The 81,975-nt window shown below is 34.7% G+C and carries 71 protein-coding genes and 1 rRNA gene; 46 read left to right on the forward strand and 26 right to left on the reverse strand.

Going from position 1 to position 81,975, the window contains the following annotated elements; all coding sequences use genetic code 11:
• The 13 genes from NTZ27_04820 to NTZ27_04880 all read left to right on the forward strand — a co-directional run.
• Positions 1-5,481, forward strand: a 5,481-nt coding sequence (locus tag NTZ27_04820) for a hypothetical protein (GenBank protein ID MCX6174057.1), incomplete at its 5' end; no start/stop codon positions are given.
• A gap of 18 nt (positions 5,482-5,499) precedes the next feature.
• Positions 5,500-7,659, forward strand: coding sequence for a hypothetical protein (locus NTZ27_04825; GenBank protein MCX6174058.1), 2,160 nt, complete (start codon positions 5,500-5,502; stop codon positions 7,657-7,659).
• A gap of 90 nt (positions 7,660-7,749) precedes the next feature.
• Positions 7,750-10,455, forward strand: coding sequence for a hypothetical protein (locus tag NTZ27_04830; protein MCX6174059.1), 2,706 nt, complete (start codon positions 7,750-7,752; stop codon positions 10,453-10,455).
• A gap of 140 nt (positions 10,456-10,595) precedes the next feature.
• On the forward strand, positions 10,596-13,394 hold the full coding sequence (locus tag NTZ27_04835) for a T9SS type A sorting domain-containing protein (GenBank protein MCX6174060.1): 2,799 nt from the start codon (positions 10,596-10,598) through the stop codon (positions 13,392-13,394).
• A gap of 195 nt (positions 13,395-13,589) precedes the next feature.
• Positions 13,590-15,842, forward strand: coding sequence for a phosphate acetyltransferase (gene pta / locus NTZ27_04840; GenBank protein MCX6174061.1), 2,253 nt, complete (start codon positions 13,590-13,592; stop codon positions 15,840-15,842).
• A 125-nt stretch (positions 15,843-15,967) separates the two neighbouring features.
• Positions 15,968-16,594: a L,D-transpeptidase gene (locus tag NTZ27_04845; GenBank protein ID MCX6174062.1), complete on the forward strand. Its 627-nt coding sequence runs from the start codon at positions 15,968-15,970 to the stop codon at positions 16,592-16,594.
• A 10-nt stretch (positions 16,595-16,604) separates the two neighbouring features.
• The gene (locus tag NTZ27_04850; protein ID MCX6174063.1) at positions 16,605-18,731 is read left to right on the forward strand and encodes a BamA/TamA family outer membrane protein; all 2,127 of its coding nucleotides are present in this window, start codon (positions 16,605-16,607) and stop codon (positions 18,729-18,731) included.
• Between the two features lie 91 nt (positions 18,732-18,822).
• Positions 18,823-19,698 (forward strand): YicC family protein, encoded by an 876-nt coding sequence (locus NTZ27_04855; protein MCX6174064.1) that lies wholly within the window; start codon positions 18,823-18,825, stop codon positions 19,696-19,698.
• A 3-nt stretch (positions 19,699-19,701) separates the two neighbouring features.
• Positions 19,702-20,265 (forward strand): guanylate kinase, encoded by a 564-nt coding sequence (gmk, locus tag NTZ27_04860; GenBank protein MCX6174065.1) that lies wholly within the window; start codon positions 19,702-19,704, stop codon positions 20,263-20,265.
• A 13-nt stretch (positions 20,266-20,278) separates the two neighbouring features.
• Positions 20,279-20,578: a DNA-directed RNA polymerase subunit omega gene (locus NTZ27_04865; protein ID MCX6174066.1), complete on the forward strand. Its 300-nt coding sequence runs from the start codon at positions 20,279-20,281 to the stop codon at positions 20,576-20,578.
• 145 nt (positions 20,579-20,723) lie between these two features.
• Positions 20,724-21,470, forward strand: a complete 747-nt coding sequence (locus NTZ27_04870) for a uracil-DNA glycosylase (GenBank protein MCX6174067.1) — start codon at positions 20,724-20,726, stop codon at positions 21,468-21,470.
• 1 nt (position 21,471) lies between these two features.
• On the forward strand, positions 21,472-22,950 hold the full coding sequence (gene dnaB / locus NTZ27_04875; protein ID MCX6174068.1) for a replicative DNA helicase: 1,479 nt from the start codon (positions 21,472-21,474) through the stop codon (positions 22,948-22,950).
• On the forward strand, positions 22,947-23,795 hold the full coding sequence (locus tag NTZ27_04880; GenBank protein ID MCX6174069.1) for a DUF1460 domain-containing protein: 849 nt from the start codon (positions 22,947-22,949) through the stop codon (positions 23,793-23,795). The genes dnaB and NTZ27_04880 overlap by 4 nt, the downstream gene beginning before the upstream one ends.
• A gap of 28 nt (positions 23,796-23,823) precedes the next feature.
• On the opposite strand, the gene NTZ27_04885 is transcribed toward NTZ27_04880, so the two are convergent.
• Positions 23,824-24,681 (reverse strand): deoxyribonuclease IV, encoded by an 858-nt coding sequence (locus tag NTZ27_04885; protein ID MCX6174070.1) that lies wholly within the window; start codon positions 24,679-24,681, stop codon positions 23,824-23,826.
• Positions 24,682-24,767: 86 nt separating this feature from the next.
• On the opposite strand from NTZ27_04885, the gene NTZ27_04890 reads away from it, so the two are divergent.
• Positions 24,768-25,652, forward strand: coding sequence for an SDR family oxidoreductase (locus NTZ27_04890; protein MCX6174071.1), 885 nt, complete (start codon positions 24,768-24,770; stop codon positions 25,650-25,652).
• Here NTZ27_04890 and gatB read toward each other — a convergent pair.
• Positions 25,635-27,077: an Asp-tRNA(Asn)/Glu-tRNA(Gln) amidotransferase subunit GatB gene (gene gatB, locus NTZ27_04895; protein ID MCX6174072.1), complete on the reverse strand. Its 1,443-nt coding sequence runs from the start codon at positions 27,075-27,077 to the stop codon at positions 25,635-25,637. The two genes, NTZ27_04890 and gatB, sit on opposite strands and share 18 nt — an antisense overlap.
• A gap of 124 nt (positions 27,078-27,201) precedes the next feature.
• Between gatB and bshB1 the strand changes: the two genes are divergently transcribed.
• The gene (gene bshB1 / locus NTZ27_04900; GenBank protein MCX6174073.1) at positions 27,202-27,933 is read left to right on the forward strand and encodes a bacillithiol biosynthesis deacetylase BshB1; all 732 of its coding nucleotides are present in this window, start codon (positions 27,202-27,204) and stop codon (positions 27,931-27,933) included.
• 68 nt (positions 27,934-28,001) lie between these two features.
• Complete coding sequence (locus tag NTZ27_04905) at positions 28,002-28,388, forward strand: DUF302 domain-containing protein (protein MCX6174074.1); 387 nt, start codon at positions 28,002-28,004, stop codon at positions 28,386-28,388.
• Between the two features lie 59 nt (positions 28,389-28,447).
• Here the strand turns inward: NTZ27_04905 and NTZ27_04910 are convergent, their stop codons facing one another.
• The 8 genes from NTZ27_04910 to NTZ27_04945 all read right to left on the reverse strand — a co-directional run bounded on the left by NTZ27_04910 (position 28,448) and on the right by NTZ27_04945 (position 35,876).
• The gene (locus tag NTZ27_04910) at positions 28,448-28,645 is read right to left on the reverse strand and encodes a hypothetical protein (protein MCX6174075.1); all 198 of its coding nucleotides are present in this window, start codon (positions 28,643-28,645) and stop codon (positions 28,448-28,450) included.
• A gap of 112 nt (positions 28,646-28,757) precedes the next feature.
• On the reverse strand, positions 28,758-29,108 hold the full coding sequence (locus tag NTZ27_04915; GenBank protein MCX6174076.1) for a four helix bundle protein: 351 nt from the start codon (positions 29,106-29,108) through the stop codon (positions 28,758-28,760).
• A gap of 55 nt (positions 29,109-29,163) precedes the next feature.
• Complete coding sequence (ettA, locus tag NTZ27_04920; GenBank protein MCX6174077.1) at positions 29,164-30,849, reverse strand: energy-dependent translational throttle protein EttA; 1,686 nt, start codon at positions 30,847-30,849, stop codon at positions 29,164-29,166.
• 106 nt (positions 30,850-30,955) lie between these two features.
• Positions 30,956-33,115 (reverse strand): M28 family peptidase, encoded by a 2,160-nt coding sequence (locus tag NTZ27_04925; GenBank protein MCX6174078.1) that lies wholly within the window; start codon positions 33,113-33,115, stop codon positions 30,956-30,958.
• Positions 33,116-33,212: 97 nt separating this feature from the next.
• Positions 33,213-33,398: a hypothetical protein gene (locus NTZ27_04930; protein ID MCX6174079.1), complete on the reverse strand. Its 186-nt coding sequence runs from the start codon at positions 33,396-33,398 to the stop codon at positions 33,213-33,215.
• Between the two features lie 97 nt (positions 33,399-33,495).
• On the reverse strand, positions 33,496-34,530 hold the full coding sequence (locus NTZ27_04935; protein ID MCX6174080.1) for a hypothetical protein: 1,035 nt from the start codon (positions 34,528-34,530) through the stop codon (positions 33,496-33,498).
• A 55-nt stretch (positions 34,531-34,585) separates the two neighbouring features.
• Positions 34,586-34,996: a carboxypeptidase-like regulatory domain-containing protein gene (locus NTZ27_04940; GenBank protein MCX6174081.1), complete on the reverse strand. Its 411-nt coding sequence runs from the start codon at positions 34,994-34,996 to the stop codon at positions 34,586-34,588.
• 169 nt (positions 34,997-35,165) lie between these two features.
• Positions 35,166-35,876 (reverse strand): GW dipeptide domain-containing protein, encoded by a 711-nt coding sequence (locus NTZ27_04945; protein MCX6174082.1) that lies wholly within the window; start codon positions 35,874-35,876, stop codon positions 35,166-35,168.
• Positions 35,877-35,991: 115 nt separating this feature from the next.
• Here NTZ27_04945 and NTZ27_04950 point away from each other — a divergent pair, with 115 nt between their 5' ends.
• Positions 35,992-37,167 carry a class I SAM-dependent rRNA methyltransferase gene (locus NTZ27_04950; protein MCX6174083.1) on the forward strand — a complete coding sequence of 392 codons (1,176 nt, stop codon included), beginning with the start codon at positions 35,992-35,994 and terminating at the stop codon, positions 37,165-37,167.
• A gap of 59 nt (positions 37,168-37,226) precedes the next feature.
• Here NTZ27_04950 and NTZ27_04955 read toward each other — a convergent pair whose 3' ends face one another.
• The 5 genes from NTZ27_04955 to NTZ27_04975 form a co-directional block, all read right to left on the reverse strand.
• Entirely contained in the window at positions 37,227-38,558 is a 1,332-nt protein-coding gene (locus NTZ27_04955; protein ID MCX6174084.1) for a TolC family protein, read from the reverse strand.
• A gap of 73 nt (positions 38,559-38,631) precedes the next feature.
• Positions 38,632-39,852 carry an ABC transporter permease gene (locus tag NTZ27_04960; GenBank protein MCX6174085.1) on the reverse strand — a complete coding sequence of 407 codons (1,221 nt, stop codon included), beginning with the start codon at positions 39,850-39,852 and terminating at the stop codon, positions 38,632-38,634.
• Positions 39,853-39,865: 13 nt separating this feature from the next.
• Entirely contained in the window at positions 39,866-40,618 is a 753-nt protein-coding gene (locus NTZ27_04965) for an ABC transporter ATP-binding protein (GenBank protein MCX6174086.1), read from the reverse strand.
• A gap of 14 nt (positions 40,619-40,632) precedes the next feature.
• Positions 40,633-41,958 (reverse strand): efflux RND transporter periplasmic adaptor subunit, encoded by a 1,326-nt coding sequence (locus NTZ27_04970; GenBank protein MCX6174087.1) that lies wholly within the window; start codon positions 41,956-41,958, stop codon positions 40,633-40,635.
• Between the two features lie 37 nt (positions 41,959-41,995).
• Positions 41,996-42,355, reverse strand: a complete 360-nt coding sequence (locus NTZ27_04975) for a hypothetical protein (GenBank protein MCX6174088.1) — start codon at positions 42,353-42,355, stop codon at positions 41,996-41,998.
• A gap of 396 nt (positions 42,356-42,751) precedes the next feature.
• On the opposite strand from NTZ27_04975, the gene NTZ27_04980 reads away from it, so the two are divergent.
• The 21 genes from NTZ27_04980 (at position 42,752) to lptB (ending at position 62,234) form a co-directional block, all read left to right on the forward strand.
• Entirely contained in the window at positions 42,752-43,735 is a 984-nt protein-coding gene (locus tag NTZ27_04980) for a MoxR family ATPase (GenBank protein ID MCX6174089.1), read from the forward strand.
• Between the two features lie 79 nt (positions 43,736-43,814).
• Positions 43,815-44,690 (forward strand): DUF58 domain-containing protein, encoded by an 876-nt coding sequence (locus NTZ27_04985; protein ID MCX6174090.1) that lies wholly within the window; start codon positions 43,815-43,817, stop codon positions 44,688-44,690.
• Positions 44,684-45,634, forward strand: coding sequence for a hypothetical protein (locus NTZ27_04990; protein ID MCX6174091.1), 951 nt, complete (start codon positions 44,684-44,686; stop codon positions 45,632-45,634). Before NTZ27_04985 ends, NTZ27_04990 begins: the two co-directional genes overlap by 7 nt.
• Entirely contained in the window at positions 45,624-46,619 is a 996-nt protein-coding gene (locus NTZ27_04995; GenBank protein MCX6174092.1) for a VWA domain-containing protein, read from the forward strand. The genes NTZ27_04990 and NTZ27_04995 overlap by 11 nt, the downstream gene beginning before the upstream one ends.
• The gene (locus NTZ27_05000) at positions 46,616-47,659 is read left to right on the forward strand and encodes a VWA domain-containing protein (protein MCX6174093.1); all 1,044 of its coding nucleotides are present in this window, start codon (positions 46,616-46,618) and stop codon (positions 47,657-47,659) included. The genes NTZ27_04995 and NTZ27_05000 overlap by 4 nt, the downstream gene beginning before the upstream one ends.
• Positions 47,656-48,345 (forward strand): tetratricopeptide repeat protein, encoded by a 690-nt coding sequence (locus NTZ27_05005; protein ID MCX6174094.1) that lies wholly within the window; start codon positions 47,656-47,658, stop codon positions 48,343-48,345. Before NTZ27_05000 ends, NTZ27_05005 begins: the two co-directional genes overlap by 4 nt.
• 57 nt (positions 48,346-48,402) lie before the next feature.
• A complete protein-coding gene (locus tag NTZ27_05010) occupies positions 48,403-50,238 on the forward strand; it encodes a BatD family protein (GenBank protein ID MCX6174095.1) in 1,836 nt (611 codons plus the stop codon).
• Positions 50,235-50,984 carry a tetratricopeptide repeat protein gene (locus NTZ27_05015; GenBank protein ID MCX6174096.1) on the forward strand — a complete coding sequence of 250 codons (750 nt, stop codon included), beginning with the start codon at positions 50,235-50,237 and terminating at the stop codon, positions 50,982-50,984. The genes NTZ27_05010 and NTZ27_05015 overlap by 4 nt, the downstream gene beginning before the upstream one ends.
• Positions 50,985-50,987: 3 nt before the next feature.
• The gene (locus NTZ27_05020; protein MCX6174097.1) at positions 50,988-52,085 is read left to right on the forward strand and encodes a M48 family metallopeptidase; all 1,098 of its coding nucleotides are present in this window, start codon (positions 50,988-50,990) and stop codon (positions 52,083-52,085) included.
• A gap of 83 nt (positions 52,086-52,168) precedes the next feature.
• A complete protein-coding gene (locus tag NTZ27_05025) occupies positions 52,169-53,422 on the forward strand; it encodes a VWA domain-containing protein (protein MCX6174098.1) in 1,254 nt (417 codons plus the stop codon).
• Between the two features lie 35 nt (positions 53,423-53,457).
• Positions 53,458-53,748, forward strand: coding sequence for an Asp-tRNA(Asn)/Glu-tRNA(Gln) amidotransferase subunit GatC (gene gatC, locus NTZ27_05030; GenBank protein ID MCX6174099.1), 291 nt, complete (start codon positions 53,458-53,460; stop codon positions 53,746-53,748).
• 11 nt (positions 53,749-53,759) lie between these two features.
• Positions 53,760-54,530, forward strand: a complete 771-nt coding sequence (gene kdsB, locus NTZ27_05035) for a 3-deoxy-manno-octulosonate cytidylyltransferase (protein MCX6174100.1) — start codon at positions 53,760-53,762, stop codon at positions 54,528-54,530.
• A gap of 90 nt (positions 54,531-54,620) precedes the next feature.
• Positions 54,621-55,028, forward strand: a complete 408-nt coding sequence (locus NTZ27_05040; protein ID MCX6174101.1) for a cobalamin B12-binding domain-containing protein — start codon at positions 54,621-54,623, stop codon at positions 55,026-55,028.
• 17 nt (positions 55,029-55,045) lie between these two features.
• Positions 55,046-56,149: a heparan-alpha-glucosaminide N-acetyltransferase domain-containing protein gene (locus NTZ27_05045; protein MCX6174102.1), complete on the forward strand. Its 1,104-nt coding sequence runs from the start codon at positions 55,046-55,048 to the stop codon at positions 56,147-56,149.
• Positions 56,150-56,160: 11 nt separating this feature from the next.
• A complete protein-coding gene (gene ruvB / locus NTZ27_05050; GenBank protein ID MCX6174103.1) occupies positions 56,161-57,192 on the forward strand; it encodes a Holliday junction branch migration DNA helicase RuvB in 1,032 nt (343 codons plus the stop codon).
• 17 nt (positions 57,193-57,209) lie between these two features.
• Positions 57,210-58,025 (forward strand): 3-deoxy-8-phosphooctulonate synthase, encoded by an 816-nt coding sequence (gene kdsA, locus NTZ27_05055; protein MCX6174104.1) that lies wholly within the window; start codon positions 57,210-57,212, stop codon positions 58,023-58,025.
• Positions 58,015-58,500: an HAD hydrolase family protein gene (locus NTZ27_05060; GenBank protein MCX6174105.1), complete on the forward strand. Its 486-nt coding sequence runs from the start codon at positions 58,015-58,017 to the stop codon at positions 58,498-58,500. The genes kdsA and NTZ27_05060 overlap by 11 nt, the downstream gene beginning before the upstream one ends.
• An 81-nt stretch (positions 58,501-58,581) precedes the next feature.
• A complete protein-coding gene (locus tag NTZ27_05065; GenBank protein MCX6174106.1) occupies positions 58,582-59,559 on the forward strand; it encodes a KpsF/GutQ family sugar-phosphate isomerase in 978 nt (325 codons plus the stop codon).
• Complete coding sequence (gene lptC, locus NTZ27_05070) at positions 59,556-60,098, forward strand: LPS export ABC transporter periplasmic protein LptC (GenBank protein MCX6174107.1); 543 nt, start codon at positions 59,556-59,558, stop codon at positions 60,096-60,098. The genes NTZ27_05065 and lptC overlap by 4 nt, the downstream gene beginning before the upstream one ends.
• On the forward strand, positions 60,098-61,519 hold the full coding sequence (locus NTZ27_05075) for a hypothetical protein (protein MCX6174108.1): 1,422 nt from the start codon (positions 60,098-60,100) through the stop codon (positions 61,517-61,519). Before lptC ends, NTZ27_05075 begins: the two co-directional genes overlap by 1 nt.
• Positions 61,491-62,234: an LPS export ABC transporter ATP-binding protein gene (gene lptB / locus NTZ27_05080; GenBank protein ID MCX6174109.1), complete on the forward strand. Its 744-nt coding sequence runs from the start codon at positions 61,491-61,493 to the stop codon at positions 62,232-62,234. Before NTZ27_05075 ends, lptB begins: the two co-directional genes overlap by 29 nt.
• Before the next feature lie 242 nt (positions 62,235-62,476).
• On the opposite strand, the gene NTZ27_05085 is transcribed toward lptB, so the two are convergent.
• The 8 genes from NTZ27_05085 to NTZ27_05120 all read right to left on the reverse strand — a co-directional run bounded on the left by NTZ27_05085 (position 62,477) and on the right by NTZ27_05120 (position 71,536).
• Positions 62,477-64,069, reverse strand: coding sequence for an acetaldehyde dehydrogenase (acetylating) (locus tag NTZ27_05085; protein MCX6174110.1), 1,593 nt, complete (start codon positions 64,067-64,069; stop codon positions 62,477-62,479).
• Between the two features lie 79 nt (positions 64,070-64,148).
• Positions 64,149-64,907: a LytTR family transcriptional regulator DNA-binding domain-containing protein gene (locus NTZ27_05090; protein ID MCX6174111.1), complete on the reverse strand. Its 759-nt coding sequence runs from the start codon at positions 64,905-64,907 to the stop codon at positions 64,149-64,151.
• Positions 64,908-64,911: 4 nt separating this feature from the next.
• Positions 64,912-65,958 (reverse strand): histidine kinase, encoded by a 1,047-nt coding sequence (locus tag NTZ27_05095; GenBank protein MCX6174112.1) that lies wholly within the window; start codon positions 65,956-65,958, stop codon positions 64,912-64,914.
• 12 nt (positions 65,959-65,970) lie between these two features.
• Positions 65,971-66,696, reverse strand: coding sequence for a DUF5668 domain-containing protein (locus tag NTZ27_05100; GenBank protein MCX6174113.1), 726 nt, complete (start codon positions 66,694-66,696; stop codon positions 65,971-65,973).
• 10 nt (positions 66,697-66,706) lie between these two features.
• Complete coding sequence (locus NTZ27_05105) at positions 66,707-67,387, reverse strand: LiaF-related protein (protein ID MCX6174114.1); 681 nt, start codon at positions 67,385-67,387, stop codon at positions 66,707-66,709.
• Between the two features lie 130 nt (positions 67,388-67,517).
• Positions 67,518-69,314 (reverse strand): T9SS type A sorting domain-containing protein, encoded by a 1,797-nt coding sequence (locus NTZ27_05110; GenBank protein ID MCX6174115.1) that lies wholly within the window; start codon positions 69,312-69,314, stop codon positions 67,518-67,520.
• A gap of 195 nt (positions 69,315-69,509) precedes the next feature.
• Complete coding sequence (locus NTZ27_05115; GenBank protein ID MCX6174116.1) at positions 69,510-70,202, reverse strand: class I SAM-dependent methyltransferase; 693 nt, start codon at positions 70,200-70,202, stop codon at positions 69,510-69,512.
• Positions 70,203-70,222: 20 nt separating this feature from the next.
• The gene (locus NTZ27_05120; protein MCX6174117.1) at positions 70,223-71,536 is read right to left on the reverse strand and encodes a hypothetical protein; all 1,314 of its coding nucleotides are present in this window, start codon (positions 71,534-71,536) and stop codon (positions 70,223-70,225) included.
• A 136-nt stretch (positions 71,537-71,672) separates the two neighbouring features.
• On the opposite strand from NTZ27_05120, the gene NTZ27_05125 reads away from it, so the two are divergent.
• From NTZ27_05125 to NTZ27_05155, 7 genes are all read left to right on the forward strand, one after another.
• Complete coding sequence (locus tag NTZ27_05125; protein ID MCX6174118.1) at positions 71,673-74,135, forward strand: penicillin acylase family protein; 2,463 nt, start codon at positions 71,673-71,675, stop codon at positions 74,133-74,135.
• A gap of 65 nt (positions 74,136-74,200) precedes the next feature.
• Positions 74,201-75,154 carry a methylenetetrahydrofolate reductase gene (locus tag NTZ27_05130; protein ID MCX6174119.1) on the forward strand — a complete coding sequence of 318 codons (954 nt, stop codon included), beginning with the start codon at positions 74,201-74,203 and terminating at the stop codon, positions 75,152-75,154.
• A 9-nt stretch (positions 75,155-75,163) separates the two neighbouring features.
• Complete coding sequence (locus NTZ27_05135) at positions 75,164-76,186, forward strand: Gfo/Idh/MocA family oxidoreductase (GenBank protein MCX6174120.1); 1,023 nt, start codon at positions 75,164-75,166, stop codon at positions 76,184-76,186.
• Complete coding sequence (locus tag NTZ27_05140) at positions 76,165-76,824, forward strand: class II aldolase/adducin family protein (GenBank protein MCX6174121.1); 660 nt, start codon at positions 76,165-76,167, stop codon at positions 76,822-76,824. The genes NTZ27_05135 and NTZ27_05140 overlap by 22 nt, the downstream gene beginning before the upstream one ends.
• A 34-nt stretch (positions 76,825-76,858) precedes the next feature.
• Complete coding sequence (locus tag NTZ27_05145; GenBank protein MCX6174122.1) at positions 76,859-77,860, forward strand: D-alanine--D-alanine ligase; 1,002 nt, start codon at positions 76,859-76,861, stop codon at positions 77,858-77,860.
• Positions 77,860-78,150 (forward strand): septum formation initiator family protein, encoded by a 291-nt coding sequence (locus tag NTZ27_05150; protein ID MCX6174123.1) that lies wholly within the window; start codon positions 77,860-77,862, stop codon positions 78,148-78,150. Before NTZ27_05145 ends, NTZ27_05150 begins: the two co-directional genes overlap by 1 nt.
• A 3-nt stretch (positions 78,151-78,153) precedes the next feature.
• Positions 78,154-79,449: a replication-associated recombination protein A gene (locus NTZ27_05155; GenBank protein ID MCX6174124.1), complete on the forward strand. Its 1,296-nt coding sequence runs from the start codon at positions 78,154-78,156 to the stop codon at positions 79,447-79,449.
• Here NTZ27_05155 and dprA read toward each other — a convergent pair.
• Genes dprA through NTZ27_05170 form a run of 3 tightly spaced genes read right to left on the reverse strand, consistent with a single transcriptional unit; the run spans position 79,446 to position 81,123 of the window.
• Complete coding sequence (gene dprA / locus NTZ27_05160) at positions 79,446-80,567, reverse strand: DNA-processing protein DprA (GenBank protein ID MCX6174125.1); 1,122 nt, start codon at positions 80,565-80,567, stop codon at positions 79,446-79,448. The two genes, NTZ27_05155 and dprA, sit on opposite strands and share 4 nt — an antisense overlap.
• A gap of 18 nt (positions 80,568-80,585) precedes the next feature.
• Positions 80,586-80,861 carry a EutN/CcmL family microcompartment protein gene (locus NTZ27_05165; GenBank protein ID MCX6174126.1) on the reverse strand — a complete coding sequence of 92 codons (276 nt, stop codon included), beginning with the start codon at positions 80,859-80,861 and terminating at the stop codon, positions 80,586-80,588.
• Positions 80,842-81,123: a hypothetical protein gene (locus NTZ27_05170; protein MCX6174127.1), complete on the reverse strand. Its 282-nt coding sequence runs from the start codon at positions 81,121-81,123 to the stop codon at positions 80,842-80,844. The genes NTZ27_05165 and NTZ27_05170 overlap by 20 nt, the downstream gene beginning before the upstream one ends.
• A 482-nt stretch (positions 81,124-81,605) precedes the next feature.
• Here NTZ27_05170 and NTZ27_05175 point away from each other — a divergent pair.
• Positions 81,606-81,975: ribosomal RNA gene (locus tag NTZ27_05175) — 16S ribosomal RNA — on the forward strand; the annotation flags it as partial.

Below are 81,975 nucleotides of genomic sequence, written 5' to 3' on the forward strand. Positions count from 1 at the left end.
ACAAACCTTTGGAGAATTGTAGCAACAAATGCTAGCGCCTTAGGTTACAATGCATTTCTTATTACAGTTGATCTAAAAGAAAAAACTACCGGAATTCAAGTCGAGAGTAAATTAAGATCGGTCATGATCTCAGGATCAAAAAATTTTTCATTCAATGATTTCAATTTAGCAGATTTAACCTACCGCAACACAAAACTTCAGGAAGCATTTGGTAAGAATATGAATGCGCCTGATGGAAATTACACCATCTGCGTATATGTTAAAAATGAAAAAGGTGAGGAAGTAGCCAGAGATTGCATTGACCAAACCATTACCACAATAATTCCGGAAGAGGTAAGCCCACATCTTACCGTGAGATTAATTCCGCCTCCGCCAAATCAGCTGAAGAAAACAGATCTCTGGAGATTAGTTGCAACTAATGCAAGCGCGGTAGCCTACAAGGCATTTCGTATTAGTATTGATATTAAGGACTATAATCTTGGAATTCAGGCCGAGAGTAAATTAAGATCGGTCGTGATCTCAGGATCAAAAAGTTTTTCATTCAGTGATTTCAATTTAGCAGGCATAACCTACCGCAACACAAAACTTCAGGAAGCATTCGAAAAAAATATGAATGCGCCTGATGGTAATTACACTATCTGTGTGTCTGTTAAAAATGAAAAGGGTGAGGAAATAGCCAGAGATTGTATTGATCAAACCATAGCCACTGTAATTACGGAAGATGTAAGTCCACAGCTTATTTCTCCCGCCGACGGTTCAAAAATAAATTCGAATCAGCCGATTTTGTTTACCTGGATGCTTCCATCAATTAAACACGGCGATGATTATAATTATAGAATTAAAGTAGTTGAGATACTCAATAATCAATCTCCTTCTGAAGCAGTTAAACAAAACCCGGCATGGTTTGAGAGAGAGGATATTAAAACAACGACATTAATATATCCCGTTGCTGCAAGGAAGTTCGAAAAGGGGAAGAAGTATGCATGGCAAATAGCAGCCTATACAGATAATAATGAGATTGGAAAAAGTGAGACGTGGAGTTTTATTTATGGTAGTGAAGAACTGCCTGAAAAGATTACAGAGATAAAACAATGTGATGTTTTTAAAGTAGAATTTAAAAAAACTACCCAGAGTGACACACTTTCTTATAAGCTTTTAATAACTAATAATTATACCGGAAAGTTCGCTGGTAATAAGCCGGGAAGCTTTCGAATTGCAGTCAAGGGTGATTCTATTGTTTCAATTGTTGGAGGTGTCTCAGGTGGTTGGCAGCGTACTCCGTCGAAATTTCCTCCTGGTTCAAGCGGTGTGAAGTGGACTAACAATTCCGGTGATATTCCAAATGGTATAACTGATTTAGGGAATATTTCATTACAGAGTAATACTACTAATCCAATACAGGTAGATTATGAATGGTTAGATAAGGAGGAAGTTTTAATTTGTAAGAACTCTAGTGTTCTTAATAAATCAAATAGATCGCATGTCACTAATCCAACTGATAGTACATTATCAGGAGGAACGGGAACAGTAGCAGTAGGTGATACAATTAAGGCCGGACATAATGGAGAATTTAAAGTTATCGTTACCGACGTAACTACCGAAGCGGATAGCTCAGTAACAGGTAAAGGAAGAGTCCACATTAATTGGTTGGGGACAAATGTTGCTGTCGAGTTTAAAAAAATTCGAGTTGATACAACTAGACGATTAACATCCGGTGGAATTGTAACTACAGAAAGCGGAAGTTCCAGTACATCTTATTTAGCATATCCGCTAGCATGGGCTGAGAGTGTTCTAACAGGACCGGGTGCAGCTAATGTTGTAGATCATATGGTAAACTGGTCGAATGGTAAAATTGATAACCTCGTTACCTGGGTTAATAGTCTTAACTATGGTCAGCCGCAAATAAACTACCAAAGTAATATTCCGCCTCCTGTACTACCAGACTATTCACTTAAAATGCCTTTTGGTTTGCAATTCAATAATGGCAATCAGAAATTGGTAATTACTGAAATGGTCTTCAAAAAAGATTCATCTAAAATAAATTTTTTAGCGCAGGAAAAATTTACAAAAGCGGGCACACCTTATACTTTAGGATTTGCGGGAAAATATTTTCCTATACATCCTTCCAGTATAAATTTTTCCAGCGGTCGTGTGGAACTTGCAGAAGACATAAAAATTCCCAACACCATAGCTACTCCTAAAATGATTTTCAACTTTAAAAAGGGGACACCTAATTCCGGATGTTATGTTGAATGGGATAGCACTGGCGTTAAAGATATAAGTCTTGGACTCGAAGTTAAGTTTACCAGAGATTGGTTACTTCCAATTCCTACTTCAACAGATTCGGTTAAAGCAACCATTTCAGGAAATGGAACTAGCATGCATGATATTCTGCTTGCCGGCACTTTAGATAGTTGTGAAATTGTCGGCACAAATGGAATAAAGATTCAGGCAAGCCCGATGTCACTCGATCTTTCAGATAGTAGAAATCCCCTGGACATGCATTTCCCTAGCAACTACCCAAACGATTCAACAGTAACATGGAAAGGATTCTATGTTAAATCTTTTGTCCTCACTTTACCTGATACATGGAAAACGGGAACTAATCTTACTGCACCAGTCGTAACAGCATCTAATTTCGTAATTGATGATATGGGGCTAACCACGAAAATAAAAGCTGTAAACGTTTTCAATTTGCAATCAGGAAGGATAGCTGATTTAAGTGCCAGTCTGGATACGGTTGAGATTTCTATTATCAGTAGCTCTTTAGTCAGCGGAAAAGCCAAGGGCATACTTGTATTGCCAATAAGTGAAGTTACAACTCAAAATAGTTTAAAATACACAGCCACATTCAACCAGGTATCGAGTGGAAATAATTTTCAAATAGCTATACTTCCTGTGGGTCCGATTGATGCCGATATTTTTAAAGGCAAACTAACATTACTACCAACCTCAAATATTTCGGCGAATCTTTCTCCAAACTTAAACACTCTTTCAATTAATTTGAACGGTACTTTTAAGTGGGATAGTCCTAACTTTCCAATTAAAGGTATAAAGATGGAACTGGGTTTTGAGAATGTAGGATTAAACTATGCTTATAATTCAACTACAAATACACTCAATTTTAATCCCGGTACATGGAGCTTTGCGAGTCCCCCAAAATGGTTGGCAAATTTTCCTGTCTCAATTAAAAAAATCTATTATAAATCGTTAACAAAAGCGAGTTTGCCCAGCCCGAAGATGGAGCTTTTAAGAGGGGCGCTGATGATTGATATAGTTGCCAACCTCACCGAAGACATAGGTGGCGCAACCACATTGGGTGCATCATTTGCTATAGAATTGAATAAAACCGACAAAAAATTTACGCCGAAGTTCATAGAAGTTTTTCTTGACAGTATTTCAGTTCATGCAGATATGCCGGCTGTGAAGATTGATGGTAATATAAGTATTCGAAATGAAGATCCTGTTTATGGTAATGGCTTTCTTGGAGAATTAAATGTTGCATTTACATCTGTTGGTCTTAAAGCAAGGGCATTAGTCGAGTTTGGAAATACTAATTACTTATATGGCAGTTTATACAGGTATTGGCGAGTAGAAGCGGATGTACTTTTACCACCTCCGGGCGTTCCTTTTTTAACGGGTCTTGCCTTCAGAGGTTTTGGCGGCGGGGCCTACTATAATATGTTAGCAACACCGGGTACCTCTACTAAAACACCATCAGGCAAGAAATTTACTTTTACTCCTTTGAAATCGACAATGGGCTTGAGAGTCGCAGCTACAATTGCAACTACACCGAAAGAAGAAACTTTCAATGCAGACGTAGGACTATTAGCACAGTTCTCAAAGAGCCAGGGTTTAACATATATTGCCTTTACAGGTGACTTTTGGGTTGGTGCCGGTTTTGCAAAGCGACCGACGGCTAACATTAGTGGAAATGTTAATGTAAGTTATAATTTTCCCGATAAGCATTTTAATCTTTCCGCAAGTGTTAATGTAAACGCTACGCCTATTACTACTCCAAGTCCAGCAAATCTTGTGTTGGACATAAGAGGAAAAACAAATAAATGGTTTTTCAAATTTGGAGAGCCGGTGCCTAACGGATTAAATCAAGTAGATGTTTTTGGTGTTCACTTATATGAGTATTTAATGTTTGGGAATGATATCGTAGCCCCTTCCGGATTTACACAAACGTTTAAGGATGGTTATCATGGTGTATTTGGAACTGACCCGGGTATTCCTGTAATACCTACTAATACACTCACGGCAACCGGCAAAGGATTTGCATTAGGTATAGGATTTAAATTTAACAAAGACGTTAATTTTAATTTAGTTGGTAGTTATTCTGCAGAATTGAAATTAAATGCAGGTGCCGAGTTAAATCTGGCATTCGCAGAATATAATGGAAACAACTGTGAGTATCCTTCCGAACGAATTGGAATTAATGGATGGCAAGCCTCAGGAAGTATAGGCTTTTATGCTTCTGTATTAGCATCTGTAAAACATAATAGTACGACCTGGAACATAGCCGATATAAAAGCCGGGGGTTGGCTGCAAGGAAAATTTCCAAATCCAGTTTATGTAACTGGCTTAGTGGAAGGGTCTGTTAAAATTGGACATTTTACTACATGGACACATTCTACTGGTGATTGGTACTACAATTCTTACACTGATTGGGGGTGGTCAGCATGCGTACATCCTCAAGATCATTATCTGGTAAATACATCATTTAATAAGAGTTTTGAATACGGTACTAATTGTTCCGGAATAACCAGTGCAGGAGATGGTGCAACAGTTGTACAAGGAGATGCTGCTCAAGACCAACAACAATTATTAATACAATATGTACATCCCGCACAACAATATGACTTTCCTATCACATCTCCTTTATCGGTAGAGTATGGATTGATTCCCGACAATATTTTTGATGTATCTGAGCAACAATCGGATGGTTCTATAAAAAATAGAACTTTTAAAATGGTAGTAAGCACAAACTTGAAAATTCATAATGCTGATGGTTCACTATCGAATGTTGTATTAAAGAAAAATGAAAATAATCTAGGTGAGTATTTATATACCGTTTCAACTCCAAACACAATAAATACAACAACAGCTAAAACAATTAGTCAGACTCAAGCTAAAAGTAACACAGTTAATACTAACATACTTCTTAACAATACCGTTATAAAAAATACTGCCAGTAGTGGACAAATAATTACTACTTATCCGTTACCACCGGCCAGTAATACTTATAATAATTTACCCCCTGAAGCCCCAGAGGTTAAAAATAATTTAACAGTAGATAAGGATTATACTTTTACTGTAACTGCTACATTAAAAGAATTTGTTAGCAATAGCTGGATTGATGCAAAGAACAAGAATAATAATGTTGTTACTCAAACTGTTACTAAAAAATTCAGAACAGGACCAATGGTTACAGTTGCAAGTACGCTTAATTCAAAAAACACTTTAATAAATAAATAATAAAATAAAAGATCAACTATGAAAAACTTATTAATATCAAATATGCTAAAGCACAAAATGTGCTTAATATATATCGTTGCCATGTTTTTATTTGCAAACATCGGCTTTGCTCAAAAGGCAGATACCACAACAATTCCAACAAGCTATGTTAATGTTGTTGGCAGATATACAGAAGGCAAAGGTGTTGAACTACGATTTTTCTCTGATAAAAAATCGGTTCTAGAAATTGGTTTTAAAAATGGATTTAGTATTGAAAGAACACTTTTCGATTCAAAAGTTAAAAGAAAACAAACCGATACTTTGGTTTATGTAGAAATTGCAAAAGTATTTCCATATAAAGATAATCAATGGGAAACCGCTATTAGTAACGAAAAAAACTTAGACTCAAAAAATGAATTAGAGGTTGCCAGAGATTTTCTAAAAAATATTTCTAAACGAGAAGGTGGAGTTTTCAGTTTTGACAAAGGCATTGCAGAATTAAAAGATCAGAAAAGTAAGGAAGATTATGAGTACATGGTTTTTGCACTATCCGCATTACAAAATGCAAATGTTGCCAATGCATTGGGTTTAGGTTATACAGATAGTACGGCCATAAAAGGTAAATCGTATATCTATAGAGTTAGACCTTTAAGTGCATCTAATATGTACAAAATTATTCCTGTGGATTATTTTATTGTTGCTGAGAAACTTAAGAAAGGTTACGATAATCATGTATATGTAAAGCAGGGAGATACAGAATTATTTTTTGCTTGGTTAGATATGCCGGAACTTTCAGGATATTTTGTAGAGCGGGCTAATCCTGGCGAGACCACATTTACTCAGTTAAATAAAGCTCCAATACATAGTCTTGAAGGAAGCAATTATGAAGGTGAATCCAGAAGCGGATATAATGACAAAAATTTGATCAACTATAAGATATATACTTATAGATTTTTTGGCTACACTTTGTTTGGAGAAAAAGTACAATTTGCAGAAGTTAAAGCTATGCCGAAAGATTTAACTCCTCCCGAACAACCATTTCTACAACAGCCACAACATGTAAAAGCCAAAGAGGTTTTGGTTACATGGAAAATGAATCCGATTCCGGCGCCAGACTTGAAAGGATTTTTTGTAGCTCGATCAAATAAAAATGAAGGAGAATTTAAAGTACTACACAGCGGAATGCTTTCAAAAGATACCAGGACATTTACAGATACTACCTTCATCACCGGTCAGCCAAATTATTATGTAGTTCAGGCAGTTGATACTGCAAAAAATGTTAGCTCTTCGTATCCGGTTTCTGTTACATTAATAGATTCTATACCCCCGGTTAAACCGGTTTTTATTTCCGGCAAAATAGATTCGCTTGGAGTAGTGACAATCACAGTTCAGAAAAATAAAGAAAAGGATTTAATGGGATATAGACTTTATAAATCAAATAGTCCTGAACATGAATTCTCTGTTATTCATGAAAGTTTTATGAATAATGACTCTTTAGTACAAGTGGTGCAAACAGTATTTAAAGATACCGTTACATTGAATTCATTAACACCTTTCATTTATTACAAAATTAAAGCACTGGATTTCAATTACAATCAATCAGAGTTTTCGAATGTGATGAAAGTAGCACGGCCTGATACAATTCCCCCCGTTTCCCCTGTATTTAATGATGTGATTGTAGGAGAAAAAAAGATTGAATTGCATTTTGTGCCAAGCAGCAGCGAAGATGTTAAAGAACATATCATATATAGAAAAACAGATCTAAAAGGTAAGTGGGAAATTCTTAAGACAACGGAGTCAACCGCTAACAAATACATAGACACCACGGTAACAACTGGTATTACGTATTATTATTCAATTAGGGCCAAAGATTTAAGTGGGCTGTATTCTAAATATGCTTCGGTAGTATATGGTAAACCTTATGATACAGGCATAAGGCCTTCAATTGAAAACTTCATGGCAAAAGTTGAAAAGAAAAATATCATTCTCAGCTGGGAATACCCTGCTTTAAAAACAGAACACACTTTTGTGATTTATAAGAAGGATGATAAGGGACAATTAAAACAATACGACACGACAAAAGAAAAATCATATACCGATAAAAATACTAATAAGGAAAATTACTATGCAGTTAAAGTTATTACGGGAGACGGCGGTCAATCAAAATTTAGCAACGTGCTCGGTAAAATTATTGAATAGTAAAATCATACAATCAGTTCATCTAATTAAATAATTCAAAGTGGTATTAGAATACTATTCATGACATCACTACTATTTGAAGGGAAAAAAATGAAAGCAATTAAAATAATATTACTGTTCTTCATAGTAACAATAAGCTCTTACGCTCAAGTTACCGTTCATCTTCAACAGCCGTCCCCATATCAATTCAAGGTTGAGCAATTCTGGAAAATTGTTTTAATCAACAACAGTGAAAAAACTGTAAATGTTTATTTAAAAGGAACCGCAACAGAATCTTTGCAAGGAAAAATTATCGAAGCAACTTCATCTGTGATTAGTTTGCAACCCGGCGTAAAGAATGTTAATGGTCGGGATCTCGGCCCATTCACTGTAAGTGAATCGAACACTCGATATAAAAATATTATAATGAATACCGGTAGCCTTCCTTCAGGAAGTTATGATATTTGTGTTGCCGTGTTCCAAGCAGTAGATGGAATACAAATTGCATCCGACTGCATTCAAACTACAATCGAAAATTTAAACCGGATGGAATTGATAAGTCCATTAGATCAAGAAGTTATCGGTAATATCTCTGCGGAAGAATCTGAAAATCAAAAATTAAAAAATATGAGTGGGCCTCCGGTAATTATCTTTTCCTGGTTGCCGCCGGTTCCAGTACCACCGGACGCGAGAATTAGTTACAGATTGAAACTAGTAGAAATTCTTGGGTATCAGTCTGTACATTCGGCAATGGCATCCAACCCATTGTATTATCAATCACCAATGATTTCCTCAACTGTGTTGCGATATCCGGTAGCCGCTCGGCAATTGGTTCCGGGAAAAAGATATGCATGGGAGATTGAATGTTTTATTGATGATTTCAAAACACAGGAAAGTGAAATAAGATCTTTTGAAATTCAAGGTGGTGAAGAAAGGAAAATAAGATATGATGTTAGCAATGCCGGCACTACTCAATACAGTGAAACTTTTATTAATGAAAAATCTGGACTGCCATCAGGTTTGTCATCTTTCACAAACACAAATAAAAATTATGGAACATCTATCTTAAATTTCTTTGGAGCTCCGGCACAGATTGATCTATTTGGTAGTCCAAGTAATTTTAAGTTTTACGGTGATGCAAAGCTTACCCAAATAACAAGCAGTAAACCCGCACAATTCTCACAGCTTCCTTCAAACTACCAGACTTTAGAAATTAATCCGAGACTTTCAATTTATGATATTCCATTCGGGATGAATATTTATCTCTCATCATTAAACAATTCGAATAGGCAAAGTTTGAACAGCGTTTCATTTATGCTGGATATTGATCTACTGAAATCAAAAATAAAAGATCGTATTTCTGAAAAAGTTAAGGAGATTGCATCATCTGTCGATTCTACTTTAGGAAAACTTACAGATATAGCGTTAAACGATCCGAATAAACTAGAAGAGAACGCAGAAAAACTTGGACTAATCTCTCCAGCGGAAAAACTCTTTCTAAATATTAAAACGCTCGGAATCGGAAGAACATATCCTGATTATTCAGAGTTAACGGTAAGCGGCGTACCGGTTAACGGATTGAATGTGGAGTTCAACCCGGGAATATTATACTTTGCCGTTGCTGCCGGGAATAATTTAGATGGTATCGATAATGTTTCTTTTAAGAGATCATTTTTAGCCGGTCGAATTGGATTGGGTGAAAAAGAAAATGCACATTTCTTTTTAACTGCATTAAAAATGAAGGATGATCTGAATTCGATATTAGTAAGTTCATTAAACCCATTATTAACGCCGCAGGAAAACGTTGTGTTAGGATCTGAAGGTAAACTTAACTTATTTCAAAAATTGATCGAGATAAACGGTGAAGCAGCGGTATCTGGTTTTACGCGAGATTTAAACGATGCAGATTTTGTTAGTAGTTCAATTCCGGGCTTTGTTAAAAATTTATTAACGCCGAAGTTGAGCACATCATTTGATTACGCTTGGAAAGGAAAAATAGCTTTTAATAATGAGCCGAGTGCAACATTACTTTCTTTAGGAGTAAGAAGAATTGGTCCTGGATTTATGTCGTTAGCAGCACCGAGTTTAAGACAAGATCAATTCCAATTCGATTTTAATTTCGACCAGAAGTTTGCTGATAAAAAAATAACAATGAAAACGTTCTTCAAAGTTTACAATGATAATCTGATCAATTGGAAGCAATCCACAACAACAACTACATCGTTTGGTATTAATCTCGGTTTTTATTTTCCGAATCTGCCGTTTGTTCAAATAAATTATTCTCCATATTCACAAAGTAATGATAATGTTATCGCTGCTCAAAAGATGGAAAACACATCCGATTTGTTCTCTTTAATGACCGGCTATTCTTATCAGTTATCCAGTGTATCTGCTTCAACAATGCTTTCGTTTACTGGCCAATGGCAAAACAATAAGATTGGAATTATATCAAACAAGTTCTCGAATGAATCTTATATGTTAAACCAGAGTTTCAGTTTTGAATTTCCACTGACATTGAGTTCGACTTTAAGTTTGACTCAATCTAAAATTCTTTCTATATCAAGTAGTATAACGGAATTTGATTTGAACGGCAATTATCAATTAAGTGAAATGATTTCCGCAAATCTTGGCGGAACTATCTCCAACGAGGAGAATCAGACAAAGAAAACTATGATTTATATGGGCTCAAATATAATTCTTTATCAATGGCTAAGATTCGAACTTCAAGGGAATATATCAAACTATAAGGATCTTTCAGGCGGAGGAAATAACTATAACGATGCTATGCTACAAGCTACGGTGTCTATGAATTGGTGATACAAGCAATGAAAAGTGGGAGCAATTATTAATTAATAGGAAGTTTTTGTGTTATAGGTTATTCTGTTTTTTGCTAATGGTTTGATCATGTTGAAAAATAATTTTCAACGATAAAGATTTATTTAAAGAGCGAGATTAATATGAAAAAACTTTATACAGTGTTTGTAGTTCTTTCCGGCTTGTTCTATGCTACAAACATATTTGCACAAGCTGCTTCTGTTACATGGGCACTTAACAATACAACTCAATTGACTTCTGCAAGTGTTGGCAATGTAACAGGGTCAGCGGAATCTATAAATTCGGGTTCCGGACAATTTGGAATGAGTGTTTTCGATTACAGCAACGACGGTCAAAGGCTTTGGGAAAATACTGCAGGCTGGATAGCAGGTGCTGAAGAAGCTACACGTTATATTCAGTTTGACGCTTTATTTACAATTGGAAATAGTTTTACTGTAACAAACGTTTCCTTTAATTATGGCGCTGCAGGCATCAATGGTCATATTCAGTCGAATGTTTATTATTCAACTGATGGTTGGCAAACAAGAACATTATTGAATTCAGGTCCTTTAGCATACCCGAATCCTGCAATGTTGCAATTTACCCAAAGTGTAAATGTTGCAGTAGTTGGCGGTACCACATTTTCTCTTAGAATCTATCCTTATGCGATATTAAACAGCATAGCGATGAGTCCTACTTTTGCTGTTCATAATAATATTGTTATTACAGGTGCAACTGCAACAAAAAAGAATTGCGTCATACAATTAACGAATGTAGTTGGTAAATGGGGTAAGTCTGTTTTGTTGACAGCGAAGCTACAGGAGATCGGTGCAGCAGGTAATACAAACTTACCTAACCAAGTACTAAAGTTTTATATGGACAGTGTGTATGTTAAATCAGGCACAACCAACGCAAGCGGAGTAGCGAGTTTGATATATACTATACCACAGGATTCAGCCACACATTCAATCTCAGCACCACAAGATTCAGTCGCACATTCAATCTCAGCAACATATGTGGGAGATGCAAATTATAATGCACAAAGCGGAACGGGTACATTGACGATAGTAAGACATGTTACAGGTGTAGTTGTAACACCAACGATCGCTATTTATGGACAACCGGTTGTGCTTGTTGCAACTTTGGTGGACAATGACAACGACGGAAAAGGTGTTTCTAACCAAGAACTAAAGTTTTATAAAATCTCTCCGGGAACAAGAGAAGGAAATACAACAAGGGTATATGTAGGCTCGGGCATAACTAACTCAGATGGAACTACGAACGTAGTGTTAGAACTCCAAGGGTCGGAATTAGAATTCGTGGCGTCATTTGCCGGAGATGCAAATTATAGTCCAAAGAGTGGTACAGGAACATTAAAAAAAATGACAGCAATACAAATAACAGATACAGCTGGTAAGTGGGGAAAGACAATATTGTTGACGGCGAGACTGCAAAAGACTGGCTTAACAGGTAATACGAACTTACCTAATCAAGAAATAAAGTTTTATATGGATAGTGTGTATGTTAAATCAGGCACAACCAACGCAAGCGGAGTAGCGAGCGTAATGTACACTATACCACAGGATTCAGTCACACATTCAATCTCAGCACCACAAGATTCAGTTGCACATTCAATCTCAGCAACATATGTGGGAGATGCAAATTATAATGCACAAAGCGGTACGGGGAAATTAACGGTAGTAAGACATGTTACCACTCTATCGATAAGAGGTCACGACGGTGGTGCAGGAAAGATATATACACAAGATTTAGCCCTAACTGATAATGATAATAGCGGGAACGGTATTCCCAACCAGATTTTGAAGTTTTACATTGATAAAGTATATGTCAAATCAGGTACAACGAATGCAAGCGGAGTTGCGAGCATATCATTCACTCTACCGCAGGATTCAGTTTCACATTCGATCACAGCTTCATATGCCGGAGATGTAAATTACAGTCCGCAAAGCAATACAGGAACAATTACATATACACTAAAAAGTTGCATCATACAAATGACAAACGTGGCCAGTAAGTGGGGAAAGTCAGTTTTGCTAACCGCCAAGCTGCATGAGACTGGCTTAACTGGTAACACAAACTTACCAAACCAGAGATTAAAGTTTTATCAGGATAGCGTATATATTAATTCTGCAACAACCAACTCAAGCGGAATAGCGAGTTTAATGTACACAATACCACAGGATTCAGCAACACATTCGATCACAGCACCACAGGATTCAGTTGCACATTCGATGAGAGTAGAATTTGCCGGAGATGTAAATTACAGCGCACAAAACGGTGTGGGTACATTGACAGTAGTAAGACATACTACAAGTATATCAGTTGCAAATAAGAGCGGTAGTGTAGGACAGACAATAACGTTAGAGGCAACTTTAACAGACAATGACGAAAACGGAAAAGGTGTTTCTGGCCAGGCACTAAAGTTTTATAAAATCTCGTATGGAACAAGGGAAGGAGATACTGCAAAAGTTTATGCAGGATCGGGCATAACGAATTCAAGCGGATTAGCTATCCAATCGAGTAGATGGGACGATACTGATATTGTACATGTTGAAGAAGTGATATTTGAAGGTGATGCAAATTATAGAACACAAAGCGGTACAGGAAAATTCACTATTACAGTTGTAGGTGTTGAAAATAATCAAGCGGATATTTCAACAAAATTTGATCTTTCACAAAACTATCCCAATCCATTCAATCCAACTACAACAATAAAATATGATATACCTAAAACGGGTTTTGTAACTATTAGTGTTTACGATATTCTTGGGAGAGAAATCAAAATATTAGTTAATGAGGAGAAAAATCCCGGTCATTATGAAATAATTTTCAATGCAAGAGAATTATCAAGCGGAATATATTTCTATACTATTAGAACTAGTGATTTTTCTTTAAGCAAGAAAATGATTTTGATGAAATAAAATCTTGTACTTTTTTTGACATAAAGCCAGAGTATAACTGCTCTGGCTTTTTTGTTTAGTGGATAGTCCTATGGTGTATCAACAACTTTTAACTACTTTTTACTTTGATAGAATATCCATATTTTTAGTTAGACAAATTCATCTTATTAATCATATCGAAGACACATATCATAGATCAACATAAGGGAAAAAATTATGAGCGTAACAAAAGAAGAGGCGCTGAAGTATCATAGTGAGGGAAGAAAAGGTAAGATTGAAGTCGTTCCGACCAAACCATGTTATACTGCTAGAGAATTATCACTTGCCTACACTCCGGGTGTAGCAGAACCGTGTAGAGAGATTGAAAAAAATGACGACGATGTTTACAAGTATACTGCAAAAGGAAATTTGGTTGCTGTTGTTTCAAACGGAACTGCAGTATTAGGATTAGGTGATATTGGTCCGCATGCAGGTAAACCTGTTATGGAAGGTAAAGGTGTTTTGTTTAAACGATTCGCTGATATAGATGTATTCGACATTGAATTGAAAACACATGATCCAAAAGAAGTAATCCGTGCAGTTCAATTAATGGAACCTACTTTTGGCGGGATTAATCTTGAAGACATCAAAGCGCCGGAATGTTTTGAGATTGAAGAAGAACTAATTAAGACTATGAACATACCTGTATTCCATGATGACCAGCACGGAACAGCAATAATTTCTTGCGCCGCTTTGATTAATGCTGTGGAAATCGCCGGGAAAAAATTAGACAAAATTCATCTTGTTGTTAACGGTGCCGGTGCTGCTGCCATTTCTTGTTGTAAATTATATGTTGCCGCGGGTGTTAAGAGAGAAAACATTTCAATGTTTGATACAAAAGGGCACGTCAACAAAAAAAGAACTGATCTAAATAAATACAAAGAATTATTTGCCCAGGATAACCAGTATGCAGATTTAGCCGATGGAATGAAAGAAGCAGATGTGTTCGTTGGATTGTCAAAAGGAAATATTGTTTCGAAAGAAATGGTTAAGAGCATGGCAAAGAATCCGATTGTATTTGCTATGGCTAATCCAGATCCAGAAATCAAGTACGAAGATGCAATTGATGCACGCAAAGACATTATTATGGCAACCGGAAGAAGTGATTATCCCAACCAAGTTAATAATGTTCTTGGATTCCCATTTATATTCCGCGGCACACTTGATGTTCGCGCAAGTAAAATTAATGAACAAATGAAAATGGCTGCTACAAAAGCTCTTGCTCAACTTGCAAGAGAGAAAGTTCCGGAAGTAGTTCTTAATGCTTATGGCGGAAAAGAATTTTCATTTGGTCCGGAATATATAATTCCAAAACCGTTTGATCCGCGCGTACTATGGAATGTTGCACCTGCTGTTGCAAAAGCTGCTATGGATACCGGTGTAGCCAAAAATCCAATTACTGATTGGGATGCATACAAAGTACAATTGCAGGAGCGTTTAGGATATTCAACTGAAATAGTTAGAGTAATGGTTCACAAGGCTCAACAAAATCCCAAGAAAGTAGTTTTTCCTGAAGGCGAAGAAGAGAAGATCATACGCGCTGCTAATGCTGCTTATGATGACAACATTGCAAAACCAATTCTGCTTGGTAATGAACAGATTATTAAAACACGAATTGAAGATTTAGGATATGAACTAAATAAATTTGAAATAATAGATCCTGAGACAACGAAAAAAAATGAACAATATTCAGAAGTGTTTTATAAAAAACGTCAACGTAAAGGTATAACTCCGCGAGATGTAAAAGCTTTAATGCACGATCCGAATTACTTTGCAGCAATGATGGTGGAAATGGGTGATGCAGACGCGATGGTTGGCGGACTAACACAACACTATCCTCAGACAATCAGACCAGCACTTCAATGTATAGGTGTGAAAGAAGGATTAAAAATTGTATCCGGAATGTATATTGTAATCATTAAACGTAAAGTATATTTCTTTGCCGATTGTACGGTAAATGTTGATCCTACCCCAGAACAGCTGGCAGAAATTGCTATTAATGCTGCAGATGCTGTCAAAGAGTTTGATATAATTCCTAAAATTGCAATGCTTTCATTCAGTAATTTTGGAAGCGCTCCTTATCCGCAAACAATTAAAGTTTCAAATTCCGTGAAAATTGTGAAGCAGAAAAGACCTGATCTTATTATTGATGGTGAGATGCAGGCAGATACTGCGGTTGTTGCTGAAAAAATGGAAAAAGAATATCCATTTTCATCACTTAAAGGTGGTGCAAACGTTCTGATCTTCCCAACTCTTGAAGCTGGAAATATTGCTTATAAACTATTGCAGCGTTTGACCGATGCTACAGTGATTGGTCCGATCCTGATGGGAATGAAAAAACCTGTTCATGTTATTCAGCGAGGCGATACTGTTAATGATATTATTAATATGACTGCTATTGCTGTTGTCGGTGCAAAGAGCCACAAATAATTGAATGTTTTATTGATTCGGATAATTGGAAAAAGCCTAACTTCATTTAGAAGTTGGGCTTTTCGTTATTTATATTACGAATAGATAATTTTATCTTAGCCACAGATTAATCGGCAAGATTTATAGTGTTAAAAAATATTTTATATATCTCCGGAAGCGTTGTGATATTTTTTGCCGGATTAATTTTTTATGGGATAATTCTCAATCTCCGAGAAGTTACCTTAAAAGAAGCATTGATTGAGAAAGGATTGGCAAAACTTGAAAACGTACATCTCGTAATAGATAGAACTGATTATCGAATTTCACTTTACTCAAATAAAATTTTAGTTAAAACATACAAAGCTGTATTTGGTAAAAGTTCAGGAACAATAAAATCTTCTGCAGAGGATAATATTACACCTATCGGCGATTATAAAATTTGCGCAATTGATACATTAAATAAGTACCATAAATTTTTACATTTAGATTATCCGAATGAACGAGATGCAGCCGAAGCTCTAAAACAAGGATATATTTTCGATGATGAGTTTAACACAATAATACTAGCTGCCAAGAAAAATGAATGTCCGCCTAAAGAAACAAAACTTAGTTCAGAAATAGGAATACATGGTATTGGAACATATAATATTATATTTAAAAATCTTCCGTTCCCATTTAATTGGACTAACGGATCAATAGCGGTTAGCAACGAAAGTATAGATGAGTTATACTCAGTGATAAAAGTTGGAACTCAGGTAAAAATAATTAATTGAAGGATTACTGTTGAAATTTAAGCTTTCATACATTTTCATATTTCTATTTGCAGCAGGATTATTTGCACAACCAAATAAAAAATTTGAACTTACTCAGATTAACTTTGAAAATAATAGTAATTTTTCCTCATCTGTCCTTAGGGAAATAATATTTTCTAAAGAATCACCCAATTGGTTGTCGCAACTCTTAAATAAGATTTCATCATTAGGAGGCAAAGCTGTTTATTTTGATTCTCTGCTAATTCAATCAGATATAAATGCACTCAAAAATTTTTATCATGCCAACGGATTTTTCAAAGTAAAAATTAATTCTAATTATCAACTGGATTCATCAAATAACGAAGCACGATTATCTTACACGATCTTTGAATCTCAACCGGTTTATTTTAATTCATTGACTTTGAAAGGTTTGGAATGGATTGCACCCGAATTTCAAGAATTACTTACCGATTATTGTAAAGTAGATACGAATAAAATCTACGAAGATGCAATTGTTGATGAGAAGAAAAATTATACTTCGTCCTTCCTTCGTGATCACGGTTTTATGCTCATTAGTGCAGATAGACCTACTGTTGTTATTGATACAATGAAAAATAAAGTTGATGTAGAATTAAAGTTTATGCCTGGAAACCGATATAAGATTAGTGATTTGTACACTCAACGAACAGGCAAAGGAGTTGATTTAGTTGATGATGCTTTGTTGAAAGATATTGTTGGAATAAAAATCGGAAGCTGGTACAGCAATTATGATATTCAGCGGGGACAAGTAAGATTGTTTAGGACGAATCTTTTTACTTCAGCGGCTGTAATGGGTGTTATATCAGATACAGTTGGCAATAACGTTCCTCTTAACATTAGCGCGGATATCGGGTTAATGCATGAACTATCGCCTGAAATAATAATGAACAACGAGGATAATACCTTTAATCTTGGTTTAGCTCTGAACTTTATCAAGAAAAATTTTCTCGGCGATGCAAGAAAATTTACCATTGGTACTTCTGCTGCGGCACAAAACATTTCCGAGTTCTTACGTAATCCTTCATTTGCAGATTCCGCATTTTACGGCTACTTCGACGCACGTGTTTCAATTGAACAGCCGTTTCTATTTGGTGATCCAATAACAACAAAACTTGAGACTTATTTTACCACTCAAAAAAGAAAAAATGAATATAACTCTATAATAATAGGCGGCAGGTTAAGTTTCGATTTTGAGCTTCCGCAGTTTATCTACTTCAATTCATTTAACGTATATTTAAATGTTGAACGATCTGAATATGATTACAAACCGGCTTATATAAAAAATTTATTAAGCCAATCTTTTCAAATCAAATATGGAGCTCCTAAGAATTTTGCAGATTCGGTAGCAAGTAATTATGTAGATAAGGACCTTGGCGGCAGATATATTTCCCAGAGTACGAATGCTGCAATCGGAATTAATTTAGGAGCTAACAAAACAAATGATACTTTTTTCCCTTCAAACGGTTATGCTCTTTCTTTTTTGTTAGAAGATGGTAACTCTATTCCATATCTGATCAGCAGATTATTTAAAAGTGGTTTTACCCGTCCATTATTTTTTAAGGGTGTTATTACCTCATCGGTTTACTTACCGGTTTATAATTCCAAAGTAGATGCATTAGGAATAAAATTTAAGATCGGACAAATTTTTACTTACCGCGGTGAACAATCGGCTATTCCATTAAATCAAAGATTGTACGCCGGCGGAAGTAATTCTGTACGCGGATGGGGAACCCGCCAGCTTGTTCCTAAAAAAGTTGAGTTTGATTTAGCCGCTAATCCCACTCAAGATGATCTTGAAGCTTTTCTTGGTAAAGGCGCTGCAACCGGCGGATTCTTTTTGATGGAAGGTTCGGTTGAAACACGCAACCGGTTAATCGGACGATTAGGCACAGCACTTTTTATTGATTATGGAAATACTTGGAACGGATACCAAGAATTTCGTTATGATGAAATTGCCGTTGCTGCAGGTTTTGGTTTAAGATATTACTCGGATTTTGTTCCCTTAAGAATTGATTTCGGCTTTAAGATCTACGATCCAAATGACCGTCGTCCCATGGTTAGCAAAGAATTCTGGAAAGAGATTCTTCAGTTTCACATTGGAATAGGTGAAGCGTTTTAATTCATTATTTTTTTGAAAACCACACAATAATCCGACTTTGTTTACCAACGCATTTTTAACTAAATTTGTCATTACTTTTTAGGAACCCCAGATGATTTCAAGTATGACCGGCTATGGTAAAGCTATCGTTCAGAGAGACGATATTACCGTTGAAGCCGAATTAAAAAGTCTTAACAGCCGATATCTTGATCTTTCGCTTCGAATTCCGAAGTTTCTTATGAACAAAGAATTTGAAATACGCGAAAAAGTTAAGAACCGGATTAAAAGAGGAAAAGTTTATTTGGCGGTTTCAATCCGTAAAGGAGAAATTGAAGAACGATTTAATGAGATCGATCCTGCCGGCGTTAAGTATGCACTTAGTTTGTTAAAGGATATTAAAAAGTTCGCAAAGATAAAAGGTAATCTTAAATTAAGCGATGTTCTTCTTTTTCAGAATATGCTGTTCAAAGATGATTACGAACAAGCCGGAGAAGAATTTGAGATTGTTGTTGAAGCGATTGATTCGGCTGTTAACGAATTAAACAAAATGCGTGAAGCTGAGGGAAAAGAGCTTGAAAAAGATTTACGCAAAAGGGTGCAAATGATCGGCAAGGCACTTTCTAAAATTGAAAACTCATCAGAAGAAAGTATCAAAGCTTATTTTGAAAAGATAAAAGAAAAAGCAAAACAATTAGTTGCTGATCTATCTAACAATCAAGACCGCTTGAATATGGAACTGGCGTTAATTGCCGAACGTGCCGATGTAACGGAAGAATGCGTTCGCTTACGCAGCCACATTAAAATGTTTCTAGATACAATTTCGAAATCAGATGATGCCGGAAGGAAACTTAATTTTATAGTTCAGGAAATGAATCGCGAAGCAAATACAATAAATAGTAAATCTGTATCATCAGAAATTTCTCACAATGGAATTTCTATAAAGGAAGAAATAGAAAAGATTCGTGAACAAATTCAGAACATTGAGTAAACCGTGTCAAATCATAAGGCAAAATTATACGTATTTTCTGCGCCCAGCGGTTCCGGTAAAACAACCATAGTTCGTGATGTGCTAAAAAATTTTCCCGAGTTTGTTTTTTCAGTTTCGGCTACTACAAGAAAAAAAAGAAGTACTGAAAAAGAAGGTGTTGATTATTATTTTATATTGGAAGAAGAATTTAAAAAGAAGATTGATACCGGTGAATTTGTTGAGTGGGAAAAATTTTACGATTATTATTACGGGACATTAAAAAATTTTGTTGACGGTAATCTTGCAAAAGGTTTATCAAACGTTTTTGAAGTAGATGTTAAAGGTGCTTTAAGTATCAAGAAAGCATACAAAAATTCTGTTCTAATATTTATTGCGCCACCAAGTATTGATGTTCTAAAAGACAGATTGATAAAACGAAATACTGAAACAGAGGAAGATCTTAAGAAACGTATTGAGCGGGCTGAAATGGAATTGAGCTTTAAGGATCAATTTGATTATGTGGTTTCTAATTTGAATCTTGAAGAAGCAAAAAAAGAAGTAAAAAAAATTATAGAAAAAGAAATATAACAGGAGAAATAAAATGGCAATTAAACCGATTAACCTAACCAAAATAAAAGCGAGCATACCGAATCTTTATGAAGCCGTTATTGTTGCAGCAAAACGTGCACGGAAACTCAATGATGACAATAAACTCGAATTCAATTCGCTGTTAAGCACAATGACATCCGGACACGAAGATGAATTTGAAGACCGGGAAAATCCCGAACAGATGAAGCTTTCGTTAGAATTCGAAAAACGCGAGAAAGCTCATATCAATGCTGTGAAAGAATTAGTTGATGCAAAGATCGAATACAGATACAAATCAGAAAAAGATAAATAAATATTTAGCTTTTCTTTTAATGAAGCGGAAATCAGCAAATGATCTCCGCTTTTCTTTTTTGTGCTAAAGTTAGTGCTAAATTTTCAGTAAAGATTTTGTTAATTTCCTACTGCCAATCGTGTTAAGTCCTTAATAGGATTTGAAAATGATAGAAAAAAAATTATTGATAGAAGCAATTAAAGACCAGCAGGAAATCTTTGGTGATTTTTTGTTTGAAAATGTGGATACTGCAATTGAGGAATCGATGAAGAAAAAAAATACTGTTGCTAAAGAAATACTAGAGAATAAAATATCTGTTGCAGAGAATCTCTTTCTTGAAGATTTCCAAAAGACAGAATCAATAGAAGAGCTGAACTCAAAGATTTGTAATTGCCAAAATTGTGCACTTGGAAAAACTAGAACAAAATTTGTCTTCGGTGTCGGTAATCCTAATGCAAATGCAATGTTGATAGGCGAAGCACCCGGCCGTGATGAGGATTTACAAGGTGAACCATTTGTTGGTCGCGCGGGAAAATTATTGAATGATATATTGAAAGCTGTAAACTTTAAGAGAGAAGATGTTTACATCGCCAATATATTAAAATGCCGTCCGCCGAATAACCGGGATCCTCTTCCGCTGGAAATGGAAACTTGTATTCCATATCTTCATAAGCAAATAGAATTGATACAACCGAAAATTATTTTATGTCTTGGCAGAGTTGCAGCAAACGGATTGCTTGATAAAAAACTTTCATTGGGACAGTTACGTGAAAGTAATTATGAATTTAATGGAATAAAAGTAATGGCAACATATCATCCCGCGGCGCTTTTAAGAAATCCTAATTGGAAACGCGGCTGTTGGGAAGACGTACAAAAATTTAGAAAACTGTATGATGAATTAACGGCAAAATAAAATGGCAAAGCGAACAACTAACCGAAAAAGCAGTAAACGAAGTATTGATATTGAAAAATTAATAGCGTCGGCTAATCAACCACCATCTGCAACCGAAGTTGAGATGGCGGTACTTGGTGCAATGTTAATTGATGAAGATGCAGTTCCTAAAGCAATCGAAATTCTAAAACCGGAATCTTTTTTCGATAAAAGAAATAGGATTGTATTTGAGTCAATGGCTTCTTTGTATGAAGCTAACGAACCGATAGACACTGTTTCTGTTTATGAAGAATTGAAAAAATCCAGTAAGACAGATGAAGCAGGCGGCGCAGCGTATATCAGCAAATTATCTCAAGATATTTCTTCTGCTGCCAATATAGATTATCACGCGCGTGTTGTTATGGAAAAATGGATTCTCCGCCAATTGATTTCTTCATCCATGGAAATTGCCAGTTCTGCTTATGCAGGTAATGAAGATGTTTTCGATCTGCTTGATGCTGCTGAAACAAAGATCTTTCAAATTTCCGAAAAGGGAATTAAAGAATCCTTCAAGTCAATGGATAAAGCAGTTAAAGAAGCGCTTGAATTGATCGAAGCAATTCACTCAAAAAATATTTCTACATTTTCGGTTCCTTCGGGATTTTTTGAATTAGATGATCTGCTCGGTGGATTTCAAAAATCCGATTTAATTATAGTTGCCTCCCGTCCTTCTATGGGCAAAACTGCATTCGCAATGTCTGCCGCACGCAATGCCGCAATAGATCATAACGTACCTGTAGGTGTATTCAGTTTAGAAATGGCCACTATTCAATTAGCTACAAGATTAATTTCTGCCGAGGCTCGTATCAATGCACATAACGTACGAACAGGAAAGTTTAAGGCAGAAGAGGGAGCGAAGATCAGCCGTACCGTTCACAAACTTAGTAAAGCACCGATTTATATTGATGATACTCCTGCTATTTCAATACTTGAACTCCGAGCAAAAGCGAGAAGACTTAAGAATGAGAAAAAAATAGGATTGATAATTATTGATTACTTACAGCTTCTTAGCTCTACTGTTCATATGGAAAGCCGTGAGCGGGAAATTTCAACAATATCTCGTTCGTTAAAATCTCTTGCTAAGGAATTGAATATTCCTGTTGTTGCACTTTCTCAGTTAAACCGTCAGTTGGAAGCACGCTCGGATAAAAAACCAATGCTTTCGGATTTACGCGAGTCCGGTTCGATCGAACAGGATGCAGATGTTGTATTGTTCTTATACCGTCCTGAGGTTTATGGCATAACTCAATACTCTTACGGTGAAATGAACGGCGAATCAACCGAAGGTATTGCCGAAGTAATTGTTGGTAAACAAAGAAACGGTCCTATTGGTGAAGTTAAATTACGTTTCATAAAAGATTATGCAAAATTTGAAAATCTTGATCGGTTTAGACAACAGCAACTACCAGCCGGCGCAGAACAAGCGGCTATTGCTCAAGGTGCAGAGGACTTTCCGATATGACAAAGTTGTTGTCATTTCTATTTCTTCTTATCATTGCGTTTGATTTGAATGCACAAACTATTTACACGCAAGCTGATGTTGATGTTTGCAATTCTAAATTTCAATTCTCTTCTGAAAAAAACCTTTCTTCATTACCTATCAATGAAATAATAATCGAGATCGGAAAAAGTTTTCTTGGAACAGATTACGTTGCCAACACTCTTGAGAAAGGTGATAAGGAAAATCTTGTTATTAATCTTACAGGATTAGACTGCTACACTTTTCTTGAAACTTCGCTAGTGTTCGCGCGGTGCATCAAAAAAGGGAAAACAACGTTTGAAGATTATCAGAAAGAATTAACCAAAATCCGATACCGGGATGGAAAGTTGAAGGAATATCCTTCACGGCTGCATTACTTTTCTGATTGGATCTACGATATGGACGAACGTGATATAGGGAAAGACATCACAAAAGAAATTGGTGGTAAACGGTACGTTAAGAAAATTAATTTTATGAGCACTCATGTTGATTCTTATAAACAGTTGAAAGAAAATCAAAAGTTTGTAAAAGAGATTTCAAATATTGAACGGCAGATCAGCACCCGGAAATATTTTTTCATTCCGCAAGAAGATATTGCTTCCGTTGAGGGAAAAATTAAGAGTGGGGATATTATTGGAATTACAACTAACGTTGAAGGACTCGACATTGCGCATACGGGAATTGCAATCCGTATGGATGACGGACGAATACATTTAATGCACGCACCGAATGTAGGGTATAAAGTTCAAATCACAGAAAAGCCGCTTTCAGATTATATCAAAGGAAATAAGAAACAAACGGGTGTGATGGTTTTAAGACCGAATTAAAATTTATATAATTCTCAATTCTCCATTCTCAATTATTTTTTATCAAGCTTAATAGCACCTTAATATTTTCCAAATCCTCTTTCTGATCTTTTTCTTTCGGTGTTTCTAAAACCTTCGGCACCTTCTCTAACTTTTTATCGTTCATGATATTTGTAAATCCTTCCTTGCCGATAAATCCTTTCCCAATATGTTCATGACGATCAACTCTGCTTCCCAAATCTTTTTTGCTGTCATTCATATGTATGCACTGCAAACGGTCTAATCCGATTATATCATCAAACTCTTTGATTACTTTTTTATATTCTTTCGGATCGCGGATATTATAACCGGCTGCAAAAATATGGCAAGTATCAATGCAGACAGTCATTCTGTCTTTCTCATCAACCATATCAATTATTTTTCTCAGCTGTTCAAATTTATATCCGAGAGCAGTTCCTTGTCCTGCAGTAGCTTCGAGCATACTTTTGGTTTTGTACCCTTTGATTTTTTCATGCGCATAGTTAAGAGATTCCGCAATAATTTTTATTCCTTCTTCTTCTCCTTGTCCCGTATGAGCACCGGGATGAAAATTTAATTGAGGAATTCCAAGCTGCTCACATCGTTCCAATTCTTTGATGAATGATGTACGAGATTTTTGCAAACTTTCCGGATCTTTTGCGCAAAGATTGATCAAATAGGAATCATGCGAGACAACAAATTTTATGATTGATTGACTTAATTTATTTTTGAAATCAGTTATTTCCTTTTCGTTTAGATCTCTGGCAAAATATTGATTATTATTTTTTGTGAAGATTTGAATTGCGGTAAAGCCAAGATTCTCCGCGGTCTCAATTGCAGAAGCCGGTCCACCCGAGACAAATGTATGTGCACCAAGTAAGTGTTTCATTATTTTCCCTTTCGTACTTCTTTATTTTATTTCTGGTTGAAACATAATATTATTGCTACAAATAATTTATGGAATGTGAATCAAAAATGAAAATATTCATAACCGGCGGAAGCGGATTGTTAGGACAGTATCTGAATCTTGAATTGAGTAAGAAGCATTATATTCTTACTCAGTATCAGACCAACATTGGCAACTGTAAAGATTTTAATTCTGTTCAATTATCAATTACTGATCAGATAAAGCTCACCGAAATATTTAGTTCTTTTAAGCCGGATATTGTTGTTCATACTGCAGCAGTCTCTAATCCGGAAAAAGCTGATAAACTTTCTGCCGATGTTGTTTATGATATTAATGTGAATACAACTAAAAAACTTGCTGAACTTTGTGCAAAGAACAATTCAGAGCTAATTTATCTTTCAACTGATTTGGTTTATGCCGGTTACCGCGGCTCAATGTTGAAAGAAAAGGCAAAATTAATTCCGTTATCACTTTATGCAGAAACGAAACTAATGGGAGAGATAAAAATTCAAGAGACGTTTAATAATTATCTCATACTTCGCGAGGCATTGTTAATTGGGTTTGGATTAAATCACACAAAAAATAATTTTCATTTAATGTATGATAATTTAAGAAACGGTAAAGAGGTAATATTATTTACCGATCAATACCGCACACCGCTTTCTTTAATTGACTCGGCAAGAATGATAGGGAAGTTAATTGAAAAGAATATTCCAGGTGAAATTCTAAATTTTGGAGGAAGCGAAAGATTATCCAGGTATGAACTCGGAGTTCTTCTTTGTGAAATAGCCGGTTTTAATAAAAATCTTATTATCAAAAAAACTATGGATGAAACTGGTTTAACTTATAAAGTTGCCGATGTATCATTGAACATAGAGAAGTTGAATTCTTACGGAGTATATCCAAAAAAGACAAAAGACTCGATCCAAGAAATTTTATCTAAGCGCTTCTAATTTTTTCTTAAGCAATTCATTAACAATTTGCGGATTTGCTTTTCCCTTTGTTTCCTTCATAATCTGTCCGACAAAAAATCCAATTACTTTTTCTTTACCGTTGAGGAATTCTTTTACTTGAGATTCATTTGATGATAGAATCCGATTGATTGCACTTTCTATTTCTTTCGTGTCGGTTATCTGAACAAGGTTTTTTTCTTTTATGATTTCTAGTGGATCCTTTTTGGTTTTTAATATTTCGGGAAAAATCTCTTTAGCAATTTTTCCGTTGATAACATTTTCATTTATCAATTTTATCAAATTACCAAGTTTCTCCGGAGTAACTGGGAACTCTTTAATTGAAATATTCTCTTCTTTAATAACTTTCAAAACCTCAGTCATTACCCAGTTGCTGGCTGATTTATAATCATTAGTAACTTTCAGAATTTTTTCATAATAATCGGCGAGCTCGCGTGATGAAGTTAAAACTTCAGAATCATATTTTGGAAGCGAATATTGTTCAACAAAACGGTTTCTTCTTTTCTCGGGCAACTCTGGCATCAACTTAGCAATCTCATTTTTCCAGTTTTGATCAACAACTATGGGCATTAAATCGGGATCGGGAAAGTAGCGGTAATCGTGTGCTTCTTCTTTACTTCGCATCGGTTTTATTTCATTTAAGTCGGCATTCCATAAAAGAGTCTGTTGAATAATTTTTCCACCATCTTCCAAAATATCTATCTGTCTTTCAATTTCAAATTCAATTGCTTTCTCAACATTGCGGAACGAATTCATATTCTTTACTTCAGTCTTAGTTCCAAATTGTTTTTCACCTTTCAAACGGACCGAAACATTTGCATCGCAGCGCAAAGAACCTTCTTCCATATTGCCGTCGCAAATTCCAAGATACATTACAATCTGTTTTAGTTTTGTTAAATAGAGAGATGCTTCTTCGGCAGTGCGCATATCCGGTTCGCTTACAATTTCCATTAATGGAGTGCCGCACCTGTTCACATCAATTAGTGTGGAATCGCCTTGATCGTGAATTGATTTCCCGGCGTCCTCTTCCATGTGGATTCTTGTTATACCAATATTTTTCTTCGAACCGTTCTTCGACTCAACAGAAATATTCCCGTGTTCGCAAATCGGTTTTTCATATTGAGAAATTTGGTATCCTTTCGGAAGATCGGGATAGAAATAATTCTTGCGGGCAAAGATAGATCGCTCATTTATCACGCAATCTGTGGCAAGTCCCATTAGTACGGTAAACTCGACAACTTTTTTGTTCATTACCGGAAGTACACCAGGATGACCGAGACAAACTGGACAGACATTTGTATTTGGCGGAACACCAAATTTGGTGGAACATCCGCAAAAAATTTTTGTGTCTGTCAAAAGTTGAGCATGCACTTCAAGACCGATTACTGCTTCGTATTTTGTATTCATAATAGTTGAGATCGAATTTACAGTGGCGAATATAATTATTTTCAAACTATAGGTTAGTATTTTACTTTCAAAAAATTATTCTTCATATTGAAATAGAATAATTGAATCACTTCTTGAGGGTGTTATGATTCTTGATGTTTTGATTTTTGCGGCTCATCCCGATGATGCAGAACTTTCAATGGGAGGCACGATTGCAAAATTAACGTCCACCGGTTTGAAAGTCGGAATAATAGATTTAAGCAAAGGGGAATTAGGAACACGCGGTTCAGCCGAAATAAGAAAAAAAGAAGCAGAGAATGCTGGTGAAATTCTAAAGATATCAGTGAGAGAAAATCTAGAATTGAAAGATGGAAGTCTAAAATTCAACGATGAATACTTAAAAAAAATTATCTCGCGCATCCGGAAATATCAACCTAAAATTATTTTTGCCCCGTATTTTAACGACAGACACCCAGACCATATTGGAACTTCTCAATTAGTAAAGGAAGCAATGTTCTTTTCCGGACTTGCTAAAATAAATACCGAAGACAATGAAAGAATTCAAATGCCGTTCCGTCCGCAAAAACTTTTTTATTTTATGCAGACATACGAGTTCAAGCCAACATTTATTGTAGATATTAGTAATTACTTCGAAACAAAAATGAAAGCAGTAAAAGCATACGACACACAATTTCACAATTCGGAAAGTAAAGAACCGGAAACATTTATAAGTCAACCGATCTTTCTAAAATATCTTGAAGCTCGTGCAGTCAGTTATGGTTTTAAGATAGGTAAAGAATATGGCGAAGCTTTTTACTGCGAAGAAGAAATTGAACTTGATTTGGCTGAATTATTGAAATCCAGCGAAAGAAAATAAGATTCAATTCTTTTTATTGAATCTTATTCCCTCGGTTATCATCATATTAGAAATAATTTGGTGAAAATATGTCATATCACAATTCAAAAAGTGTTCAGTATTCATTTGATGAAGCAATTGCAAAAGTAACTGAGGAATTAAAGAAGGAAGGATTTGGTATTCTTACAGAGATTGACGTTAAAGAAACTCTGAAGAAAAAATTAGATGTGGATTTTAGAAAATATAAAATCCTTGGCGCTTGTAATCCGCAATTTGCTTATAAAGCATTACAAACAGAAGAAACACTTGGCGTATTATTGCCTTGCAATGTTGTTGTTCAAGAAAAGGAAAACGGTAATATTCTCGTTAGTTTTATTAATCCGATGGAATCAATGCAAGTGGTAAAAAATCCTGCTCTTGAGGTAATTGCTGCTGAGGTTTCGTCTAAATTACAGAAAGTGTTGGAGAGTTTATAAGTACCTGAGTTCCTTAGTGCCTAAGAAGAAACTTAGGCACCAAAGAAAATTATTTATTTTTACTTCCCTTTAGGACCAAACATTTTATTAATAGCAATCTGACTTGGACAAATTCCTGTTACAGCTGCAAATACCATCCCAATAACCGGCAGATATAAGAACCAATGAGCATTAGAAAAACCGGTAAGATAAATACCGACAAAAATAATTACTGCAAAAACTAAGAACCAAACACGCATAGCAGTTGGTGCTTTCATGTACTTACTCCTTTAGTTTGTGAATGCTTATGGAACTTAACTTATGGAAAATTTCAAAGCAACAAAAATCGTTGTTAGTTCCTAAGTGCCTAAGTGTTATAAGAATAGGTATTTACTTTAACTTTCTGATTAGAGAAGCAAGCATTGCTTCAATTTCCCGGGTTGCATCAAAAATTATTTGATAATTTAATTCAGAAAGGAATTGAAGGTTTTTAGATATTTCTAATTGCGTCTGAACTTCAAAAAGTGATCCGATCGAAATTCGCAGAAATCTTTTAAAATCATTTTTCGAATTTCTACCAAATCCTTCTGCAATATTACTTGGAATTGAAACGGCAGCTCTTCGAATTTGATTGGTCAATCCATAAATCTCTTCTTTAGGAAAATTTTTTGTATTGTTATAAATAATTGAAACTAAATTGATTGCTTTCTGCCAGACAATTAATTCTTTGTAGGTTTTCATTTTCACCCCATTCTATTTATTTACTCAGGCACTTAGGCACTCAGTTACTCAGTCATTATCTCGTAAGTTTCTTATACTTGACTCTATGCGGAACATCAGCATCCTTGCCCAATCGTTGTCTTCTATTCTCTTGATAATCCGAAAAGTTTCCTTCGAACCAAACAACTTTACTATCGCCTTCGAATGATAAAATGTGAGTACAGATTCTATCTAAGAACCATCTATCGTGACTGATCACCACAGCACACCCGGCAAAGTTTAGCAAACCTTCTTCAAGAGCACGCATTGTGTTTACATCGAGATCATTTGTTGGTTCATCAAGCAAGAGAACATTTGCAGTTTGTTTTAATGCAATTGCAAGATGGACTCTGTTTCTTTCACCGCCGGAAAGCATTCCAACTTTTTTCTGCTGATCGGCTCCGGTAAAATTAAATTGCCCTACATAAGCGCGTGAGTTTTGCTCTCTGCTTCCAAGCTGAATTATATCATCTCCGCCGCTTATCATTTGCCAAACCGATTTCTCCGGATCGAGTATATCTCTGCTTTGATCTACGTATGCAAGTTTAACAGTATCACCGATCTTGAACGAACCGCTATCCGGTTTTTCCTGCCTGACGATCATTCTAAACAAAGTTGTTTTGCCTGCACCGTTCGGACCGATAATACCGACAATTCCGCCTGGAGGAAGTTTGAAATTTAAATTCTCGAACAACACTCTATCGCCGTAACCTTTTGAAACATTTTCCGCTTCGATCACAACATTACCGAGGCGCGGTCCGGGCGGAATATAAATTTCCAAATCTTTCTGCCGCTTCTCACTTTCTTCTTTCAACATCTCTTCGTAGGATGAAATTCTCGCTTTGGATTTTGCCTGCCGTGCACGCGGCGACATTTTAATCCATTCAAATTCCCGCGCTAAAGTTTTCTGACGTTCTGTTTCTTTCTTCTCTTCTTGAAACAAACGCTGCTGTTTCTGCTCAAGCCATGATGAATAATTTCCTTTCCACGGAATACCTTCGCCTTTATCAAGTTCAAGAATCCATCCGGCAACGTTATCTAAAAAATATCTGTCGTGTGTTACTGCAATCACTGTTCCTGCATAACGGTTTAGTTCTGCTTCAAGCCACAAAACAGTTTCAGCATCAAGATGATTTGTCGGTTCATCAAGAAGAAGAATATCCGGCTTCCTTAAAAGTAAACGGCACAATGCAACTCTTCTCCGTTCGCCGCCGGATAAAACTTTTACAATTGTATCGGGCGGGGGACAGTTGAGCACATCCATTGCAAGATCAAGTTTAGAATCGAGATCCCAGGCTTCAAGGTGATCGAGTTTTTCTTGAACTTTACCTTGACGTTCGAGAAGATCATTCATCTCGCCATCGCTCATAGGCTCTGCAAACTTTGCATTGATCTCATCATACTCGCGCAGAACATCAACAATTTCTTGAACGCCTTCTTGAACAATTTCTTTTACGGTTTTTGTGTCATCAAGTTTTGGCTCTTGTTCGAGCAGACCGATTGTGAATCCGGGTGATAGGGCAATCTCTCCGTTGAAATCTTTATCAACTCCGCCGAGGATTTTTAGAAGAGTACTTTTACCGGAACCGTTAAGTCCCAGCACACCGATTTTTGCACCGTAGAAATATGAAAGGTAGATATTTTTTATGATCGCTTTCGTATCGTAATACTTGCTTACACCGATCATTGAATAAATAATTTTATTTGGTTCGTTAACTGCCATGATATTAAAACATTGTTTGTTGTAGGAGGTGCAAACTTACCACAAATCTGAAACTATGTAAATAGGTTTGAAGTAAAAACGCTCAGCCGAGCGTCTCAAAAACCAATTATTTTAGTAGAAGTAGCTTACTGGTTTTTGAAAATAGCTTGTTAGAAAAATCATCCATTACAGTTAACCGTGCGAAATATATCCCGCTGCTTATATTAGATGCATCCCAGGAAACAGTATGATATCCTTTCTCGTAATATCCTTGTGCAACTTGAGCAATTTGCTGTCCTAAAAGATTGTAAATAATAATAGAAGCTTTAGCATGATTTGGTAAACCAAATCGGAGTGTTGTAGTTGAGTTAAAAGGATTTGGATATGGAAGATCCAAAATGAAAGATGTAGGAATAGAGATTGAATTATTTTCTTCAGAAATATCAACAAATAAATCAGTAGCAATATTATGAATAAAAGCAGCGGTAGAACGTGCTATGTTGGAAATATATTCAGGATTTATTGTTGACCACAAATCACTTGTTTTGTGATAATTTGGTTGTATTAAGGACATATAGCCTACGCCCTCCATCAACCCTAATATTGGAATCTTTTTATTATAAAATCCTCCAGCATTGGCAGGTGTGGCATTTTTCCAGCCAACCGGAGTAAGTGGAATATTCGTAGCAGAAATAATATTTACATATTGCGTGAACAAATTGTCTGCAACTGTTCCACCATAGTAAGACATAGTTACCGATCTTGGATAGTGATAATCATAACCAACCATATCAAAGTCTATTACAAGACGACAAGTATATGGTTTACTGAGTAATGTTGTTCCTAGATTATTGGCTCCACCTGCACCAGCCTCTTCGTCAGGTACACTAGCAAATTTCAAAGTGATAGGGAGTGGATGTTTTTTAAACACACGTGCTAATTCTAACAATACAGCTATTCCACTGCCATCGTCATCTGCACCAGGTGCGAGAAGCCATCTATTTGCCGGTGTGTAAAGAGTACAATCAGAATGAGCAGTAAGTAGAATATAATGTTCGGGTCGTTGAGTACCATTAATAGTAGCAATAACATTGTAATGGAAAGGTATTGTATTGTCTAACCATTGTATTCCGCTGTCCGATGTTTGTTTTTTAGAAATTTCTTTTCCAATTAATAAACCATTTCTAGAGTCGTAAAATAGAAAATCGTTTATTGTGCTTGGTGCATAAACCGAGGATAAAAAGTTCCAAGTATTTCCACCATCAGTTGAGTGAAAGAATGTGTTCCCCGATGCAAGTATCCATCCGTTTGAATTATCACAAAAGAAAATTTTATTGGCTGATGATCCAATCTCAAATACACTGTTATTCCATGTAACACCTCCAGAATTAGTATAATAAACTTCTCCATTTGAAGATGCGCACCATGCATGTAAAGAATCAGTAGAAAACACAGTCCTTAGTTGTGAGATGAAAGTACTTTGAACGACCGACCATGTAATACCGGCATTCATACTTTCGTACATTCTTCCTTGTGACGGTATAGATTTGTCATAACCGATAAGTAATACATGAGTGTTACTGAGGAAAGATCCTTGTGAAATAGTTGTATTAGTGTCTACAATAATTTTGGTCCAGCTTGTACCAAGATCGGCACTACGCCAGATAGAACCCTTTTCTGCAACTGCAATTGAAGTGCCTGAAGATGAAGAGAAGAAATGTAATATTGATCCAATACCAGTTGATTTTTTTGTCCATGATTCTCCTGCATCAGTTGTCAAAGCTAAATTTCCAGTTTTACCAACCGCAATAATGGTGTTTTGATTTTGAGGACTAATCCAATCGAGTCTGTCAGTCTGTGGTGTTGCAGAGTTTAAACGGGATTCCCATTCTGAATTTGAATTCTTCATACTAAAAATTTCACCCCAATCCGAACAAAGCCACAACGGAAAATTTGTTACCGGGGTTGTGTTAATACCTGTAAAGTTTAATTGAACATTATTGTATGTGCCTTGGTAATATAAATGTTCAACACTCAATCCTTTTTGTTGCATCCGCTCAGAAATATATTCAGAAGCTACACGGTTACCAGTAGTTAGTATAGCTCTAGTTTGTATACTTTTAACTTTTCCATTGAGGGTTATTGGTAAAGCACCTGTCAATTCTTTGAGAGTGAATATTAAAGAATCTGTAGAAATTGCCGCAATGAGTGAATCGCTTTGTGCAAGTAAATATGATGAAGGAAGGAAAAAGGAAATAAGAAAAATAATTTTCATTAAATTTTTCATTGCATTCCTCTTTTTATGAACGACTTAGTACTAACATAAAACAATAAAACTGTATAATCGTAGAGACGTTGCGTGCATTGTCTCTATATTAATTATTTTATTTAAATAAATTCACCACTCCCGCAATTATCCAAATCAGTCCAATAATTATTAGAATTTGCTCATTAAATTTCCATTTTACAGGAGGGATTTTATCTCTACCGAAACTGCGGTAATAATTAGCTAACTGCTGATGAAAAACTATGATGAGACAACCGAACAGAATAGGAATGAGCTTAGTCATTTGCACCTCTGTTATATGACAACAAATTACAACAAATTTAAATCTATATAAACAGTACAAGAGTAAAGACGCCCCATGGGGCGTCTCTACAGCTTTATTACCTAGTATAAATTAAAGCACTGCTGTCAAATTCTGCTGTGTCTCCGGTCTTCAAAGGAAAGAATTCAACTTTCATTCTTATATCATCTAAAAGTTGAACTGCCAACAATCCCATATAGCCATATTCCAAATAATTTACATGGTAAATTACTTTACCGTTGCTAACGGAAACCTGCGAAGGATCAGGATCGCTGATGGATGGTTTGTATTTGCCTGTGATTCCAATATATCCTCCGAATGAAAGAATCATTTGAGAAGGTTCGTACAAATCTGGTGCAAAGGCAATTTCTTTAGGCCATGCTAATGGTCCCATACTATCTTCGATTCTTACACTTTCATGAAACCAATTTCCAATTAACCGTCCACGAACATCATAATCAATTTTACCGTCCTTGTCGGGCGCATTTCTTTTTACCATTGAATAGAGTTTACTTTTTAAAGGTTCTTGAAAATATTTATAAGGTGAATCGCAATGTATTGATCCAGGGTAACGTGCCGGATTCACAAATCCCGTCAGCGTTATATTTTGGTTTATTACACCAAGATCAACACTTCCGCTACGAGCCGTAGTTCCAATTTTTTCTCCGGCAGTAACAATTGAACCGAGTACGAACGCAGAATCAAGAATGATATGATCTAGCCAGTAAGAAAAAGTAGAATTCACCTTTATCATTATTTTGGAATCATCATTCCGTCCGTTATCCATTAAGTACCAATCAATTTTTCCTGAAGCAGGTGCATAAATAGGTAAAACGTAATTTGTTCTTGGCTGCCAAGTTGGTGTTAACATGTTGAAATTAAAATATACATGGTCAGTGGGGAATGTATGTCCAACAGGGTTAATCCAGCCAAGCGGATCAAGCCATTGAATCTTGTCAACATCCATCGGTGAATAGAGAAATGCGCTTTCAAAGGAAACTTCAGGTCCATTAGAGTTGTCAGTTATTTCTGTTTTATCCTTGCATGAAATAATAGAGATAAGAATTGTAATGAGGAACAAAATGTTTTTTATAAACAAGAATAGTTTATTCATTCTCTGCCATCGAATTAATTTTTAGAATACGAAAGAAAAAGATCCATTAAAATAATTATCTCATCCCGTTATCGTAATAAGCTTTCACTTCCAGTATTTGACCGTCCTTTAATTGATACGGACCAGTTTCAGATGACATATAAGATTCTTTTACGCGAAGATAATAATTTCCGGGAGGAGCCATTATCCGAAATATCCCGCGGTTATCAGTCTTAACTTCCAGACTTATTCCTTGTGTTATGTCTTGAGCAATCACAGTGCAAACCGCTTCATATGGCGGTGGTATCCAATCAATCGGTATTGGTCCGGGATGACTGAGGTTATAAACTTGTCCTTGAAGTACATTAGGATATTGTAAGGGAGGAGTGGGAAGGGGAGATGAATCGGAACAATATGTTAATAGACAAAAGGAAAAAAGAATTACAGTTTTTACTATTAATGAGATGTTTTGTTTTAAGGAACTCATTTTTTATTCTGATTTTTTGTCAAGATACTTAGTGAAACGATTCCAACCTTTTTTAGATTTTGATTCAACAGCCCAATGAAATCCCTTTTGTTCATCATGCCAGTATATCATTCTTGCTCGACCGACTGGAATTTGCGCTTCAAAAAATTGAGATGAATGCTAATTCGAATTACAAACTTTTATTTGCCTTTGCATTCTCCAAAAGAACTTTGTATGAATAACCGTAACCGAAATCTTTATTCAATACTAAACTCCCTTCGAATGTTATAATATCGCCTAAGTTTACAATATCATTAGTTGTAACTGTCAAATCGAAATCCGCTCCTGCACTTGTTCCATCCTGAATATGAACCCAATTTGTTTTCATAATTCCATTATTAACTTTTACAACTTTACCTTTGATCTTCACTATTTTACCGGCATAAGAATTTGGATTGGAAAAAAGTTGTGCGATTGTAATTCCTCCAGCTGCGGGTGTAACAGAAATATTTTCTTTTTCGATTGTTGGTTTTTGAGGAGATGCTTTAATATTATTCCCGGTATTTACAGGAGGAATCTTACTTACACTTTCTACGAATAAGATAGAATCAAATTTTCTTTTCAGTTCTTTACTTTCAAAATTATTCATTTCCATTGAACCTTCGTAGTAAATGGTCTCACCTTTCTTAACATCCATTGTAGTTGCAGCCATCCAATAATCTTTATCGCCTTCTTTAGCTCTGATATATGTATACCCGCTTACTTGAATTGCCTCTTCTACAACAACTTGATGGATATTTGAATTTTTGGTAACAGCAGTTTGTTTAGGTTCTTCTTCTTTTTTACATGCAGTAACAATAAAAATAATTGAGAAAAGTATTACTAATAATTTCGATCGCATTCTATTTTTCCTTTAATTGAAATTTTTATCGCACAAATATAATAAAATTTTTTCTGTAGAGACGAAGCATGCTTCATCTTTACAATGTATATTTGTTTCAACAATTGAGAAGACTGTGGCAAAGGTAGTTTTAAATAAGCATGAAGAACGAAGAATAAAACAAGGGCATCTCTGGATCTTTAGCAATGAAATAGCAAAAGCTGAAGGAGATATTTCCAATGGTGAGCTTGTCCGGGTATATGATTCGAAGAATAATTTTATAGGGAACGGATTTTATAACGGCAATTCTCTAATAGCTGTCCGCATTATCTCTAATGAAGAATCAGTTGATCTTGAAAATCTTTTCAGTAATAGATTACACTCAGCTTATGAATTCAGAAAAAAAGTTTATTCTCAGCGTGAATCATTCCGAATGGTTTTTAGCGAAAGCGATTTTTTGCCGGGGCTTATCATTGATAAATACAACGATACATTTGTTCTACAGGTTTATTCAGCAGGAATGGAAAAGAGCATCGAACTAATAACAAAAATATTACGTAAAGATTTTTCTGCTAAAAATATTTTTACAAAAGGGGAGGAGTACTTCCGAAAACTGGAAGGCTTGCCGGACGAGAATAAAATTTATCTTGGTGAAATGAACGAAGAGATTATTTCCGATGGAACAGTGAAATACAAAATCAATTTTACAACAGGGCACAAAACCGGTTTCTATTTTGATCAGTGTGATAACCGTGATTTTTTTGGAAAGTTCTGTGAGGATAAATTCGTACTTGATTGTTTCTGCAATGCAGGCGGATTTGGTTTACATGCAGCTCACGGTAATGCAAAAGAAATTGTATTTGTAGATTCGTCTTCCGAGGAAATTAAAAATGCGCAAGAAAATTTTTCTCTAAACAGATTCAAATGTAAATCCGAGTTTATTCAATCGGATGTCTTTGACTATCTGGAAAAATGTAAAAGTGAAAACAGAACATTTGATGTTATCAATTTAGATCCGCCAGCATTTGCAAAGAACAAAAAAACATTAGCAACAGCTATCAAGGGCTATGAAAAACTGAATCGTCTTGCTATAGATCTCTTGAAAGATGGCGGAATGCTTTTTACTTCTTCATGTTCTCATCATCTTAAAGAAGAAATGTTTATGGATGCAATCAATACGGCGGCTCTTAAAGCAGGAAAGAAAATACAACTCTTTTATTTTAATAATGCTTCTCTAGATCATCCATCTTTGCCTGCAATGGAAGAGACGGTTTATTTGAAGTTTGCTACGGTTAGGGTTCTCACAAAATAAAAATGCTGAAGAAAAATCCCTCAGCATTTTTAAGTTTACTTGATTTATAATTTTTGTTATTACTCGCTTTTAAGCAAGCCCATAGCGCTAAGAAGTCCAAACTGCCTGTAGATATAATTTGATTCACTGGCGATACTGTTATTAGTTGCTTGAATGTAATCTCTGTATGATTGCTGTTGATCAATGTATGTTGCAGAACCAAGTGTGTAAGAATCGCGTTGAATTTCCCAAATTTCTTCAGCGGATTTTAATGCAGCCCTAGAAACCTCTAACTGCAGTTTTGCTGTTTGTAAATCCAGAACGGCATTTTTCAAATCGCTTTTAATTTGTCTTTCCAGTGCATTCAAATCTTCATTAGTATTTTTGTTTGAGACTAAAGCAGATTGAATAGCAAGTTCAGTACTCCATTTGGAAAAAATTGGAAAACTAAATGATAAACCGAAACTGTAAATTTTTCTACTAAACAAATCAGATGGCTGTGTAGCACTGGTGGAAAAATTATAGTTGCCGCTTAAACTTGGAAATAAACCGCCCCTGGCAATAGTTAACTGGTATTCGGAGCTTTCCAATTTTAATTTGGAACTCTGGTAATCATTTCTATTATCTAAAGCAGTTTGAAGAAGTACATCAATATTATCAATATTTTTAACAGACTCAGGTATGTAAGAAGAATCCATTTCAAATATATAATCCTTTAAAATATCTTTAGATAAATAATTTAGAAAAGTAATTTTTGATTTTTCATAATTACTTTTTGCTTGAAGATAAGATAGTTTAGAATTGGAAGTCTGATATTCCTGCGAATACAAATCTACATTTGCTTTCATTCTTAGATCAAACATTTCTTTTACTTTGTTAAGCAGATCTTCGTTGTACTTTACATCTTCCGTTTGGAACTTGAGTATCTTTTCGTTATTCAGAATAGTGATGAAGAGATTTACAGTTTGAAGCACAACATCTTGCCTCAGTTTTTCCAAATCGTATTTAGCTGCTTGAAGATCATTCTTCCTCTGATTAATTGTTGAAATGTTAGCGAGCCCGTCAAAAAGAGTAACGCTACCGCCTAAAGACATGCTGTAACTTCTGGAATCGGTTTCACTGGCTCCAAGAATCTGCGGATTGCCAAAATAATCAAGAACTGTGCTGCCCGAACTGCTTGTCCGCTGCCAGTTCCATCCGCTGCTTAGATTTAAGGATGGTAATAAATTTCCGTATGCGTTTTTCAGAGACGCAACGGAAGCATCCAAACTATTTGTGCTTTTAATAACTGATGTATTTTGATTAAGGGCGATAGTAATAGCACTACTTAAAGTTATTTTTTCTTGACCATTAACGCCTGTTACAAATACAAAAGTGAAACTAATTAAGAAAAATATTTTTACAAATTTCATCAGGTCATCTCAATTTTTTGTGAACTTGTATTGATCAAATTTCTGATCACTAATTTATTTTTGTTAAAAAAAATCATTCGTACCTTAAAGCATCAATAGGATTTAATGCCGATGCTTTTCTTGCAGGATAAAATCCGAAAAATATTCCTATTGCTCCTGCAAATCCGAATGCTATCATTATTATTTGCGGTTTAATATATGCTGATTGACTTGTATAATTATTTAATATATACGCAATTAAAAATGAGAGCAAGACGCCAATTACTCCTCCGGATAAACTTAATACTATTGCTTCAGTTAAAAATTGAACTAATATATCAGAAGCTCTAGCGCCTACAGATAGTCTGATACCGATTTCTCTTGTTCTTTCGGTAACGGAGACAAGCATGATATTCATAATTCCAATTCCGCCAACAACAAGAGAGACGCCTGCTACCGATGCTAAAAGAATTGTTAAGATACGCGATGTTGCAGTTGCAGTTTCAGATAGATCCGATTGATCCTGAATTGTAAAATCATCATCTTCACCCTGAGTCAGTTTATGTGATTCTCTCAGGATACTTTTTAATTCGGCCATAACGGCCGGTATCCTGTCATTAGAAATTGCACTGACTTGTATAGAACCAATGCGCATATGATCACCGGAAAGGCGGTCTCCAACAGTCCTTGAAGGAGCTAAAATAATATCATCGTTGCTTGTTCCAACTGAACTTTGTCCTTTTGATTTAAGAACGCCGATAACTCTAAACGGAACACTCCGGATTCTTATTTGTTGTCCTACCGGATCGTCATTAGGGAATAAATTCTTTACAACATCTGAACCAAGAATGCAAACTTTTGATCTTGCCATTACATCTCTTTCAGTAAAGAACTCACCACTAGCCAATGGCCATGAACGAATTTCGAGATAATCAGGAGAGACACCTTGAATTCTTGTAAACCAATTTCCAACTCCGCCAATTACTTGTCCACCTGAAAAAACTATTGGAGTAACACCTTTAATTAAGGTTGCTTCGTTTTTTATTTTATCAACGTCTTCCCAAGTAAATCTATTGAAAGTTCCTGAGCCTCTATTAACACCACCGCTGTTTGAAGCACCGGGTGTAATAATTATTAAGTTAGAACCAAGCATTGCGATTTGCTCTTCGACTTTTTGCTGTGCACCATCTCCAATAGCAACCATTACTACGACAGCAGCAACACCTATGATAATTCCCAGTGCTGTTAATAAACTTCTCATCCGCGATTTCATGATACTTCTTGTCGCGACTTTTAATATGATTTTTGCTTTCATTTTATTATTCCTTCTATTCTGCTATTTCAGCTTCAGCAATTGCCTTTTTTAATTCTTCTTCAGCGTTAAGTCGGTCTTTAATATTTGTATCTTTTATCACTCTTCCGTCACGCATTTCGATAATTCTTTTTGCAAATGCTGCAAAATCCCTTTCATGTGTAACCATTACAATAGTTATTCCTTCATCATTTAATTTTTGAAAGAGAGTAAATACTTCAACCGATGTTACGCTATCCAAGTTACCGGTGGGTTCATCTGCTAAAATCAATGATGGTTCATTTACTAAAGCTCTTGCAAGTGCTACTCTTTGCTGTTGACCACCTGATAACTGACTTGGTATATGATGCATTCTGTCTGCAAGTCCTACTTTCTTGAGAGCTTCAGTTGCTTGTTTCTGATGATCTTTAACTTTTTCCAAACGATCATACATTAACGGCAGTTCAACATTTTCAAGGGCAGTAGTACGCGGAAGTAAATTAAATCCTTGAAATACAAAACCTATTTTTTGATTTCTTATGTTGGCGTATTCATTCTGTGCAAGTTTACTTGTATTGATTCCATCGAGGAAATAATCTCCTGCTGTTGGCATATCCAGACATCCCAATAAATTCATCAGAGTAGATTTACCTGAACCAGATGCGCCCATAATGGCAACAAATTCTCCCTTGTTGATTGTAATGTTAACAGACTTCAACGCATGGACTTCTATATCGCCGACTTTATATGTCTTAGATAAGTCTACAGTTTTAATTAATATATTTTCCAATATTTTATCTCCTGCTAAAATCCTCTTCCCATACCACCACCACGATTACCGCCTTGTTGAGTTGGGTTGAAAGGATTCGTTGAAGTTGTTGTAGTCGAAGTTTGGTTTTCGATAACACCTGAAATAACTTTCATTCCTTCTTTTAAGTTTCTACTTTTAATAATTTCAGTATTTTTTCCATCCGTTAATCCGGCAAAGATCATACTCATTTGCAATTTATTATTTTCATCATAGTACCATACTCTATTTGCATTACGTCTTCTTGTACCGTTGTTATTGCCAGTCATTGCACTTTGTCCATTACTATTTCCACCTATCGCCCCGGGATTAAATTGTCCTCCTCCAAATGCCTGCATTTTCTTCTTAACACTATCAGGCAGATTTGCCAATTCTTTTTCTCTATTCTTTGTATACTCTGCAGTCATTTCGTCGGTAGGTTGAAATCGTAAAGCAACATTAGGAACTAGAAGTACCTTTTCTCTGAAGTCAACATAAAAATCTACTGTTGCAGTCATTCCAGGTAACAAAAATCTTTCTTTATTATCAGCTTGAACTACCACCACATAATTAACTACGTTGGATACAACATTTGGGTTTAATCTGATCTGAGTAACTTCACCGTCAAATTTTTTGCTTTGTTGTGCTTGAACTGTGAACTGAACCTTTTGCCCAACTTTTATTTGGCCAATATCGCTTTCATCTACGTTGGTTAAAATACGCATAGAGGAAAGATCTTCTGCTATTGTAAATATTGTGGGTGCAGATAAACTTGCTGCGACAGTCTGCCCTTGCTCAACACTTCGGTTGATTATGGTTCCAGAAATAGGAGAATAAATATAAGCGTAGTTCAAATTTAATTTTGCTCTTTCGAGTGAAGTAACTGCAGATTTTTGAGAAGCAAGTAAAACTTGAACGTTTGTCTTTGATGCAATAAAATCCACTTCGTTCATAAATTTCTTTTCGAAGAGTTGTTTATTTCTCTCATGAACAGCAACTGCCTGGTCGTATTGCGCTTTAGCTCTATCAAGACTTGACTGAGCATCCCTTAACGAAGCCGCTAAAACTACTGTATCAATAACTGCTAATAGTTGTCCCTTTCTTACCTGACTGTTAAAATCAACTAATAGTCTATCGATTTTTCCGGAGACTTGTGTTCCTACATCAACAGTTTTGATAGCCTGGATTGTTCCCGAACTACTGATAATAAGGGGTAGATCACCTCTTGTAATTTGGACATAAGAAAATTTTGTTCCCGTTGAATCTCCTCGAAAAAATAAAAAGTAAGCAACTATTAACAAACCAATTATAACTGTGGAAATTATGATTGCCTTTTTTTTCATGATTGTTCTCTAATAATAATGTATGAAATTGTTTTACTTAGTTATCTCTGTTTTGTCTTCTTTCTTCCATTTTCTTTTTTTGTTCATCTAAAATCTTTTTGTATTCAGCTTTTTGTTTTGTATTTAAAATCTTCATGATCTCACTATTTGATTCTTCACGAAGCTTGCTCATTTTGTTTCTGGTTTCTTCATTACGGAAATCTCCGCCGCTCATCAGTTTTGAAAATTGATCTTGTTGTTTGGTTAGTACAGTTTCAACTTTTTTTAATTGATCGCTGTTTAATTTTAATGATTCACCTAATTGTTTTGCTCTTTCGGCCGGACTCATTCGCATTTGTGCACTTGCCATTGTACCAACAAACACAAACAAGATGATGGTTAGCATTAATTTTGACATTTTAACTCCGTTTATTTTATTTAGATATGAAAACATTTTTTGAAATCATTGTCATCAGTTAGACTTAGTGATCTTTACTACGGTTTAATAAAATCAAGGTTTTCAACACCACGCAATTTTTGTATGAAAATCCAACGAATGTTTAATTTTGGACGATAATATCGGCATTATTCATCTTGATATAAAATTTTTTAAGGTTAGGAATTCATTTTTAAGATTTTTTAACATTTGATTTTACTTATAAAATTTGAATAATTATTCGAGTTCATATTTTCATATATTTGTTTCCGCAAAAAAAACTTTCCGGACTAATAAAAATTAACGAGAAAATAGAAACTTAAGCTTCTTCAGTTTTGTAGAAAATCATTAGAAATATAAAAACAGTGAGGATTAAAATTGGATATTACAGCACTAAATGAAAAAATAAGAAAGGAAAGCGAGTTTATTGATGTACTATTCAACGAGATGAGTAAAACTATCGTTGGACAAAAATCAATGCTTGAACGCCTTGTAGTTGGGCTTCTTTCCAACGGGCACGTTTTACTTGAAGGTGTACCCGGTTTAGCTAAAACACTTGCAATCAAGTCGCTTGCCGCATCAATGAAAGCAAAATTCCAGAGGATACAATTTACACCGGATCTTCTTCCCGCAGATTTAATCGGCACATTGATCTATAACCAGAAAGATGGAAACTTTGCAATTAAGAAGGGACCGATCTTTGCAAACTTTATTCTTGCAGATGAAATCAACCGCGCACCTGCTAAAGTTCAAAGTGCACTTCTTGAAGCTATGCAGGAAAGACAAGTAACGATTGGTGAATCAACATTTAAACTGGATGATCCTTTTTTAGTTCTTGCAACTCAGAACCCGATCGAGCAAGAAGGAACTTATCCTTTACCGGAAGCTCAAGTTGATCGTTTTATGCTGAAAGTTAAGATCACTTATCCTTCCCGTGAAGAAGAGCAGAAGATTATGAAATTAAACACTACTTCTGACAATCCAACTATAAATGCTGTAATTAATCCCGCAGATATTATTAAAGCACGTAAACTCGTTCAAGAAATTTATGTAGATGAAAAAATCGAGAAATATATTTTAGATATTGTTTTTGCAACACGCTCACCAAAAGATTTTGGTTTAGATGAATTGACTGATCTTATAAGTTACGGCGGATCGCCAAGAGCATCTATTAATCTTGCTTTAGGCGCGCGCGCTATGGCGTTTATAAAAAGAAGAGGATATGTAATTCCGGAAGATGTCCGTTCGATCTGTTCAGATGTATTGCGTCATCGAATTGCTGTTACTTACGAAGCTGAAGCTGAGGATATTACTTCCGAAACAATTATTTCAAAAATATTAAACAAAATAGAAGTACCGTGATAGCACTCAGCAGTCAGCTATCAGCATTCAGTTTTTTTAAAGTCTTTGCTGACAGCCGACCGCTGAAAGTTGAGAGCTTATGTTAACAAAAGAATTACTAAAACAAGTAAAACAAATTGAGATTCGTACCCGCGGAATTGTGAACGAAGTTTTTTCCGGCGAATACCATTCTGTATTTAAGGGAAGAGGAATGGAATTTTCCGAAGTACGCGAATATAATTTCGGCGATGATATACGAAGCATTGATTGGAACGTTACTGCACGGTTCGGCCATCCGTACATAAAAATATTTGAAGAAGAACGCGAACTTACAGTTATGCTACTTGTTGATATGAGTGGATCGTTAATGTTCGGTTCTGTTGAAAAAACAAAACAGCAAGTTGCAGCTGAGCTAAGTGCTGTTCTTGCTTTTTCTGCTTTGAAGAATAATGATAAAGTTGGATTAATATTATTTACTGATCGAATTGAAAAATTTGTTCCTCCTAGAAAAGGAAAGAGTCACTCACTTAGAATAATTAGAGAAGTTCTTTCGTTCGAGCCGGAAGGAAATCAAACAAATCTCCGCCAAGCACTTGAGTATTTTAATCATACAATAAAAAAGAAAGCGATTGTATTTTTGATCTCGGATTTCATAGACGGCGGTTATGAAAAGATTTTACGTATCGTTGGTAAAAAACATGATTTGATTGGAATAGTACTTTGTGATCAAAGAGAAAAATCTGTATTGGATGCCGGATTGATAAAATTCCGCGATGCAGAAACCGGAGAGATCCGTTTTATTGATACAGGTGATAAGATTATTCGACAATCAGTCATTGATGAAAATAAGCACTGGGCAGAATTCCGCAGACAGCTTTTTCTTTCCAGCAGATTGGATTCGATTGATATTGAAACATCCGGATCATATGTAAAACCTCTTGTTGATTTTTTTAAGCTGAGGGAAAAAAGATGGTAAGAAAATTACGGTCTGCAGTTATAATACTTTTTTTCTCTCTTACAATTCTAAGAGCACAAAATATTTCTGTTAGTGCAAATACCGATACAACCACCTACAAAGTCGGTGACTACATTAAGTATCAAATCGAAATTAAACATGACAAAGTAATTTCGGTTAATATGCCGTCGGTAAAAGACAGCATAAAAGTTCTCGAATACATTCAAACTCTTCCGTCAGAAAAAAATGAAGTTGGTAATCAAGTTATCGAAAGATACAATTTCATTTTTTCGAAATATGATTCCGCCAAAGTTACTATTCCTGCTATTACTTTAGAATATATAATGGGTAGAACCATTACGAAAAAATTGATTAGAACTGATCCTGTTACAATTACTATCCGCACATTGCCGGTTAATGCACAAGAAGATTTCCGCGATGTAAAAGATCCTTTGAGACTTCCGTTGAATTGGTTATTGATCTCAGCGATAGCTGTTTTAATACTTTTGCTAATTGTTCTTCTCTACTATCTATATCAGCGTTACAAAAAGAAGAAAGCATTAAAAGAAAATATTTTGCCGGAAATAAAAATTCCACCACATGAAATTGCTTTAACGCATTTACATGAACTTGAAGAAAAAAAACTTTGGCAGAATGGATTCGTTAAACAATTTCACAGCGAAGTAACTGAAATTGTCCGTCAATACTTTGAAGAGAGATTTAATTTTCGTGCGCTAGAAATGACATCGGCAGAAATTCTGGCTGTATTAAGTTTCATGGAAGAAGGGAAAAAAATTGTACGGACATCGGATAATTTTTTCAGTAATGCCGATCTAGTTAAGTTCGCAAAATTTGAACCGATGCCAAAAGTAAATGATGAAATGATGAATCAAGCATACGAAGTTGTTAATCAAACAATTCCGGCACCGCCGAAAAATGTAAGCGAGGATAAAAATGTTCAGTGATATAACATTTGCTTATCCTATTGTTCTATGGTTTTTACTTCTAATACCGGCAATCGTTTACTGGTACTGGAAAAAACAGAATAAAATTTCTCCCGGTTTTAATTTTTCATCGTTGCAAATATTCAGCCGTGCACCAAAAACATTAAAAGAAAAATTAGCAAACATTCCGGCATGGTTAAGAATATTATCCATTGCTTTTTTCATTATTGCAGCGGCACGTCCTCAAAGTTTTTCCAGCAGAGAAAATATTTATACTGAAGGAATTGATATTGCAATGCTTCTTGATATTTCCGGCAGTATGCTGGCAGAAGATTTCAAACCGAACCGTGTAGAAGCGGCAAAAAAAGTTATTGATGATTTCATTGCCGGAAGAACGAATGATAAAATCGGGTTGGTAATTTTCTCCGGAGAAAGTTTTACACAATGCCCTCTCACAGTTGATTATAATGTTCTTCGCAATTTGCTGAAAGAGATTCACCCCGGGATGATTGAAGACGGAACAGCAATTGGGAATGCAATTGCAAACGGTGTGAATAGGTTGAAAGACAGCAAATCGAAAAGCAAGGTGATGATTCTATTAACCGATGGAGTTAACAACCGCGGAGAAATTGATCCGCTTACCGCAGCGCAAATTGCTCAAAAGTTTGGTATAAGAATTTATGCTGTTGGTGTCGGCTCAACTACTGATGCACCTTACCCGTTTCAAACTCCGTTCGGAATTCGTTATCAAACAATTCCTGTTGAAATAGATGAAAATGTTTTGAATCAAATTGCAAGCATTACCGGCGGAAAATATTTCCGTGCAACTGATAATAGAAAGTTAGTCCAGATCTATGAAGAGATAGACCGTTTAGAAAAAACACGTGCTGAAGTTACATCTTACAGGAATGCAAAAGAATTATTCTACAGTTGGGCTTTTGTTGGTCTATTTTTATTATTGGCTGATGTTGGTTTATCAAGAACATATTTGAGAAGATTACCGTGATCCGTTTTGCAAATAGCGAATACCTTTATTTACTCTGGCTGGTTCCTATCCTTGCCGGATTATTCTGGTTCACTTTAAAAAAACAAAATAATATTCTTGAAAAATTTGCCGGAACGAAACTGAAAGAAGTTTTATTTCCATTAAGAAGTAAACTTAAATCATGGCTAAAATTTGGACTTTCACTTTTTGCAATTCTATTAATAATTGTTGCACTTGCAAATCCTCAAGTAGGAACTAAGATTGAAGAAGTAAAACAGATCGGCATTGAAGTTTATATTTTACTGGATGTTTCAAGAAGTATGGGCGCGGAAGATATAAAACCAAGCAGATTGGAAAAAGCAAAGTTTGAGATCGCAAAATTAATTCAAAAACTTCAGGGCGATAAGATTGGACTAATTATTTTTGCCGGGCAAGCATACGTCCAGTTTCCTTTAACCTCAGATTATGCTGCTGCGAATTTATTTTTGAACGCAGTAGATTTTAATTCTGTTCCACAACCTGGCACTGCAATTGGTCCAGCACTTGACCTTGCTTTGAAATCTTTCCGTTATGATGACAATACAAAAAAGACAATTGTTGTAATTACAGACGGCGAAGATCATGAAGGAAATATTGATGCGGCTCTTGATGAAGCAAAATCCAAAGATGTTAGTATCTATACTATAGGATTTGGTTCCTCTGCCGGAGTTCCTATTCCGATTTATGATGATTCAGGTGTTCAACGCGGATATAAAAAAGATAATCAAGGAAATATTGTTCTTACGAAACTTGACGAAGCAATTTTGAAAACGATCTCAGAAAAAACAAACGGAAAATATTATAGAGGCACCAACACTGAAGATGAGTTAGATGCTATTTATAATGACCTGGCAAAAATTCAGCAATCGGAGTACGGCACAAAAAGAATTACAGAATACGAAGACAGATTTTATTATTTCTTAATTCCGGCAATAATGATTTTGCTCGGTGAGTTTTTTATTTCATCTAATAAATCAAAATGGCTTGCAAAGTTTGAAAAGATTGTTGAGGTTAAACAATGATCAAAAAAACCATATATATAATTTTTATTTTTTCTACCATAACTTTTGCCCAGAGCAAAAGAAGTTTGAATAACGATGGCGTTGATTTTTATTCAAATAAAAAATTTACTGATGCAGAAGTTAAATTCAAAAAAGGTTTGGAAAAAGACCCCGAATTGTTTCAAGGGCATTTTAATCTTGGCGATGCTTATTACAAACAAGGACGTTATGATGAAGCTTTGCAATCATACAAGAATTCTTTACAGTTCACTGATGATAAAACAAACCAGGCAAAAGTTTATCATAACATCGGTAATGCATTAATGAAACAGCAGAAGTATCAGGAGAGTGTAGGAGCTTATGCAAACTCACTCAAAAAAAATCCGGATGATCTTGACACAAAATATAATCTCTCTTATGCGTTGAATATGCTGAAGCAAAATCAACAGCAGCAGAAAAATAAAAACGATAAAGATAAGGACAAGAATAAAGATCAGCAGCAAAAACAGGATCAGAAGAACAATCAAGATAAAAAAGATCAGAACAAGGATAAGCAGCAAAAACAACAACAACAGCAACCGAAGAATCAAATTTCTAAAGAAGATGCACAAAGAATTTTAGAAGCCTTGAAGAATAACGAATCTGATCTGCAGAAAAAACTTCGCAAGGTAAAAGGAAAACCTGTCGTTACAGAAAAAGATTGGTAATTGAAAAGTAAACAGTATTTTGTTTTTAGTAATTAGAATTTAGTATTGAGAAATATGATGTTAAAACGCAGACCGAAAAATATTTTATTTACAGTTATTGTTTTTCTATTGGCGATTTTTATCCAGTCGGCAAGCGCTCAGCAATTTAATGCAACTGTAGATAAAACAACGGTAGGTCAATACGATCGTTTTCAAATCTACTTTACATTTGAAGGCGGTGACGTAAATGGAATTAGTAATTTTCGTCCGCCAGCTCTAACAGGATTGAAAATTCTAAGTGGACCGAACCAATCAAGCAGTATGCAGATCATCAATGGTAAAGTTTCCGGCTCAATTACTTTTTCTTACATAGTACAACCAAACGGAATCGGGGAGTTTACAATTCAATCTGCATCAATAGATTATAGCGGAAAAACATATCATACTCAACCGTTAAAATTAAAAGTTGAAAAGGGAACACCACAGCAGCAAAAAGAAAGCACGGGCGGGTACACGCAGGAAGAACTTGCGAAAAATGTTTTTATTGTAGCCGAAGCAAATAAAACAAGAGCACTTCTTGGCGAGCAGATTACAGTGACTTATAAACTTTATACAAAACTAAATATCTCGTCACCGCAAGTAACAAAACTTCCTTCCTACGAAGGATTTTGGGCAGAAGAAGTTGGTCCGTTACAAAACATTAATTTTGAAATCGGAATGTACAAAGGTGAACGTTACCGTGTTGCTAAAATAAAACAAGTTGCACTTTTTCCTTCAAAGACTGGAACACTTTCTGTTACTCCATTTGAATTGAATGTTCCCGTTATTGTTAAAAAGAAAAAAACGGGAAACGATGTCTTTGATGAATTTTTTAATGATTCCTTTTTCGGCAGGTCTGAAACTGTAGAAGCAAAAACACGTTCCAACACGATCAAAGTTGAAGTTGATCCGTTGCCCCAGAATGCACCGGCTTCTTTTACCGGTTCAGTTGGCGATCTAAATTTTAAAGCGGAAGTAGATAAAAAAGATGTTGTTACAAATGAAAGCATTACACTAAGATTAACTGTAAACGGAAATGGTAATATCAAGCTGATCAAAGTGCCGGATCCGCAATTGCCGTCCGGATTTGAAAAATATGAACCTAAGAATGTTGAGAACATTAACCGTGGTTCAGTTATTTCTGGACAAAAAATTATTGACTATTTGATCGTAGCGCGAACCGCAGGTGAAAAAGAAATTCCTCCAATGGAATTTACTTATTTCAATCCTTCTTCAAGGAAATATGTTACTCTTAAATCTCAACCGTTCAAAATAAATGTAAGGCAGGGAGTTGCCGGCAGTGAAACAGCATCACAAGGATTTTCTCAGAGCGATGTAAAATTACTTAGTGAAGATATTCGTTTCATCAAAACATCAAATTTTAAGCTTGAACCTAAACAAGAGATTTCTCTAATCAAACCTTGGTTCTGGATCTCTTTGATCGTTCCGTTCTTTAGTTTAATCGGCGCTGTAGTATTTAAGAAGAGACAAGATAAACTTTTGGGTAATGTTCAGTTAATGCGTTATCAAAAAGCGGAAAAAGCTGCACGGAAAAGATTAAAGCAATCAAAAGAAGCGCTGGATAAAAACAACATAACTAATTTTTATGCAGAATTATCTTTGGCGTTGTTCGGATATCTTGAAGATAAACTAGGAATTCAAAAAGCAGAATTTACTCTTGAAGGTGCGGTTGAAAAACTTATTCAGAAAAATGTTCCGGAAGATTTGATCACAGAATTAAAACGCATTGCCGGAAAATGTGAATACGCACGCTTTGCACCACAAGGAGAAATATCTGCCGAAGCGATCAGTCTATACAATGAAGCTGTAAAAGTAATTGTTGAAGTTGATTCACGGTTGGAGAGAAAGAGATGATTAGAAAATTATTGATACTGCTTTTTATTTCTGTAAATCTGCTCGCGCAGTCTCCCGATGAATTAATGAAGAATGCAAATAAATTTTATCAAGAGGGACAATTTGAACAGGCAGTTCTAATTTACCAAAAAATTCTAAGTCAGGGTTTTGAAAGCGATGCCGTCTATTATAATCTTGGTAATGCATATTTCAAAAGCGGAAAATTAGGTTACGCAATTTACAGTTATGAAAAAGGTTTGAAGCTTGAACCGAATGATGAAGACCTTTCTTACAATTTAAGAATTGCACGAGCACGCACGTTTGATAAAATTACGGAACTGCCGAAGTTATTTATCATAGCGTGGTGGGAAGGATTAGTTACTTCTCTAAGTTTATCGGCATTGTCATTTATTGTGATATTATTTTTTTGGTTATTATTAATCAGCATAGCAGTTTATTACTTTTCACGTAATTCAAATTTTCAGAGGATTTCTTTTCTCAGCAGTTCAATTTCGCTTGCTGTATTAATTGTCATTGTTGTTCTTTTGTTTGCGCGAGTGAATAGAGAAGCAGCAACCAATTACGGAATATTATTACAGCAAACTTATTCTGTAAAAGTATCTCCCGATGTAAAGGGAAGCGATGCATTTGTGATTCACGAAGGAATAAAGTTTAGCATTGAAGATCATGTTAATGATTGGGTGAAAATCCGCTTGGTTGACGGAAAGATCGGCTGGATCCCAAAAAGTGTTATGGGACAAATATAAATTTTGAATAATACTCAGGCAAAAAAATACTCCAACACAAAACTTATTTTTGGAATAACAGAAGCAGTTCTTTCATTTGTGCTTCTTCTTCTCTTTGTTATCCTTAATTTCAGTTTGCAGTTGGAAATTTATATCAGAAATTTTATTTCAAGTGATTATTTAACACTCCTAATTTTTGTTTTAGCCCTAAGTCTAATTTCTCTGATTCTTTTCGCACCGTTTAATTTTTATACCGGTTATTATCTTGAACACAAATACAATCTCTCGAATCAAACTTTTTGGAAATGGATTATTGAAGGATTGAAAGGGAGTCTTGTAGGTGCTGTAATTGGAATTCCTCTCCTATTTCTTTTCTACTTTACCTTGAAAAGTTTTGGAATTAACTGGTGGCTTCCTTTTGGTGCATTGATGTTCATAGTTTCGGTTCTGCTCGCTCAAATTGTCCCGATTATAATTCTCCCGATTTTTTATAAAATCACACCGATAGAGAATGAATCATTGAGAGAAAGAATTGTAAATCTCAGTAAAGATGCGGGATTGAATGTTCAAAATGTTTACAAGTTCAACATGAGTAAAAATACTAAAAAGGCAAACGCAGCTTTTACTGGATTGGGTAAGACAAAACGAATTCTTCTTGGAGACACACTTTTAGATAATTACACTGAAGATGAAATTGAAACTGTAATTGCACACGAACTTGGACACTACAAAAGAAAGCATATCATAAAAAATATTTTTATTGGAACGGTATTCAGCTTTCTAACTTTTTTTCTGATTGCTCAACTTCACCGATTATCATTAGACTGGTTTGGATTTTCAGAAATTACACAGATAGCTTCACTCCCGCTTTTGTTTTTGTGGGGTGCAATTATTGGTTTAGTTCAAACACCTATTTCAAATTATATATCACGAAAATTTGAATATGAAGCTGATAACTATGCTGTAATTTCAACGAATAAGAAAGAAGCATTTATACAAACGCTTGAAAAACTTACAGAACAAAATCTTGGCGACCGCGAACCGCATCCTTTTGTTGAGTGGTTTTTCTACAGTCATCCTTCAATTAAGAATCGAACGAACAATTTAGGCGCATTAAATTAATCGTAACGGAACATTCTTCACTTCCACATCAGTGAAATAATTTTTATAATTACATTAGAATATTAATAAACTAAGCAGTACTGATGAGGATTAACCCCGCAAAGTTATTTATTGTCTTTTTATTTATCATAACTATTACAAGTTGTTCTTTTGATAAAAATCCGCCAACAACTCCTAATATTGTTTTAAATACTGTCCCAAATACTCCAGCACCCGGTAATGGTTCTTTGAATCAATTTTTATTTGTTACATTAAAATGGCAATGTGATAATGCTGTTGAGTATGATGTTTACATAGGAGAAACAAATCCACCGTTGATAAAATATACAACTACTACAAACAAATTTTATGATACCCCTCTTCTAAAATACAACGTACAATATTATTGGAGAGTAATTGCAAAATTAAATGACGGATCAAGCAGTGCCGGACCGGTCTGGAACTTTACAACATCACCTTCGCCGACTTCCGGAAACGGCTATGCATTATTGCTGAATAAAATTGAAACGAGCGTTCCTCATAATGTTAAAACAATATTTCAAGTTGTTGATCTTGCTGGAACAGGAGTAGACACATTAAATCTTTCCAACTTTGAAATCTTTGAAGATTTTTTGCCTTTATCAAAAACTGAAACCGAACTAAGCATTGTTAATCATCCAACTATAACAAATCAGATACGCACCGTATTAATGCTTGATAACAGCACAAGTATTCAGAGCGATATTGATAAGATCAGAACATCAGCTAAAACAATTGTTAACGGTATAAGACCAAATCAAGAGATTGCAGTTTTTGAATTTTCTGACAGAGTTTATCTCTTACAGGATTTTACAAACAATGTTGCTTCTCTTCTTAATGCTATTGATAATAACTTTACTCTGGGAGTTAAGAGTACGGATTTCTATGGAGCGGTTGAATACGGCACCTCACTTTGGAAAGATGAATTATCAATTACCAAGATACTTCAGGGTTGTATGGTAATAATAACAGATGGAAACGATACTCAAGGATCATCGTCTTTGGCAAATGCGATGCATGCTGTTAATAACAAACTTGTTTTTACAATCGGATTAGGAAGTGAAATTCAACCGGAAATTCTAAATGCTATAGGAACAGCCGGAAGTTTTAGAATCGGCCAAGAAAATGAAATAACAAAACAGTTTGCCAGCATGGAACAATTATTAATTAAATCGGCAAATAGTTTTTATGATTTATCATACAAAAGCCCAAAGCGGGGAAGTGACAATCATACTTTACAAATTAGAATTATTGATAATCAATTTACCGGCGACCGGTCTAGTATCTTAACAACATTCAGCAGTTCAAATTTTTATTAATTTTATGTAGAATATTTTTTAGGGAAACATTTTTTATGTCTGTTACAAAAAAAGAAGTTGAACACATCGCAGAATTAGCACGGCTCAAATTTAAGGAAGAAGAGTTGGAAAGTTTTACACATCAACTTAATGAGATCTTAAGTTATGTAGATAAATTGAACGAGCTGAATACTGAAAATGTTGAACCGCTTTCACATTCTATAGAAAATATAAATGTATTCCGTAATGATGAACTGAAAAAATCTATTTCTACTGAAGATGCATTAAAGAATGCGCCGGATAAAACCGACGAATTTTTCAAAGTGCCAAAAGTTATCAATCAATAATAGCATACTTAATGATTATAGGAATTATACCAGCCCGATTTGCATCATCACGACTAATGGGAAAACCGCTTGCCGATATCGGCGGCAAACCGATGATCCAGCACACTTATAACAACGCCAGAAAATCTAAGTTACTAGATAAAGTTGTTATTGCAGTTGATGATGAAAAAGTATTTCAAGTTGTAACAGAATTTGGTGCGGAAGTTTACATGACTCCTAAAAATTGCACCAGCGGATCAGACCGCATTGCAATTGTAACAGAAAAAATTCCGGAGGCTTCTATAATTGTAAACATTCAAGGTGATGAACCATTCATAAAAGGTAAAATGATTGATGAGGCAATTGAACCTCTCTTGTTTGATAGGAAAGTAAATGTTGCAACGCTTGCACGAAGGATTTCTAATGTTGAAGATATGAAATCACCCTCGGTCGTTAAAGTTGTTTTCGATTATAATAACATGGCATTATATTTTTCGCGGTCTCCAATTCCTTTTGTGAGAGAAGCAAAAACAAATCTTGCAAGAATACAAACAGCAGAAATTTATAAACATATTGGTTTGTATGTTTACCGACGTGATGCTTTATTAAAATTTACTCAACTTAAACCGACTGATCTGGAACAGATAGAAAAATTAGAGCAATTAAGATTTCTGGAACATGGATTCAAAATGAAAATTGTTGTTACCGATTATGACAGTTTATCTGTAGATACACAAAAAGATCTTGAATTAGCAAGACGATTTTATGATAAGCATTCGAAAACATCCGGAAAAACCAAATAAGAGAAGAATTGATTGATTGTCTTTTCGAGAGATCAATGTTATTTTGAGATGTGAATCATTTACAATTGGAATTTAGGCAGGAGAATCTTGATGGATAGTAAAATCAGAGTTTTAGTTGCAAAAGCCGGATTAGACGGACATGATAGAGGAGCCAAAGTTGTTGCAGCGGCATTACGCGATGCCGGAATGGAAGTGATCTATACAGGACTGCGCCAAACTCCGGAAATGATTGTTGAAGCCGCTATTCAAGAAGATGTAGATGCTATTGGAATAAGTATTCTTTCCGGCGCTCATATGACTCTCTTTCCCAAAATTTTGAATTTGATGAAAGAGAAAGAAGTAAATGATATTCTTCTTTTCGGCGGTGGAATAATTCCCGCAGAAGATTTGAAGAAATTAAAAGAATTGGGTGTTGGAGAATTATTCACACCCGGAACTTCAACTCAAGAAATAATTAAATATTTAAAAGTGTGGGCAGAAAAACACCCGCGGAATTAATTTATTAGGAAATATTAATGTCTTCAGGTTCTAAACAACGAATAATTTTTTTGGATCTAATGCGTGCGCTTGCCGTTCTTATGATGATACAAGGACATACGATTGATACTTTTCTTGGCGATCAATACAGAACATTCGATTCCAATATTTATGATATTTGGTTTACTCTCCGTGGTTTTACAGCTCCGATATTCATGTTTGTTTCGGGTGTTACATTTACGTATTTATTGCGCTCTCAGTCTCTACCTTTTTTTGAAAACCCACGCGTAAACAAGGGCGTTCACCGTTTTATTATCTTACTCGTAATCGGTTATCTTCTGCGTTTTCCAACTCCCCGTATGTTTGATTTTAGCGAAGTAAATCATGGTCAATGGCTTACATTTTTTACAGTTGATGCTTTACATCTGATCGCATTTGGAATTTTAATTATACTCTTCTTGAGTTATATCGCTGAAAAATATAAACGTAGCGACTATTTAATATTTTCGCTTGGCGCTGTTTTCTTTTTCTTCATGTTTCCGTTAACAGAAAAAATTAATTGGGCAAATTTTTTACCGATTCCGTTTGCAGCATATTTATATCAAGGAACCGGCTCTTACTTCCCTTTATTTCCCTGGGCAGGTTATGTAATTAGCGGCGCTTTACTTGGAAGTTATCTCGCAAAAAATCCACTTTCATTTTCTTCAAAAAAATTTAGTTATAAATTATTTTTCTTCGGTGTTGTTTCTTTTGCTGTATGTTATTCAATTCATTCGCTTGAAGATTTTCTTTACGGTGAAAAAACTTTTTGGACAGATAACACTGCACTCATCTTTTATCGTTTGGGATTTATTTTAATGCTGAATAGTTTAATGTCATTTATTTCATTACGGTTAAAACAAATTCCAGGTATAATAACAAAAATTGGAAAGAACACATTGTTGCTTTACGTTATACATGTTGTTGTTCTTTACGGTAGCGCATGGATTCCAGGTTTTGGAATGTTTTATTCTAAAACTTTGAACATTCCACTTTCAATTCTTGCTGCAATATTGTTAATTGTTTTTATGTTTTGGTTTGTATCTTTGTTTGAACGAATGAAGAATTATCGCAGAAGGAAAATTGTTGCGGTTGAGATTTAAGGGAGAATTGAGTGAAGCGAAAATCGGAGAACTTAAATCCAGTTATTAATGAAGAAGAGAAAAAGATAGAGCTAACACTTCGTCCAAAATCCTTCAATGAATTTACCGGCCAATCTAAAATTACAGATAATTTAAAAGTTTTTATTGGCGCTGCAAGAATACGTGGTGAGGCACTTGATCATGTTCTTCTTACCGGTCCACCCGGATTAGGCAAAACTACACTTGCTCATATTATTGCAAATGAACTTGGTGTTAAAATAAAAGTTTCATCCGGACCCGTTCTTGAAAAGCCGGGCGATCTTGCCGGCATTCTAACAAATCTTGAAGAAAAGTCTGTTTTGTTTATTGATGAAATCCACAGACTTAGTCCTGTTGTTGAAGAATATCTTTACTCAGCAATGGAAGATTATAAACTTGATATAATGATTGACAGCGGTCCCAACGCCAGGACAGTTCAGATTAAACTTCCACATTACACTTTAATTGGTGCAACAACTCGTGCCGGATTATTGACAGCTCCGTTAAGAGACCGTTTTGGAATTAAATCCCGTCTCGATTATTATGAAGGAGATTTGATCAGCAAAATAATTCACCGTTCTGCAGAAATTCTTAAAATTAAAATTGATAGTGATGCTGCAGACGAATTAGCAAAACGATCTCGGGGAACACCTAGAATTGCAAATCGTCTTTTACGCCGCACACGCGACTTTGCGGATGTTGATAACAAAAAGGTAATTGATCTTTCTTTAACCAAGAAAGCATTGAATGCGTTAGAAGTTGATGAGTACGGTTTGGATGAAATGGATAAGGAAATAATTCTAACAATTATTGAAAAATTTAGCGGCGGTCCCGTTGGTTTGAATACTGTTTCGGTTGCCGTAAATGAAGATCCCGGAACAATCGAAGAAGTTTATGAACCGTTTTTAATTCAGCAAGGATTTATTAAACGTACACCTCGCGGAAGAGAAGCGACAGATCTCGCATATATAAGGTTCAATAAAAAACGCGGAATACAAAAAGAGCAAGAAAATCTTTTTGAATAAATTAAATCGGTTTAATCATGGTAAAAGTTAACAAAATAAAAATTGGTGATAATTCTCCGCTGGTTTTAATTGCCGGACCGTGCGTAATTGAGAACGAAAAAATTACTTTGAAAACAGCAGAAGAAATAAAGAAGATCACAAGTGATTTGAATATTCCGTTTATTTTCAAATCGAGTTATAAGAAAGCAAATCGAACAAGTATCAAATCATTTTCCGGAATTCATTTTGATATAGCATTAAAAATTCTTGAAAAAGTTAAAAAAGAATTTTCCGTTCCGATCCTTACCGATGTTCACTCCGAACAAGAAATTGAATCTGTGGCTAATGTAGCAGATGTATTGCAAATCCCTGCATTCCTTTGCAGACAGACAGATTTATTGATTGCTGCAGCAAGAACCGGAAAAGTTATTAATGTGAAGAAAGGTCAATTCCTTGCACCGCAAGATATGAAGTACGTTATCGAAAAGATTGAATCAGCTAAGAATAAAAAAATTCTTCTTACGGAACGCGGCTCAACTTTTGGTTATCATAACCTTGTAGTTGATATGCGCTCATTGGTAATTATGAAAGATCTTGGTTACCCGGTAATAATGGATGCAACGCACGCAGTTCAACTTCCAAGTAATTCAAATGTTTCAGGAGGTGAATCAAAATTTATTCCTTCGTTAGCAAAAGCTGCCGTCGCTGTTGGAATTGATGGATTGTTCCTTGAAGTTCACCTCGATCCTTCCAAAGCGCTTAGCGATGCCGCAAGTCAATTCCCGATTGAACGGTTACGAAAATTATTAATACTGATTAAAAAGATTGATGAATTAGTTAAGAATGAAAAGTGAAATATTAACTAAGATGAAGGAGATCAAGATTTTCCTTTTTGATCTCGAAGGCGTTCTTCTAAATGACAATACAATTCCGGATAAATTATTTGATTTACTCTCGGCAAAAATTAAAGAGTTTAATCGGTACGGATTGAAATTTGGGATTATAACCGCCAGAGAAGAAGATGATCTGATTAATAAGCTAAAGTCAATTGAAAATTGTAACGTTATTTCTTCTTCGCTCGATAAAGTTTCATCTGCTGATAATTTTTTAACTACAAGTTCGGTTGATTACAAAAATGTTTTTTATATGGGCGATGATCTTTTAGATATTCCGTTAATAAAAAAATGCAGATTAACTTCTACTCCTATTAACGGAAGGAGAGAAGTGAAACGAATAGTTGACTTCGTTTCAAAATCAAAAGATCCGGAAAATATATTAAATGAAATTCTTAGTTTAATAAAGAAGTCAATGGAAATAGTAGCGTGTTGAATTAGGTCGCCATTTTACATGATTAAAAAGTGAGCAAAAGGAAAAATCATTTTTAGAATTATTTAAATAATAGAGGAAGTTGTGACAAGCGAACAAATAATTGCAAAAGGGAAAGAAGTAATTCGTATAGAAGGGGAAGCAATTCTCAACTTGATCGATACCATCGACAAAAATTTTGCACATGCTGTAGAACTGATTTTTAACTCTCACGGAAGAGTTGTTTTCACCGGAATGGGGAAGTCCGGAATAATTGCACGCAAAATTGTAGCGACATTAAACTCAACGGGCACAGCTGCAATTTTTATGCATCCAACGGATGCTCTTCATGGCGATCTTGGAATGGTTCGCAAGAATGATATTGTAATTTTAATTTCAAAAAGCGGGCATACGGAAGAATTACTTCAACTTATTCCAATGTTTAAACGCATTAATGTTACAATAATCGGCATGCTTGGTGAAATTGATTCAAAACTTGCTAAAGAATGTGATATCGTATTAAATGTTAGCGTTAAAGAAGAAGCATGTCCTTATGATCTTGCACCGACAACATCTACAACAGTGGCTCTGGTTTTGGGTGATGCTCTTGCTATTGCTCTATTAGAAAAGCGGGGATTTACTGTTGAAGATTTTGCTATGCTTCATCCAGGCGGAAGCTTAGGAAAACGTCTCTCCCTTAAGATCGAAGAAATTATGATAACAGGAAAAGATATTCCAGTTGTAGATGAGAAAGAATCCTTAAAAGATGCAATCTTGATGATAACTTCCAAACGACTTGGCGCTACATGTGTTGTTAACAGTGAAGGTATTTTATCAGGAATAATTACCGACGGTGATTTAAGGCGTCTGCTCGAAAAGACTTTGGACATAAAAAATTTGACTGCCAAAGATATTATGACGAAGAAACCCAAAACGATCAATAAGGATTATCTTGCATCATTTGCTCTTCAACAAATGGAAAATTTTAATATTACTTTAATAATTGTTGTAGATAAATTAAATAAACCTGAAGGGATTGTTCATCTTCACGATCTGGTAAAGTTAGGTTTACAATCAAGATGAAAAAAATCTTTGCAACAATATTTTTTTTCATTTTAGTAATCTCTTGTTCTGAAGACAAGATTCAACCGAGTATTGATAAAACAAAAGTTCAGGGAGAAATCCCTTCAAACGAAAGTTGGAATTCTAAAATAATATTTACCGATGAAGGGAAATTAAAAGCTGTTTTATTTACCGACCACTTAAAGATGTTTGAGATGCAGAAAATAACTTTACTAGACGGAGTTAAAATTAATTTTTACAATAAAGATCAAAAAAATACTTCATGGCTTACCTCACTTCGAGGTAAAGTTGATGATGTTACAAAAAATATGTTTGCTTTTGATAGTGTTGTTGCTAAGAATGACAGCGGTACAGTTCTCAAAACAAACGAACTAATGTGGCGGCAAAAAGATCAGAGAATTCTTACTGATAAGTTTGTTACAATATCATCACCAAAAGAAATAATACAAGGTTATGGGTTTGAATCCGACCAGCATCTAAACAACTATGTAATTTATAATGTAACTTATTCCAGCTCGCTTTCAAAAAAGAAAAAGTAATGAAACGATTTTTACTAATTCTCATATCGCTAATTTGCATTGAAGCTAACCTACCCGCACAAACAGAGAATAATAGTATTCTGGTTGTTGGAGATAGTCTCTTGGGAAGAACTGTTAACGGCGAAAGTATTCGCGAGGTACACGGCAATGTTGTAATGACTCAAGGCGCTGTTAGGATCACTTGCGATAAAGCAATTCAATATCTTGCTCGTAATGAAGTAGAATTAATTGGAAGAGTAGTTGTTGTTCAAGACAGCATAATAATAAAAACCTCACGCGGTTATTATTATGGTGATACTAAAATTGCATTTTCTAAAGTTGGAATATTTTTAACTGACGGCCATATTAATTTGAATTCTAAAAATGGTTATTATTATTTCGATGAGAAGCGGTCTTATTTTTATGAAGATGTAAAATTACAAGATTCACTTTCCAACATTTCAACTAACCGGCTCACTTACTTTGATGATGAAGATAAAGCAGTTGCAGCAGGGAATGTGCAAGTTAACGATACTTCGTCTACAATTTTTGCCGATAGTCTGATTCATTATCGAAACACGAAGATCACATTCGCATTTAATAATATTAGAATTTATAATCCATCAAACCGGTTAGCAATTTTTGGAAACAAACTTGAAGATTATGGAAAGAAAAATTATTCGAAGATAACAGATAAACCGTTCTTAGTCCGTATAGATACTCTTTCAAACGGCGCTCTTGATACCTTGATTATTTCCGCTAAGATGTTAGAATCTTTTGACGACAGTTTGAAAAAACTGATTGCAACTGACTCAGTAAAAATCGTACGTAAAAATTTTGCTTCAGTTAACGGGCAGACAATATTTTATCAGAAAAATGATCAGATACAAACTTTCAAACGAGAATTTGATATCACTCCGCCGGTATTCTGGAACGAAGAAGCTCAACTTGTAGGCGACTCTATAAATATTTTTCTAAAGGATAATCGTTTAGACCGTATGGATATAAATTCCAATGCATCAATTATTACTTCAAATAAAGATTCCGTTTACCGTTTCGATCAGCTCTCAGGAAAAAAAATAAAAATGTTTTTTGACGATAAAGGATTAAGCAGAACAGAAGTTTATGGAAATGTTCTAAGCATTTATTATATGTATGAAGACAAAGAACCAAACGGATTGCTGAAGTCAAGTTCCGAACAAGCTAAAATATATTTTAAAGATAAAACCGTTGCGGATGTTAGATTATACGGAAAACCGGTAAGTGAGTATCATCCCGAAAATTTAATTATTGGTAAAGAAAAAGATTTCACAATTCCAACTTTTAAAATATATTCGAATAAACCTACAAAAGAAAATCTTCTCTTTAAGAGAAAAGATATTCTTTCATACTTAATGAAGGACGTACAATATTATGCAGGAAAACTTAGTACTAAGAAGTGAAAATCTTAAAAAAGTTTACAAAAAAAGAGCGGTTGTAAATCACGTATCTGTTGGAGTTGAGCAAGGAGAAGTAGTTGGATTGCTTGGACCGAATGGTGCAGGAAAAACAACAACCTTCTACATGATTGTTGGAATGATAAAACCTAATGAAGGAAAAGTGTTTTTAGATAACAAAGAAATAACAAATGAGCCGATGTACAAACGTGCAAAAATGGGAATTGGTTATCTACCGCAAGAAGCTTCCATTTTTAGAAGACTAAGTGTTGAAGATAATTTAATGGCAGTCCTTCAAATGATGCAACTTACTCAAGAGGAAAGAAAAGAAAGACAGGAAAAACTTTTAGAGGAATTAGGAATTAATAATGTCCGGAAAAATTTAGGATTTCAGTTAAGCGGCGGTGAGAGAAGAAGATGCGAAATTGCACGTGCTCTTGCAACAAATCCAAAATTCATTCTTCTTGATGAACCGTTTGCCGGTGTTGATCCGATTGCTGTTGAAGATATTATGAATATAGTTGCCAATCTAAAGCATAAAGGAATTGGAATTTTAATTACTGATCACAATGTTCACGAGACTTTGAGCATTGTTGATCGCGCATATATTTTAATTAACGGAGAAATATTTAAGGAAGGAACCGCAACTGATCTTGCTGAAGATACAGATGTAAGAAAATTGTATTTGGGTGAGAAGTTTAAGCTCGATCGTTATTCTTAAATAAATGCAAATAGAAAGTATGATACTATAGAAATAATGATCAAGTTGATAAGGATCTTTACAAGCACCTTCGTTTTTTTAATGGTATTTTTTTTTCTTTGATAAGTTTTGTCGCTTCATCATCCCGTTCGTAATCGCCTTTCTCCACTCTATATTTACTGAACAATAATTTTTTTAATAATGCTCATAGACACACAACAACAAATAACCTATCAGTAGTTCAATAAATACTGATTTATATATTATTTATTAAACTCTCTAATAATTTTTTGAATTTCATCTTCGCTAATCCCGCTTCCCAAAAGAGCGCTATTCTTCTCGCTAACAGATTTTCTGCTTACATTTCCTAAAGGATTAGTTGAAGGATTTCCTGCTCGAGCGCGTAATCGTTCTTCAATCTGCTTAGTAAAATTTCCTTCTCGATAAGAACTTTTTGTATTTATCTCGGAAGGAAGATCAAAGGAAGTTACACAATTGCCTGGATTAACCGGCCGAATTTCAAAAGCAAGAGTTTTCACATTCATTAAATGCTTAGCTGTTACGTTCTCAGATATAATAGAACCGCCCCATGTTCCAGGACCAAGTGTCATTGAAGGCATTAATCCGGTTGTATATCCTACAGCCCCAACTGATGCAGGTGTATTAACTACAATTCTAAATGCCGGTTTTTCAAGAGCAAATTTCATAATTATTTCTTTATCATTGGAATGAATCGCCATTGTGTGACCGATTCCTCCGAACTCTAATAATTCTATTGAACGATGACAACCTTCTAACCAACCGTCTACGGTATAGAAAGCCAGCATAGGAGAAAGTTTTTCTATTGATAACGGTTCATCTTTTCCTACATGTTCACATTCAGCAATAAGAACAGTTGTATTATCCGGAACACTGAATCCGGCATAGTTTGCTATCCATGACGCAGGTTTGCCGACAATCTCTGCATTTAGTTTTGCGCCTCGTGCAACTTTATTTTCTAATTTTTTCTTTTCTTCGGCGTTTACAAAATAACAACCGATTCTTTTTGCTTCATCAATTACTTTTTCTCTTAAAGATCTGTCAACAATCATCGCTTGTTCGGATGAACAGAGTGTTCCATTATCGAATGTAGTTCCATAGACAATATCTGCAACAGCCTTTTGATAATTTGCAGTTCGTTCTATGAAAGCAGGAACATTTCCGCTGCCCACGCCATAAGCGGGTGTGCCAGAACTATAAGCGGCGTGAACCATTGGCATTCCTCCGGTTGCAAGAATTACTGCAACGTTTTTATCCTTCATTAATGCATCGGTACCTTCAAGAGTTGGAATGCTTAAACACTGAATTAATCCTTTTGGCGCCCCGGCTTTTTCTGCGGCTTCTGAAACAACACGCAAAGCTTCAGTTGTACATTTTAATGCTTTGGGGTGAGGAGAGACAACAATTCCGTTTCTGCACTTTAGAGATATTATTGCTTTGAACATTGCTGTTGAAGTCGGATTAGTTGAAGGAACTAATGCTGCAACAACTCCCATCGGTTCAGCTATCTTTAAAATTTTTCCATTCTTTTGTATATCTATAACTCCAACAGTTTTCAAATCTTTTATGGATTCCCAAACATCTTTTGTGCCGAATTGATTTTTTATTGTTTTGTCTGCTACTTTACCAAATCCCGTTTCTTCGTGAGCTAATTGAGCAAGATGTTCTGCTTCTTTGTATCCGGCATCAGCCATTGCTTTAACAATTTTATCTACTTGTTCTTGATTATAATGTTTGAATTCGAGTTGTGCTTCTTTTGCTTTAGCTGCTAATGTACGCGCTTCTTGGATGGATTGAAGATCTTTATCGAAGTTCATTTTACGTCCGTTCTTTTTACTAACTAAATATAAAGAGAGAGGGGACAAACTTCAATTATACATTTTTGTCGAAAGGTGTCTACTTAAAAAATTCTCTTAAATTCTGGAATCCGCTTTTGCTTACGGGTAATTTTTTCCCATCAGTGAGTAAAATTTGGTACGATTCTTTTTCTAACAATTCAATTTGTTTTATGGAAGAAAGTTTTACGATGTATGAACGATGAATCCGCAAAAAATTTTTTGGGTCAAGATTCTCTTCAAAATATTTCATTGTTTTTTGTTTTAGAAAATTTCCCTTCTCTGTATAAAACATTGTGTAATCATCCTGTGCTTCAATGTACCTGATTGCCTCAATTGGTATGATCTGTATTTTTTGTCCGCTCTTAATAATTACTCTGTCCAAAAATTCATTTCGTTTTTCAACTGATTTAACAAGACCGTCTAATTCTTGTTTTACGGGAGGAATATTTGTAATCAGTTTAATTGCTTTGTTCAGAGCTTCGGCAAATCGAACTTCAGAAAAAGGTTTGAGAAGATAATCCGTAGCGTTCACTTCAAAAGCTTTAAGCGCGTATTGATCGAAAGCGGTGGTGAAAATAATTACTGGCGGTTCTTCCAATATTTCGAGCATCTCAAAACCGGTAAGCTTTGGCATTTGGATATCAAGAAAAATTAAATCCGGTTTTTGTTCATTGATCTGTTTTATTCCTTCAAAACCATCCGAACACTCTGCGACGAGTTCAACATTATCAAATTTTTTTAAGTAGCTGCTTATTATTTCTCTGGCAAGTTTCTCATCATCAATAATAATTACTTTGATTTTTTTATTTGTCGTCATAAACTCAAACCGGTATATATAAATTAACTCTGAATAAATTATTTAATTTTTCCACCTTAACAAGATTGTCCTGGTTGTAAATTAATTTTAATCTGTTCTTAATATTTTTTATTCCAATGCCTTCACCTTTTCTCGGAACTGATTCGGGATCAAAATCATTTTCAACCGTTATTTTAAAATAACCGTTTTCCATTCCGCACATAAGTTTAATAATCACTTTATCAAGACTTTCATAAACGCCATGTTTGATCGCATTTTCAAAAAGCGGCTGAAGAATCATACTTGGAACTTCAAGTTCTTTGCATTCCTGTTTAACTTCTTCAATAAATTCAAACTTATCTGCAAAACGAACCTTCTCAATATCAAGATACAGTTTTGCGTTATTTATTTCCTCGCTTAATTTATTCTTTTGTTTTTCATTTTTCGAGAGAGTGCTTCTAAGAAACGCTGAAAGTTTAATGGTCATCTCTTGAGCTTGAGTAGGATTCGATAACGTAAGCGAGCTTATCGAATTCAAACTGTTGAAAATGAAATGAGGATTGATCTGATACTTCAGCGTTTTTAATTCCGCTTCTTTTACAAGAGCATTTAGTTCAACTTCTCTTAAGAGCTTCTCCTGGAAATTATTGTAATATATAATTACATAATCAACAGCAATAATTACTGTGTAGTAAAGTATTCCGATTAAAAATCTCCACACTAAAGATTTTAAAAGAAATTCAGGATAAATACTTTTTCCGGTGATAATATTGCTCATAATATAATAACCGGCAAGAATCCATAAACCGGATGTAATAACAGCCGCTGCAATATGATTTAGAAATATCTTAACGGCATTATAATTTTCCAGCGAATTAAAACTAACTGTATACCAGAGACTAATTCCCAATAATTGATAGATCAGATTAAAGACAGCACTATCAAGCAGAGCAGTCAGAATTGGAATATTCAAAAAAAAGTTTAATACACTTACTTGAACTAAAAAAATGAAAAACCAAACAACAAAATATGTAGCTAAAACTTTTTTATTGCTAATAAATGGATTTATCATTCCTTACTCAAATTAATTAGTTATTTGTCCACTTCCGAAAATATTTGAACCTCTGATTACCAATACTCCTTCGCTTTTTCCCATTTCTTCTAAATTTATAAACCGCTTATCGTTGAATCCGCCAAAAATGGAACTCTCATTAATTAATACCTTCCAATTTTGAGGTACTCGGATTTTAGCTTCGCCAAAAATAATATCCACTTCAAGTATATTATTGCCTGTTGCAAGTTTTGAATCATTCAAATCTAGTTTTAGAGTTCCAAAAACGATAGAAATCTTGCCGCCTTTAAAATTTTCAGAATGGATGATTTTATTACATGAAGTAAATACACAAGTCTCGTCTATAATATCTTGAGAGTATTCGGTTCCTTGAGTTTGTGTTGATCCAACATTGAATTGAGTGCTGTGCACATGTAACGGTCCTCTTCTTTTTAATATCAGCCAGAGACCAATAACTAATAATATAAGCGGCCAGAGATCGCCAAAATCAAAATCGAAAAAAAATGGAATATAATGCCGTGCAGTTCCAAACAAACCGATTATTAAAAAGATGTATCCCGCTAAACTGTTTTTGTGATTAATTAGAATTACTATGCCGAGAATAAGAAAGATAGTATGCCATGAGAAAATTGCATGACGCATATCGAACCAGAAAAAATTCAAATTATCTAGGAAGAATAAACTTCCAAGAGCAATTAAAATTATTCCAAGCCAGATTCTTCTATTTGATGTTTGCATTGTAAACTCCTTAAAAAATTGTTTTGATTTCGCCGCCGCCAAAAAGAACGATTCCTTTTATCAACAATTTTCTTCCTTCTTGAATTTTTTTGTTGGGGTCTTTCATTCTTTTATCTCCAAATCCTCCGAAGATTGGAAGTACATCAAGTTCAACATTCCAATCCGATGGAACAATTAACGTGGTTCCTCCGAACACTGCAGTTATTTCAATATTGTTTTCACCTTCTGCAAGTTTGGAATTAGCCAAATTGATTTCGGAACCGCCAAAGATTGAAACAATATTTCCACCTTTAAAATTATCTGAGTTAACAATTTTTGAACTGCCGCCGAAGATACTGATACTTTCAACATAATCATTACTGTTTTTTGATTGTCCGGCATCAGTAGATTCTGTTGAATGTCTGAAATTTCCTTTTCTGCCGAAGATTATATAGAGACCGACTAAAACTAAAAGTAACGGCCAGAGTTCAGGGATCAGATTAAATAAACCGATTGCCATAAGAACAACGCCTGCTGTTTTATTTCTGGAAAGAAAAAAGAAAAGCAATCCGATCAGAATGAAAAAATATTCCCATGTAAAATATTCGTAAGGAAAATCCAGTATATCATAATTGCGCATGACGAACAATCCGCCGAGTATAATCAGCAGAATTCCGATTATTACACGCCCGTGAAGTTTTGGTGTTTCCATTTTATCCTCCAATAATTTTTTGTTTCTACTTATTCTGACGGCAAAGATAAACGGTAGTTACGATTTTTTAGATAGGAAATCGGCGAACGGCGGAAAATTATCGGTGAGTGCAGGATGTATTCCACTATTCTTATTTAACTACTATCATTTTTTTTGTTTCTTGAAAATTTCGACCAAGTATACTATATGTTTCTAAAGTATAGAAGTATACTCCACTTGATAAACTTTTGGGACTCCAATTTATTTTATAATTATCCTTCGAAAGAGTTTTTTCTAACAAACGATCAACAACTTCTCCTAGAAGGTTAGAAATTGTTAATGTAACATAACTTTCAGTAGATAAATGAAAATTAATAATAGTAGAACTATTAAATGGGTTAGGATAATTTTGATAAAGTACCGTAGACTCTAAAAAATTATCTTTCATAAAATCAATAGAGACGGATTTCAATACAGGAGATTCGCCATTCTTCTTCGAGTTAAAGTACGCTTGATATTGTAAATATCTATCCCCGTTGTGAATAGAATTTATAGATTGACCTTCTTTAATGGTATAAAAATCATTTTCATTTATTGGACCATACCACTTCTTTTTATCTAAATCATAATCCATTTCTGATGATCGTATTTTAAATTTAATTGCTGTATTTGTGGTTGTGGAGTCTTCCCAAGATAGGTCTAAATATTTTGTTTTAAGATTTTTAGTATCAAGAATTACGGAAGTTAAGATGCCTTCTTTAACTTCAGAAAATTTCCATTGGTTCTGATATTTTTTTATAATTGGTCGACCATCATCTCCCCATGCGCCTCCCCATGCTTTCCAAGTTACCCAAAAGAGTTTATTTTTATAATAAACAAAGGGATAGTCATTAGTTTGAAAGTGTGTGGCGTTGACTCGAAAGTTTTTTCCAATTTTTGATAAAGAAGAATCAAAACACTGGGCATAAATATTATACCTACCATTAATATCAAGAATTGGATTTGTATCTCTATAGTCTGTCCATATGACTAAAAGTAATGAATTGTCATCCAAACATATAATAGACTCACCTTGCCAATGCTGAGCATTATCATCTCCTACTTTAATAACGGGAGAGATTGAGTTACTTTTTTTATCGAATTTCTTTAAATAAAGTTGACCATTAAAATCATCAACTGATTGATATGCTTCCCATGTTATTATAAAGGTGTTATCCGAAAGTTTAATAAATGTATTAACATGCTCATATTTAGAAATGGTTTCCTGATTTAATTGGAATTTATTTCCAACGACATTTCCCCAAATATCAATGCGTTGTACGAACATTTTTTGACCACCATCTGGGCTAAAATCAGTGCAAATAAGCCAAAATGTATTATCATAATTATTTCCCATAACAATCGGCCAATAACTCAGTTTCGGATTAACATTTATCTTAAAATTTTTTCCAATTCTCGCTGATCCATCCTTTATTACTTGAGCATAAATAATAAGTTCATTTCCACTAATAGTATTTTCGACAACTTTCCAAATAACTAGAAAATATCCGCTATTAAGAAAATCAAATCTAACCTCATCGTCTGTGAAAAAAGAATCAACACTGTAATTATTATTAATTATTAAAGGAGCTTCTATTGCTACAAAATTACTGTCGTATTCTTGGACATATACATTTTTGTCTTTGATATAAGCGTTATAGTAACGTCCCTTGTAGTAAATAAATTTTTTGGGAAAGTAATTAACTTCATAATCAGGATAAACTTTCTTTAATGGGAGATCAAGCTGAATCTCACCGTCTGACTCTTCTGTTACTCTTAAATTATTTAAGGAAAAGCTTGTAAAATCGTTTACTGTTGTAGTTTTCCATGTCTGGATTGTTTGGCAATTAATAGTAAATGAAAAGTTTGTAAATAGATATGTAAAAACAAAAAGATTATACTTTGACATTTCCCCTCACTAAGAAGTATAAGATAATTAGTGTGCTAAGAAACTAAACAGCGATAAATTTGAACTACATCTCCTATATATATTACAATATATTTTATTAAATCGAAATTCAATTCCAAAGTGCTCTATTTTACTTTGAAACTGTTTATTCTTATTATAAATTTTAATCAGGCTTTTTGTTCACAATAATTTTTTTCACTGTTTAAGACAATGTTTGGAGATTATCTCGCAGAAGATAGAAGAATCATCCACTTCTTCTAAGTTCACAATGACATTATCAATATCAGAAGTCAATGCTTTGAACTGATCTATTCCAACAGTGGTTGCGGTAAATCCATCTTTACAAACAATATTACCGTTGATGGTTTTTTCATAATCTATTTCACCAAGTAATCCGTTATCAGATTGTAATCGGAACCATTCCAATCGGTCATTCCAAGATTTTTCTGAATAGCTCGAGAAAAGAACTATTCCGTTAGGCTTAGTTACGCGTAGACTTTCAAGGATTAATTCTTTTTGATTAACATGAAAAGCAGAAATGCCATTTTGTATGCAGACAACGACATCAAAAATATTATTTGGAAATGAAAGTTGAACTGCATTCATTTGTGCAAGCGAGCAATTTGAAATTTTACTCAGCGTTTCTTTTCCAAGAAGTAAGCTGGAAAGTGAAGTATCAATCCCGAAAACAGATTTTGCTTTTTTAGCAAGTGAAGGAAGAATACGGCCGTAACCGCAGCCGAGTTCTAAAACTAAATCATGAGTTTGAATTTTTTGCAAGACATGATTTATTTCCGCTTCAAAATATTGTTTAACTCTAACGGGGGCTATTTCATAAACACGTTCTAATCTCTTAGCTGAAAGTTTATCTGAGTAATAGTCTTTCATGAAAAGTGCAGTCTAAAAATCTATTCGATTAATTTTGTTTGTTCATTTATTATCAGTTCTTGAATGTTAATAGTTCTTATTTCTTTTGCTTCAATTTCTTTGCGAATTTTTAAGCTATCAGCCTCTAATTCCTTGTTCGAAATTAATTTTGCTCTTTTCTCTTGAGGTGGATTCAACTTCTCAGATTTTTCATATTCAATAACTTTTTCTAAAACATCATGTGGTAAATCTGATTCACATTTTGAAAGAATTTCTAAAAACTGACGTTCAAAGAATTGATCAATCTGAATCCTTCGCTTGGTCATATGAGCAAACTTTCCGATAACTCTACAAATATTGTCACGCTCTTCTGGACTCAATTGTTCAACAAACTCATATTCCTCTATTTTTTTAAGACTTAGTATGATCGGCTCTATAGAATCTAATGTTACAACATAAACATTGTAATCTGCCATATTAAATGAAAATTGATGAATAATTTCAACGGTATTTGAGGGAATGACTAGAAAGATATCTTTCTTTACATTCTCTTCTTTTACATATTTTTTCACAGATTCTGTTTGTGCTTTAATGTAAGTAGCAAAGTTGTTCAAATCATCAGAAGCAGGGCTCTTTGCATCAAAAATAACAAACTCTTCCGCAATTTTAATTGTGTTATCAGGACTTCCTTTAAATGGAACTTTGTCTATATACATAATGGTATGGTCTTGACAAATTCTTTTAATTTCTTTTTTAACATTCTCTTGATGATTTGACCAAGTTTCTTTTAGATTATTTATTCTTTCAATTTCGACCAAATGCTTTTCTTCAATTTCTTTGATGCGCTCGTTTTGTATTTGGTCCTTAATTGAATTAAGTGTAGAAATGTCTTTTTCGTATTTGTTAATTCTATCAGTTTCGGTTTGCTTAAAAATTGTATTCTCTTTCTTTAGTTGCGAATTTTCTAGAATTAGCTGATCGCTTCTATCTTTTTGTAATAATAATCCTTTATCAAGATCGTTAATTTTAATTGCTGAAAGTCTGATTGTTTCATCCATTGAGGCTACTGAGGATTTTGAATTCGAAAGTTCTTCCCTTGAAATGTCAAGTTTTTCATTGAGGGTTTCTAGCTGACTATTCAGCTTTACGTTTTCTGTCTTGTTATATTCAACATCTTTCTTTAATAATTCAATCTGATTTTTTGCTTGTTTAGCTTCATCAGACACTTGATTGAAGGATTTTGTAAATGAACCGAATTCTTCATATGCATCATAACTTAGATTTCTAATCTGTCTCCAACTGAAAAGTCTTTGCCATAGACTAATGTTTTTTATTCTGTCAAAGAAAAGGTTCATTTTTTCAAAATTTGGATTCAACTTAGTTACCTTAAAATTATTAGATCAAATTACTAAGTCTTATTTATCAAATATTTTGTTATTCAGCAAATCAATTATTTCATAATTTTAGGGTGTCTTTCTAGGATAAACCAAAATGAATAAATGGAAAAAAATATTAATCGGCGCTTCTGCAACTCTTTTAGTACTCATAATTGTTTTTTCTATCATAGCATACTTAATGCTTAGGAAATCTTTACCGCAATATAATGGTGAAATAAATATAACCGGTTTGAATAATCAAGTTGAAGTTCTCAGAGATAATTTTGCTATTCCGTTAATAAAAGCAGAAAGCGATGAAGATGCCGCCTTCGCATTGGGATTTGTTCATGCACAGGAAAGATTATTTCAAATGGATGTTGCACGAAGAGCAGGCGAAGGACGACTTAGCGAAGTTTTTGGCGCGAAGACTATTTCGATAGATCAAATGTTTAGAACAGTCGGTATCTACAAAAATGTAAAAGCGAATTATGAAAAACTAAATCCACTTTCAAAAAAAATCTTGGTGGCTTATTCAAAAGGAGTAAATGCATTTATTAAAACCGCGAAAGGAAATTATCCAATCGAGTTTGATTTATTAGGTTATGATCCTTATCCGTGGAAACCGGAACATAGTTTAGTAATTGCAAAGTTAATGGGTTGGGAACTGAACATAAGCTGGTGGTCGGATATTACATTCACACAATTAGTTCAAAAGTTTGGGGTAGAGAAGGCAAAAGAATTATTGCCGGACTTTCCGGAAAACTCCCCAACAATTATTCCATCCGGTTTAGAAGGAGTTGCAGCAATATCTTCTGACTTTATAAAAGTAGATCAACAGTTTAGAAATTTTACAGGTTTTGTCGGAACACATATCGGTTCTAACAACTGGATTGTTAACGGTAAAATGTCAGCTTCCGGAGAACCGATAATCGCTAACGATCCGCATCTTGCTTACACTGCACCGGGGCGTTGGTATTTTGCAATAATTAGAAGTCACGATTGGAATGCTGAAGGATTTACTATCCCAGGGTTACCAGCAATTGTAATTGGAAAAAATAAAAATATCGCTTGGGCTTTAACAAATGTTATGGCGGATGATGCTGATTTTTATGTTGAGAAAATTGATTCCTCCGGGAAGAATTATTTTTTCAACAAATCGTGGCGTCAGCTATCAATTGAAAAAGATACGATTCATGTTAAAGATACTGCGAATGTAGTTTATGAAATAAAGCGTACACACCGCGGACCGATAATTACTGATATTCATCCGTTTAAGCATATGTATCCAAACACCGGAATTAAGACTGCACAGCTTAGTATGAGATGGACCGGATTGGAACCAAGCGATGAAATGTTTGCCGCGATCTCAATTAACAAAGCCAAGAACTGGGATGATTTTAAGAATGCTGTTAGATATTTCACCGTGCCTGGTCAAAATTTTGTTTATGGAGATGATAAAGGCAACATCGGTTACATTTGCGCAGCACGGTTACCGATTAGAAATACAAACAGTCCAACATTAATTAACGATGGTACGACAGATGTAAACGATTGGAAAGGATTTGTTCCTTATGAAGAAATGCCGAAGCTATTTAATCCGCCGCAAAATTTTATTGCGTCGGCAAATAATAAAACTCTGCTGAACTTTAAATATCACATTTCAAATATTTGGGAACCGTCTTCCCGTATTGAAAGAATTACGGAATTGCTTAATTCCAAGCCGATTCATTCTAAAGAGGATTATAAAAAATATCAGCTTGATTTTACTTCGCCTTACGCAAAAAAACTAACAAAATATATAACTGCTGCGTTTGACAGTGTTAAGGTAACGGATAAGAATCTTAAACTGACTTTAGAACTTTTCCACAACTGGAATTATGAAATGAACCCGGGCAGTCAAGTTCCAACAATCTACTCGCGTTTTTTTCAATATCTGATAAAAAATATTTTTGAAGATGAGATGGGAGTAAATCTGCTTAAAGAATATATTTTTGTAGCCAACGTTCCTTATAGAATTATTCCCAAACTATTGGAAGAAAACAATTCGTCATTTTTTGATGATGTCCGTACACCGCAAAAAGAAACGCGGGATGACATAATCAGAAAAAGTTTGGTTGATGCACTTACCGATCTTGAAAAGAATTATGGAACCGATGTTGCAAATTGGCAATGGGGCGATATTCATAAAGTAACATTCAAACACATGTTTCATGATAAATCGGGATTACTTGATAAAATAATAAACATCGGGCCGTTCAGTATTGGAGGCGACGGAACTACAATATTTAATACTGAATATTCATTTCCGGAATTATTTGAAAGTAATCGCGATCTAACAATGTTGCATCGTTCCGAACAATATGAAAATATTCTTGGTCCTTCTATGCGCTACATTTTTGATTTTGCCGATCCTGATCATTTAGAATTTATTCTTCCAACCGGTGAGTCCGGACATTTTATGAGCGATCATTATAAAGATATGAGTGAGATGTGGTTAAAAGGGAAGTATATAACAGTACCGTTAAAAGAGGATGAGTTTAAGAAAAGCACAATAAATGTATTGAAGTTAATTCCGTAATAAAATAATTGTAATACTAATAAGTTTAGAAAATATTAAATTGCGCCGAGACAAAATGGAAAGCTATGAAAGTAATAGAACATCTTAATAAAGCGAAAAATACTTTAATCAGTTTTGAAATTATCCCGCCAAAACGGGGCGGCAACATAAAGCAGCTTCTTACCGTGTTGGAAGATATCACAAAGTATAATCCACGTTTTATTGATATAACCAGCCATGCGGCAGAAGTAATTTATGAAGAGACTGTTTCGGGCAATATGCAGATGAAGATAAAACGTAAACGGCCGGGAACCCTGGGAATTTGCGCTCTCATTCAAAATAAATATAACATAGATGCGGTACCCCATGTTTTATGTACAGGATTTACACGTGAGGAAACCGAAGACTTTTTAATTGAACTTCACTATTTGGGGATTGATAATGTTCTTGCAATCCGCGGAGATGATAGTGATTATAAAAAACCGGTAAAATTCGGGCGAAGCATAAACGAATACGCGGTTGATCTAATTAGTCAAATCAATTCAATCAATAAGGGAAAATATTTGGAAGAAGGTTTGCTTGATGCACAGCCGATGAATTTTTGTATCGGTACAAGCGGATATCCGGAAAAACATTTTGAATCGCCAAATCTGAAAACAGATATTCGATATACAAAAGCAAAAGTTGATGCTGGTGCTTCATATATTGTAACGCAAATGTTTTATAGCAACAAAAGTTATTTTGAGTATGTTGATCTATGCCATAAAGAAAATATAACAGTTCCTATAATCCCGGGTTTGAAGATTATAACTAGTAAATCGCATGTAAAAACTCTTCCTAAAAATTTTTACATAGATATTCCTCAAGAGTTAGCGGAAGAAATTGAAAAATCAAAACCGGAACATACACTTGAAATCGGAGTTAACTGGACAGTAAAGCAAGTAGAGGAATTATTAAATAAAAATGTTCCGGCGCTTCATTTTTATATCATGCAGGATTCTAAACCGATTAAAATGCTGATGGACAAATTAAAAATTTGAGTTAATAAAATGATAAGATCATCAACACGTTTAAAATTTTCTTCTGCAATGCCACGTAAACTAAAATGGGGTGTAGCCGGCTGCGGAAATTTTGCTGAAAATTCTTTTCTGCCGGCATTGCTTCTAGCTCAGAGAAGTAAACTTGTTTCTATTTATAGCCATGATTTGAAGAGAGCTAAGAATTTTGCATTAAAGTTTGGTGCTCATAACTCATTTGATGATTTCGATACTTTTCTAACCAGTGATATAGATGTAGTTTATATCTCAAGTGTAAACTCCGATCATTATTGGCAAGTACTAAAAGCCGCAAGAGCAGGAAAGAATATTTTATGCGAAAGACCAATTGCCTTGAGCTCGATTCAAATTGAAGAAATGATAAAAGTTTGTAAAGAACAAAATGTAATTTTCATGATAAATCATTTGCACAGATTTCACCCGCTTGTTCAAAAAGCCAAGGAGTTAATTAATAATCAAATGCTGGGAAAAATTGTTTCTATTTCAGCAACTTACAACATTGATGTTTCGCCCGTTGATAATTTCAGATTTAAGAAGGAACTAAGCGGTGGCGGAGTACTTCGAGACCTTGGCGGACAGATGATAGATCTATTACGATTTTTTGGGGGTAATATTATTGATGTTAAAGCTTATATGGATAATGTTGTTTACAAAAGCGATGTAGAAGATTTCGCTTCAGCAATTGTAAAATTTGAAAAGAATGGGTACGGTTACTTCAATATTTCATACAACACAAAGAAAGCACACAATAGGATAGAAATTTTGGGTTACAATGGTTCGCTTGCTATTGAGAATTTTTTAGGCAAAAAAAATCTTGCAACAAAACTAATAATAGATCTTCAAGGCGAAGGTAAAAAAATGTTTCGCAAGAGAACAAATAAATTATTGTTTATGATTCGTTCTGTTCAAAAAACATTTTTGAAAAATGAACCGCCATTAGTTACAGGCGAAGATGGTTTAGAAAATATGTTGATAATAGAAAAAATAGAGAAACAATGCCTTTACGAAAAGAATTAATTCAAGCATGCCATAAAGTTTATGCTAACAGTTTTGTCGCCGCATACGATGGAAATCTGTCGGCACGAATTGACGACAAGAAATTATTAATTACTCCTTCCGGTAAATGTAAGGGAGAATTAGAAGAAAAAGATCTTCTTGAAATTGATTATGAAGGGAAAGTATTAAGCGGAGATGGTTTGGTTTCGGCTGAAGTGAAAATGCATCTTCTAGCATATCAAAACAGAGAAGACGTTAACGCAGTTGTCCATAGTCATCCAATTCATGCTTCTGCATTTTGTGTTGTAGATAAAGAATTAAGCCAGCCAATTTTTCCTGAATCTATTCTTTCTCTCGGGAAAATTCCGCTATGTAAATATTCAACGATTTCAACAGAAGAGGTTGAAGAATCAATTTTACCTTATATAGGGTATGTTTGGGTTTTACTATTACAAAATCATGGTGTCCTGGCATTTGGGAAATCAATTAAAGATGCTTATTTCAAAGTAGAGAAGCTTGAACATTTTGCTAAAATTATGACTGTAGCAGAAATACTTGGCGGGGCAAATAAACTTTCAGTTGATCAACTAAAAAAACTTTACATGATCTCCGAAGAAATTTACGGAGTTAAAGTTGATGACAAGATGAAATTTCTTTAAGAAATAATTAATGTTGGGAAATACAGAGATAAAAATGCCAAACGGTAAAATTAATGTTGCACTTCTCGTTGGAGGCACTTCTCCTGAACGAGAAGTTTCAAAAAACACAGGCAAATCAATATTAAAAGCATTATATGATCTTGGGTACAAAGTAAAAGTAATTGATCCGGCTTTTGGTTTGAATCAACCAAAAGAAGAAGAAAAATTTTTTGCTGAGAAAGATTACATAGACAGATCCAATAGAAACATTGTTGAGGCAATCAACTCAACAATGTTTGATGATGTTGATATTGCATTTCTTGCACTTCACGGAAAATGGGGAGAAGATGGGAAAATCCAATCGCTGCTGGAATTCCGAAATATAAAATATACCGGCTCAAAAGTTTTAGCCAGCGCTCTTGCGATGGATAAATGTATGACGAAAATTATGTTTCAACATTTTGATGTGAATACGCCGAGATGGTTTGTTGTTAATAAAAATGAAAATGATCTGGATTTGATTCGTTCTAAAATCAAAAAATTCTTTGGCTACCCATGTGTTATAAAACCTAATGATGAAGGATCTACAATTGGTCTAACAATTTGCCGCGGCGATATTGAAGTTCATCAAGCATTAAGAAAAGCATACCAGTATTCAGACAAAGTTTTAGTTGAAGAATATATTGCGGGACACGAATTGACTGTTGCTATAATTGATCAACAAGCGTTGCCAGTTTTAGAAATCAAACCTAAAAGTGGTTTTTATGATTATGAAAATAAATATACAAGCGGTAGAACAGATTATATCGTCCCTGCTGAAATCTCCCAAAAAATTTCCGAACATCTTCAACACCAAGCACTTCTCGCATTTAATTCAGTTGGATGTGAAAGCTATGCACGAATTGATTTTAGAATGACGAATGATTTTAAAACTTATTGTCTGGAAGTAAATACTTTACCCGGAATGACAAGTACATCACTTGTTCCCAAAATGGCAAAAGCAGCCGGTATAACATTCGAACAATTGATTGATAGAATAATCAAGAATTCGCTTTAATGATATTGCTTAATAATAAACTGCTCAAAAAGCTCATTATCATTTTGATCTTGCTTGGTTCCCTGGCTTTTTTATTTTTTAATGAAAACGGTATTCTGAAATATTTGAAAACCAAAAGCGAGTTGAAGCATCTTGATCAAGAACTAAGAAAATCTGTTGAGAAAGTAAAAGAACTTGAAAGAGAAATTGACTCCTTGAAAACAAGCAAAGAGAAAATTGAGAAAGTAGCCCGCGAAAAATTTCATATGATGAAAAAGAATGAAAAAGTTTTTAAGATCGAAGAGAAATAAAAATTGAAAAACAAAATAAATATTCCGCAAACGCCACTTGCTGATAGATGCCGTCCTAAAATTTTAGATGATTTTCAAGGTCAAGAAAAATTAGTCGGAGCGGGAAAACCTCTCCGTACAATGATCGAGTCCGATACTATGAGCTCAATTATTTTATGGGGTCCGCCCGGCACCGGCAAAACAACTTTAGCCAAAATTATTTCTGAATCAACACAATCCGAGTTCCATCAAATAAATGCTGTTTCATCAGGAGTGCGTGAGATTAGGCAAATAATTGAACTAGCAAAAGAGAATTTAGAACAATTCAGAAAAACAATTTTATTCATTGATGAAATTCATCGTTTCAATAAAGCTCAACAGGATGCGCTGCTTTCCTCTGTTGAGAGCGGCCAAATTATATTGATTGGTGCAACTACAGAAAATCCGTCATTTGAAGTGATACCGGCATTAAGATCGCGGGTACGAATATTTGTTTTAGAAGAGCTATCTAAGAATAATCTTCAGAATATTTTAAACCATGCATTAACAAAAGATGAGTTTATTAAAAAGCTTAATATCAAATCTATAGATAACGATTTTCTTTTTTTTGTTTCCGGCGGAGATGCGCGTATTTTATTAAATATTTTGGAAGCTTCATGCATTCAGGAATATGAGAAAGAAGAAATTATTATTACTAAAGAAGTTATTGAGAATATTATTCAGCGGAAAAATATATTATATGATAAAGCCGGTGAAGAACATTACAATATTATCTCTGCATTCATAAAAAGTTTACGCGGCTCGGATCCCGATGCAGCAGTTTATTGGATGGCAAGAATGTTGGAAGGAGGAGAGGATCCGCTTTTCATAGCAAGACGGATGGTAGTTCTTGCATCGGAAGATATTGGAAATGCTTCTCCCAACGCTCTTCTTATTGCGGAAGCTGCATTCAGTGCAGTAGATAAAATTGGAATGCCCGAAGGAAGAATAATTCTTTCTCAATGCGCAACGTATCTCGCTTCTTCACCCAAAAGTAATGCATCATATTTTGCAATAGATAACGCACTTACAGACGCAAAAAATTTACCTCAGTATCAAGTCCCCATTCATTTACGTAACGCACCGACAAAATTGATGAAAGAATTAGGTTATGGTAAGGAATACAAATACCCGCACTCATTCGAAAATAATTTTATTCAAGAAAATTATTTACCTGAAGAATTGAAGAATAAACAATATTATTTACCTTCAGAAAACGGTAATGAAAAGACAATTAAAGAAAGATTAACGAATTTGTGGAAAGGGAAAAAGAAATATTAGTAGCGAACAAACATTTTTCCCGGCAATTGTTTTACCAATCCTTTGAATTCCAATGTTAATAAGTTTACCAAACAATCAGATGTTGCCATTGAGGTAAATGAGGCGATCTCATCAATTTGTTTTGATTCATTTGTCAAAACATTTAAGACTTTCTCTTCGAATAAGGTTAGTTCAACACTAGGTCTCGGAATATTTATTCCGACTTCAGGTTTCAACTTTAAATTCAGTTCAAGTAATATATCTTCAACACAAGTTACCAATTTAGCTTCACCTCTTTGAATTAATGAGTTTGGCCCCTCGCTTTGCTGAGCATTTAAATTTCCAGGTAAGGCAAATATTTCCCTATTTTGATCGAGTGCATAAGCGGCAGTTTGCATAGCTCCGCCGTTAAGTTTTGTCTCAATTATTAATGTTCCTAATGATATTCCGGAGATTATTCTATTTCTCCTCGGAAAATTTTGTGCATCAGGTTTAGTTCCTAATTCAAATTCTGAAATTATTACTCCATTCTTTTTAATCTGTGAAAAAAGTTTTTTGTTTTCCGGAGGATAAATTACATCAAGACCAGATCCAATTACTGCAATAGTTCTACCGTTGGATTTCAAAGCTGATTCATGCGCTATGGAATCAATACCGCGAGCGAGTCCGCTTACTACAGTTATTTTTTTCTCACTGAGTTCGGATGAAAATTTTTCGGTTTCAATTTTACCATATGGAGATGGTTGTCTTGTACCAACAATTGCAAGAGAATATTTATCTTGTTCTATGAAATTTCCAAGTGTATATATAATTAAGGGGGGAAAATAAATTTTTTTAAGAAGTTCAGGATAATCTTCATCCCAAAAAGTAATTAATCGCCCACCTAGTGAATTCAATTTCTCTAATTCGGAAATTAAATTAGATTTAATTTTATTATAACTATCCGAAGAAAGTTTAATTTTTGTTGCAAGAGTTTTACTAATCCCTTCAACTTGCAATAAACTATTAAAATCCGTGTGTAGAATTCTATCTAAAGAATGGAATTTGGTAAGAAGAGAAAATATTTTTAGTGGACCTATCCCCTCAATGCTGAGTAATAAACGAAGATAAACTAAATTTTCGAAATTAATCTGAGACAAGTTATAGTCTGAAAATTATTATTCGTTGATTTCAATGTTGTCTACAATTGCAATTACCATCGTATTAACAGGAGCGTTAGTGTGTCCCAATATTTGTTCAACAGCATCACCCTCTTGAACAACAATTACAGAATCCCCAATTCCAGCGTCGATCTGATCTAAAGCTATAAAATCTTTTTGGCCTATTAAGTTTCCGATATAATCAATCGGATGAACTATTAATAACTTATGCCCAATTAAAAATTTATTTTTTGGGGTGGATACTATATTACCTTTAATCTTTGCTAGAAACATTTGTCTTTTTCTTAATAAAAATCGAAGATTTTAATAAGATTGCTAATGGAATAATAATAATGTAGGCGATTAAAAGAGTAATAGGAGAGATAGTGAGGGAAAAAAAACTATCCCAATTACCCTGTGCCATAAATAAATATCCAAAAGTTAAAACCACTAAACCTGATGCAATTAGAATATAATTGTTCTTATCCCAATAATCTTTAAATGGTGATGATATTGATTTCTTAACTTCTTTTATATTTCTTTTTTCTTTTACCACCACGACCTCTAAAAATTATATAATGAATACTTTATAATAGTAACAATAAGTATAAAAAATTTATCTACAAAATAATATATTCAAAAAATATATTATAAGAATACTTTTGTCAAGACATATTATTTGTGAATGTTATTTACAAATATTTTTTTAATATTTTTAAATAAAGTGAATGAAATTCCTTTTGAGTTAACTCAATTACTTAAGAAATAACTATATAAAATATGATAGTTACTAAATGTAATTTCAATTAAATAGTGACGAATTAATTTTTGAATCATTGATTTATAATAGTACGTCTTGAGTGAAAATTGATACTTATACATAAGGTTTCTAATATTTCTTTTTCAAAACTCTTGACAAAAGAAGAAATAAAGTATAATTTTAAAACCCTCAATAAATAAAGTTCTTTGACAGAGTGAGTGACTAAAGAAATTCTTTAGATAGTTCAGCTTTGTTGATTCAAAAAAATTACAAACTCTACAACGGAGAGTTTGATCCTGGCTCAGGACGAACGCTGGCGGCGTGCCTAACACATGCAAGTCTACGAGAAAAAGGTAGCAATATCTTGAGTAAAGTGGCGCAAGGGTGAGTAATATGTAAGTAATCTACCCATGGATTTGGGATAACGTCGAGAAATCGACGCTAATACCGAATAATGCAGCGGCACCACATGGTGATGTTGTTAAAGTTGCAGCAATGTAACGTCTATGGATGAACTTTCATCTGATTAGCTAGTTGGTAGGGTAATTGCCTACCAAGGCTACGATCAGTAGCTGGTCTGAGAGGATGATCAGCCACACTGGAACTGAGACACGGTCCAGACTCCTACGGGAGGCAGCAGTGAGGAAT

Source organism: Ignavibacteriales bacterium, assembly GCA_026390775.1.
Lineage (GTDB): Bacteria > Bacteroidota > Ignavibacteria > Ignavibacteriales > Melioribacteraceae > Fen-1258.

Coding starts and splice junctions, on each gene's coding strand:
- NTZ27_04905 (MCX6174074.1), top strand. CDS start 28,002: ATGTCATATCACAATTCAAAAAGTGTTCAGTATTCATTTGATGAAGCA.
- NTZ27_04955 (MCX6174084.1), bottom strand. CDS start 38,558: ATGAAATTTGTAAAAATATTTTTCTTAATTAGTTTCACTTTTGTATTT.
- NTZ27_04935 (MCX6174080.1), bottom strand. CDS start 34,530: ATGAATAAACTATTCTTGTTTATAAAAAACATTTTGTTCCTCATTACA.
- NTZ27_05130 (MCX6174119.1), top strand. CDS start 74,201: ATGAAAGTAATAGAACATCTTAATAAAGCGAAAAATACTTTAATCAGT.
- NTZ27_04910 (MCX6174075.1), bottom strand. CDS start 28,645: ATGAAAGCACCAACTGCTATGCGTGTTTGGTTCTTAGTTTTTGCAGTA.
- NTZ27_05120 (MCX6174117.1), bottom strand. CDS start 71,536: ATGAACCTTTTCTTTGACAGAATAAAAAACATTAGTCTATGGCAAAGA.
- NTZ27_05010 (MCX6174095.1), top strand. CDS start 48,403: ATGTTAAAACGCAGACCGAAAAATATTTTATTTACAGTTATTGTTTTT.
- NTZ27_05100 (MCX6174113.1), bottom strand. CDS start 66,696: ATGCAAACATCAAATAGAAGAATCTGGCTTGGAATAATTTTAATTGCT.
- dnaB (MCX6174068.1), top strand. CDS start 21,472: ATGGCAAAGCGAACAACTAACCGAAAAAGCAGTAAACGAAGTATTGAT.
- NTZ27_04865 (MCX6174066.1), top strand. CDS start 20,279: ATGGCAATTAAACCGATTAACCTAACCAAAATAAAAGCGAGCATACCG.
- NTZ27_05140 (MCX6174121.1), top strand. CDS start 76,165: ATGCCTTTACGAAAAGAATTAATTCAAGCATGCCATAAAGTTTATGCT.
- NTZ27_05125 (MCX6174118.1), top strand. CDS start 71,673: ATGAATAAATGGAAAAAAATATTAATCGGCGCTTCTGCAACTCTTTTA.
- NTZ27_04960 (MCX6174085.1), bottom strand. CDS start 39,852: ATGAAAGCAAAAATCATATTAAAAGTCGCGACAAGAAGTATCATGAAA.
- NTZ27_04830 (MCX6174059.1), top strand. CDS start 7,750: ATGAAAGCAATTAAAATAATATTACTGTTCTTCATAGTAACAATAAGC.
- NTZ27_04945 (MCX6174082.1), bottom strand. CDS start 35,876: ATGCGATCGAAATTATTAGTAATACTTTTCTCAATTATTTTTATTGTT.
- NTZ27_04985 (MCX6174090.1), top strand. CDS start 43,815: ATGTTAACAAAAGAATTACTAAAACAAGTAAAACAAATTGAGATTCGT.
- NTZ27_05060 (MCX6174105.1), top strand. CDS start 58,015: ATGAAAAGTGAAATATTAACTAAGATGAAGGAGATCAAGATTTTCCTT.
- NTZ27_04870 (MCX6174067.1), top strand. CDS start 20,724: ATGATAGAAAAAAAATTATTGATAGAAGCAATTAAAGACCAGCAGGAA.
- NTZ27_04925 (MCX6174078.1), bottom strand. CDS start 33,115: ATGAAAAATTTAATGAAAATTATTTTTCTTATTTCCTTTTTCCTTCCT.
- NTZ27_05105 (MCX6174114.1), bottom strand. CDS start 67,387: ATGGAAACACCAAAACTTCACGGGCGTGTAATAATCGGAATTCTGCTG.
- NTZ27_04915 (MCX6174076.1), bottom strand. CDS start 29,108: ATGAAAACCTACAAAGAATTAATTGTCTGGCAGAAAGCAATCAATTTA.
- NTZ27_05005 (MCX6174094.1), top strand. CDS start 47,656: ATGATCAAAAAAACCATATATATAATTTTTATTTTTTCTACCATAACT.
- NTZ27_04855 (MCX6174064.1), top strand. CDS start 18,823: ATGATTTCAAGTATGACCGGCTATGGTAAAGCTATCGTTCAGAGAGAC.
- lptB (MCX6174109.1), top strand. CDS start 61,491: ATGCAGGAAAACTTAGTACTAAGAAGTGAAAATCTTAAAAAAGTTTAC.
- bshB1 (MCX6174073.1), top strand. CDS start 27,202: ATGATTCTTGATGTTTTGATTTTTGCGGCTCATCCCGATGATGCAGAA.
- NTZ27_04990 (MCX6174091.1), top strand. CDS start 44,684: ATGGTAAGAAAATTACGGTCTGCAGTTATAATACTTTTTTTCTCTCTT.
- ettA (MCX6174077.1), bottom strand. CDS start 30,849: ATGGCAGTTAACGAACCAAATAAAATTATTTATTCAATGATCGGTGTA.
- lptC (MCX6174107.1), top strand. CDS start 59,556: ATGAAAAAAATCTTTGCAACAATATTTTTTTTCATTTTAGTAATCTCT.
- NTZ27_05095 (MCX6174112.1), bottom strand. CDS start 65,958: ATGATAAATCCATTTATTAGCAATAAAAAAGTTTTAGCTACATATTTT.
- kdsB (MCX6174100.1), top strand. CDS start 53,760: ATGATTATAGGAATTATACCAGCCCGATTTGCATCATCACGACTAATG.
- NTZ27_04940 (MCX6174081.1), bottom strand. CDS start 34,996: ATGAGTTCCTTAAAACAAAACATCTCATTAATAGTAAAAACTGTAATT.
- NTZ27_05040 (MCX6174101.1), top strand. CDS start 54,621: ATGGATAGTAAAATCAGAGTTTTAGTTGCAAAAGCCGGATTAGACGGA.
- NTZ27_04975 (MCX6174088.1), bottom strand. CDS start 42,355: ATGTCAAAATTAATGCTAACCATCATCTTGTTTGTGTTTGTTGGTACA.
- NTZ27_04970 (MCX6174087.1), bottom strand. CDS start 41,958: ATGAAAAAAAAGGCAATCATAATTTCCACAGTTATAATTGGTTTGTTA.
- kdsA (MCX6174104.1), top strand. CDS start 57,210: ATGGTAAAAGTTAACAAAATAAAAATTGGTGATAATTCTCCGCTGGTT.
- NTZ27_05015 (MCX6174096.1), top strand. CDS start 50,235: ATGATTAGAAAATTATTGATACTGCTTTTTATTTCTGTAAATCTGCTC.
- NTZ27_05090 (MCX6174111.1), bottom strand. CDS start 64,907: ATGACGACAAATAAAAAAATCAAAGTAATTATTATTGATGATGAGAAA.
- NTZ27_04890 (MCX6174071.1), top strand. CDS start 24,768: ATGAAAATATTCATAACCGGCGGAAGCGGATTGTTAGGACAGTATCTG.
- NTZ27_05165 (MCX6174126.1), bottom strand. CDS start 80,861: ATGTTTCTAGCAAAGATTAAAGGTAATATAGTATCCACCCCAAAAAAT.
- NTZ27_04885 (MCX6174070.1), bottom strand. CDS start 24,681: ATGAAACACTTACTTGGTGCACATACATTTGTCTCGGGTGGACCGGCT.
- gatB (MCX6174072.1), bottom strand. CDS start 27,077: ATGAATACAAAATACGAAGCAGTAATCGGTCTTGAAGTGCATGCTCAA.
- NTZ27_04835 (MCX6174060.1), top strand. CDS start 10,596: ATGAAAAAACTTTATACAGTGTTTGTAGTTCTTTCCGGCTTGTTCTAT.
- NTZ27_05025 (MCX6174098.1), top strand. CDS start 52,169: ATGAGGATTAACCCCGCAAAGTTATTTATTGTCTTTTTATTTATCATA.
- NTZ27_05045 (MCX6174102.1), top strand. CDS start 55,046: ATGTCTTCAGGTTCTAAACAACGAATAATTTTTTTGGATCTAATGCGT.
- NTZ27_04825 (MCX6174058.1), top strand. CDS start 5,500: ATGAAAAACTTATTAATATCAAATATGCTAAAGCACAAAATGTGCTTA.
- NTZ27_05085 (MCX6174110.1), bottom strand. CDS start 64,069: ATGAACTTCGATAAAGATCTTCAATCCATCCAAGAAGCGCGTACATTA.
- NTZ27_05075 (MCX6174108.1), top strand. CDS start 60,098: ATGAAACGATTTTTACTAATTCTCATATCGCTAATTTGCATTGAAGCT.
- NTZ27_04880 (MCX6174069.1), top strand. CDS start 22,947: ATGACAAAGTTGTTGTCATTTCTATTTCTTCTTATCATTGCGTTTGAT.
- NTZ27_04995 (MCX6174092.1), top strand. CDS start 45,624: ATGTTCAGTGATATAACATTTGCTTATCCTATTGTTCTATGGTTTTTA.
- NTZ27_05150 (MCX6174123.1), top strand. CDS start 77,860: ATGATATTGCTTAATAATAAACTGCTCAAAAAGCTCATTATCATTTTG.
- NTZ27_04930 (MCX6174079.1), bottom strand. CDS start 33,398: ATGACTAAGCTCATTCCTATTCTGTTCGGTTGTCTCATCATAGTTTTT.
- NTZ27_05110 (MCX6174115.1), bottom strand. CDS start 69,314: ATGTCAAAGTATAATCTTTTTGTTTTTACATATCTATTTACAAACTTT.
- NTZ27_05135 (MCX6174120.1), top strand. CDS start 75,164: ATGATAAGATCATCAACACGTTTAAAATTTTCTTCTGCAATGCCACGT.
- gatC (MCX6174099.1), top strand. CDS start 53,458: ATGTCTGTTACAAAAAAAGAAGTTGAACACATCGCAGAATTAGCACGG.
- pta (MCX6174061.1), top strand. CDS start 13,590: ATGAGCGTAACAAAAGAAGAGGCGCTGAAGTATCATAGTGAGGGAAGA.
- NTZ27_05145 (MCX6174122.1), top strand. CDS start 76,859: ATGCCAAACGGTAAAATTAATGTTGCACTTCTCGTTGGAGGCACTTCT.
- NTZ27_05115 (MCX6174116.1), bottom strand. CDS start 70,202: ATGAAAGACTATTACTCAGATAAACTTTCAGCTAAGAGATTAGAACGT.